The following is an 85,677-nucleotide window of genomic DNA, read 5'->3' as shown; positions in this document are numbered from 1 at the left end:
GGCAATGTGTGCGAGAATTTAAGTCTTCACGTCATCGACACAATTAGGGAGAAAATGACAGAAGCTAAGTGCTCCTAAAACCATTTAAGGTTGATAAATGCCTATGTTTTATCACGTAATGTATCTTTATTATACATGATCTTATATAAGTGGTTAGATTTATATTTGATACTTTGCTTAGGGACACGGCCAACGTATAACCAAGCTCTTTCAAAGAAGGCAATTGTTTATCAATTTCCTTGGCAAAGTGTGTAGTCACTCCAGATAATGAAAACAGCTCACATTGTGAGCTGTTTTTGGTACTTTGTCTATATATTATCTATAAGACTCTATATGTGCTTACGAAAGATTAAATTCTTTTGTAACCTTACTCTCTGCTCCCCAGCTTGATGAAATTTCAACTCGAATTGGAGCTTTTTTATCCTTTATTACAAAAGCTTCGACATAACTAAACTTTCCACCTGGTTGTATTTTCGTTTCATAATGGTGCGCTTTAGGGTCATAGCCCTTTGGCTTGTTACGATAAATAGGGTGACCAGACAAAGTTACGCCGTTTTGGAAAACTTCCACTGTCCAATCAAAAGGATTGCTTGTTTTATCCTTTTGATTATTGACTACTTCATACGTGACCAAAACGGTTGGATTGCCTTCATAATCTTCGCCAGACAACTCGGCACCTTTAATTGTCACATGATATTTTCCATTATCAATTTCGCCTTCGGAAGCATCTTTGTTATCGCTGTTATTATCCTGGCTTTTTTCTTCATTTCCTGCTGAATCATCCTTTTGAGCTTTTTCGCTATCGTTATTGGATGCTGATGAAGCAGAAGACTTATCATTAACCGCTTCGCTAGCTCCCTTTAAGACCGCACTATAAAACGACTGAGTTGCCAACATAATGGCAATACTAACTATGGAAATAAAAAGACCTGCGTAAGCTATCCCACGTCCACCGACTTTGTGATGCTTAATTCCAATAAAGGCCACAATCGCGGATACCAAACCTAAAATAGAAAAGAGAAAGGTAACGTTATTTATAATGGGAACCCACGAAATCATAAGTGCAAGAACGCCCATAACAAGAGAAGTAATACCCATTGCGCTTAAAGGCAGTGAGGCAGTGGCGTTGTTTTTCTTGGATCCCACAGCTGGATCATGGGACAGAGAATCTTGATTAAACGAATGAGTAGCCATGGCGGCCTCCTTATCGCGTTGTTCTTAAACATTTTGCGGAAACTCATGAGAAACTTAGAAAAAGTGTCCCCCCCCCCCCGCTTACAAAAGTCAAGAGAAATAATCTTGAGATACGAGGTGAGGCAATAAAACTCTTGATGAGTTATGCATTGTTACCGAAAGTACCAAAATGTCGAAAACATTAACGCTTTTCTATAATCGTATTTATGGCGGCTTGAACAGCTTGATATCTGTCTTTATTGGAATGCGCAGCTAAACAGGTAATTAAATATCTTTTGCCATTGTTCTCGTACAGGGCAATGATATTATAAGAAGAAGCAAATGTTCCCGTTTTTACACCTTTGATGTACCTGTTGTAAAACAGCGACTCTTTATCTAAAAATTCATTGGTATTTTTCCACGTAAAATTACCTTGTTTTGTTGTAATGGTAAATGAGCTCTCTCCCATGCACTCTTTGACAAAATCGTAATCGAGCAGTTTAAGCGTCACCCTATTGATGTCATCCAAATTGGTAGTGGCCTGCATAGAAAATCCACTTGGGTCATAGAGATCTGTTTTGCCATAGCCCTCACGCGCTAAATAGGTTCTCAGTGATTTTACAAAATGATTGATATATTCTTTTGCGCTATGACCTGCGCCTAAATCCATTTTGCCGATATTATATGCCATAACATATGCCGCATCGTTTCCAGATGGAACAAGCATCGCCTGCATAATTTGCTTTGCAGTATACGTTCCATGCGTTAGATTAGCCATCGATGAACCCGCAGGCACAAGTTTAAGTGTTTCGTCGTTGGCTTCAAAAACGTCATCAAGCTTAACCTTACTAAGCGCATAATCTATGGCAAAAAGTTTTGACAGGCTTGCAACGGTTGGCTCCTGACCCGCTCCTTCATAAAACAAGTAGGTGTTCGCATCCATGTCATACACCGAAAAAGCAAGGGCGTCATCAGGGATTTTAAGTTGTTTAGTATTGACGATAAAATCGATTTTGTCGCTAACGTTTCTTACAATACTTGACTGAAAAATTCTGTTCCTTAAGAGCCCGAATATAACAAAAAGCATCGCAAAAACTATAACGCACACAACTAGCAGCATGTTTCGTTTGTTTTTGCTTTGCTTTTCCATAACTCGCCTCCTATTGAAGCGGCAGCACCGTTTACAAAGTTAACAACATTATATACAAATATATATATTAGTTCATCTCTTTCTTTCCAAAACGCGTTACAGCTACCCAAAATACGCCTGCAGAAATCGCAACGGCGCATGGCAAAAACGGAACGAGCGAAACACCATCACCTATTCCCATGGACGTTACCGCATGCAAAGACCGAGAAACCAAATAACCGCTATAACAATAGGGGTACGCCAACCAAAGCGGAGTATTGGCTGCTAAAACGCCTGGAATAACAAGAAGAATATTTAACCCAATGGACAACAGCGACTTTTCAAAAAGGACTGTAATTGCCCACATAACGGTAAGACTTGGAATCATAGTTAAAAACAAGATGCCACACCAATTCAAAAGGTACGTCACAGGAAGCGTTTCTGTAATTCCAGTGCTCGTGGTTGCAAACAGACCAGCTATAACAAATACCGCAAAAAATACCGCGATTTCCATAAACAAATAAAACACCAGTACGCAAAATTTTGCAGCAGAAAGGGCACGGCGGCTTAAGGGCAACGCCAACATTTTTAATATTCCGTTATGCGCCGTTTCTCGTCCTGCAATCATCACGCAAATAACAATCATACTCAGCGGCAACAAATAATACGAATAAATCAGTGCACTTTGAATAAACATCGCTGCCCATGCGTTTGTATATTCAGGCGTAAAGTATCTATGAAGACTAGCTACGCCAGATGAAACCACCAGAAGCGGAGCAATAAAAATCAAAGGAATAATTTTACTGCGCTTTACTTTTATAAATTCAATGCTCAGCAGGTTCCAAAAACTCATTTCTATACCTCCTATTCGTAATGCACATGTTGAGCTGTCCACACGCCAGCATATAAAAACAGAATTGTTTCAACAAGCGAAGCAATCACAATCCCCATATGAGGCGCAGCACTCATAGCAACAGCAGGTTTTAGCATGATTACAAAAGGAGAAATCATAAAAAGCATCATGTCTGACGAAGCTACAGCCATGCTGCTTAAAAATCCTGCCACACCAATTCCTAGTGTCATCCACATATTTTCAAATCGCGACGAAATGAAAAGCATAAAAGACAACACTGGCATGGAGGTAATAAACGAATATCCCCCAAAAGATATAAGTGTAGATAACTCAAAGGCACCCTGCGGTAAATCGGTCATACCAATATATGCAAGTGCTAAATTCTGAAGAAAAATAGCAAGCAAGAGTAGCGCGGTTAGCAGCAAGAATTTACAAAGATACATGCAAGGTACGCTCATGGGGAGCATATGCATCTTTTTAACAGCATTTCCCTTAAATTCCATGTTATACATAATGCATGCTGCAACGATCACGCCAAACATGTTTAATACCATGATCATGCCGTAAAGCTGCGTAAGAAGAATATCCATAGGCGCTAAAGGCAAGCTTAATAACGTATCTTTTCTTACAACAAAATTTACAAAGGCATAAGCCGCACCCATAATACCCACCGCAAGCATAAGGGGGATAAAACCCGTCCTTTTGCTTTTCTTAAGTTCAATTACAAACGTTTTCATAACTTTGCCCTCTGCTTTTTGCGTAAGTTGTCACTCTCAATCATAGACAGAAACATCTCTTCCAAATTATCGGCAGCAAAGCCAGAACGCAGGGCATACTGGCGCAAGTCATCCAAACTACCCTCAAATAACAAACGTCCGTGATTAAGTATTCCAATATCATCTGCCATGAGTTCAATTTCGGAGAGCATATGAGAAGAAATAAGAATCGTGCAATCGTAAAGACTAGGGAGTGATTTAATCAAATTGCGGATTTCATGAATACCAGCAGGATCAAGTCCATTTGTTGGCTCATCCAAAATCAGAATAGGCGGCCTACCAAGTAGCGCGCCCGCAAGTCCTAGTCGCTGTTTCATACCAAGTGAATATTGCTTTGCCAAACGATCGCCAAATTCAGAAAGACTCACCAACTCTAGTGCGTCTTCAACTGCGCATTGGGGAAGCCCTAAGATACGTCGAATGATATCAAGATTTTCTCTACCGGTTAGATTAGCGTAAAACGACGGGGATTCAATAAATGATCCTATTTCCTTCAATATGGGTATACGATCTGCAGGAAAATGCTTTCCATCTATGGTAAAAGTGCCTTGTGTGGGAGCTGTAAGCCCCAAAAGCATTTTCATAGTGGTAGATTTTCCCGCCCCATTTGGACCAAGAAAGCCGTAAATGCTTCCTTTGCGGATATGAAGTGAAACGTTGTTAACAGCTATAAATGATTTGTATCTTTTTGTAAGCTGTTGTGTTGTAACAATATTGTTCATAGCAATATCTCCTTTCTGAGGTTTATGATATTGCACCAACCTTGCAACAACATTCGCTCTACCTTACATCTACCTTACGTTTTGTAAGGCGTTCAAAAAATGTATACGCACATGGCATAATAGAGATAAAGGAGGCTTTGCTATGAATCGGGATGATTATTTGCTGAATAAGCACGTGCTGCTTGTTGATGATGAGGAAGAGCTGTTGCATATGGTTGTGTCCATCCTCAACGAATACGGGTTTCGCCATATAACAGCGGTTCAAACCATGAAAGACGCGATAAACGCGGCTAAAAAATTCCCTCCAGAATTAGCGATCCTTGATGTGATGCTTCCTGATGGAAATGGATTTGATCTCATGAAGTACCTCAAACAATATAGTGATTGTCCTGTTTTGTTTCTCACTGCTTGCGGTGAAGACGAGGACAAATTTAAGGGATTTAACCTAGGTGCCGATGATTATGTGGTAAAACCGTTTCTGCCAAAAGAACTCATGTTTCGTATCATGGCAATATTAAGGAGAAGTTACAAGGGCGAAAGCCCAGTTGTAAAGCTAAAAGACAGTCTGATTGATTTTTCGGCTGCCGAAGTAATAAAAGATGCAAAGCATATTCCGCTGACTGCAAAAGAGTATGATTTACTTTCTGCCTTGTACCGCAATGCAGGACGCATTATAACCATTGACGCGTTGTGTGAGGCAGCGTGGGGCGACAATCCTTTTGGATATGAAAATTCTTTAATGGCACATATACGTCGTATTAGAGAAAAAATTGAGCGTAATCCATCGCAACCCGTTTCGCTCATAACGGTTAAGGGATTGGGCTATAAGTTGATCGTGGAAGAGAAGTAGCATGAAAAGCATACCAAAACTCATAAAACGATTTATAGGTATTTTTCTGCTGAGCTCGGTACTTATTTTGGCTATAAACATCATTGCGTTTGCTGCACTGATGGCAAATCAAATCCCTCATAAAGAGACGTCTCCATATAATATTGCAAAAGAAGCTGGAGAAGCGCTCCATGTATCTGCAAACGGAGCTTTTACACTCCCTGAGCACATGAGCACTAAACTGAAAGACGCCCATGCATGGGCAATTTTAATTGATAATGACACCTCGCGCGTTGTATGGAAAACAAAAAATGTTCCCTCTACTATTCCTGCAAGCTATACACTCTCCGATATAGCACAGTTAAGCGTGGGATATCTTAAAGGATACCCCACTTATACGGGCGAAAACGAACGAGGTGTTGTTGTTGTGGGTTTCCCACGCAATAGCTTTTGGAAACACACAACACCAAGTTGGAACTACAGTTTAATTTCAAATTCTCCGCAGATTGTTTTAGGTGTTTTATGTATCAACATCTGCCTTGTCCTTGGAATTTATGTAATAGCTAACATGAAACTCCTTAAATCGGTCAATCCAATTATTAAGGGCATACAACGCCTGTCCACAGCCGAGCGTGTCCACATTCCAGAAACAGGAGCGCTTTCAGAAATATCTGCTCATATCAACTCAACATCCGATGTTTTGCAACAACAAAAAGAACAATTACGAAAAAAAGAAATGGCGCGCGCAAATTGGATAGCAGGTGTTTCTCACGATATTCGTACACCTTTATCTATGGTTATGGGATATGCTGGTCAGTTAGCAAGCTCTTCTTTGCTCGTAACAGAAGATCGAAAAAAAGCGAACATGATTAGGAAGCAAAGCGAGCGCATGAAAAATTTAATCAATGATCTTAATCTTGCTTCAAAGCTTGAATATAACATGCAGCCAATTAAGAAAAAAGAGGAAAACGCCGTTGGAGTTGTTCGTCAAGTTGTTGTTGATTTCATAAACATGGATATGCAGGGCGAATTTGAAATCGTATGGGAAACAGACGAGAATCTTACCACTTGCAATATTTTTGCAGACAGGGACTTATTAAAGCGAGCAATCTCAAATCTTATGTGGAATAGCATCACTCATAACGAAAGCGGATGCACAATTTATGTGTCTGTGAGCGCAAATCGCAACAATTGCATGATTTGCGTTGAAGATAATGGCATAGGAGTCTCAGATGAAAAACTCGAACAGCTTAATCACACGCCTCATTATATGATCTGTGATACCAGCACTACCGAACAGCGCCATGGTTTAGGGCTTTTGATCGTAGAGCAGATTGTCGATGCGCATAAGGGGAAAACTTCCATAAGCAAAAGTAAGCACGGTGGCTTTATGACTACCTTAACACTGCCGCAGGTAGAGACAAAAAGTTCTTATTCGGGCTTTGCACGTTCCTAAAAACTCATAAACAACAGGCAATACAAACCTATAGAAGATAAAATATACGTAATAGCCACTGTCAGAAAAAAGCCTCTACATAAGCCGCGTTTAGTATCAACAAAATACCTTCCATAACCAAGCGCGCACGCCACGCATAAAGGCAGACTTTGAACAAGTGTTACCTCATAAGAAACTCCCCATATGGATAAAACCTGTGGCACCAATATGGCACCTATAAGAGAGTTTATCAACAAAAGCACTGATGTACTAAACGTAAATGGAACAAATCCTGCAGACGCTGTTTGTTCTTCTACCATATCATTACGTATCACTCCATGAAACTTAACAGCAGCGCTTGTTGTAGTGGACGGCGAAGGCACGTGCCGGGCATGCTTGTGTGCAGTGTCCCTATGCAAGTTATTGTTCCGAGATTTACGAACTTTTTGAGAAGATTTACGGTTACAAGACATCGAGAACTCCAGAATTGGTAGGAATGGGACAAGGTGTTACGTTACCCAAAACAACAGAACACTTAGCACCAGTCACGCGAGGCACATTGGAAGCTCTGCCGTGCAGAGTTTCATTGCCCATAAGAGCAAAAGCGATTGCTTCTTTTGCGTCACTTGAATAGCCTAAATCGTGCTGCGAACATACCATAACACCTGGCAACATATTATCAAGCATGCTCATAAGCGTCTTATTATGAGCGCCTCCCCCAGATACAATGAGCTGGTCTTTGCAAGGTTGCTGCGCAAAATGAGGCTTTACAAAATGCTTGTATGCTTCTGCAATGCAAAATGCGCTAACGCGCGCGCAAAATATTGTTATGGAAGCCTGTTGCTGTAGCGAATATGATGCACAAGCTGCGCTGAAGGCCGCAGGAGGTCAAGTAAAAACAGCAATAACAATGTTGCTCTTGTCTTGTTCTGCACACGAAGCCCTAAATATTTTAGAACAATGTAAAGGTCATATTCGAAAGGCGTTAGAGCAAGGAGTTTAAACATATTTTGATTCCGTTTTAATGCAATTTTCACTGGTGTAGCATGCGTGATTTATATAGCCTTAATTTAAGAGCGTATATTCCAAAAAATGGTAAAAGAAAAATAACTCCTATGGCCAATAGCGTTTCAAATACATAGGCTCTTAGCATGCCAGACAAGAACGTTATGATAAGCGGAGCAATTACGATGGCGCACGACATCACAATTAAAAACAAGCATTTGTTTATATTAAGAGTTATGTGATTGATACATAGCATGTGCAGAGGGTAAAGATACAATCCAAAATCAAGTACCAAACCCATGAAAAACACCTTGTCATCTATGTAGTCAAAAGCATGAGGGTGAGCCATCCCCGATACATCAGGCTCAGGGATTAAAGACATAATCATATCCAACGCCCATGGAATGCAGATAACAGCTATAGCATATAAAGCAAACACAAGCTTTTGCCTTTTAGTCATAAAGGAACACCTCTTTAAATGACACGTCTATATAAACTCATTTATAGCACATATGAGCGCCCCTGACATATGGCGTATACTACCACGTGTTGGTTGTGTTAAGAGTTATATGCTCTGAAAAATTTATTTGACGTGGGTAAAATAAGCTCATAATCACATACGAAACGGAGCACGCTATGTTTTACGTTAACAAACGAACACTATTATTGATTGCGGGTATGGTATGGCTTATAGCTGGTTTTAATGTTGCGCGCCTTGGGTTGCTGTCATATGCACTTATCGAGGTTACATGGATGGCTTATGTACTTTCGGTTATAATTTTTTGCCTATTTGCTTTGATGTTTTTCGGCATGAGCACAAAGCATACCGCAAGAATCATGGCCTATACGTCTGCGCAACCTTTTTGGCGTTTTTTTGACCTTAAATCGTATGCTATTATGGCGGTTATGATGAGCGGAGGCATTGGCCTGCGCGCATACCATGTTTTGCCTAACTTCTTTATTGCGTTTTTCTACACGGGATTAGGGTGCGCACTTGCGCTGGCAGGTATAGTTTTTGTTAGGAACTATCTTTTGTACGATAAATCAAACGAAAAGCAAAATGACACATCATCTGCTTCTTCTACCTGCTTATAAACATACAAGTTGCAGGTACCTACCTATACTGCGTAGACACCTGCAGAGCAATTGATGTCTCAGTGCGCCCTAGGCACACCCACCTATACTGCGTAGACACCTGCCGCGCAACTGTGCGGTGCGATAAACCCCTATTTTGTCTTAAAGCGAGAGTCTCCACCTTTAAGCGCTTGCATAACCTCGTGCACATAACGCTCAGTATTTTTCTTGGCGTCCTCAAAGTCGTAATCCATAACATTATTAGGATCAAGACCAAATTCTGCAGCAAGAGGCGGTTGTTGTGCATCGTCGATAACCAAAAACGGATTAGAGCCCACTTCCTGAGCACGCTCAACGCATTGCGGCGAAAGCGCGTACTCGATCCAAAGTTGCGCGGCATACGGGTGCTTGCAGCCTTTGATAATAGCTGTAGCACCAATTTCATAACTTGTTCCCGATGAAGGAATTACAATGCGGATGTCTTTATAGCCATTGGTTACAATTTGCTTAATGGCCAGCGAAACAAACCCAATACCAATAGCACACTCCCCGGTGCCAACATTTTGAGCAGGGCCAACACCACTTTTACTATAAACCGCAATGTTTTTATCCAAATCAACAAGGTACTTTATACCCTTATCATGACCATATTTTTGAATCATGGTGTTGATAAGCAGCTTAGCCGTACCAGCCGTGTTGTAATTAGAAGACCAAATTAAGCCCTTATACTCGGGCTTAAGTAAATCGGGCCAGTCTGATGGAGCTTCAAGCGATCGTCTATCAAGCTCTGCTTTATTGTAGAAAAAGCCCAAGCTACCTTTATAAATGCCATACCAATAATTGTGATCGTCTTTGTAATGCGGAGAAAGTAAGTGCGTTGCATTACGAGCTTCATAAGGCTCAAGCAACCCCTTTGAAGCAGCAATATTATAGGGATCGGTAGTGCCTCCGAACCACACATCACCTGATGGGTTGCCGTTTTCTTCTTCGATTTTTGCCTGAACTTCGCCCGTAGAGAGGCGCATAAATTTAGTGGTGATACCAAAAAGCTTTTGAAAATTGTTACACGCTGCCGCCACAAAAGGTTCTTCTGCAGAGCCGTACACAATCAGCTCTTTTTCGGCTTGCGCTTTGGAAATTAAGCCCTGATCGGCAATACGAGATAAATCCACGTCTTGCGACTCTTTAGTGTTGTCCGTAGACGAACAACCGCCAAGTGCGCCAAGCATGCCAAGCGTAGCTGTACTTGCAGCCGTACCGTATAAAAAGTTTCTTCTGGAAAGAAACGCCATATCCTCTCCTTATTTGTTTGTTGCTCCAAGCAAAATTGTGGTTTTACCTGACAAACTAGTTATATACCATAAAACAAAACGTTTTTGCCACGCGATTGGTGTTTTTACCATAAAATAACGTGGTTACAAACTACGCAAGTTTACGGCAAGAACCGTATTTAGTATACACAATATACCTATCAGTAAGACTTAAGTTTTATACGATAGTGATGTGCTTGTTTATATGGCAATGTTCTATATAAAGGACGTATAAAAGGCGGCAAAAACGGTTGGTGGAGGCGCATGCCATAGGCATCTGGTGTAGCACGCGCCTTCGGTATGTACGGTACCGCCAACTACCTTCCGAACAAGAAATTTACACTACAGACTACATGCGCTGCGCAACCTCAAGAAGTGCTTCATCGCTATTTTGTGGATTCTCGTCCAACCACGAAGGATTGTCTTTTAACCATTGGGCACGATTAGGGTCGGTTGCCTTGCATGCAGCCAAAACAGCGGCAAGCATCGTCTCAACATCACAAGAATTATACTCAGCCCCTAAAGTCATTTGCTCGCGCGCGCATCCAGCGGCAAATTTTTTGTTTTTAAATTTCTTCTTAAGGCTTGAAAGTTCAAGATCCTGACAAGATTTTGAAGGACGAAGACGCGCACACGCGTCAATAAGTCCCGATGTTTCATCTGCAGCAAAAAGCACACGCTCCATTTTGAGTTCAGGCTTAGGAAGGCTATCGTTGAGGTCGGAATTGTGCGTTTGAATTGCGCGAATGAGCTCCGCAGAGGCTCCTTCTTTGGTAAGCAAGCGCTCGGTACAAAGAGTGTGGTCTTCATCGCCGTCACAAACTTCCCAATCCATATCGTGCAGCAAGCCAACTTGACCCCAAAAATCAATATTATCTTCATCGTGAATTGCTGCAAAATAGCGCATTAAACGCTCTAAGGTAAGTCCATGAATAATATGAAATTCCTCTTGATTGTACTGTTTGAGCAGCGAAAATGCCTTTTCGCGCGTTAGGTTAGAACAAAGTGTAGCCGACATGGTATAAGCTCCTTATCACGATTGTTGTATTAGGCATTAAAAAGTTGCATTCCCGCAGGTAAAATATGGCAAAAAGGAAGAAAAAAGCTGGTGGGGGCGGTGGGACTCGAACCCACATGACCGAAGTCGGAGGATTTTAAGTCCTCTGCGTCTGCCAATTCCACCACGCCCCCAAACACGCATTACGCGATGCGCCCGTATAAAGAGCACGAGAACTTTTAACACTTTAACACGGAATGCGCGATCCATAAAGCATAAATTAAAAATTTGTATAAGATGTGCGGAAATGCGCGCAAGCGACACGCATTCTTACAAACGAGCTAAACCAGGCTTCCATGGCAGGGGCACATAGTCGTTGTGATACTCTGCAGCAGCACAAATACCAAGTCCAACCAGCAAATCGTGTTCGCTCACCGTAAGCTCTTTAAAGCCCGAACATTTCATAAGTTCGCTCAAGATAAGAGCGCCGCCAAAAATTACATCGGCGCGTTTTTCTTGCAGGCCAGGAAGCGCTTTAAGCCCGTCCAAATCGAGCTTGCTCATACGAGCAATAAGGCCTTCTATTTCGTCAAATGTAAGCGTATGCAAATGAACAAAAGCAGGATCATAAGGCTCAAGCTCGTGCAACATTGCAACCAACGAGGTTACTGTTCCGCCACAAGCAATCATCTTTTGTGGCTCAAGCATTAAAATACCCTCTTCGTCCACCGCACCTGCAAAGCTATTGCGCACAAACGCGCGCGCCTGCTCTATTTTTTCTGCGGTAGGAATGCCGGTATACAAATTATACGAATCACTTAAACGACGGCATCCTATACCAATGGACATAACACGCTCTACTACGGGAAGCATGTGATGCGTTGGCTTTGCGTCATTGGTTGGGCGATATGAAAGCTCCTCTTCTTCGGCCAAACGACCAACGGTTAACTCGGTAGAACCGCCGCCATTATCAACAGCTAAAATGCGCTGATTTGGAAAATCTTGGCATATACCTAAAAACGTCAGGCAACCTTCGGTTTTACCACCAATAACCTGCGCAATAAGACCCTTTGAGGATAGTCCATCTAACAGAGGGCTTACATTATGAGATTCACGAGCGGCGGCTGTTAAAACACAGCAAACGCCCACTACATCCATAGACTTAATGATGGCAACGTAGGTGTCAATGCACGACAGCACGCGTTCGATAGCGTCTTTGCTCAGATTTCCTGTTTCGTTAAACCCTTTACCCAAATCACAAATGGTTGAAAGCTTTTTAACCACTTTCATAGGCTTGGAGTCTATATCAAAAATTCCCAAACGAACCGTAACGGTACCTATATCTATGCATGCAATTTGTTTCATAACATAACCCACCTTTTATACGCAAACACTCTTTTAATAGTACAACAAACAGCAAATAACGTGGTTTGTAACAAAAACAAAATCGCCGAAAGGTGAGCCGCGGCGCACAGATGGGTTGTGAAATGTGAGCCGTGGCGCGCATACCTTGCTAATTTAGATGTAAAACACAGCGCAGATGACGTGCATTTGGGCACGAAACATAAGCTAGATGACAGATGTACAGCAAAAAAGCACGAGACAATTGCTACGTATGGAGCAATGCAATAACTGCTTAACGTGCGCTTAAACACCATACGCAGTTAAAAGTTGTAACGCTAAACGCGCTTATTCCAAATATCTTGCGGAGAAAAACCAAAGAGCGTGTCGAGCATTTTGTCAAACCACGATCGCGAATCAGGATATTCAACAGGCTTTGAAGGATCTTCAACCTCTTTTTGTTCCAAACCCTCTACATTAACGCCAACCTCACCTGGAGATACATATCCCCTTTTGCGCGCCTGTGTTTCAACACCTTCTTCGGTAAACAAAGAATCGCGTTCAGCTTCAAGCTCGGAGTTTTTTTCTTCGATATACGCTTTTTTCTGCTCAAGAACGTCGCCTGTACGACGAGCAACATAAAAGTCATGAACAGGCCCTACGACACCAAGTGCGATAGCCACAACCACCAGACAGACAACCCAAATTTTACGGGATAAAATGGTAGAAATGATTCCTACAAGCTGTCCTACCTGCGCAGATAAAGCATGCTGCGATGTTGCGCGACTTCTATTCTTATAGCTGCGACGCTGAGCGCGCTTAGAAGATGCTCCTGGTGAAGATACTTGCGCCGAATTGGAAAGATTGCTTAAAAATGAAGGATTTTGCACGGAAGTGGGATTTTGCGACAGTGGCGCAGATGAGCGCGTCATTTGGCGCACGCGAGACGGGCGAGACGAGCGTGATGCGCGAGACGAATTCACTTCTTCGCGTGCATTGCGCAACGTGTCTACAGCGCGCGAACGACGTGCAGTAGCGCGCGTGCTGTTTGATTTTTGAGATGAATCTGAACTATACATGCAAGAAATATCCCTATAGCCACCAACGTTATAATTTATTGTACCGATTTATTGGACACATCATTCCATATGCGTTGCTTATCTTCAAAATCTACGTCATCAAGCGATGAGCCTTGTGCTGCAAGCTGCTGCTCACACGCACGAAATGTTTCTCGATACGCACGCACCTCAAAATCAAGCGCTTCCTCGGCGTCAACATGCATTTCTTGTGCAAGCTCCACCAACGAAAACATAAGCTTACCAAACAGGCGTGCACGTTCGTTGTGATCGTCTTGAGTGTCGTGATTGTTATCGGCTTTATTTTGAGCTTGCTTATTTTGGACTTGCTCATTTTGATCTTGCTTGTTGTGGTCTGCAACAAAAGCGCTCTTAGATACACATAAATCAACCAATTCATGCGTGTGTTTTTCAACCTCGGCACATACTTGTTGCTGGGTACGCGCACCAAAACCAGCCTTATGCGCGCGCTTTACAACCTTTTGAGCCTGCATAAGCGCAGGAAACGAGCGCGGTATTGAATCAAGCAAGCCTTTATGCGTGCCTGCACTCGTATTATCGGCTGCGCGCTCGGCGTCTTTCACACTATCCCAAATATTTAGAACTTCATCGGCAGAGCTGGGCATATGCGCCAAAGAATTGGTATCAAAAATATGGGGGTGACGACGAATAAGCTTCTCCGCCAAACCATGACAGACGTCCTCAAGCGTAAATTCCTGGTTGTCCAAGGCAATTTGCGCATGAAGAAGCACCTGCTCAAGTACATCGCCAAGCTCCTCGCACAGATGCTCGCTATCCGCTTGATGAATAGCATCAACCGCTTCGTAGGCTTCTTCAATCATATTTTTGGTAATGCTTTCGTGCGTCTGTGCTTTATCCCACGGGCACCCGTCGTCTTGACGCAAGCGCCACACCAAACGAACAAGCCGCTCAAAAGCAATTTGAGAAGCTGGCGCGTTCTTCATACACGTAATACGCTCATCAATAGCCGCTTCTTGCTCGTCTGTTACCACTACACTATGTTTATGAGTCATCACTATCACCAAATTCTTCGAGGGCTTGCAAGGTTTGTGCAACTAACTTGTCACCTTTAAGCGAACGCGCATCGCGCGCGATTGTTTCTTGCGGTAAATCGTGCGTTTGCGCAGCTTGAAGACGCTTAGATGCTTCTTGAATACGTTGCGTAGCGCGCTCCAATTCACGCTCGCGTTTAACAGGGAATATAACCTTTTTAGTCTTAGGGTAAACTAAAATATTATGCGCGCGCAACAAACGTGCACGTGCATAAGGCACTTCCAACCCCTGCAAAATGATCTTATCCGTTAATGCAGAAACGGTTTGAACACCTAAACGAGCTGCGCGAATACGAATACGAGCACGCCCAAATAAATTTACACCAGCAGGTTCAAGCACACCATAGGTATCAAGCGTCTCCTTTTCAAGCGCGTCTACCTCGCTCAATTCTGTTGCCGCCGCCAAACGTCGATACAACAGCACGCGTTTATCAATCTCGGGGACATAGTCTTCGCTGAAATAAAAATCGGCAGGAATGTTAATAACCACCTCGGCAAGGTCTGTGTGCTGAGTTTCGCCTTTTGCTTCGCGAACAGCATCGGAGAGCATCTGTGTAAACAAATCAAAACCAACGCCCGATAAATTACCATGCTGTTCAGCGCCCATAAGTGATCCGGCACCTCTGATCTCAAGGTCTTTCATAGCAATGCGCATGCCCGAACCAAGCTCTTGATGCTCGTAAATTGCTTCAAGGCGCCTGCGAGCTTCTTCGGTAAGCGGCTCGGTAGGTGGAAACATAAAATACGCATATGCCTGCACGCGACCACGACCAACACGGCCTTTAAGCTGGTAAAGTTGTGCCAAGCCCAAGCGCTGAGAATCTTCGATGATCAGCGTGTTGGTATGCGGATTATCAATACCGCTTTCTATAATGGTTGTTGCAACCAAAACGTCAATCTCGTGCTCTTCAAACAAAAGCATAACTTCTTCGATCTGAGACGGACTCATCTGACCGTGCGCTACTCCAACGCGTGCCTCGGGCGCACATGCATGGACGCGCTCAAGCGCATCATCAATGGTTTTTACTCGGTTGCTTACGTAATATACCTGACCTTTACGCGCAAGCTCTAGGCGAATAGCGTCGCTTATAAGGTCTGAATCCCACTCGCCAACATGCACGCGCACTGGCTTTCTTCCTGCTGGAGCGCTTAAAATCAAACTCATATCACGCACGCCACTCATTGCCATCTGCATGGTGCGAGGAATGGGCGTTGCCGACAACGTAAGCACATCAACCTGTTCGCGAATATTTTTAAGCTGCTCTTTATGCTGAACACCAAAGCGCTGTTCCTCGTCAATAATGATAAGGCCCAAGTCAGAAGGATTAACATCAGACGAAAGCAAGCGGTGCGTTCCAATTAAAACATCTACATCACCTGTAGAAAAACCTTCTAACGTGCGCTTTTGCTCGGCAGGTTTAATAAAACGCGAAAGAACACGCACATTCACCTCAAATGGATTAAAGCGCTCATAAAAGGTCTCAAAATGCTGTTGAGCCAAAATGGTAGTTGGACATAAAACCATAACCTGTTTATGATCCTGACAACACTTAAACGCTGCACGCAGAGCAACCTCGGTTTTCCCAAAACCAACATCGCCACACAAAAGACGGTCCATAGGTGTAGCAGATTGCATATCGGCTTTAATGTCGTCAAGCGCGCGTGATTGATCGCGCGTCAGCGTATAGGGAAAGCTTGTTTCCATGTCTTCTTGCGCAGGAGTGTCAAAAGAAAAGCTAAATCCCTTAATTGTTGAACGACGCGTATACAAATCAACCAAATCGAACGCCATTTTTTGCGCCGATTTTCGCGCGCGCGTACATGCACGCGACCAGTCGGCAGAATTAAGACGCGTTAAACGAGGTGTTGAGCCATCAGGGCCTATATAGCGCGTAATCTTATCAACTTGTTCAAAAGGAACGTAGAGCTTATCATCTTGCGCGTATGTCAAAAGAAAATAATCGCGCTTTTTACCAGCTACTTCTTGTTGAACAATTTTTTGAAACAGCGCAATTCCATGCGTTGCATGCACCACATAGTCTCCCGGCTTAAAAGGAAACGTTAGTTTGGTGGGGTCAATTTTTTGAAAACGATGCTTTTTATTGTTGAGATGAGCATTTAAGTCGCTTACCGAAAAGATAGCAAGATGTGCAGATGGAATTACAATACCAGCATTAATGGGATCGGCAAAAAACACTACTTTATTGCGCGGAAGTGGGAGATTTTGCGCTTCTAGGTCTTGGTTGTGTTCAGACTCGTGTTCGGGCGCGCGCTTGGACGCATGTTCAGACGCATGTTCAGACGCATCTTCAAAGGAGATGTTCTCATCTGTAAAACTGAGCTGCAGCGCACGGCGTGCACCGCGATCGGGTACAGAAAAAACAACTGCTGAGTTATTTGCTAATAACTCACGTATGCGCCCAATCATTTTACTCGCAGATCCTGCGATGTCGCACTGCTCGGTCACAACATGATTTGATGCTCGCATTCCCTGTCTTGCAAGAGAAGAGAGAGAAAGTCGCTGTTGTTTGCCAAAATCTAGTTCAACGGGAGAGGTATAAAGACCATCCAAGCTCACGCGCTTTTCCGTTGATGCATGCATGAGCTCATCATATGCACGTTGGCAATCGTCAAACAATGCACGAGGTTCTGCCAAAACAACAAGAGCAGATGGGTGCATATAGTCTATAACACTTGCGGTTGAAGGATATAAATACGGTAGATAGGCGTCTAGTTCGTTGGTATAAACGGATTCTTCTATCTGATCTAAAACGCGCTCGGTATCCAAATCCTCTTGAGCTTTGTCATACAGCTTATTTTTTGCACACTGTATAGTTTCAGGCGATAATTCAAGCTCGCGCGCGGCATAGAGCACTGCTTGCTGCTGAGAAGAGATCGTTTGACCTGTAGACGGCACAACTTTTCTAATTTCGTCTACTTCATCACCAAAAAAGGAAATGCGAACAGGAGCTTGTTCACACGGAGAAAACACATCAACGCTATCGCCGTGAACACAAAAATAACCTGGCTCTCTAACTTCTTTAACAACTGTTGTAGAAACGTATCCCCATAGCACCAATTGGCGTGCAAGTGCGTATATGTCCAGCTCGTCGCCTATGCAAATCTTTTGTTGCTGAGCAAAAGACGACGTTTTGGGCGGAAGCCGCCTCAGAAGAGCTCGTGCACTTGCCACAACCACACACCGCTGTGGCTGCGCAAGATGAAACAACGCCTCGGCGCGCTTGCCACATACCTCTGCACCAGCGCCTTTGTCGCTCCAAGGCAAATCAGTTCGGTTAGGATAGCGAAATACCACGTCGGGTCCAAGCCAGCCCGCAAGGATGCGTGCAGCTCTATCCGCTGCGTCCTCGCCTGATACCACCAGCAATAGAGGGCGTGCTTGGACGCACGCACGCGCGGCAACTATAAATGGACGAGCACTTTGAGAGATGTTCAGCGTACAATCTTTTCCCTGATCAAGCTCGTTCCATATCCTGTGTATTTCGCGAGACGTAAGGAGTTGCTGAACAACTCTATGTAAAAACATGCTATATCCGTCCAGTCTGATCAACCAATGTACGTACGTATTCCGCCGATGTTGCCAAATCTTCTGTATTTGCCTGCCACGACCAATTGTCGTTACTTGTACCCGGTACATTCATACGCGCAGAATCGTCTAAGTGTAAAATGTCTTGCAGCGTTGCAATTGAAACAAGCGCATCAGAAGAAAACGCCTCACTCAACAGGTATTCTGCCTGCTTTTCGGCTGTGTAGTTGTCCATATGATAGTGGTCTTTACACCAACCAATAAGCGTTTGTGTATCATGCGTAGAAGTATATGCTACCTTCTTATACGACGGATGATAGCCAAAGCGCACATCCTCGTGAGAAAATTGCATAACATCCATACCGCAAATGTGCGTATCCATTAAAAGCGCACGAACTGCAGGCGTTACAATACCCAAATCTTCGGCAATTAAAGGAAGCGGCCCCAACTTTTTATACAGCGCACGCATAACGCGAACGCCTGGACCTTCGCGCCATGAGCCATGCGCTATAGCCTGAATGGCAGCCTCTTCGCTTTCTGTTTGTTCACTACCTCGTACAGCCTGTTTAGTAACAGGAATTGCAAAATAAGAAGAAAATCCCAAGAAATGATCAAGGCGCACATAGTCAAAAAGATCAAACTCACGCGCAAGGCGGCGCGTCCACCACGAGAAACCGTCTTTTTCCATCAAATCCCAATTATAGGTAGGGTTTCCCCAAAGCTGACCGGTTGCGCTAAATTCATCAGGTGGAACGCCTGCGGCTAACGTGGGATAACCGTCTACATCAAGGTTAAACATCTGGGGATTTGTCCAAACATCGGCCGAGTCTGCCGAAACATACATAGGAATATCACCAATAAGTGACACGCCGTTTTCATGCGCATACGCCTTAAGCGCGCGCCACTGGCGGTCAAATACAAACTGCTTTTTTACGCACGTTTCAATATCGTCAAGCAAATCATGCTCACGCGTAAACGCTGGATCCCAACGATTATACGGCTCCGGCCACTTCTGCCAGCAAATGCCCTTATAACGTTTCTTGAGCGCTCTAAAACAAGCATACGGCACTAACCAGTGGTCGTTGTCTTGAACAAAGCGATGAAACTCAACGCTGTCAGGCGTATTGTCCTCATCCTCCTCATCTTTAGTGTTGCACTGCTCTTGCTGCTCAACGAGTGCCATGTTTCCGGCAAAAGCCGAATACCCCGCATACGGCGACTTATCTTCGTCTACAGGGTGCACAGGAAGCATTTGCCAATAACGCATGTGTGCTTGTGAGAGATAGTTAACAAAGTTATACGAAGGCTGACCAAGCGTTCCTCCAGGTAACGATGTTATGTGACACAAAACACCCGCACCTGGCTTAAACGGAAGCGATAAAGGCGTTTTAATAGACGCACATAAAATCATTGAACCCAAATTTTGAAGCGTGAGGGTAAGCGTTCCGTTATGAGCTTGATACTCATTGCCCGTTAACAGATCCACCAAACGCAGAGCATGCATATCTTTACCAAGATTTTGAGTAAGCGGCACAAAGTTCTCAACAGGAATATCTACGGTTTGGCTCATCTCGGTATGTGTGTTTACCAGCACGCATACACTTGTAGTTTTATCGCGCCGCCACATACCAAATACGTCATAACCAAATGAACGCACATGCAAATCACCTGTTACAAACACGTCAAGCGTTTTACGCAGCTGAATGGCATTACGATAAATGATCTGACAATTTTTGTCGGGATTATCCCATGGAAATGTTGAACGACAGAATGGATCGCTGTAGCCTTCAAGTCCTGCCTCGTCACCGTAATATACGCACGGAACACCAGGTAGGCACATCTGTATAAGCGTGGTGAGCCACAAACGACTTACTGCCAAAGCTCTGCAGCCAGGATTAAGTCTAAACCAATATTGATCGCCTTCAGAAATTGCGCTTTTATCGGGAGCATCTCCTAGCATCGTAAGAATACGAGCGCGGTCATGCGTACTCATCATGTTAAATTCAGCATAAAAGGCATCACGTGGATAATTGGCTTGCAAACTTTCAATGGATGATGCAAAAGAATCAGCAGAGCTACGACGCGTAATAAACGAGATAAGCGCATCGCGAAGTGGATAGTTCATCGTGGCGTCTAATTCTGCGCCCTGAAAATACTTTCGCAAATTGCCGTATGCACGCTTGTGAGATGCGTCTTCCCAAACTTCTCCAATAACCACCGAATCGGGCTTTTCTGCTAAAGCGGCGCTCTTTATGTCTTCAACAAAATCATCAGTAAGTTCGTCTACAACATCTAAGCGCCATGCACGAGCACCTCGACGCAACCAGGTGCGAATAACCCCGTTTTCGCCACAAATAAGCTCACGAAATTCGGGGCAATGCTTTCTAATAGCAGGCAAGTCTTTAACACCCCACCAGCAATCATATGCACCCGAATCATTAAACGTAAACCATGAGTGCGTTGTTGCTTTTTTGTTAGACGCTGGCAATTCGGCATAATTTCCGCACGCATTAAAGTAATGAGAATCTGCTCCCACATGATTAAACACACCGTCAAGCATAATGGAGATGCTCATATCAGAAGCCCGTTTGCAAAGCTCTTCAAAGTCTTCATCGGTACCCAGCATGGGGTCAACATGAAAATAATCAGCCGTATCATAGCGATGGTTAGACTGTGCTTCTACAATGGGATTAAGGTAAATAATGGTAATTCCCAAATTTTTAAGGTAGTCAAGCTTAGAAATAATACCTTGTAAACTACCTCCGTAAAAATCCCACGCCAAAATATTACCGTCGGCATCACGCTCGTAATAGGGATAGGTGTTCCAATCGTCTACCAGTCTACGCGCAACCCCTTTGCGCGGAATACTTAAAACGCGCTCACAGCGGGCTCGCCAATTATCGTCACGTGCAAAACGATCGGGGAAAATCTGATAGGCAACACCTTGGGTATACCAGGTAGGATCAACGGTTCTTTGCTTTTTATATACCGTTACCTGAAATGAAGGAGGCTCACCGTAGGCAAAAGCACCAACGCCCACTTTATCCTCTTGAGCTGCACCGTAGCGCCATACATCGCCTTTAGAAGAGGTAATTTGAAAGCTGTACCACAGCACCTGCGGCTTATCAAATGTAAGTGTTACACCATAGCGGCATCCACCGTTAAGCTCTCCGCAGAGTGCAATATTACGACGTTCGGAACAGCCAACTTTTCTCATGGGAACGAGCTTTTCTTTTTCTTCGTCCGTCCATGTGCGCAACACAACACGACGAGGAACATCGTCCCAAATATCAATAGTTAACCGCAACTGTTCACCAACCGCTACGGCTCCAGCAATTGAACGATATCTTGTATCAAGACTATTATGTTGCGCTCTCACGATATTACCTCTTTACGTAAATGTTTGTATATTCAGGACAAAGCTGCAGGTAAACGCGCAGATATTCATGTGCTGCCCTACTCCAGCTAAAGTTGGCACGCATTGCACGTTTTTGTAGCTCAATCCACGCTTTTTTATCGGTCCAATAAAGCTCGCAAGCATCCATAAGTATGCGCGTCATTTCGTCTGCATTGATATTGCAGAACCTAAAACCAGTACCTTCTTGCGTATATTTGTTGTAAGGAATAACGCTATCGCGCAAGCCGCCTGTTTCGCGAACAACAGGAATTGTTCCGTATCGCATCGAAATTAACTGGGATAATCCGCACGGTTCAAACACAGAAGGCATTAAGAATATATCTGCACCCGCATAGATTCTATGAGAAAGCGCGTTATCAAAGGTAATGCAAGCGCTTACTTGGCGAGGATAGGTGGCCGCAAAATATCTAAACGAGTCTTCGTATTCTTTTTCGCCTGTTCCCAGAACAACCACTTGAACGCCTCGTTGCATGAGGTAATTCATGGCATAGGTTACCAGTCCAATACCCTTTTGTGCGGTTAGACGGCCAATAAGCGCAATCAAAGGACGTGTCGGATCTACGTCAAGTCCAAGTTCTTGCTGAAGATGAGCTTTGTTGCGCGCCTTACCACTTAAATCCTGAATTGAGTACCTGCTGTGAATGAGCTTGTCATTTTTGGGATTCCATAATTCAACATCAATACCGTTAAGAATGCCTCGAACAATACACGAGCGTCTTCTAAGAAGCCCATCCAAACCCTCACCATAAAAAGGCATTTGTATTTCGCCTGCATAACTAGGGCTTACCGTGGTAATACGGTCGGCGTAGCATAGGCCTGCTTGCATAAAGTTAATAGAGTCGCGATCAATATAGAGCTGACGAACGGCATTGGGTTTACCTGCCAAGCCAAGCACATCACCTATCATTTGGTCGCCAAACTGACCTTGGAATTTAAGATTGTGAATGGTAAAGGTTACCCGAACATTGCGACAAGATGGTATTTCGTGATAAAACTCGTGTAAAAACACTGGCACAAGAGCGGTTTGCCAATCGTTACAATGAATGATGTCACAACGAAGCTCGCCGATATAATTTATGGCCTCGCAAATAGCTTTTGAGAAAAACGCAAAACGCTCGCCATCGTCAAAAAATCCGTAAATGCCATCACGCTTAAAGTAATGCTCATTATCAATGAAATAATACTCAACGCCTTTATAGCGAAGCTTTTCCAAACCGCAATATTCATAACGCCAAGATAGTGGCACATAAAACTCGGCAATATGTTCCATTTTTGAAACATACTCCCAAGGAATTGCGCTGTATTTGGGCAAAATAACACTTACACGCGCCCCCAAGCGCTTAAGCGCGCGCGGCAAGGCACCTGCAACATCGGCAAGCCCACCCGTTTTTACAAAAGGAACGCATTCGGGGGTTGCGCATAATACATGCAGCTTTTTTGTTTGCTTAGTTGATGTGCGTTCAACCATACTCATATCAGTTCATTACCTTTGTTGTCGACGTTACATTTTGCGATAGATGCTGCAAGCAGCAACTTCGCTCGTTTTTAGACTAGTTACCTTTTTCTTTGATCAAAATAGCGTCGGGCGTACCGCGAAGCTCGGTTGAAGCTGGAACCGTAATGTTTCTGTCCACAATAGCATGTTCAACGCGTGCTCCCTGCTCAATAACGCAAGACTGCATGATAATGGAATCGTTTACAACCGCTCCATGCTGAACAATAACATCGCGTCCTAAAATTGAATTAGTAACGGTTCCATAAATGCGGCAACTTCCCGATACGCGTGAATTGGTTACACGCGAACCCTGTTCAAACTTAGCGGGCGCATTATCGTGTGCTTTGGTACGAACAGGACGATCAACGGGGAACAACTCCTGCGTAATAGTAGGATTCAGCAAGTCCATATTTGACTGAAAGTACGTTTTTTTATTAAAAATACCTTTCACATACCCACAGAACTCAAAGGTTTGAACGTTAACGCGATTAAAATCGTGCTCCATGGCTTCAAACAGATCAAGGTAATCGCTTTGAGCATACCATTCCAGCAGCTCAAGAAGCAGTGTTCTTTTAATCACAAAGCAATCAAGAAATGCAGCGTCGCCAAACACAATACCATGCGTAATTCCGCGCACGCGGCCATCCTCTACGCTTAGCCCCACAATATCGGAATCATTTTGAGAAGCGCGCTTAACAGCCACGGTAATATCGGCACCCGACTTTATATGAGCGTTAAGAATGTCATTATAATCAATGGTCATAACAAAGTTTGCCGATGACACAATAACGTACTCATGAGCGTCGCGCTGCAAAAATTCTTTATTGTTTTCAATATCGCGCAACAAAAAGCGAGAGCCGGTACGAGAAGTTCCAAACGCCGAACCAGGAAGAATAAACAGACCGCCTTTTTTTCTGTCCAAATCCCAATCGCGACCCGACCCAATATGGTCGATAATAGAGCGGTAGTTATACGGCATAATCATGCCAATGGTGCGTGCCCCGCTGTTTACCATATTAGAAAGCGCAAAATCCAAAATACGGTATCTTCCCAAAAACGGCATGGACGCCACTGGACGTGTTTCAGTTAAAATACTGGGGTGTTTTGTAGAATAGTTGGCGGTTATAATACCAATAAACTTTTTCATCGTATACCTTCACCCTTTCCAACTACAACGTCGTTTCCAATAACCGCTGTGTCACGCGTTTGATCAACGCTTCCGAGTACAACGTCTTCCTCAACCACAGCATGTTCGCCCAAAATTGCACGAACGACGTGCGCTCCTGCTTTAACAACGGCGCCAGGTAATAGTACGGAATCTTCAACAATGGCACGTTCGCCCACAAAGCTATCCGTAGAGATAATTGAGTGACGAACACTTCCATAAATATTGCAACCGTTGCCAACCAAGCAATCATCAATTGAACCCTGTGGTCCAATATACGCAGGTGGGCGCGTAGAAGCATTGCTCATCATGGGGTTATTTGTGTTAAACAAATCAAATGCAGGGTGCTCGCCAAGCAAATCCATACTTGTTTCGTGATACGAAGAAATAGTACCAACGTCGCGCCAAAATCCTCGATATTCGTAGGTGTAGAGTTTTTTACCGTCTTCAAGAAGTTTTGGAATGATGTCTCCGCCAAAATCGTGCTCAGACGTTTGATTGATAGCGTCTTCGCGCAAAGACGTTACCAGCAGGTCTTTGTTAAAAATATAAATTCCCATAGACGCAAGATTAGAATCGGGTTTTTTGGGTTTTTCGGTAAACTTGGTTATACGCTCGTTTTCGTCTTGCGTAATAATTCCAAAACGAGAGGCTTCTTCCCATGCAACTGGCATAACAGCAATCGTAAGATCGGCGCCGTGGCGTTTGTGAGCGTCAAGCATTTTTTGATAGTCCATGCTATAAAGCTGATCGCCTGAAAGAATAAGCACGTACTCAGGGTTATTTTGTTCGATAAAGCCAAGGTTTTGTGTTACAGCATCAGCAGTACCGGCATACCATGCACCACCCGTTTGCGTTGCAAACGGAGGCAGAATGGATACACCTCCATCGCTTTCGTTAAGATTCCACGCAGCGCCCGAACCAAGATAGGAATGAAGTACATAAGGTTGGTACTGTGTGAGAACACCAACCGTTTCTATTCCAGAATTCGCGCAGTTTGACAGCGCAAAATCGATAATGCGATACTTACCGCCAAACGATACGGCCGGTTTAGCTATCTCTTTGGTAAGAGCGCCAAGCCGACTGCCTTGACCGCCGGCAAGAAGCATTGCAATGCACTCCTTCTTGCTCATAATAACTCCTTCCAAACCCACAAAAAGACAACTTAAAGTTCTGCTTTAGCAGCCTATATGCCATATATCATTCGCGTACTCACGAATTGTCCTATCGGATGTAAAGTAACCCGAACAAGCACTGTTATGAACAGCGCCATGATTCCAAACGTGACGATTGGTATAACTACGAGTAAGCTCTTCCCACGCCTGCACATACGCATAGAAATCAGCCAACACGAGGTCGTGATCGTTATTGGTCAACAGCTCATCGCGAATGCTTTCAAAACCACCCGATAAACGATTAAGGGTTCCATCAGTAAGCTGGTCAATAATTCTTCCTAAACGAATGCGATCGTTGTTGTACATATCCCATGCCCAATATGCACCAGGCTGACGCAGATTAAGAACATCTTGTTCACGAAGTCCAAAGATTTTGATATTTGAATCGCCCACGCGCTTTGCAATTTCGATATTTGCACCGTCATAAGTGCCCAGAGTCCATGCGCCGTTCATCATAAGTTTCATGTTAGACGTACCCGATGCCTCAGAACCTGCCCAAGAAATTTGTTCGGAGATTTCGGCAGCAGGGTAAATAAGCTGCGCATTTGAAACCGAAAAATTAGGTACAAAAGCAACTTTTATAATCTGATTTACGCGTTCGTCATTGTTAATAACATCGGCAACCGAATTGATAAGACGAATAACTTCTTTTGCAAATACATAACTTTGTGCAGCTTTGCCCGAAAAAATAAATGCCGTGGGGTGCATAGTAAATCCCTTGCCGTCAAGCAGGCGATTATATACATCCATAATTTTAAGAACATTCAAAAGCTGGCGTTTGTAGGCGTGAAAACGCTTAACTTGCACGTCAAAAATCATATGCGGATCAAGCGAAACACCTGTTTGCTCGTTGATGTAGCGCGCTAAACGCTGTTTATCATTAAGCTTTGCCGCTTCAAAGTCTTCAAGAAAACTAGGATCGTTTTCATAGGCACTTAATTTTGCCAGCTCGGATGCATCGCTTAGCCAGCCGTCGCCAATTGTTTTGGTGATGAGCGCGCTATAAGCAGGATTTGCATTACCCAAGAAACGACGATGAGAAATGCCGTTGGTCTTATTATTAAACCTGTCTGGATAAAGTTCATAAAAACCGTGGAGCGTTGTGTCTTTAAGAATTTGAGTGTGAAGCTCGCTTACGCCGTTAACAGAATGCGAAAAAATAACCGAAACATTTGCCATGCGAACGCAACCGTCCCACAGCATGGCTGTTTGAGACAGTAAATCGTGCCAATTTTGCTTATCACGCGGAAATGTATTGTGGAATCTTCGGTCAATTTCTTCGATAAACATATATGTACGAGGCAAAAGACTGCGGAAAAGTGCAATCGGCCAGCATTCAAGAGCCTCGGGCATAACCGTATGATTGGTGTATGAAAGCGTATTACGCACAATCTCAAACGCTCGATCAAACTCGACGTTCTTTTCGTCGACCAAAATACGCATAAGCTCAGGACCACAAAGAGCTGGATGCGTGTCGTTAGTATGAATGGCAACAAAATCGCTCAGTTTGTCCCAATCGCACCCGTGCTTTTTCTCAAAACCTCTAAGAATTGAGTGAAGACCTGCACAAACAAAGAGATACTCCTGTTTAAGGCGCAAAAGTCTACCGTGTTCACCCGAATCATTGGGGTATAAAATCTGCGAAATAGCCTCAACATCCGAACGAAAACGCATTGCCTCAGCGTAATTGCCCTCGTTAAATGCGGCAAGATTAAAGTTTTCCTCTGCGGGCTCCGCGCTCCATAGGCGCAAATTGTTTACTGTTTTGCCACCAAAACCAACTAACGGTACATCATATGGCACAGCGCGAACCAAATCGCCGCCTTCTTGCGTAAACCAAAAACGACCGTTTTCTTCGTGGCGAACAACCTGTCCACCAAACTGAACAATAACCGACTCGGCAATACAGCGTGTTTCCCAAGGAAATCCGTGTTCAAGCCAATTATCCATCAGCTCTACTTGACGGCCGTCTTTAATAGCTTGACGGAACAGTCCATAATGATAACGCATGCCACAACCGTTGCCCGCAATACCAAGCGCTGCGCACGAATCCATAAAACACGCAGCTAAACGACCTAAGCCACCATTTCCTAAACCTGGATCAACTTCAAGCTTAATAAGGTCGTCTAAATTAACACCAAGTTCTTTGCATCCATTTTCAACAAGATCACGAATACCAAAATTCAACAGATAATTGTCTAAAAGTGGGCCGGTCAAAAACTCAAGAGAAAAGTAAAATACTTCTTTCTGTTGAGGGTCTTGATCTGCTTGCAACGCCTTTGCCTTCTTTGCGATAAGCGCCGACAAAACATAGAGCCGCTGGGTATCTGTAAGATCCTCAAATGAACGAGCATAATACGACTCACACCCCTGTTTATACTGTTGAATAAAGTCTTGTGTATCGTTGAATAAAGATGCCATGTAGTCCCTTTCCTGTAGTTGCCTACACATCCGATATGCGTGTAGGTCCAAAGCTATTTACGTTTTTTAACCTTCTTAGTAACTGTGTTATGTGCAGGCTGCTTTTTAGCCGTCTTGGTGTGTGCGCTGCTATGCAATGATTTTCCCACGGCTGGCTTATCACTGCTTTTACCTGCAGCTTTACCTGTTGTTTTACCTTTTTTCTTGCTTGCAGCTTTTTCCGTAGCTTTACTTGCGGCTTCCTTTTTTGCGGGCAACGCGCGCACATATTTAAAAACAACACCACCCAAAGGAGGCACGGTAATCACCAAAGAATTATCGCGCCCATGTTGAGGCTCCTCCTCGGTAGCAAGCGCATGAAAACCGTTAGAAGTTCCCGAACCGCCAAATGCAGGATCATCGGTATTGAAAACCTCTTTCCAATACCCTGCCATAGGCATACCAAGCCTAAAGTTATCGTGTGGATTAACTTCAAAATTGATCACAACAACTAAATCGTCGGTCTTGTGCTCGCCGTGGCGAATAAACGCAATAATCGCCTGACCAGAATTGTCCGCATCGATCCACTCAAATCCGCGCGACTCAAACGAAAACTCCCACATTGCAGGGTTGTTATTGTAGAAAGCATTAAGCTCTTGTACAAAGTGCTGATGTTTTTTGTGCGCTTCAAACTTGTGGGTAAGGAAATACTGAATTCCCTCGTAATAACGCCATTCAATAAACTGTGCAATCTCGTTGCCCATAAAATTAAGCTTTGCGCCCGCATGAGCCATCTGATAAAGCGCAAGCGCGCGCATACCAGCAAACTGACGCCAGTAATCGCCAGGCTGTCTACGAATTAAAGAGCATTTTCCATGCACTACTTCATCGTGCGACAGAGGCAAAATAAAGTTTTCATTAAATTGGTACATAGTAGAAAATGTGAGCAAATGATGAGCACCTGGACGATAAGGAAAATCGGCTTGAATGTAGTGCAGAGTATCATTCATCCAGCCCATATCCCATTTAAGATGAAAACCTAAACCTCCATCTTTAGGCGGATATGTTACCAGCGGCCATGCGGTAGACTCCTCGGCAATCATCATGGTGTGTGGATAATACTTTTCTACCGCCTCGTTACACTGCTGAACAAATTTTATAGCGGTAAGATCTTCTTCGGTGCCTTTTTCGTTGAATTGCTTTTGAGCAGGGTCATCTATACCAAAGTTGAGGTACAAAATGCTGGTAACGCCATCCATACGAATGCCGTCTACATGAAACTCTCCCACCCAATACAGAAGGTTAGATATAAGAAAGCTTCTTACCTCGCCACGACCAACATCAAATTTGTACGTGCCCCAATTAGGATGTTCTTTTTTCTCAAACAGTTTATCGCCGTTAAAACGACTTAGACCGTGCTCGTCTTTACAAAAACCACCGGGAACCCAGTCGAGAATAACGCCAATATTTGCCTGATGACACGCGTCAATAAAATGCTTAAACTGATCGGGCGTACCGTAGCGCGCGGTTGGCGCAAAATAGCCCGTAACTTGATAACCCCATGATCCATCAAAAGGGTGCTCCATAATGGGCATAATTTCGATGTGGGAATATCCCATTTTTTTAACATAAGCAACCAGGCGTTCAGACAGCTCGTCATAACTTAAAAACCGCCCTTGACATTGCCATTCGTCATTTGAAGTATCCTCATCATCAGATACAGGCGAAACGTCATTTGCATGCTCTTTAATAACTTCATCAGATGGTTGACGCTTCCAACTTCCTAAATGGCATTCAAAAATATTAAGAGGCTCATGAAGAAAATTGTGGCTATTGCGATGTTTGGTATATGCAGCATCTGACCACTCATATTGTGAAACATCAAGCAAACGCGAAGCCGTACCTGGAGGACATTCAGCGCTAAAAGCGTAAGGATCTGCTTTATAAAACGTAGTACCGTCTTGTGTTTCAATGAGGTACTTATACAGCTCACCAGCCTGTGCTCCGCCGACAAAACCTTCCCAAATGCCAGAGCCTTTATGTTCAAGATAATTTTGAGTTTCACCCCAGCCGTTAAAATCACCATCTACGCGCACGCTTTTAACACCTGGAGCCCAAACAGCAAAATAGAAACCGCTACATCCATTACAAACAATAGGATGAGCTCCCAATTTTTCGTGGCTTCTATACCAATTACCCTGAGCAAAAAGATAACGGTCGTCATTTGTTAATTGCACATCATTAAGGGTAAAGCTCTTCATACATGTCCCCCTCAATACAAGCCGTCAGCTGAAAACTGATATCTCTTTTACGTTCAAGCTTTGTGTATACCTGCGCTTTATGCATTCAAGCCAATACCTACAAAATGTAGTGGCTGTATGCCCACGCGCACACCAAAAAGCTACATTGAAACAACATATTTTCTATTTTACGGCAACATCTCTATAAAAGCCTCGACAAAATCAACAACTTTGCTATAAGTAAAAAACACTTCTGTGAACGGTTTGGGTACCTATTTATAGGAAAGGCTGGTGCACGTTATAATGAACTGTACACGATGTCCAACTATTCGTGACATCCATTCGTTTGATTACTATATAGACAAGCCAATGCAACACACTTGAATACCAGATGAGGAGGGGTGATGGCACAAGAGTCACAGCGCAGTAAACAAAAGCGTGCGTGCGCGTTCTACGAAATTCTTCACGCACGGTATCACGGAGCAAAGTCGGCTCTTACCTATCACGACCCCTTTACCCTTACCATCTGCGTTATGCTTTCGGCTCAAACAACCGATGCGGCTGTTAATAAAGTAACTCCTCAACTGTTTGCACGCTGGCCAGATGCTAAACACATGGCGCAAGCAAAGCCCGAGGACATAGGAGAGGTTATTCGCACCATTGGGTTTTGGCGCGCTAAAGCAAAACATTGTGTTGGAGCCTCGCAAATGATTATGAACGATTTTGCAGGAGAAGTACCTCAAACCATGGAGGAACTTATGCGCCTACCTGGGGTAGGAAGAAAAACCGCCAACATTGTACTGAACAAAGCGTTCAAAAAAACTCAAGGCATTGCTGTTGACACCCATGTATTTAGAATTTCAACGCGTTTACAGTTTACACGTGCAAAAACGCCGCTTGAAGCCGAGCAAGATTTGCTTAAGTTGCTCCCTCCCACATTGTGGAGCAGCGTAAATGAAGAATGGATCCATTTTGGACGCGAAATATGCAAGGCAAAAAATCCATGCTGTGACACGTGTATTGCCCGCGCGCTTTGCCCGTCTTATGCAAAGTTTTCTAAAAAGTAAGTCCAAGAAATAAGCTCAATAAAAAAACTTGTAATTCCTAGGGCTTCTCATGGTATTTTAGTAGCTCGTATAAACGCCGTAAAAAGACGAGCAAAACCGTGTAAAATTATAGTGTATGTGTACATGTAGGTTTATGAAAATAGCCATGAGCGAGTAAGGGGTTTGTATGATTTATCTTTCCCAGCTATTGGGCAATCCCGTATTTGATGCAAAAGGCGAAAAAATAGGTCGCGTAAACGACCTTGGCATTGCAACGGGCGAAGTCTTTCCTCGTATTACCGCACTTGCTGTTGAAGGTCCTGGCAAAACGCCTTTTATGATTTCATGGCGCAAGTATGTTGATTCGTTTTCTACCGAAGAAATCCACTTAAAAGTAGTTGATACCGATATTAGATTTTCTTATCTTCAGCCTAACGAAGTGTTAATTGCACGCGATTTGCTTAACAAACAAATTGTTGATACGCGCGGCATGCGTGTTGTAAGAGTAAACGACTTAAAGCTTTCAGACACCAGCTCATCGCAGCTTCGTTTGCTTGGTGCCGAAGTTGGAATACGCGGTTTGCTACGATCGCTCTCCCCTGCACTTGAAACGCTTACGCTTAAAATTGCAAAATCGCTTGGCAAGCCCATGCCCGAAAAAATTATCGCATGGAACTATATGGACCTGCTTGACCGCGATTTGTCTAATGTAAAGCTATCTGTATCGCATAAAACACTCGATGGTCTACACCCTGCCGATATTGCAGACATTTTGGAGCGCCTTGATCCGCGCCTACGTGGACGCGTGTTTGCGCAGCTAGATGACGAGCGCGCCGCAGACGCAATCGCTGAGTTTGACGATGATCATATTGCCGCAGAAATTATGGGCGACATGGCCGATACTGATGCGTCACGCATGTTATCGGAAATGGATCCTGACGACGCAGCCGAGCTGGTAAGCGAACTTGACTATGACAAGGCAGAAAAAATCCTTCGCCTTATGGGTGTAAAAGAGCGCAAAGCCATTAGACAGCTTTTAGGATATAGAGAAGATACTGCAGGTCGTATCATGACCTCTGAGGTTTTGTGCCTGCCAGAAGCACAAACCGTTGCAGACGCAGTTGCCCGCATGCGCGCGCTTGATGAAGACTTTGAAACCGTACACTATGTGTATCTAAAAGACGACGAAAACCGTTTAAGTGGCGTGGTAAATCTCAATAAGCTTATTATTAACGAGCCAGCAACACCACTTAAAAACATAGCAACCACCGACATGATTACCGCAAATCCCGATGACGACCAAGAAGACGTTGCCGAGAACATTGCAAAGTACAACTTGTTAGCAATGCCTGTTATTGACGACAACAAGCGTCTATTAGGTATTGTTACCGTTGACGACGCGCTTGACGTTATGGAAGAAGAGCACGAAGAAGACCTACAAATTGCGGGTGCTGGAGCAAATGATGGTGATTCCAAGCGACAAACAGGTGCGCTTGTTTGGTTGCTTCGTCATAACGCATGGCTGTTTATATGGGTGTTTGGTTCATGTATTGCCTTTGCACTCCATTTGTGTGGCTTGCTCCATCTTCCTTTACCTGATGCTCATAAAAACGCACTCATGCTGTTTACATGCGCGCTTCTGCCTGTGTGTTTGATGTTTGGTGACGCCTCTATTTCGCATACCGTTAATTTCTTCCTTGAAAACGATGCAGACGACGAAAACTCGCCCTCCGATTTGGGCTTTGGTGTTAAAAGCCTTGGTCTGGCGCTTGTGTTTGCTGCTATTTTTGCGGCAATCGAAGTGATCTTTTCTATGTTGTGCACCATGCACAATTTTGATTCCGTGTTGGCAAAAGGTTTTCTTTCGTCGTTTGTGGCAATTGGTATTGCGTCTTGTATATCTGTTATAGCGTCTCCTCTGTTTCTTGCCATTTTACGTGTACGCGATGCAAAAAATCTTGATACCTCAGGCTTTGTGCTGTCACTTGTTTCTATGATTTTGTCGTTTGTAATATGCATAGCAGCTATTATGTGCATGGGAGCTTTAGGGGTTCTTCAGTGATGACGCAGCAAACAACTCCCCTACAAGCGCATAATGCAGAAAACACGCAGCGCGCAATAAATACACAGCAAACCAATACTTTGGAGCGTCGACCCCAAAAATTGCAGTTTAAGCGCGTGTTGCTTGCTATGGGACCTGGTATGGTTGCAGCCCTTGCAGGTGCAGACGCAGGTGGTGTAGCAACATACTCCAACGCTGGTGCGCTGTTTGGCTTCGGTCAGCTTTGGACGGTTCCTATTATGTGTTTCTTGCTGATTGTGGTACAAGAAACAGCAGCTCGTATGGGTTGCGTTACCGGAAAAGGCTTTGCGTCGCTTATACGCGAATGTTTTGGTGTCAAGCGTTCTGCAGTTGCCATGCTTGCACTTCTTATCTCAAATACAACGGTTACGCTTTCAGAGTTTGCAGGTATTGCCTCGGGTTTAGCGTTGTTTGGCATGCCTACCTATCTTTCGGTTCCACTTTCTGCGTTACTCATTTGGGTATTGGCAATGAGCGGAAGTTATCGTTCTATCGAAAAGGTGCTCTTGGCTATCAGTTGCGTATTTGTAACCTATATTATTGCAGGATTTTTAGTACAACCCGATTGGTCATACGCTCTTTTCACTACCGCCGTGCCACAAATTACGCCTAATCCTCAGTATTTGTCGTTATTGGTTGCAAATGTAGGAACAACCATTGCACCTTGGATGATATTTTTAGCACAGTCAAATGTTGTTGATAAAAACGCGCACGACGAAGACATTCCCTATCAGCAAATTGATACGGTTACTGGAGCTGTTGTAGCAAGTGTTATCAGCTGGTTTATTATTCTTGCAACGGGAGCAGTGCTGTTTCCTGCAGGCATTACCGTTAACGGTGCAGAAGACGCAGCAGCGGCTTTGGCTCCACTTGCAGGCGAGTACGCCTATGCGCTCTTTGGCATTGGTCTTATTGGCGCATCATTTTTAGCGGCTTGTGTACTACCAGGAATTACCGCAAGTGGTATCTGCGAAGCTTTTGGCTGGGAACGTGGTGCAGATTGCACGTGGCAAGAAGCCCCTGCCTATCGGGGAATTATTACCGCTATTTTGGTTATATCTGCGGTAATTGTTCTTATTCCTCATATTGACCTATTTGGAATTATGATGTTTGCACAGGTCATAAACGGTATTCTTTTGCCAATTCTTTTGGTATGTATGGTACGCATCGCTTCAAATAAATTTATCATGGGAAAACATGTTAATAGCAAACTGTGGACCATGCTGACATGGTTTACCGTCATTGCAGTAACCATTCTCACCATCATCATGTTTGTTATGCAAGCAATGGGCTATTAGCCGCTTGAGCCGCTCAATATACTACATAGGTTCATACATCACACAAGGCGCCGCAAACGCACGATATGAGCGTGGTGGCGTGCGCATACTGTGAGCGCCACAAACAAAATAACCCCGCTTACAACACCAACACACTGTGTAAACGCCTCACAAAAGAAAACGAGCAAGTCATCACTTGACCTGCTCGTTTCCTGTTATTATGCAAGCGTTTTACATGCACGTACCGCCTCATGTTATCCCATAGTCATGATCATACTATTAAGCCTCATGGGTGAATTGCGCAGCACACCTTAAATCATGCAAACCTGACATTCCGAAGAACCATCACAATGAAACGCAGATTTTTTCTCGTCAGATTTTGCAGCGTCGGGTAAAATCTCATCGCTTTCTAGATGTTCACTGCCTTCCAAAACGTCTTGACGAACGCGCACGTAATAAATGGAATCACACTTTTTCTTAAAGGCATAAATATAGGCGCGATTAAGATCTCTGGTAGTGGCTTGTGAAGTCATAAACAAGGTAAGCGAAATTGCTTGGTCTACGTGCTTTTGTGCAGCCGCAACAATGTTGATAATTGCCTCGTAACCAACCTCATATGCACCGTCTTGATAATATTTATAGGTATCGTCACTAATTTTATAGGCAGGAACATACACACGTCCAACTTTGCCTTCCTTGCGCGTTTCAACAGGAGAAACAACGGGCTGCAAACTTGGCGTACACGAGGAAAGATAGCTGATAGAACCCGTAGGAGCAACTGCCATAAGATGCGAATTTGCCAAACCATGCGCGCGAATGTCTTTAACCAACTCTTGCCAGTCTTGTTGGGTAGGAAGTTCAAAGTGGCAATCAGCCAAAAGTTTGGCAATGCGCGGCGTTGCAGGCTCAATCTTATGCTCGGTGTATTTCTTAAAATACGTGCCATCAGCATATTCTGAATCAGCAAAGCCTGCAAAGGCACCTTCGGTTTGCGCAAGTTCTGACGAGGCCTTAAATGCGTGGTATGCCATTGCATAAAAGAACATATCAACAAAGTCAACAGCCTCTGCCGACGCATAATAAATATGGTGCGTTGCCAAAAATCCGTGAAGGTTCATAGCGCCTAAACCAACAGCATGATTAAGCTTGTTTCCTTTATTAACAGAAGGTGCGCACGATAAATCGGACGAACGCGACACGCGATCAAGTGCAACGATAGCGTCTTTGATGGTGCGCGAGAACTCAGACGCATGATCCATGGCAGCTGCTATATTGATAGATCCCAAGTTGCAGCATATATCAACGCCTGTTTGCGTAAATCCAAGATCTTCGGTATAAGAACTTGGCGTAGACACCTGTGCGATTTCGGAACACAGATTTGACATCACAATACGCCCAGCTTTCTTGTGGGGATTGCGTCTGTTTACCGTGTCCTCAAACAAGATATACGGATAACCCGATTCAAACTGCAGCTCAGCTATGGTTTGGAAAAACTTGCGTGCGCTGATATAGTCCTTTTTTATACGAGGATTGTTAACCAATTCGTCGTACTTTTCGGTAATAGACATGTCTGCCATAGAACATTTGTACTCTTTTTCTATGTCGTATGGCGAAAAAAGCGCCATGTCCTTGTTTTCTTTTGCAAGCTTAAACGTAATATCTGGAACGATAACGCCAAGCGACAGCGACTTAATGCGTACCTTTTCGTCTGCGTTTTCGCGCTTGGTGTCAAGAAAACGCATAATATCGGGATGATGCGCATGCAAATAAACAGCTCCTGCACCTTGGCGCTGACCCAGCTGATTTGCATACGAAAACGTATCTTCTAACAATTTCATAACAGGAACAACACCGCTTGCTTGGTGAGCAAAGCCTTTAATGGGAGCACCTGTTTCGCGTAAGTTGGTAAGACATAAAGCAACACCGCCACCGCGTTTTGAGAGTTGCAAACTGGTTCCAATACCACGAGCAATTGACTCCATGTTGTCCTCAACACGAAGCAAATAACAAGAAATATATTCACCACGACGCTTTTTGCCTGCATTCAAAAACGTGGGGGTTGCAGGCTGAAATCTATTAGACATTAGGTCGAGCACCAAATTACGCGCAAGCGCAACATCGCCGTTGGCAAGAAAAAGAGCACACATTACAACACGGTCTTCAAAACGTTCTAAATATGTTGTTCTGTCGTCAGATTGCAGTGCATATGCCATATAAAATTTCATAGCACCCATGAGCGATAAAAACTCAAAATGTTGCTCGTAAGCCAACGACGTAAGCGCCTCTATATCTTCTTGACTATAGAGGTCTAATACCGCCTTGTCGTAATATTGGTGTTCAACAAGATAATCGAGGCGCTGCTGACACGATTCGAACGTTTTAAGACGAGGCTCTACCTGCTCTTTAAGATAGAGCTGCACCGCCTTTTTATCGGCAGAAAAATTATAGTGGCCGTCTTCGGTTTTGAAGCGCGTAAGCGCATTAAGAGCAATATAAGAATCAGTTGTAGAAGTTGACATAGTAAGTCCGTTCTTTGGCAGGTTTATAATACGTCTGAACATCAAGCGCATAGGCAGGCGCAACAGCACGCGGTAAGTGCGCGAACAAACACAACGGCGCGCGGCAGCACATAGTGGAGAAAGTTTCTTGCATTACGTGTGTCTTAGACCAGCATGGGCGCTTTCTCAGGTTGAGAAATCTTTTCGTCGATAAGCATTTGTACGCGCGCAACATCTTCTTGTGTTCCCGATAATTCAAATTGATATGCAAGAGGAACACCAACTTTAGCAGCAATAATGGGGCCAGCAAGCGCAAAGCTATCTCCAAAATTAGTGTTGCCTGTTCCAATGACAGCCCTACACAGCTTGCGGTTATGTTCATCGTTTAGAAAATGAATAACCTGCTTGGGCACAGCTCCGCGCGTATCTACATGACCGTGCGTGTTTTTACCTCCGCCCGAATACGTTGGGCAAATGAGGATGTATTCATTGTCAACCACCATGTGCTCCTGCAGATTAAGCGGAATACGGTGAGATACACAGGTAAGCTTTTGCACAAAGCGATGCGTGTTTTCGGAGGTAGAAGAAAAATAAACAATTTGCACGATTAAAACTCCCAATCCTCGTCGGTTGTTTCTTCAGAGGTTCCTATAACATAGGACGATCCACTACCAGAAAAGAAGTCGTGATTTTCATCGGCGCGCGCAGAAAGCTGTGCAAAAACCTCGGGCGAAATATAGGTTTCTTGCTCTGAAAATGGAGAATCATACCCTAGATTCTGCAAGAATTTACCAGCGTTATACAAGCTAAATCGTATAGCATCGTCTGCCAGATCAAAATCTTTGTACAGGTCTTGCAAATATGCTTTTTCTAAATCAATAAGCTGATACATAAGATCAAATACAAAGTCTTTAACAGTTTGTTGTTCATCGCTGGTAAGCTTGCGAACTTTTTGCTGGAACTTATAACCGCTGTAATAGTTGTGGATAACCTTATCGCGCAAAATAAGACGAATCATATCAGAAGTGTTAGGAAGCTTGCTGCGTGCAGACAAATAAAACGGCAGATAAAAGCCACCATAGAGCAAAAATCCTGGCATAAGGGCTGCGGCAACCTTGCTTTTTAAGGGATCAGAACCCGTATAGTAAGGAATAAGTGCTTTTGCGCGTTTTTGGAGCGCATCGTTATTAACCACCCACGCCTGCGCTTCGTCAATTTGCTCACTGCTACACAGCGTAGAAAACACCGTTCCATACGAGCGCGCATGAACTGCAACCATAAAAGCAAAGTTTGCGTAATTTGCCTGCTCTATATCGGTAAGCGCATGACGAATCTGAGCTACATCGCCAACGGTTGCCTGCACTGTATCTAAAAGTGTAAGGCCTGTAAAGGTGCGAATAATGAGCTGCTGCCACGAACTATCCAACTCATTCCAAGATGGCAAGTCATTAGAAACGGGTATGTTTTCGGGAAGCCAAAAATTTTGAGTAACACGATTCCAAACCTCAAGATCTTTTTCATCTTGAATTCTGTTCCAATTAACAGCACGCATATTGCAGCCTTTATCAGCATACGCAAAATCAACTGGAGATTGAGATGTTGGTTGTATGTTTGAAGCAGATTGCATTCCCGTTCCTCTCCTTATCGATAACAATACAAGCTCGTGTTCAATAAAGCTCAAGAAACAATAACACAATATATAGTGAGTATCAATATGTGTTTGTACAGCATGTTGATACTAATCCACAGTTAAGCGTTGGTAACGCGCGATTAAAAATTTACGACCATCACAATAAATCCTTGATAGTACAACCGTACTACCCACAATCACGTAGAGTTTGTTACTTACAGTCATGCCAATCTCCAATACAAACCATAACGCTCAATACAGACGCACAGCACTTTCGACAACCAAGCCACACTGCTAAAACAGCACAACAAAAAAACGCGCCCGTAAGCTACGAGCGCGTTTTGGAACAGATTAAAACCGTTCTCTATGAATGCATAACAGCTTTATCTTTTGTTCAGTTTGCGCGAAACAAACGCACCAGCAAGCGAGAACAAAGCTCCTAAGCCACCTAATACTCCAGCACCCGAACCTGCTAAATCGGAGGTTTTTGGAGTCTTTAACTGCGAAGCAGTCGAAGGCTCTCCTTGGGTATCGGTATCCCCTTGAGCGTCTCCTTGGTCATCACCTGCTGTGTGGAGCGTTGGTTGAGCAGGGGTAAGCGTTGCGGGAAGCACGCCGTTTACCGTAAATGCTTTGATAAGCGCGTTACCAAATTCAAATGCGTCACCTTCGCTTATAGCTTTCGTAAGGGCTGCAGGAGTTACCCATTTAAGACCATCCTTGGTTTGCAAGCGAATAAAGGTTTCACCTGGATTAGACTTAACGTGAGTCCAGAGATACTGCATAGGCAGACCCTTATTCAAAAGACCATCGGCATTCGTTTTCTCATGTGGATTTGGATCTTGAGCAGATTGGGAAAGAGCTGTTTCCACATTTAACCACGAGTAAGCCTTACCTTGGGTATCTTTTGATACCAGCGTTTCTACAACAGCAAATTTTTGTCCTTTTTTAAGCTGAACAGGCGTATCAAGCTTAACCGTCTCAAAACCCGCTGCCTCTGTAACATAATTTTGCTCTGAAACCACTTGAGAATCATTCGTTGGGTCAAGGTCACCAAGATTATCATCGCTTACCAAATAAACCTTGATATTAACTTCGGTTCCAGCAAGTTGAGAACGAACAGACACAGCCTTCAGCACTTCGGTGCCTTTTGCGGTAAATACATTTGCAACCGCAGTATCGCTACCTTGCGTTCTTAGCGCAAATGGATTATCGGTACCAGTTTTGGTGTAGTTGTACGTATAAACGTTATCGTAATCAAAACCGTCATCTGCAATGTCTACACTTAACGCTTGAGCGCCTGTAAGCGAGTGATCGTAATAGGAGATCCAGAAGAAGCCCGATTTATCACCGTTTTTATCTTTTAGACCCCAACCGGCACCCTTACCAGAAAGTGCGCCATCAACCTTTTCTTGTACAAACTTCTTATAGTATTCATCAAAGTTGTCTTTTGCTTGCTTGTACTTTTCAGCTTGTTTTTTATACTTTTCAAGCTTGTCAAGATCTGCTTGTGCAGGTGTTTGAGTTGCTTTGATCTTGTTTTCAAGTCTCTTTACTGCTTTCGCGTATGCGTCAGCGTAGTAGTCAACATTATCTTTTTCCGTAGCTTTTGCCTGGTCATTATCAAGCAGAGCCTTGATCTTCTCTTTAAGCTGCTCATCGCTCAATTTATATTGAGCCTGTAGCTTTTTAAATGCCGCAGCTGTATTAGATTGCGAACCCCAACTGTTTTTGATTAACCATGCACCGTTACCTGCGGGCTTTGTTCCTTTTTGGAAACCCTTGAATTTATCGGCTGGGACATCGTCATTCCATCCAACAATAGATACTGCATGGTTTTGAACGGTTTTATCCCCATCGTCATAGGTATACGGTGTAACTTTTGATGCGTTCATTGATACTTGTACAACGCCGTATTTAACCAAAGCTTCTTTCACGCGTAAGCGTGCCTTGTCGTTTTGAGAAACCCAATCCATATTTCCTTTGCCATCAAATTTATAGTGATTAAACGCAGGAAGATAATATACACCGTCTACATGAGCCACTGGTTTTTCTTTGGCTGCCGCAGCTTCATCATGATAACCCCAGTTCTTAGTTTCCCAGAACTCATCGGAATCAATAAGACCAAGCAGATACTTAATACGGTTATCCAAATTGTCTTCAAAGCCAGGAGCTTTTTTAGGCCAGTATGGTTCGTCTTTCTCGCTCACCGCACCTTCCCAGTTGGTAAGTGTGTTCTCATTAAAATCAGTAAAACCACCGAGGTTCATACTATTAGCTACTGGAGCAACATTACCCGTTTTATCGTCAATTTGCTCTGCACCTTCACCTTTTTGGCTGCCTTGTTTTTCGGGGGTAAACGATTTTAACTCAAAATAAAGTTCAGATAAATCTACATCATCGGGGATGTTAGCAAGTATGGGAGAGTTGTGTTTTGCCTCATCAAGAGCTTTTCCACCGTCACCCTGTTTTTTCTTAAGAATTGCGCTTTCAAGCTCAGACATAATTGCGTGAACCCAGCACGTTCCCATTTGACCCTGATCGCGCGGTGGTGTAAGCTGGCCAACATTTTGCAGGTAATATTGTTTTGCCTTTGATACATCTGGAACATTTTCAAGTTTTTTGTCGCCTGAATCAGAAACACCAGTAATGATTTTAACGGCACCTAAGGCAGTATTTCCACCTTCGGAGTTATCGGGTTGACCTTGTGCATCGGGTTTAAGCGGCTTATAGTCTGACAACCATTTTCTAAAGGCAAACCAGTCGTCTGCTGTAGTTTTACCGTCTTTGTTCCAGTCAAAATTGAGGTCTGTTCCCAAAGCGTCTTTGTATTTGGCTGGATCAAGTTGTTGTGTGGGTTGCTGTGGCTGAGGATTACCTGCTGCGGGTTGAGGATCCTGCTGCGCTGTAGCAGTAGTAGCTTTTGTGTCTGTTTGAGTTGCCTTTTGTTCAGAAGGCGCAGCGGGTGCTTGCGCAGAAGCTTGTGCTGCAGATGGCACCTGCGCAGTGGTTGGCGCCTTAACGGTGTTTTTAAGAACTTGAGAGACAACGTTAACCGCATTAACGTTAACGGCAGGTTGAGCTGTGGGGAGGGCGTCTACGTGTTGCGCTTTAGCAGGAGCATCGCTTGCAGCAGTTTGATGTTGTGCATCTTGTGCAAAGGCTGCTTGTGGAGCAATAAGGAAGGCCGAAATTGCAAGTGCAAAAATAGCTTCTAATACGTGGTGTTTTGACCATGCACGATGTTGTGCATGAGCGTTTAATATCTTGAGTTCCCATTTTTTATTCATGAGATCCTTCCTTTCCTCTACAATCGTGGTGACCTAAGATACACGTTTTTATGTATGTTTGTCAGAAGGACTTACTTATAAAACAACGAGAATCTTGGATATTTTTCTCATAATCGTATATATTTTTCATTTTATCTTATATTTTTGCGCTATGTTAAGTTTTTATGCAGTTTTAGAAAATATATTTCTGTTACAATTCAGATACATTTCTGTAATATATGTAACAAAAAGAAGATGAAACCTAAAAATTAAAATTGTTCTCATGAGTACAAAAGCTTATGCAACTCGCCATATATCGCCTTGAACAATACAAAAACCCTGTTCAGCAAGTTCTTCAAGTGTTTTCTGCACATACTCATACGAAACATCTTCACGTTTTGCGCTGTTTTCTATTCTATTAAGCTCACGACACAACAATTCGGTGGTGCACACATCCCCACTAACTTGATAAGCCAACAACAAGCGCACAAGCTCCGCACGTTTTTGGCGATGGCTCCCCTCAAATTTAGACTGTTTAACATACGTTTTTGATTTTCTTGCGGGATTAGCTTGTGTTTTCTTAAGATGAGCACCGTAATCAAGCAGCGCATAATACCACATGCGCGGACTCATCTGCTCGCGAGACTTTAATAAACCCGCTGCCGGACAGGCTTGTGCAATATACGGAATCAACAGCTTATCATCCACCTGCTCAGTATCGCGAAAAAACTCATGCAAAAACACGCTTCTCACGTTAGTTTCAAGATACACAACATGCTGATTGTACGCAAACGCACAAATACCCGCCGCAGTAGCAGGTCCAATACCAGGTAACGCTTGAAGAGCTTCTTGAGAGCGCGGCATAACACCACCTTGTTCAGAAACCATCTGTGCCGCGTGCAAAAGCGCTAATGCACGACGGTTGTATCCCATACCCTGCCACTCGTTTAAGACATCAGTTACACTTGCTAACGCAAGCACATCAATCGTAGGAAATTTTTGCGCCCATGCGTCAAATCGCTTTTCAACGCGCGCGGTTTGCGTTTGTTGAAGCATAACTTCGGAAATCCAAATTTTATAGGGATCAGCCGTGTTCCTCCATGCAAAATCACGATACAGCTCTTGACCTTTTTGAGCAATTTTAGTGCGAAACGCCTTGAGTTCACAACTTGATAGAGGAAAAGCAGGGTTGTTCTTCATATGAGCTTATGCTCGTTTCCAATTTTCAATCCGCCATTTGTTGCGGCGAGCTTTATATTTAAGAACAATACCTGGATTAATAGCAACGGGATGTACAGCTTTTTGGAGCAAAGCGTCGTCGGTATGATGGTCTCCATATGCAAAATCAATATACCAAGCTCCCACACCAAACGTCTTTTGAGCCCATTTGGTAAGTTCTTGCTCTTTAGCTGCGCCTTCAACAACATCGCCATACACAAAACCTGTATAACGCTGCTGTTCGTCATAGCGCATGTCCGTTGCAATGACATGATCAATGCCCAAATAGAGCGCCGCTTGTTCGGCAATTCCTTTAAACGTTGCCGAAACAAGCACGATAATACATCCTTCGCTTTGCTTTTGATGAACTTCCCTTATTCCACGTGCTCGATACCTGGGCATAATAATGCGCTCATGAAAATCTTTCATAAGACGAGTTACGTCTTGCTTGGATCTTCCTGCCAGCTTTTTAAAGAGAATTTCGCGCGCTTGCGCTTGATTAAACGGTAAATGAAGAACATAACGTGCAGCCCACCAGGTTAAGTGGAGCATATCAACGCACGACAAAAGATGATGACGAAACAGATACAGCGTAAAAAGTGTTCCCGACTGCCCGTTAATAAGCGTTCCGTCAAAATCAAAAACAGCTAAAGGAGCTTTGTGTTCAAAGGAGTATGTTTGTTCTTGAACGCTCGTTGGTGTACACTTCACTCTCATAAATCTATGATCCTATAAGCCAGTCAGTCACAAATTATAACGTATTGTTTTGCGGTATTCATTATATTTTTGCAAATAAAAAAGCTCAGGAAGAGTCCTGAGCTTCTTATATCCAAATGGCGGGATATGCGGGGATCGAACCCGCGACCTCCGACGTGACAGGCCGGCGCTCTAACCAGCTGAGCTAATACCCCGTGCGTTATCGCAAAAGTTATAATACACAATCTTGCCCTGTTTTGTCTAGTCTTTTTTTAAAATTGTGAGGTATTTATAAAGACTTTCATTCGCGCCCAACAAAACACAAGGTAGGAGCACTGCCAATATTCAGTCTTTGTATGGAAAACAGCACGCGACGCACAAGTCAACTGCAACGTATTTACACAAGCGAAATAGATGTTTCTTTGTGATTGGCATCGGTGACCACTAAATGTGGATCACGAAGCTCTGCTTTTACTAATTCGCCCGTACCAACAATAGGAGCTCCTTGTGCATCAACCACAGGAGAAGGAACGCTTTCGGGACTAAACGTATACGCAAGCACATCCCACGTTCCATCAGAAAGATTTTCTGGTATAAGCAGCGCACCGTTATATAAAATCAACTGAATAGGCTTGCCTTTTATCTGTGCAAGCTCACTTGCGTCGTCTTGCGATGAGTTGATGGCTTTCGCGGAAAGCACATGGCTTCCATCGTCTTTTTCTTGAATATAGTATTTCATTCCCCGATATTCAATAGCAACTTCTGGTGCCACTTGTTGTTGGGGCATATCCGCCTCTGCTTGTGGGGCTGCGGGTTTTTCGATAAATGGCTTCATGATAAAATATGCGCCTATAAACACGGCTATAAGCACAACCAAACATATAATAATTTTTTTCACGTTATTTCCTGAAAGCGTTTGTTGTGTATACGTTTTACGATGCAAGATTCGTTGATGAGATCTTGCGCGCGCGCGAATTACGCGCTTATCCGCAGAAAGGCTTTCTATGGTTTCACGTGTTTCAACTGCTGCGCCGCAGCCTTTCGCAACATGCGAAAATGCATCTTGCATCGTATGATGGCTTGCATTAGTAGAATAGTTCAAAGTCCTAGACGGCTGATTGCTTGACGTACCGTGACGCCCATGTGATGGCTTTGGTCTTGTAGAAAAACTATTCACAATCCCTCTTCCCTAATTGTAAAACGCTCTAATTCTCATACCGCATATTTCAAATTCTTGCCAAACGTCATATTACAAGCAAGGTCATAAGTATAAAGCTTACATTTCGTGACGCGCTTCAATAGCTCGCCCAAGCGTTACTTCGTCCACGTACTCAAGATCTCCCCCAACAGGAAGACCACTTGCCAAACGCGTGGTTTGAATGCCTAAAGTTTTAATGGTACGCGCAAGATAGGTAGCTGTTGTTTCGCCCTCAACCGTTGGGTTCATCGCCAAAATAACTTCTTTGATTTCATCACCTGCAAGACGCGCCAAGAGCTCTTTTACGTGCAGCTGCTCGGGTCCTATTTTATCCATAGGAGAAATTACGCCTCCAAGAACGTGATATAACCCGTGGTAAACGCCAGTTTTTTCGATAGAAGCTATGTCGCGAGGCTCGCAAACAACACAGACTTTTGAAACGTCGCGCGTAGAATCATTGCATAAAGCACATACATCATCGGTAGCATATGCAAAACACACAGGGCAAAAATGAACATGCTCTTTAAGATTTAAAATTGCCCTGCTCAACCTGCGCGCAGTTTCGTCGTCCGCTTCCATCAGAAAATATGCTATGCGCTGAGCCGATTTTGGTCCAATGCCTGGCAGACGTCCAAATTCATCCAATACAAATTGTAATGCTTGATTAGATGCTTGTCCCATAACTTACCTAAAACAACCCAGGAATGTTCATACCGCCAGTTACTGCACCCATTTGTTGATTTGCTGCAGCGGAAGCACTCGCCAAACAGTCGTTTACAGCCGCCAAAATACTATCTTGTAAAAGTTCAACATCATCTGGTTGCAATGCTTCTGGATCAAGCGTAATTGAGGTGATTTTCCCATCTGCAGTTCCCTCAACTTTTACCATACCCCCACCAGTTGATGAACTAACCGTTATGTCTTTAAGCTTTGCTTGTGCGTCCGCAAGCCTGCGTTGCATGACCTGCGCCTGTTTCATCATCTGTTGCATGTTCATAAAGACTCCTTTGTGTGTTACTCAGTCGTATAGCGTGATACGTGTTTCTATTATATGGTGTTATTCCGAAGTTTCCCTAGTTTCCATACGAGGTTTTACTCCTTCTCCAAATGCCTCGGTAAGCATGTCAAGAATTTTTTGTGTTTGAGCACGAGTTGCCTTACGCGGAATTGTTTGTTGCGGGTCTTGTTCTTGGCTGGAAGGTGTTGGCGAAGAAGAGGACGCGGTTTCAGGTGCTACTGTTTTTTCGTGAGCACGAGCAGGCTCGGTGCTATGTGAAACACTTTGTGCTGAGGGGATTGCGTTTTGAGATGCTGCAGGCGGCGTAGGCTTGGCTGTAGGCGTAGAAACACTTTTAGGCTGTGGTGCTGGGGCTGGTGCTACGCTTGGAGTCGGTACAGGTGCAGCAGCTGGGGCTGGAGTAGGCGCTGGTGCTGGCGCGGAACCTGGCACTGATGCAATGGTGGGCGCTGGAGTTGGCGCAGCAACGGGTGCAGTAGCCGGTGTTTGAGCTGCTTGTGCACGTGCAATATTTGTCTGCTGTAAACTACTTTCTGCATACACCAACTTACGATTACCAAAAATCGGAGCAACACAAGATTGAACCAGCGCAGAGATACTAGGCTCTGCAAGCATTTTGGTTGCAAACGAAGATCCAATAGGCAATTCAATAACTAAACGAACACCATCGTCTGAGCGAATCTCGGCATTAGTAAGCAGCGAGCCACGAGAAGGATTAACTTCCATAAGCTTGTCAACAGTCTGTTTCCACATACGCTGAAGTTGACTTTTATCCGCAGTCCCTTGCGACATAGTGACTGCTGTGGCTTGAGAGGGTTGTTGTGCAGGCTGAGGCGCACGTGCCTGAATTGGCGGTTGCGCAGGCTGCTGTGGCATTTGCTGCACCCGTTGTTGTGCAGGTTGCGGCGTGCGCATTTGTGCAGGCTGCTGTAAAGGCTGATATCTAGATTGTTGCACAGAAGCTTTTTGCGCTGGCTGTACACGCGCTTCGTGCTGAACAGGTGTATGAGCTGTAGACGCACCACTTTGCTGCAAATACCCAGATGTAAGTTGCGCAAGTTGCGTCTCAACTGCTTCCAATCGCTTTATAAGCGCGGGCGTTGAATTTGTTACAACGGGATGTATCATACGACAGCTATAGAGTTCAAATGTTAATCGCGGATTTGCTGCCGTTTTAATATGCGAAATCATATCAACTACTACGTTGAGCACGTAAGCTATGTGACGAACATTCTTAAACGCCTGCGCGTCTGCCTCAAGCTGTGATGTTGCAACACCACAGGTAAACAGCTCCGCATAATCGTCTAAAGCGAGACGACTCTCCATTAAAGTTTTTGCCAGATACACGTCGCGCATATATTCGGCAAGCTCACAAGCAGCCTGAACGATGCTTTTCCCCTGCTCGCACAAAGACGCAATTTCTTCAAACAAACGTTTGGTATCGCGAAGCGCCAAAGATTGTACCAATGCAGTAAGGTTTGTCTGCGAAGTGGCGCCTAGCATATCCTCTACCAAACGCTTACTGATAATACCTTTACCAAACACAGAAATCTGCTCAAGTGAAGAAAGTGCGTCACGCATACCACCTTGTGCATGCTCAACTATAAGCTTAAGCGCTTCATCGTCGGCAGAAAAATGCTCAAGCGTACAAACTTTTTGCAAATGTGCAAACATCTCATCGCCTTTAATACGATGAAAATCAAAACGCATAACACGGCTTAAAATGGTTGCCAAAATTTTATGAGGCTCTGTAGTGCACAAGATGAAAACAACATGAGAAGGTGGCTCTTCGAGCGTTTTGAGCAGCGCATTAAACGCAGACGCCGTAAGCATGTGAACTTCGTCGATAATATATATCTTGTATGCGCCTTTAAGCGGCGCATAATTAACGCGATCGATGATCTCTTCACGCACGTTGTCTACACCCGTACGAGAAGCAGCGTCGAGCTCAAAGACATCGGGATGAATGCCCTGCGCTATATTTTTACAGGTTTCGCACACGCCACAAGGCAGACCATTTTGAGGAGATGTGCACAATAACGCTTTGGCAAACAGGCGAGCCATCGTCGTTTTACCCGTACCGCGAGGTCCGCAAAAAAGATAAGCGTGTCCAATTTTATGTTCAAGAACAGCATTTTGCAGCGTTGATACCACATGAGTTTGTCCAACAACATCTTGAAACACTGCAGGACGATACTTAGTATAAAGCGACTCCATACAACCTCCCATATGGCGGCAAACCCTCAAAGAGACAGTCTAGCGGCAAAACTATAAGCGTCTCTATAAGCTTCTTGCAAACATGCGCGAAGCAATACCTCTTTCGTACTTAAAATATGTACTACTTAGTTAGTTTAGACCTGATGAAGCCCGCAACAAGAGGTATGGCTGAAATAACAATAATACCTACAACTACCAGTTCAAAATGCTTTTGTACCTCGGGAATTGCGCCAAAAAAGTATCCAAGCGCTACAAACAGCGTTGACCAAACAATGCCACCTAAAATGTTGTACAGTACAAAATTGTGCCAATGCATATTTCCAACGCCTGCTATAAAAGGCACAAAAGTTCGGATAAACGGAAAAAAGCGTCCAAGAAATATGGCAAGCTTTCCCCATTTATTGAGAAAAGCTTCGGCTTTCGCAATGTGCTCTGGTGTCATTGCTTTAACTTTGCCCGAAGCTATGATTTTTTGTCCAAAATAATGACCAATTACAAAATTGCATTGATCACCCAAAATTGCCGCCGCCCACGCAACAACAAGCAAATGTACTATATCAAAACCACCGTTATGAGCAAAAAATCCCGAAACAAACAAGAGTGAATCACCTGGTAAAAATGGGAAAAACACAACACCAGTTTCGATAAAAATAATAACAAATACCAGACCGTAAGCCGCCACAGGTCCCGACGCTATAGCCGATGCTATAGCAACACGAGGGTCTCGAATAAGTTCAAGAAGCTCAGAAAAAATATTCATACGATTATCCAATAATTGACGATACAAACAAGCGTGCCTGTTGGGTGCGGACACCCACTAGAGGCATCTTATGGCTGCTGTCTTCCGACCCTGACCAGGTTCGAAACATAGTGTCGCCCGAACCCAACAGACACGCTTATGTGGTACTTACTGTATCATGTTTTGGATAGTTCTCCAAGACCTAAGCTGTGCTCATCACATGTTATGCGCACATGACAAGCACAGCCTAAACGTTTGAACTATTTACGATGTTTACGGTAAAACTTAATAAGAGCTTGCGTAGATGCATCTTGCGCAGCAAGAGCCTCGTCATCGTGAAATGCTGGCGTAATTTGCTTAGCCAACTGTTTACCAAGCTCAACGCCCCATTGATCATAAGAGTCAAGACCCCATACGCTACCTTCAACAAAGGTGATGTGTTCGTAAAGCGCAATAAGCTCACCAAGCGTGTGTGCGTTAAGTTCAACACCAAAAATAGAGGTGGTAGGACGATTGCCGCTAAACATACGAGCAGGAACCATCCACTCGGCAGTGCCTTCGGCACGAACCTCATCTGCAGTTTTACCAAATGCCAATGCTTTAGTTTGTGCAAGGAAGTTGCCTAAAAACAGCTCATGAATATCTTGTTGGTCGTCCTTGGTTGGATGTTTGGTGTTTACAAAACCAATAAAGTCGGCAGGAATCAGATTGGTTCCCTGGTGAATAAGCTGGTAAAACGCATGTTGACCATTAGTACCCGCTTCACCCCAGAAAATTTCACCCGTTTTAGTGGTTACTGGACTTGCATCCCAACGCGTTGACTTGCCGTTGGACTCCATAGTAAGCTGCTGCAAATACGCAGGAAAACGGTGAAGATATTGGTTATAAGGCAAAACAGCGTGGCTTTGAGCACCAAAGAAGTTGACGTACCAAATGTTACACAGACCCATCAAAAATACAACGTTGTCTTCTAAGGGAGTTTTGCAGAAATACGTATCCATATCGTGGAATCCTTTAAGGAATTCCTCGAACACCACAGGGCCAAATGCAATAATTAACGACAGACCTACTGCCGCGTCAACAGAATATCTACCGCCAACCCAGTTCCAAAAACCAAATGCGTTTTCGGGATTAATGCCAAACTGAGCAACAAGCTCTAAGTTAGTAGACACCGCAACAAAGTGCTTAGCAATAGCCTCGGCGCGTTTAGCATCAGAAGCGTCAATAGCTCCTTGTTTTTGCAGTCCTTCCAACAGCCATGTACGAGCCTCACGAGCGTTGGTCATAGTCTCAAGCGTAGTAAACGTCTTGGACACAATGATTACCAGCGTGGTTTCGGGGTCAAGATCCTTGGTTTTTTCGGCCATGTCATTAGGATCAATGTTGGAAACATAACGAACCGATAACCCTTTTTGAGCATAAGGCTTAAGAGCTTCGTATACCATAACCGGACCCAAGTCCGATCCACCAATACCAATAGAAACAACGGTTTCTATACGTTTGCCAGTAACACCTTTCCACTGACCCAAGCGAACACGATCTGCAAAGGCATACATACGATCAAGCTCGTGACGAACATCCTTAACGCAGTCTTGACCGTCTACTATAAGACTTCCAACCTCGTCAACAGGGCGACGCAGTGCAGTATGCAAAACAGCGCGATCTTCGGTTGTGTTAAGGTGCTTACCGCTAAACATGTCATCACGACGCTGTTCAATACCCAATTCTTGAGCAAGCTCACACAAAAGTTGCTTGGTGGTATCGTCGATCAAATTTTTTGACAAATCAAAGTGTAGGTCGTTAACTTCATAGGAGTATTTTTCTACGCGCTGCGGATCATCCTTAAACCATGAGCGCAAATCTATGCCTTGTGCCTGCAGCTCATCAAAATGTTTTTGTAACTTTTTCCACGCATCGGTTGTGGTTGCATCAATAGGTGCTTTTATGTGTGATGTACACGTATTCATACATACTCCTTTTGTTTATGTCCCTTTATAAGTGTAGCGCAAGCATGCAATTAATAAAGAATGTTTTTGTATACACACACGCTCTGCAATGATGCGCTTACGACGCGTTTGGACGAGTAAGGCTTTTCAGCGCACGCCATGCGGCTTGTTTGGTAGCCGGGCTTTTAAGTGCTTTACTAAAGTTTCCTAAGGCAAGTACTACATGCATGGGAAGATGTTCCAAACACCCTATTTTTAGGTGATGATTATCCAAAAATTCTGCTTCATAATCAGCCTGTGCTTGTTCGTCACACAATATAACGTATAAAGGATCCAACGCAGTTAAGCTGAGTCTTAGATTTTCTTGAGGGTTTTTGCATAAAGCTGTGCTTATACCACAAAAATCATTGGGAGCAAACCCAAGAGCTACACACGCCTTACGCAGCGCTTGACCATCGTCTTTGTGTAAAAACGTATCGGAAGTAGAACAATCTTTATCTAAGAGCTGCTTTACTACAACAATACTTGCATAAGGATTACCATCAATAAGCACGTTGTCATCAAGCAGGTTAGTAAGCTCTTGTGTTGTTTTACTTAACAGGCTCTGCTTTAATTTTGATTCAAAGTTTTCCAGAACAACACACCTCTTTACACAAAAAGTTGCATATGTTAAAGCATATCACACACATGATTCCAATTTTTATCGACAAGAGGTAAAATTGTACACGCGGTAAGACATGCTGCGTTAAGGCGGATTATCAGCGCACAATTACCCATTCTTTTTATGCACATAAAGAATGAGCAAACAGATAAACCGACCTTGAAAACAACGCAGAGGATTGGGTATAACCTTACATATACATAGGCTTTCTTGCCGTGGGTTACCATCGGTACAATTTTCAAGGAGTTATTATGGCACAAGCTATTACTTCAGCTGATTTTGATTCCATCATCAGCTCGTCAACCAAACCTGTTCTTATTGATTTTTGGGCAACATGGTGTGGTCCTTGCCGCGCTTTAGGTCCTAAAATCGAAGAAATCTCAGAGGAAATGGCTGATAAATTAGCTGTTTATAAATGCAATGTAGACGAAGAGCCTGAGCTTGCTCAAAAATTTCAGATTGTCTCAATTCCAACAGTTATTTTATTCAAAGACGGTAACGCTGTTCATTCCCTTGTAGGCAATATGCCTAAAGATGAGCTTGTCAGTGAAATTGAAGCACATCTTTAACAGAAATCTTGCGGACGCATAAACACCATACTCAGGTTTTGTGCGTCCGTTTGCACTACATCTACGCTAGGTTCTATAGATTGTAATAGCGGTCTTACGCCTGTCGCGCACGCTTGTTATGTGAGCCAGCAGGTTATCCACAAGCGTCATCTAATGTTCAATTTTACTCAAAGAGGTTTTATGTCTAAAACCGCGCAACTCACACTTTGCTCTTTACCTTCAAAACTTGCAGGTCTCGTTAAAAAGAACATCCTCATTGTCATAGGTTTTATTGCCACTATTGTTTTTTTAGCGCTTATGGTAGAAATTCTCCAAGGCGATGTGATTGCTTTTGACAACGCCGCTTATGAGCTTATTGTTGTGCACATGAGAAGATCGTGGCTTACCCCTATTATGCAGTCTATTTCTGAGCTTGCTCTTCCTGTAGTGTTGGCAGTTATGCTTTTGGCGGTTGAGGCATTTGCTCCGGGTAAAAAACCAGGAGCCTGCGCGGCGTGTAATCTTGTTTTAGTTGTTATACTCAACCTTATTCTTAAAGAAATTGTGCACCGTCCGCGACCCGACGGATTTCGCCTTATTAGCGAAACAGGCTATAGCTTCCCCTCTGGACACTCAATGATTGCTATGGCGTTCTACGGTTTGCTTATTTGGATGGTTTGGAATTATGAGCGCGATAAGACGGTCAAATATACCTGTATGCTTGGCTTTACCCTATGCGTTATTGCAGTTGGTATAAGCCGCGTGTATTTGGGCGTACACTATGCTTCCGATGTACTTGCTGGCTTTTGTGTATCACTTGCGTGGCTTGCTGTCTACACAAGAGTGATTGCGCCTCTTTTTATGCTCGAAAAAGACCTTGGAGAAAAAGCATCTCATCGCAAAAAACACTTACATCAGTAAATATCGAACATATGTTATATAGCTCGCCTGTCAATATGGTGTAAGTTAAAATCTTAATTGTTTACGCCGAGAGATGAATGATTTCGGCAGATTCCACTTTTTTGTCGCTACAGTATATACGGCCCATAGTTGGTCCTTCTTCACTACGTGGATATGTGGTGCTACCTGGATTCATAACCAAAGTGCCGGTTTTTTCGTCGTGAGCAATAAAAGGAATGTGGGTATGACCGCAAATTGCCACATCACAAGTTACAAGGTCAAGGCGCTCGCGATAATGGCAAACTTGCCACCGTAAACCACTTAAGAAAAAGTGGGTGAGATTCTTTACAAACGAGCCGTAGTCAAAACCATAATCGTTGTTTCCCTTGGCCATATAAAGCGGCGCTATATGCGACAACACGTCGTAGTCAGAAAGAGAGCACATATCACCTGCATGAACAAGTGCATCTGCACCCTTAATTTCTGCAAGCAAAGCATCTGAGAGATGCCCATGGGTATCGGACATAATATCAATACGCATATCAGCCTCTTTTCAAAACACCACAAGTAAAGATAAAATGTAGGCCCTTCAACCAGCAGATATTCTACAAGCCTAAAGCCCTTTTGAGAGACACAACGCGGCGGCGTGATACGGGGATTTTTTTATCGGGAACGTCTTTGATACCCAATTGCAAAATGCCTGCGGATACCGCCTCAATGTCTTCAACCTGTTCGAGATTAACAATATACCCACGATGAACTCTAAAAAAACCGTGATCGGCAAGCTTGGCTTCAAATTTTGCAAGTGAAACCGTAGATAAAAATCGTTCATCAAACGTGTAAATACACGAATAATCATCGCGCGCCTCGATGTACCGAATGTGTGAAATGGGAATGAGCACTTTTCTGCCGTTTTTTTCAACAGGAATTCTCTCAGGCGTAGCACGAGGCACGCCCGCAGGCTGTAAGTGCTGTTCAACCTTATCAAGAGCACGAAGCAGCCTGTCCATTTCTACCGGTTTCATAAGGTAGTCAATAGCGTCTACATCAAAAGCTTCCAGGGCATATTCACTGTATGCAGTAACAAAAACAACAACGGGCGGATTATTCAGTTTGTGAAGCGCCTCAGCAAGCTGCATGCCCGACATCTTTGGCATTGAGATATCCAAAAATATAACATTGGTTGCTTGTTCGGCGCCTTCTTTGCTGCGCACCAGCGCCTCAACAGCACTACGGGCACTTGATGCCTCTTCTATACGCGCTACACGGCCGGTTTGTTCGAGCAAGTACTTAAGTTCCGAACGCGCAGGAGCCTCGTCGTCCACAATCAATGCATTAATAACCTGCATGTTTCCTCCCTATAAGGAATACATCATTACGTTTGTTGTCTTTAGGTATTCAGTATATCACCCCATGTATTATAGCAAGTAACCTAGGGTTGTGCCTTTAAGCATTATATCTATGTGAGATAGATTCTTGATGTATAACAACTTATGTATAAGAGGGTTTATACACAAGAAGGTCGCGCTTCGCGCGAAAGCCTCAGTGTAACACAGGTTCCCTCGCCAAGTTTGCTAACTATTTCAACACCTGACCCTGCACCGTAAAAACGTTCGATTCGTTCTGCAACGTTACGAAGTGCAATACCTGTTCCACGTGGATCATGTGCTATTGAAGTTTTGGTTGATTGCAATAATCTATCGGCTGTTTCGGGATCCATACCCAAACCATCATCACACACCGAAATAAGTACATCACAATCGTCTACTACTGCTAAAACATCAATATGCAGGGGTTCATCGTCTTTCATGGCATGACGAACAGCGTTTTCAACAATTGGCTGTACCATAAAACCCGGCACCAAAATGTCTGCGCAATTAGGTGCTATGCGTTCGTTTTCTATAATGCGATCTTCGCCAAAGCGCGCTTTTTCTATCTGTAAATACCTGCGTGTTTGCTGCAATTCTTCTGAAAGCGGAATAAGTGTTTGAGAGCTTTCTAGCGTGTGACGATAAAACGATGAAAAATCACGCAATAAAAGACGGGCTTTTTCTGGATTGGTTCGCGTAAAAGACGCAATAGTATTAAGCGTATTAAACAAAAAGTGAGGATTTATTTGCGCTTGAAGTGCTTTTACCTCGGCGCGCGCCGTAAGCTCGGCCTGTCTATCCAGCTCGTATGCAAGAAGTTGTGTAGACAACAATTCTGCCAAACCACATACGATAGTGATTTGAGTGTGAGTAATATCTTGTTTTCGTGCGTAATACAATTTTAGTGTTCCAACGCTTTTATCAGAAACAATCAAGGGTGCTATGATTCCCGCAGGAAACGGTACAAGTTTAGATGATTGAGGAGACGAAAAAGAAAATTCATCCTTCCATTCATCCTGATCTCCTAACGTAAATGTTTGAACGCGTTTGCTTTCCAATACGTTTTTTACAGCAGTGCTTATCTTAGTGGCAACAGGAACGATCCCTGCTTCGCTTCCCACGTACGCAAGCGTTGTGCGCGTGTCGGTCATAGCAATAGCGCTTGCCGCTGTTTCGGATAAAAGTAATTGACATACCGCCATACAACCTTGTTCAGACAGACCATCGGCCATGTGAACAAGCGTTGCCGACGCAACTCGAAGCGTGCGCTCGGTTGCTTGAAGGCGCTTGTCAACAGGTGATACAAGCTGTGCGGTGCTCCATGCCACAACAATTGCCAGCATAACGCCTGCAAACAAGGCGCTTAAAAGATTGGAATGAGCAACACCCCAAACAAGCAACAAGACCAACACAAGTGCAGACACAAAAAGCGAGCACATACGAAACGAAAAGCTAACATGTGAGCTTTGTTTGTGCATGTGCTACGCTCCTTACCTGTTGTAATAAATCGTGTTCGCTCAATTAGATGTGCAATATTACATTGTACCGTTGATGTTCAATATAAAGAAAAACCCATATATATTACGGTATTTTTAATTACTATGCCATAGAGTCTGTTTTTAGAAATTTACCTAACCCAGCCTTAACAAGCGCTTTATACAAAGGCAAGCCAACGATATACATCACAGCAGCCTCACCAACACCTGTGGCAACAACGCCAAACACGTACATCGCAACATAAGACGCATCCAAAGAAATCTCTGTAAAAGGAATGGTATAAAAACCAATACCCGCAAGTATAAATGGAAGATATGCAGGGACAATAAAAGCATTTGCTTCAACTGGTCCCAAAAGTGCCAGTAGAGGCTTTTTTCTAAAATGCCAGGTAAACCAAGCGCCAATCAGCGTTGCAAGTGAACCAAACACAACGTCGAGCAATCCTAAAATACCAGTTGCTGAAAGCGAGATATTAATGAGATTTGCCAAAACACAACCAACAGTTAGACCTACAACAGCTTCGGGACAAAAAAGAGCCAGAACACAAAGAGCTTCCGAGACTCTAAATTGAACAGGACCCCAGGCAAATCCCGAAAAAACGCTTAAAACTACCAGCGTCATTGCTCCGTACAACGCCGCAACTGTTGCAATTTTTGCAGCTTGTTCTGCACTCATGCTTTTATGCAACACAGTCGCGCCTGAACGACCATCGCATGCAGGGGTTTTCCCAAGACCCTGTTCGTGTGCAGATGTAAGAGGTTCTGAATTATTTGTATTCATCACCACGACCTCCTAAATTTGGGTTTTATATGCGTTTTAACATTGTAACGGTTTTACAGGCATATGAAGTCTTAAGTGATTAAATTTTCTGACAAGAATAAACGTGCCGACCGTGCATAATTTATACACATCTTCTTATAAATATTCGTAAAAACGTATAAACTTGAAAGTGTTGCGCTTAAAAGATTCCATTGTGTAAAAATATGAATTGAGCGTGAAACACAAGGATATATAGTACCATTCATGCACATAGATGTTCTCATACAAGCAAGGAAAGAGAGAGGTATGGAGGCATTTCAAGACCGACTGAATAAAAAAGAGGTTGAGGCAGGTACGCGTATTGCCGACAAACGCGATCATCCAAGTTCGATAAAGTTTTTTCTGATTCTTAATATTGGACTCATTATAAATGCAGTTGGTATTATGTGTTTTAAGGCGCCCAATCACTTTGCTATGGGCGGTACGTCAGGATTTTCTATTATCTTGGCATATCTATTCCCAAGCCTTCATTTAAGTGCATTTATTTGGGCTGTCAATATTCTCTTAGTTGTTCTAGGGCTTATCTTTTTAGATAAAAAAACAGTTGGTTGGTCGGTGTATTCTTCTTTAGCCTTATCAGCTTATGTAACCATTCTTGAGTTTTTTGTACCAATGAGTCAGCCTCTTACTAACGATACCCTGCTTGAACTGGCGTTTGCTGTTATCTTGCCTGCAACGGGAAGTGCTATTGCGTTTAATATTGGTGCCTCAACAGGCGGAACCGATATTCTTGCTATGATTCTCAAAAAATATACTGCCGTAGAAATTGGCAAGGCGCTCATGATTGTCGATGCTGTTATTGTTGCGATTTCTGCATATTTGTTTGGTCCGCGTATTGGTCTTTATTGCATTCTAGGACATATTGCCAAGGCTTTTGTGGTAGATACCGTAGTTGAAAGCGTAAGTATTAAAAAAGTCTGTACCATTATCAGCAAAAATCCCGACATGGTTCTTAATTTCTTGGTAACACAGCTCCATCGGACCGCCACGGTTAGAAAAGAATACGGTGGATTTTCAGGTAAACCAGAAATCGAACTGGTAAGCGTGCTCACCAGAAGAGAAGCAGCAAAGTTGCTTATCTTTTTGCGTAAAAATGATCCAGACGCTTTTACCACTATTGTTAATACCACCGAAATCATTGGCCATGGATTCAAGGGGTTTTGATCTAAGGGAAGCTTTAACAATTTCATGAGAATATGTTGGAGCTTCTCATGAGATTAGGTTATTGAGCGTTTTTTGAAGTGCTCTGTAGAAGCTTAAGATAGCTTTGTGCAAGCTGTTTAGTCAAACTTGAAGAATGGTCATTGTCTATTACAACGCCGTGCTCATCAGAAACTAAAAACACTTCAGATACTTCTGCTTGCTTACTCTGAACCTCATTAAGCAAGTTTTTATCCTTAATAACGCGTATGCCAAGGGTTTTAGCAAGATCAATCATCAAAGAGGTCACGCCGTTAGGCTGCTCGATATCTTGTGCACACCATAAAAGAGTATCTGCGCGCCGAGCCCACAAGCTCTCAGGTGCAACATGTGTAATGTTGGCCTCGTCTTGCGCGCTTTGGGCACGAGCACAAAAGGTAGATACATGAGGATGTGCAAGATTTGTATAGGGTCCCACACTCATAGCTGCTTGACCCTTTTCGTCTATAACAAGCATAAGAACACCATTGGGATAACACTGCGATCCCGAGGCAAGAGTCCACTCTATATGCTGTTTTGCCCATGCAACAAGGCGCTTATCAACCTGCTTTCCATTAACCACACGACGCGATAAAGCGCGTAATAGTCTGTTTTCTAAGGGAAGCTGCTGATTGTAAATTCTCCAGCGACAAATGCATGAGGGTTTTTCTAAGCTAAATTGAGTCATGATTGCCTCGAAACAACACCAATAACGCCTTATTCTAACTCTGTTATATATGTAAATGCGTTATAGGTACAAAGTCTTACAAATATGCATAAAGGAAAGACAAAAATAAACTGGCGGAGAGCTGGGGATTCGAACCCCAGATAGAGTTTGCACCCTATACTCGCTTAGCAGGCGAGCACCTTCGGCCACTCGGTCAGCTCTCCGTTTGCAATGGAAAATATTATCACATAATAACCAATATGTCATCAATACTTATAAGAATAATGAATCACCAAATAAAAATCATGGTTTTGTTCGTGCAAATACTTACTAACTTATGCATATACATGTGTATTTTAGAAAAAAATAAAAATTTTAAATTTTGTTTGCAATTCACGCTTGACAAGAACGTGCTATAAGAGCATTATACTAAGAGTACACAACGCGGCGTTACCTCAGCTGGATAGAGGGTCTGACTACGAATCAGAACGTCATAGGTTCGAATCCTATACGCCGCACCATTTGAATTTTTACAGAGTCGTCTAGCGGCTCTTTTTTTTGTAGAAAAACTTCGAAGTATACTACAACTTACCAACTTCCAACTTGTTGAACGCGCGTCCGGTGCACGCGTGTTTTATAAGTTTATATATAAATTTGCTTCTTCAATTCCATAGCTTATATACACAAGGCATACTCATCACAAAAATTATATAGAACACTTGTTTGTTTTTTCAAAAATCTGTCGTACAATAATACAAAACCACAACAACAAAAGAGGTTGTTATGATAACCCAAGGTATTCTTTATAAAAATTGCCAAAACGGCCGCAACGTGCGCGCATATCTGCAAAAACAGTCAGATGCATATGAAATTGTTGAATATATAGACGAATACGATACACTCAACCATCACAAGACAAGCACCACCGCAGTCAAACAAAAGCTCACCAAGGTGCTCAAGTTTCCTCAAAGCGCGCAGTCTCGCATTTATCTTGCTTTGCAAAAAATATGGTCGCAACATTTAAAAGAGCAACCACAAGACAGTAACTTTTTTACCCTTGAGCTGTTATCTGTATACAACGCGCAGTCAGATTTATCCATACTTTTAGAAACAATATTTGCTTTCAAAATGTTTACTATAAAGTCGTTTGGTGCATTTCTCAATAATATAAATGTTGTTTGTTCATATGCAGAAATAGACTCAAACATTATTACATATATACCCTCGCATGCTTAGAGTGCGCTGTTGGCGTGCGCAATCTAAAACTACACGAGGGTACAAAAATGCTATTAATACACAAAAGCTTATGCAAGCTCGGCAAAATCACGCAACATCATAGCTTCTGCTGCTATGAGTTTTTTCAGCGACGAAATCGACTGAGATTCGTTGGGTGAATGTGCATTTGCCTGAGGGTCTTCCGGACCTGTTACCAAAACTTGATACTTGGGGAACATTTCACATAAATCAGGAATAAAAGGAATTGATCCGCCCTGACCTTGATTGATAGGCTGTGTTTCAAATGCGTCTTCCAATGCCTGTTCTGCTATTCTGCTCACTTCACTGTGCGCGTCCATTGCCCAACCACGACCCTTATCCACAGGTGTCCACGATACATGGCTGCCAAATGGAGCATTTTGCACCATGAACTCTCCGAGTGCTTTTTGTGCTTGTTCGGGGTCTTGCGATGGTGCTGTGCGCAGCGATAGTCTAAATTTGGTAGAAGGAGAAATTACATTAAACGACCCTTCTACAGGATGTGCATCAAAACCAATAACCGTAACAGCAGGCTTTACCCACAAACGAGAAGCGAGAGAGTCAGAACCAGCCAGCTTGACACCAGACAACACACCACCGTCGACTCTAAATTGTGCCTCGTCAATATCTTGTTGCAAACCGCCTACCACTTCTTGAGACTCCACACCAGGAACCACTAGATTGCCTTGATCATCATACATGCGTGCAATAAGCATGGCAGCAAGTGTATGAGAGTCAAGAATTGGACCTCCAAATGCACCTGAATGGCGAGGACTATCCATAACACGCAGTTCAACATCAATATTGGTGTTTCCGCGCAAAGAAGTTGTAAGACTAGGGATTTCTGCCGACCAATTACCCGAGTCGGCAACGATCATAATATCCGCATCAAAAAATTCTGGATGATCTTTTACAAAGGGGATAAAACTATCGGACCCCATCTCTTCTTCACCCTCGATGAAGAAGCGGATATTTACACCAAGTTTTTCACCCAAAATACTCAATGCGCCTAAATGAATTGCAATGCCCGAGCCGTCGTCCGATGCACCACGACCATACAAACGATCTCCTTTAATGGTCCCCTTAAAAGGATCGGTTTGCCAAACACCATCTTCATTAGGAGCAGGTTGAACGTCGTGATGTGCGTATAGAAGTACAGTTTTTGCAGATGGATCAACAATTTTAGAACCCACAACTTCCCACGCACCGGGAGTACCGTCAGCATTGCGCGATTGAATCACTTGAGCATCCACGCCCACACGCGTAAGCTCGTGCGCCACAAACTCGGCGTCTTCCTTCATGTGAGGTGCGGTGATACCTTCAGCGGAAACTGCTTTTTTTTCGATTTTCCTCATAAGAAAATCAAGCGCGGTATCCAAATATTCACCCGCCTGTTGTGATATTTCCTGATTGGAAAGTGACATGCTTCCTCCTTGCACAAAAATCGTTACGTACCATACTATTTATCAGTGTAGCTGATATCTTTGTAAAAGACCTCAAAAACTAAAGAATGTTACATGTTAATAATTTATAGATATCGTCGCTTTGCGCATAACCACTTATATATAGGTACAATAAACACAAGACACCCACGGTTAGCTCTTGTGAGACAGTTGGTTTATAGATGACTAAACACAAACACATATCAAGTTTTACCTACCAAAATTTAGATTTTGAAGGGCGTATGGAATACAGAAAACGCAAGAGAGCGTTGTCCAAAATAAGCAAGGTATTTCGGATTTTTGTCATATTTGCGGCTGTAGCGTTTGTAGGAGCTGTGTTATACGCGCTCAACACAACAAAAACCATTCAAATTGAGTGCATTCTTACACCTCCGGGTACATCTGACGGCTACATACTTGATCCTTTAGCCATCACACATCACGCAAGTGGTACATATCGCTCAAAGTATAGATATGTCTACGATATAACGCACCGTAAAGAAGTTATTAACGATGACGCAGACGTGGCATGTGCACCTGCGTCACTGGTAAAGCTGATGACTATTTATACCGCACTACAGCACATACAGTCCTTAGACCAAGTAGCTCCCATAGACAAAGAAACATTTCAGCACTTGCTCGACGAAAACGCATCTATGGCAGGGTTTGTAGCCGATGAACAAACAACATATAAAGACCTTCTCTATGGAACGCTATTAAGGTCGGGAGGCGAATGTGCTACCAACTTAGCAATACATACAGCTGGCTCTGTAGACGCCTTTGTAAAAGAAATGAATGATAACGCACGTAAACTTGGATTAAGTGCAACTCATTACACCAATCCAACAGGTCTGGATGATCCAAATCAAATAAGCTGCGCAGCAGATGTTGTAAAAGTGTTCAACGCATGTTTGCAAGACAAAAGGTTCAAAGAGATCTTAACCGCTCAAGAATACACGTCTTCAAAAACAAACCAACACCCTAAAGGCATCACCATGAAAAACAACATTCTTTCTCATATAACACCTGAGGAACAAAATGGTTTTAAGATACTTGGTGGTAAATCTGGAACCACCGATAACGCAGGTTTATGCTGGGTAACACTTGTAACCAAAAACAATGTTGATTACATTGTCTGCGTTATGGGCGTTGCGTTTCAAGACATCAATGACCCTGGCCACGGACAAAAAGATGACACGATCCAGCTCATCAATGAGCTGCCGTAAGCAGACAAACATCACCAATGAGTGCCCACTCCGCGCACTGTCGTTAAGTTAGTTACCAAGTAAAACAAAAGTGAGTCCTTAGCCAAATGAGCAACTAGTCAGATAAATTTACCTCACTTTTAAGCGCGCACACTGTTTCTGAACGTCCATAACCTTCGTAATAATTACAGGTGGACATCGTCATAACATGCTTTAACCGAGGAATGATCTGGTCTGCATTAGCACGACGCGTAACGGCTTTTTGTAAGCGTTGTTGTAGATAATCATGAAATTCTTGATCATTAGCGAACGAAAGCTTACGAACATCAAGATCTTCGGGTTGTGTGTAATACACAAATAGCGGTTCAAGCTCATACGCCTTTTTTTCAGTTACATACCAAATAGTTTTTGTTTTGTTAAATTTATCCTGATCATTGAGCAAAAAGAAGTGATAGAACATGGTGCCGTCTTTTAAGTGGTGGCCGTATAAAACTGTTTGATAATCCACAAGCCCTGGTTCTTTGTTATCACAGTCCATGAATACCTGTCCACCAATGGTCCATTTACCTTCGGCGTTATGCCTTAAATACCGCTCATTATCAGTTGTATGGTACACGGGGTAATTAACAGGAGTTCCTGGCATTTGCAGCCATCCAACAACTTCTGAGTTAATAGCCTTAAGACCAGCCCAATCAACTTCGGGAGCACCATTAGTTTCATCTCCATTGTTGTCGGTTTGAGTGTCAGGGATAGTTGCGTATTGCGCCAATTTGCTGTTAGTTTGACTTTGGTCATAATAACACCATTGTGTATAACCATAGTAAGCGCCACCTGCAAGCATAAGCAAAAAGCCAACAACAATCAAAATGGTTGATAAATAATCTTTGAAGTTTTTCTTCTTGGTTTTATGCTTGGAAACAAGTGAGCTGTACGTGTTTTGTTCTGGCTGATACGGCAGTGGTTTTTGAGGTAAATTATTTGATTTCATTTGTGCTTGAGGGCTATGTTTACCCATGTTGACCTCTATCTATAAAGCGCTTTTGCTTGTTATAACAAGCGTTGGATAATGACTTTGTGCGCGATGCGGCTTTTGACATTATACCCCAAGAGCACATGCGTTCATACTTCACACACGCACGCAAACACACGTTTTAGCTTATACTGATATACAGATACAATAGTTGACATTCTTGTCATCATTTTTTAACACGTTATACAACTCGTTTAAGGAGTGTTTAGTATGAAAACGCAATATCTAGAATCAGATTACGATGTATGTACCACCAAAATAGACAACAACGACTTTACAGCTATTTTCTCTCAAAAGTCTGGATATATTCCCCGTGTAGCAGCGGTACACGATTTATGTGGCTATGGAAAATGCTCATTAGGTGTTGCAATTCCTTTGTTGTCGGCAGCTGGATGCGATGTGTGTCCTGTTCCTACGTCGCTGTTTTCGGCTCATACTAAGTATGAACATTTTTATATGCACGACACAACGTCGATGCTTGAGTCTTATCTAAATGCATGGGAAAAAGAAAAGGTTGAGGTAGATGCAATATACTCTGGATTTTTAGGTGACGCTGAACAGGTGAGGACTATACAAAGACTCTACACTATGTTTCCTCACGCACTACGCATTGTAGATCCCGTAATGGGCGACGGCGGTAAAAGCTACCCAACATACACCAAAGACCTCTGTTGTGCTATGAAAGAACTTGCGCACGATGCCGATATCCTAACACCCAATCTTACTGAAGCCGCCATCTTAACAGACACAGAGTATGAAGGACAAAGTCCATCTCCTGAATATGTAAAACACATGCTTGAAGCTCTTGGATCATATCACGCGAGGTATATAGTCTTAAAGGGTATCGAAACGGCTGACGGTAAGATCATTAACTTTGTAGCCAATAAACACGCGCACGTTGTTAAAGTTTCTCAAGAAAAGCTCAATGTAAGCCTACACGGAACGGGAGATTTATTTGCAAGCTGTATTTTAGCTTGTTGTATGAATGGAAAAGATATCATCAGAGCCACCGAATTTGCAGGCAATTTTGTGTGTAAAGCTATTGCCATCACTCAAAAACAGCCCGACTGGCAAATGCGCGGAGTAAGCTTTGAGTCTTTGCTTGGCGATGTAACACAACTGGTGTTATAGAGTAACAAAATAACGAGCACGCATGATAGTTTAATGTCATGCATGTTTAATTGCGGATTCCGCACGCATGCGCTTACCCAAAAGCGAGCTTCTCATCAACTAAACCGCTGTTCCTAAGCACGTACACGCTTAAGAACAGCGGTTTTATATATACAGACAATATATGCCGTGCTGTGCGCACACGTAGTTTTAACGAGCAGAACCTACACTGTTTGAGTTATCAACCGCAACACTAGAGCCCTCAGATGCATCTTTGTCTGATTCTTGGGAGCTGGAAGCAGAATTACTTGAGTCTTTTGTTGTAGCAGACCTGTCTTTTTTGTTTTTCGTATCATCTGTAGAAGATTGAGGCGAACCTGCGTGATCTTCAGCTGATTTACTCGAAACTCCATCTTGAGAAGACTTGTCCTTGGTAGTATCAGTAACATCTTGATCTACTGTCCCAAAAACCTGGCCAATGATAGTATTTGGGGTAAATGACGACGTGATATGAGCCCGTAATTTATCGGCAATTTCTTTGTCGACGCCTTTAATGGTGCAATGGAAACGAACGCCATTATCGGTTGTTGTTTTTGTCCAAATAAACGTCATAAGCGTTCGAGGTGCTCCCTGGGGAGGAAGTATACCAAACAAGTTAGAGTGTTGGAGTTTATTATCTTCGTTAAAGTACACCTGAACATGGTAAATTACGGTATTTATATTAGGATTGAGCAGCGAATTAATAGAGAGTGCAGCTGCCTGAATTTGAGAACCAGCAAAGACTTCAAGCAAATCTTTAGAGGTTGTATCGGTAACGGTAACCTCTATACGATGTGTGTTTTCGTCGGCCTCTTCAACAGAAAAACGCTCGGGGAATTGAGTAAATCCATTACCCCATTCAACACCTCCACTCATAGCAGAACCAACCGCTTTAACCGACACCTCGGTTGCAAGATTTGCCGTGCTATTGCGTCTAATAACACCTATTGCAACCTGTGAAGCAATAACTAAAACGAAGAAAATGGCTACAAATGAAACCGCGGTTATTGCAATAACGCGTTCGATATTAGAGCCTGATGGGTCATCTGTTGATAAAGGGTCAACCGCAACAGCATTTCCAAACCTGCGGCGGCGAGCACGCTGTTTTTTTGCCGTTTCAGCGTTGGTATGACCTGTTTCATCTACCGTGGCAAATAGTATTTCAGCGTTCTTTGCATCCAAAGCATGACATTGAACGCGCGCGATTTCTCTTTTTTTTCTCATGAAAAATCTCCGTACTAAAACCGACAATACCTACTATTCAACAGAATTTTGTGAGGTTAAACGATGGGAAACAGCATCACAAATAAGAGCTCCCACCACTGTTTTTGCGTCCTCAATTCTACCATCTAATACAGTATTGATAAATTCGTGTAAAGGAACAAGTTCCGTGCGGACAAACTCATCCTGATCAGGATGAGGTGTTCCTTGTGTAAGACCAGTTGCCATATAAATACGCACTAATTCATCGGAAAAACCAACAGCCGAGGCAATTGTGGTAAGGAGCGCCATATTTTGTGCAACCATACCCGTCTCTTCAAGTAACTCTCTTTGTGCTGCCTCAAGAGGATCCTCGCCAAGCTCCAGTTTACCAGCGGGTATTTCCAGGGTAATTCTGTCAAGTGAAGGTCTGTATTGTCTTACCAAACAAATAGACCCGCTATTGGTAAGCGCAACAACAGCCACAGCACCAGGGTGCCTAACAATATCGCGTTCGCCAATATTTCCATTGGGAAGTTTAACTTGCATTCTTGACACATTAAAAATAAGTCCATTAAAAACCGTTGATTCTTCAAGGGGATATTCAAGTAAGTCTGTATCACCAAGAGCTTGTTTTGAGGCGCGTGTAATGCTTGTTTTTTTACATTCATCAGCGGTAGAATCGCTCTTGTGTGTACGTTTTGGCATAATACTACCCCTCTTCTTTATAAGCGCCTCTCACCTTACAATATGCTTTTGTAATGCATACGGTTTTATAATAGCGAAAATTAACCTATACGATTGATTTATCATAACGAAACCACATGACATAAGCAGTTTTAGTGGTATAGCATATTATGCGGTAACAATACCATAATGCATGGATTTATAAATAACTATTCGCCTGCAAGAAAAGATGAAAATTGCTGTGCAGTAATATATGCAGCCGGTGTATAACTCACGCCCACAGTACCTACACCCAATAACTTGGTTGTAGAAGGATTGGTATTAACAACACCTGCTCCATGAGATTCAAACTCATTGGTATCAAGCGGCTTTTCTAATATGCTCAACAGCCGCGGTGCACCAGAGCTGATTTCAACATAAGTTAAAGGGCCAACCTGATGACTGTACAAACTCATTTTGCGCACCAGCCTACCCGCTAATATATGCAGCTGAGATGCACTGCAAAGTTCTTTCGGTAAACCCTCGTCGCTCAAGGTAAACATACGGCGCACACCAAATGCGCGCGCTTTAAGTGCTTGCGCACCAAGAATAATGCTTCCATATGGTTTTGAAGACACTTTTGTTAAGTCGGCTGCTTGAGGAGGAAGAATTATTGATATTTTAGTAGAGTTTGCAAGTGTTACCGCTCGTTTGCACGCTTGAGTCACTTCTAAACCATCGTCGCGATCACGAACCAAAGCGGCTAAAACTAGTGCTAGTTGAGCAGATATGCATTTTGTATCAATGGCATGCACACATACACTAGAAACAGACTTAGCTGCAGCAACGCAGGCGGAATAAGAATCAAAAAGTTTTGTTGACGCATGAAGCGTTACGATGTCTTTATAACCCAAATCCCTGCACTCTTCAAAAGTACGAACATAATCTTTTATTGCAGGGGTTTTAATAACAAAGCGACCCTTCGTAGAAGAAAGATGCACGTAGAAATCCAAGGGATCAAGGTCTATACACTCACGATAGTTGTGCCCTTTTGAACATACATAATAGGGAACGAGGTGAACTTGGGCAGAATTAAGCGCATGTAGTGGAATATCACATGCACTATCGCATACAATTGCAAACTTTTTTTGTTGTGTATCCGCCATGTTAACCCCCTCTCCCTATTACGGCACAAGCGTTTTTGCTTTACTCTATTTCAGTGTAATAAATTGCATTCAATTATTGTTTAATTCCAATAACGATTAATGGTTTGCTCGCGCTCAGGACCAACCGTAATAATTGAAATGCGAACACCTGCAAGCTTTTCCAAAAAGTCAATGTAAGCTTGAGCTTGTTTAGGCAAATCTTCAAAGCGACGAACACCTGTAATATCACAGTTCCAGCCAGGAAGCGTTTCATAGATAGGCTTTGCATGCAAAAAGCGTGCCTGAAACTCGGGAACACTGTCATAACGCTCTCCGTCACAGTTATAAGCAACGCAAACCTTAATCTCATCCATGCAACTTAGCACGTCCAGCTTGGTTATAGCCAAATCAGTCAAACCATTTACGCGAACCGAATGTTTAACAATGGGCGCATCATACCATCCACATCTACGTGCACGTCCAGTTGTTACGCCAAATTCTGCGCCTTGTTGACGAAGCTTTTCGCCCATCTCATCGGTTAACTCTGTTGGGAAAGGACCCGATCCAACACGTGTTAAATAAGCTTTTGCCACACCAATAATACGGTTGATCTTAGTAGGACCAACCCCAGAGCCAGTTACCGCACCGCCTGCAGTACAGTTGGAAGATGTAACAAAGGGATAGGTGCCATGGTCTATATCAAGCATAGTGGCTTGAGCGCCTTCAAACAAAATGCTTTTACCGTCATCAAGTACCCGATTGAGATATAAAGAACTCTCAATGATATATGGCTTGAGTGTTTGCGCATAGTTAAGATATTGTGCGCCTAAGCTTTCTTGATCATAGGGTTTTAAGCTATACACATCAGTTAAAATTGGGTTAATGTAGGCAAGCGCGGCCTCAAGCTTTTGGTTAAACGTGTTGTCATCAAGCAAATCCTGTACGCGTAAACCAATACGGTTCATTTTATCCATATAGGTTGGACCAACACCACGCTTAGTAGTTCCTATAAGATTCTTACCAAGTTTTTGCTCATGTGCACCGTCTAAATCTTTGTGATACGGCATAACAAGGTGCGCGTTGCCAGAAATACGAAGGTTTTCGCATGAAACACCTTCCGATTCAAGCGTGTTAATCTCTTGAATCACAACTTCAGGATCAACAATGCAACCGTTGCCTATGACAGAGATTGCGTCTTTGTACATGATTCCCGATGGAATCTGATGAAGTGCCAACTTTTTAGAACCCACCACAACAGTATGTCCCGCGTTTGCACCACCGGAATACCGGCATACAACATCAAAACCACCTGCAATAAGATCGGTAACTTTACCTTTTCCTTCATCGCCCCATTGAGCACCAACAAGAACTGAAGCAGGCATAAAATCCCCCTTCTTAGATTTATATAACTTCTTTAGTATTGCATTATTTGCACACAGGAAACAAGCGATAAAACAAAGTCTACGTACAACTTGTATATATCATACACCCGTCAAAACACGTGACAGATTGTATACGGCACTTACTCCTCATGCGATTTATCAATTTCCAAAAACTTGGTCGTTCCCGGCAAGAATCTTAATGAAACAACGCCTACAGGACCAGACCTGTTCTTAGCAATAATAAGACTCGTTTCTCCCCTATCCGGCCTGTCTTGACGCTCCGCCTCTTCATCTGTCATAGAACGGTCAAGAAGAATAACAATGTCGGCATCTTGCTCAATTGAACCCGATTCGCGCAAGTCAGACAGCTGAGGTTTTTGATCTCGACGGCCAGTAACCTGACGATTGAGCTGAGACAGCGCAACTACGGGCACGTTAAGATTCTTTGCCATAATTTTGATACCACGCGACATCTCCGAAACTTCAGTAGCGCGTGAGTCTGCACGATAGCGCCCAGATGGTGGGGAAAGCAGCTGTAGATAGTCTATAATAACCACGCTGTTTTCTTTATTGTTAAGCATACGACGTGCTTTAGCACGAATTTCAGTAACAGTAGTTCCTGGTGTATCGTCAACCATAATATCAAGCTTAGAAAGATCCGCAGTTGCTGCCATAATAGGAGCCCATTGATTAGCCTGAATATTTCCGCCTCTAATAACCGACAGGTCAATTTTTGCCTGAGCGGACAAAAGACGCTGTGCAATTTCAATTTTACTCATCTCAAGAGAAAAGAAAGCAACAGACGCTCCTGAATTAGCCATATTAACTGCCAAATTGAGCGCAAACGATGTTTTACCAACACCAGGACGAGCGCCCACGACTATCATTTGACCTGGACGTAATCCTTGCAACCAGCGATCAACCGTGGGGTAATCGGTGTACACTCCTTGTGGCTTACCTTTTTCCTGCATGTCGCTTAAGTCGTTGTACAGGTCTGCCATAAGATCTGATAATTGCGAAAAGTTACTAGTAACTTCTTTATTAGTTACATCAAGCAACATATTTTCTGCTGAGTCGACCACTTCTTTGGTGTCTTCAGGCGCGCTAAACGCCAGTTTTTGTATATTGGCTGATGCATGAATAATGGCACGCAACGTAGCGTTTCTGCGCAGGATCTCAATATGATGTTCCCAAGACGTTAACGAAAACGTGTTCTCGTTAAGTTCAAGAAGTGTTGAAGATCCACCTATTTTATCAAGTTGATTTTGGGTTTTAAGGTAATCCGCAACCGAGATTGGATCTGCCTGATGTCCTTGTTCTGCAAGTGCGCAAATTGCATTAAAAATCATTTTGTGGGACTGCAGATAAAAATCATCCACACGCAAGCGCATCAAGCATTCTTGCAGAACGTCATCAGATAACAGCATTGCAGAAAGAATTGATTTTTCTGCATCGCTATCCTGTGGCATACGAACCTGCGTAGGATCAAGAGCACCTAAATTTTGAGATTGTTGCTCATCTTGCGCGTAATTTTGAAATGTAGTTGTTGCAGGCACAAAATTTCCTTTTTGTTGTCATTACATGGAATGGTTTGTAAGAGCGTTATTTAGTCTACAACAAAAAAGAATGAAGAAATTTGAAATCAAGTCTTTACTTTTAAACTTTGTCGGTATTATCAACTTTCATCTTCCAATGTTTACAATACTCAAGCGATTTCAATGTGTTTTATAAGTTTTCAACATTTTCAACATTTTAGACAACACAGCTGAAAAACTGTTTAAAGTATGAAGAATTTATGATGCTTACCGTTTATAAATTTCGATGAGGATGAAATAGGTGCGATTATTCATTCTGTTTTTTGTTTGCGCAGGTAGATTTGTTGTTAATCCGTGTTTTTGAATACAGTCAAAAGCTTAACCAGTTAAATTCTTAAGCTAATGAATACTCCTGTTGATTTTTGCAGTATAAGAACGTGTGTGAGTACCGTGTTTTATAATTTATTGTTAATAAGTCACTCTTGTAACTAAATAAAAAAAACAGGCGAACCACTTGTTCACCTGTTTCAGTTTAAGGTTGAGTGAATGCATAGCGAGCTAAATACTACTCAGCCGCATTCTCTTCGGTTGTAGCATCTGCAGTCGCGTCTGCTTCAACGGTTTCAGAGTTTTCTTTGTCGTCAGAAAGCGATTTTTCAATCTCTTTAACATTTGCTCCAACAACAACAAAAATCTCTGCGTTAATATCACGGTAAAGATTGATTTCAACCTTGTGAGAACCTGCAACCTTGATTGTTGCACCACGAGCAATGCGTTTGCGGTCAATCTCTACGTTCAATTGTTCTTTAACAGCCGCAACAATTTGAGCAGTTGTAATTGAACCAAACAGTTGGTTGTTTTCTCCCACTTTTGCTTCGATGAGAACTTGTTTACCATTAAGCAACTCTTTAGTCGCATGTGCATCAGCCAAGCGCTTCTCTTCACGCTTTTCGATGTTATGACGGCGCTCCTCGAGTTGTTTAATGTTACCTGGGGTAGCAGGTACGGCAATTTTGCTTGGGAATAGGCAGTTTTCTGCATATCCTTGAGCAACGTCTACAACATCGCCTTCTCCACCTTTGCCCCTCAGCTCACCCAAGAGGATGACTTTCATAGGAACTCCTTTAATATGTTGGTTTTAACCAACTCTCAATACGTATAATGAGCTAATTAGCCACGGTTGCGGCCACCACGACTCGAGACAACAGTTACTGTATAAGGAAGTAACGCCATCTCACGAGCGCGCTTAATAGCCATTGCAACATTGTGTTGATGCTGCGTGCAAATACCGGTCACACGACGGGGTTTAATTTTCCCACGATCGGTCATAAACTTGCGCAAAAGCTGTGTGTCTTTGTAATCCACAAAATCAAGTTCAGCTTTATCAAGTTGACTGAATTTACGACGCGGCTGAGGTTGCTCAACTTGCTTTTGTCTAGCCATGTCTTAAAGCCTTTCTATGATGGAAAATCCATCTCGTTTGATTTTCATATCACATCACAAAATTTAAAATGGAATTTCTTCGTCATACACATCCGCTGCTGGAGGCTCTGGAACCGAAACTTGCGCCGGCTGTTGAGGATCTTGATAACCACCAGTTGCTGGAGCTTGTGTATATGGAGTTGGTGCGGCAACAGGTACACTTTGTTGCATAGGCATCTGTGTACCGTAAGGCTGTTGATAACCAGAACCTTCTGCGCCATTTTGATGACGTTGAGAGAAGAAATCAAGATTATCTACAATAACCTCAAGCTTAGAACGCTTCTGACCGTCGCGCTCCCATTGGCTCCAACGAAGTTTTCCTTCCAATACAATTTTTTGACCTTTAGCAAGAAAACGGCTTAAAGATTCTGCACGAGCACCAAATACGACGCAGTCAACGTAATTGGGAACATCTTCCCACTCGCCTTGTGCGTTTCTACGGCGATCATTTACAGCTATTCCAAAAGAAAGCACTTGCGAACCCGAGGTTGTACTACGTAATTCGGGATCACGTGTAAGATTACCGGACAATGAAACTCTATTAATACTCATGATTTATCCACCTCTCACATCAAGGTCATGTGATGTTATTTTTACTAATCTTTGTCAGGACGACGCACAATCATGTGACGAACTACCGTGTCGTTAATACGTAAAACACGATTAAGTTCTGCGATTTGCGTTGGATCTGCATGAAAATCAATAAGGGTGTAATCACCTTCGGTAAGCTTATCAATCTCGTAAGCGAGTTTATGCTTACCCCAATCCTCTACATTATCAATAACACCGCCGTTTTCTTTAACAGTAGTGTCAATACGCTTTGCTACAGCATCGCGAGCTTCTTCGGTAGAAGATGGACTTACAAAATACAATAATTCGTATGCCTTCAATATGGTCACCTCCTCTGGGCTAACGGCTTTGAGTTGTGAAGGTTGCACTCAAAGCAGGAAAAGTCAATTTTCTATACTACCACAGTGCTAACAATATTTTCATACACACACAATCTTGCCACACCCTTATAGGTATTTCATACTCGTTAAACATATCCTATCAAGTTCAACTTGCACAAAACTTGGTACAAACTTGCAAAATCACCCACGTAACATACGCGGGTGATTTTGAAACAAAACTCAATATAAATGTTTGCAGCATTCATTCATGTGTTGTTACTAACACAGTGAAAAGGCGAACAGCAAACTATAGTCACTAAGCACATATCAAACATCTATATAATTAGTTACCTATTATCCACGTCATAGGTATCTGTTTCACGAGAAACGGCGCTCCCATCGGTAATAGCTGGAGCGTAAAACTTACGATCGGCAGAAATGTCGCTACGAGCAATCCAAACTGCAACAAGAGACACTATTAAAGCGTTTGTTATTACAAGCACAGGAGACACAATCACCGCAGTAATAAGACCCATGATCATAAGTGTAACAACAATGGATAAAAGATGAGATAAATCACCTTTAAGAACGTTAAGTATAATTTGAGGGTCTGCAACCGAGGCAAATCCAAAGATAAGAATTACCAAAAACAAAATAACCATCACTATGGATGTAAGAAAAGAAATAATAAAACTAAGGACAATACAGCTCAAGAAACCACTCATGTCTTCTAGACATACGCTCAGTATAGAAGAAACGGACCACAGTTCCGAAAAACGACGGTATACCGTTTGGCGCAAGCACAATCCTGTAAAAATAACAGTTATCGCGACCTGCAAAAACGTAAGGATAAAGCCAAAAAATGGTATGCCCACATCTTTAGTAGATAATGATATCTCGGTAAAGATACCATAAATAATAATTCCCACAATAAATGGAGCTAAGCCTGCCAGAAATGTACGCTTCCAGCTAATTTTTCTTACAAATGGCAGTTCAGTATGGTTTATAATGCCTGCAGCCCATTCGTAAATATATCCAGTTACAAATATTAAACCGTAAATTGGGATAAAGCCTATCAGGCAAAGCAATAACACGCGCTTAAACCATCCGCCCTCGCAGGTTAACGCAGATTTTGCTGCCGAAAACAAACTTTGATTAGAAGAAAAACGAGAGTCCATAGTTTTCCCTTCGTCAATACTTTTGAATAGAATATAGATTCCAATGATACCACAATGAGCTTATTTCAATGATTTATAAGGCATTTATAGCTCAAAAAGTTATTGCATTATTATTGCATGAGCTTTTTTTTGGGTGAGTTATTGCAAAACATTGCACCAGTTAAACGCGGTAATTTACGCTTTTACGGTTTTACGCTTTTACAACGCTTTCAGTTGTTCGGGTTTTCCGAACAACTAAAGTGTACTATTTTTTACGTAGTATAATCTTTGCGTTTCCGCTGGTAAAATAGAGTAAAAAGTAAGAAAAAATATGGCGGAGGAGGAGGGATTCGAACCCTCGTACCCTTATACAAGGGTAAACGGTTTTCGAGACCGCCGCATTCGACCACTCTGCCACCCCTCCAGGGTGAACGCCTAAAAATTTGTGTATCAAACAGCACAAACAAATTTCAAGGCAACAAGCACGCGTGTAAGCAACTATAGGTTAGATGCACATATCCCTCGTGCTCCATCTATAAAACTTGGCGCCACACAATGTGCAACGCCAAGGTTACTTACTGGCGGAGAGTCCGGGATTTGAACCCGGGATACGCTTTCGGCGTATACACGATTTCCAATCGTGCTCCTTCAGCCACTCGGACAACTCTCCAATAAAAGCTTCTAAATCAGACGCTTTTGTACAGCGTCCATTTAAGAGTGCGTAAGAAAGTATAACGTATTTTAGTATGTACGTCCATAGCGTTTGTATATACGCGAGTTTATATGCGGTTTGCACAATATTTACATGCTCTACTCATATAGAATATACATGGTGTACTTATAAAAGTGCTTATAAACGTATGTATAGGGTACTATATTACACAAACAAAATACTATATGAAGCAAATAACAGATATAAAGGTGACACTATTTATGAACGACTTTTTCTTCGCATACGGTCCAGACGCTTCTGCACTTTCAATTCCTTTGTGGCTTGACCTAGCATCGGTTATGGTTGGAGCACTATCAGGCGTGCTTGTTGCCCAAGAAAGAAAGCTTGATTTAATAGGCTTTATGGCGCTATCGGTTTTAGGAGGATTGGGCGGCGGACTCATTCGCGATATGATCATGCAACGCGGTGGAATTTATGCGCTTGATTCGCAATTTGCCATACCCTCGGTGGTAATTGTTGCATGTGTAGGGTTTTTATTCCCCAGTTTTTTAACCAAACATCCAAAATCACTTGAGTGGATCGATATTTTGTCAGTAGGTCTTTTTGCTGCGGCAGGAACCGACAAAGCTATGGCGTTTTACTTAAGCCCTTGGGCGTGCGTGCTTATGGGAACGCTTACAGGGGTAGGCGGCGGTATGGCGCGCGACATTTTTATCGGTAATACACCGCGCATTTTCCAGAGAAGCAATTATTACGCAATTTGTGCGATCGCAGGGTCGTTGGTAAGCTATACAGCGGTATTTGGCCTATACATGCATCGTCCAATCGCGGCTGCACTCTGTGTACTTGCAACCGTTGCATTAAGAAGAATATCTCTTACATATAATCTCTTATCCCCTGCCGATGTAGATCTTACGCCGCAATTTGAAAAACAAGCAGAGCGAGCGAAACAGGCGTTTTCCCATAACACCACCATCAAAGCGGTTATTCATCCTCGTACGCGTTATCAACGTTGGAGGCGCATGCATAAAAAATAGCGAGACAGCTAAAAACCATCTCGCCATTATCTTAAGCACCATAAGTTGGCTATACGTAGGTAGATTATTTATCAACCATACCGTTACGAACACGCCATTTTCTACGATCGGTTTCGTTAAGAATACGCTTTCTCATGCGAATATTTTGCGGTGTAACCTCAACAAGCTCATCATCCATAATGTACTCAAGTGCTTCTTCGAGTGTAAATGTCTTAGGAGGAGTAAGCTGAACTGCAATATCAGCAGTTGAAGAGCGTTGGTTACCAAGATTTTTAGTTTTTGCGATATTAACGACCATATCACCAGGTTTAGAGCGCTCGCCCACCAACATACCCTCATAACATTCGGTACCTGGTGCTACAAAAAGCTGACCTCGTTCCTGCAGTGTTCCCAAAGCATATGCCACTGCTTTATCGGTTGACATCGAAATCATAGCGCCGTTTTGACGCGTACCGATTTCTCCTGCGTAAGGTCCGTATTCCAAAAACGTGTGATAAAACACTGCATCACCGTGAGTTACATTTAACACTTTAGTTTTTAATCCCATAATACCGCGTGTTGGAATCTTAAAATCAAGATGAGTATGCGTAGCACCAGTTTTCATGTTTATCATCGTACCGCCAGCATTACCAAACACCTCGATAACCTTGCCTGAATATTCACCAGAACATTCAACAACCGCTTGCTCAACAGGCTCAAGCATGTTGCCATGCTCGTCTTTTTTGAAAAGCACGCGAGGACGGCCAACCTGAAATTCATAGCCTTCGCGGCGCATTTGCTCCATAAGAACCGAGAGATGAAGTACTCCTCTACCAGCTACTTCAACACCAGTTTTATCGTCAAGCTCTTCTATGCGCATAGTAACATTATTTTCGCGCTCGGTCTCAAGACGCTCTTTAAGTTGACGACCACCAACAATATCACCCTCACGACCAACAAGAGGTGATGTAGATGGCTCAAAAACAATTGAAAGTGTTGGTTGATCTATTTCGATAGGCTCCAACTTTACAGGATTATCAATATCGGTATATACATCACCAATATCTGTGTGATCAATACCTACAACAGCACCAATATCACCTGCAGAAATCTCACTACACTCCTTTTTTCCTAAATAGTCAAAGGTATATAGCTGCTTTACCTGAGCAACAGATGAGGTACCGTCGTTTTTAACAACCAAGATTTTGTCGTTATTATGAATGGTTCCCGAATAAATACGGCCAACACCAATACGACCAACGTAGTCCGAGTGATCAATGGTAACACACTGCATAGCTAAAGGCGCATCAACATCAACTTCAGGAGCAGGTAATTCGTTCACAATCATGTCCAAAAGTGGGAACATATTATCACAAGAATCATCGGGAGTAAGACGAGCAAAACCGTTAACAGCCGAAGCGTAAATTACATGTTCCATGGTGAATTCAAGCTGCTCATCCGTTGCACCCAAATCCATCATTAAATCCAGCGAATTATTGAGTGCTTGCTCACAATTTGCAGCAGGCTTATCGATCTTATTGATAACCAACATAATTTGTAAGTGTGCAGCAATGGCATGTTGTAAAACAAAACGTGTTTGTGGCATAGGACCTTCTGCAGCGTCTACCAGCAACAAGGCACTATCAGCCATTTTAAGAACGCGCTCAACTTCTCCACCAAAGTCAGCGTGACCTGGGGTGTCAATAACGTTAATTTTTACACCCTTATACTCAATGGAAATGTTCTTAGCAAGAATGGTAATACCGCGCTCACGCTCTTGATCGTTTGAATCTAAAACACGATCTTGAACCTGCTGATTAGCTCTAAATGCGTCGGTTGCGCGCAGAAGTTTGTCTACAAGTGTTGTCTTACCGTGGTCAACATGGGCAATAATAGCAATATTTCTAATGTGCTCTTGGAGCATATAAACCTCTTCTTTGGTCGTAGATGTGCGTTTACCTAAATGTATAAACATTAAAACTTTATACCACTGTTTTGGAAAAGAAGTTAAAATCCTGTGATTTTAAGGAATTTACACGGTATATTCTTATATCAGATTACAAAAGTTCCTCTATAACACCTGCCGATAAAGGTGAACGAGAAAATAACCCTTGTTTTTTATCCAAAGGCAGGTACGCTGAATATCCCGTACCCCCTGTTTCTTGATATTCAAACAAAAGTGCCGAAATAAAAGAAGGTGTAGATTCGTCTTCGCTCACGCTTCCTATATAGGATATAACATAGCGAATAGGGTGAAAGTTTTTAAGATGTGGCTGCATGCGTGGCAAATGTTTGACATAGACACGTGCTTCATCCAAGCATTTTTCGATGCTATCGTGATCAAACTCAAACGAAACACACTCATTGTTTTTATCTTGTAGAACAATAAGAACTGGTATGGATGTATCAGTTTTATATCTTTCGCAAACAGCATCCATAACTTGCGTAACAAAGATATCTAATGCAGGAGAAATAGGAGTTGCGGAGTTTGAATGCATAGGTGATTGGCTCATAAGTTCCTCGATATAAAAAAAGCTAGGTGAAAACACCTAGCTTGAATTGCAAATGGTGGAGACGATGGGGGTCGAACCCACGACCTCAGGCTTGCAAAGCCCGCGCTCTCCCAACTGAGCTACGTCCCCAAATGGGTGCTTCACACATTTTATAACCACCCCAGCGGGTTTTGATAACCGCCACTGGGGTGCCTATCTCAAAATGTGGTGGACCCGACAAGGCTCGAACTTGTGACCTCCCGGTTATCAGCCGGACGCTCTGACCAACTGAGCTACGAGTCCAATGCAAGAAAAAATAGTACCCTGTTGTGACTCGTGAGTCAAGCAGTTTTCTAATCTTTTTTTATACTATAAGAACTTCACAGAACTTATATGTTTATACATCTCTACAATATCGAGCCAATTTTATACATAATGCCGTTTATTTGAACTCTTATCGGATATTCAAATATTCTTGTACACTTTAAAAATCATGTAAATGCGCAGTACAAACCATATATTACTGTTTGTTATTTGTTTTCTTAAACGTACACGATTACAAATATGAGATACTAAGATAGATGTCAGACAAACTTTTGGTTTTTTTTGGAGAGCATAATGATTGCAATGGAGATTCAAAGCTTAGTACGAGGAAATTCTAGCGTACCTTCTCTGATATTTTTGCAACCTACCGACAGTGCTTTTAAGAAACTACAACATATGCGCATGGATCCAATTAAAAATCTTTCGCTTAAAGGCAACGAACAAAGTAATACGCCCGATGTGGACAGCAAACCAATTCTTCCTATTCGTGTAGGAACCCACGAAGCGGCCGTGTTAAGCACATGTATAGACCGCATGCGAAAAGGTTGTAGCGCGCGCGAGGTGTTTTCTCGCCCCACTCCTTTTGATATTATCCTGCAAATGCTTAAGCATACCAATACGCGTATTGTCTACTTTGAAATTTACGATGTTAAAGACACTGTGTTTTATGCACGAGGAAACATAAGCCAAGATAACGGTGAGTCTTTTGCAATTGAAGTTAGACCTTCTGATGCATGTGTCTTGAGTATTTTATTAAACGTTGCTCTCTTTGTTGATGACCATGTTATTTCATCAGCGCAGATCCCAAATTTAGAAGCACAATTAAACCAACAGCAAGACAAAGCATTAAAAAACTTTATGTCCTCTCTTGATGATTAAAATAAGCTATACGTAACTCGTTTGGTATACGCATATTACCGTATGTATCTCTATATAAAATGGCTATATGCACCATCGAGATACATATAGCCATATGATCATATATGCCACAGAGCTTAAAGTGAGGTTTTTGTTCTACTCATCATCATCTAATAACTCGTCATCGATCTGCTCATCATCGCCAATATTTATCTCTTCTTCCTGATGCTTCTGAGATAAAAAGTCGAGTGGCAATTGCGGCTGATTGCTATCTGATTGCTCATTTGTGTCTTTCTTTTTGTGAATATGCATACGAGCAAGAGCGGATACACTGTCAGATTCGGCAAGGTTCATAATCTTGACGCCTTGCGTTGCGCGGCCAAGAAGCGAAATATCTTGACTTTGAACACGAATCATAACACCTTCTTCAGAGACAATCATAAGTTCGTGCTGAGGGCCAACTACACGACAAGCGCTTAATTTACCCTTTTTCTGAGTCATAGCGATGGTGTTAACGCCTAAACCGCCACGCTTTTGGAGCGGATATTCACTAACGGGAGTACGCTTTCCATAACCGTGTTCGGTCACAACAAGCAAGTCGCCTTTACCGTTGGATATTTCCATACCAAGCATCGTAGCACCATCTTTAAGCGTTATACCACGCACGCCAGATGTTCCACGACCAGTTGGACGAATATCGCTTTCTTCAAACATTATTGCTTTACCTGCACTTGAGCACAAAATTACATACTCTGACTCTTTTACACGACGAACATTTACTAATTCGTCGCCATCTTTAAGGTTAATAGCAATAAGTCCATCACGGCGCGATTTATCGTAGTCGCTCATAGCCGTCTTTTTAACCATACCCGATTTAGTTGCAAACATAAGATGTTCTTCAGCTGGGAAATCACGTGTGGTAATAACCGCCGTTGGATACTCACCCTCACTCAAAGGCAAAACGTTAATCAAAGCAGAACCACGGGCATGGCGCGAGCCAACTGGTAGTTCGTGAACTTTAAGGCGATATACCTTTCCTTTGTTGGTAAAGAACAAAACATAATCATGAGTGGAGGCAACAAACATGTTCTCAACAAAGTCATTGTCTTTAAGCGATAAGCCCTGAACACCTTTACCGCCGCGTTTTTGAGATTTATAGGTTGCTACTGGTAAACGCTTAATATAGCTTGCGTGCGTTACCGTAATAACCATGTCTTCTTCAGCAATGAGGTCTTCTACGTCAAGATTTTGAACGCCAAGCGCAGAAATTTGCGTGCGGCGCTTATCAGAGAAACGAGTAGAAATTTCGGTGAGCTCTTCTTTAATAACTTCCAAAAGTTTTTGTGGATGAGCAAGTAAATCACGATAGTATTCAATTGACTTATAAAGCTCAGCAATCTGTGCTGCAAGCTCTTCTCGCGCAAGACCAGTTAAACGACGCAGGCGCATTTGAAGAATTGCTTCGCCTTGAATGTCATCAATACCAAAGCGCTCGTTCATACGTTGTTTTGCCTCTTGGTCGTCATGAGAAGACCTGATAATATGAACAACTTCGTCAATATTATCAACTGCAATCAACAGGCCTTCGAGAATATGAACGCGCTTAAGTGCTTTATCCAAATCAAATTGTGTGCGACGCGTTACAATATCTTTTTGGTGTTCTATGTAGTAATAAATCATCTCACGCAAAGTTAGTGTTCGAGGAACACCATCAACAAGCGCAAGGTCAATTACACCAAAAGAGACCTGCAATTGAGTTCTTTTGTACAAGTTGTTAAGTACAACCTGCGGCACTGCACCCGATTTAAGATCAATAACAATGCGCATACCCTTACGGTTAGACTCATCACGCATGTCAGATATGCCTTCAATGCGTTTTTCGTTGACTTGTTGAGCAATGCGTTCCTGCAAAAGACCTTTATTAACCTGATATGGAATCTCGGTTATAACAAGGCGCTGACGACCGCCACGTCCAACATTTTCGACGTGCACTTTTGAACGAATGGTAATAGAGCCTCTACCAGTTGTATAAGCGTCACGGATGCCATCGGTGCCCATGATAATGCCGCCGGTTGGGAAATCAGGTCCTGGAAGTACCTGCATAAGATCTTCAACCGTAGCATCAGGGTTATCTATCATCATACATACAGCACGAGAAACTTCTGCTAAATTATGAGGTGGAACATTTGTTGCCATACCAACAGCAATACCATTTGAACCATTTACCAGCAGATTTGGAAAACGTGCTGGCAAAACAGAAGGCTCTTGCAGAGATTCATCGTAGTTAGGTTGTAAATCTACCGTTTCTTTATCTAAATCACGCAACATCTGCATAGCAGCATGAGTAAGGCGTGACTCGGTATAACGCATAGCAGCTGGAGGATCGCCGTCAATAGATCCAAAGTTTCCGTGACCATCTACCAAAGGTAAGCGCATCGAAAACTCTTGAGCCATACGAACCATAGCATCATAGATTGAGGAGTCTCCATGTGGGTGATATTTACCCATTACCTCTCCTACCGTCCACGCACTCTTTTTATGAGGACGTGTAGGAACAATGTGAGCCTCATTCATAGCGTAAAGAATACGGCGATGAACAGGCTTTAATCCATCTCGTACATCTGGCAATGCACGAGCCACAATAACAGACATTGAATACTCAAGAAATGATGCTTTCATTTCAGAAGACAAATCTGTTGGTTTAAGCGCTCCGCCATGAATATCGGATAAATCTAAGCGTGAGCCTGCCTCATCAGAAATAGTGTGATCAAGCGTTGCTCCAGCAAGATTAAGCGTTTGTTCATCTTCATTTGAGGTTGTTTCTTCTATATCATCTTCAAGTGCTTCATCGTCAGATGTTGTGTTGTTTGACAAATCATCAAACGCACCATCCAACGAATCATCCTGTGAAGTGTTGTCTAAATTATCAGAAGAATCCTGTTCGTTAAACGAAGACTCATCGTGGTTATGAGGTGTATGTTTATCGTCTGCCACAGTTTAGCCTTTCATTAAATGTCAAGGAAACGCACGTCTTTTGCGTGTGTTTGGATAAAATCTTTACGTTTTTCCACTTGAGTGCCCATAAGGTTAGCAACAGCTCGTTCTGCTTCGCGCGCGTCGTCTACCGTTACCCGAAGCATAATGCGGTTTTTAGGTTCCATCGTAGTGCTCCAAAGTTGTTCAGGATCCATCTCTCCTAAACCTTTATAACGTTGAACACTATATTTAGAAGAATCTTCAAACTGTTTTGCCTCTAACGCCAACTCTTCGTCGGTATACAGATACTTACCGTATTTTTTACCTTTTGCCTTAATTTGATATAAAGGTGGCTGTGCAACATAAATATACCCTGCGTCGACCAAAGGCTTCATGTAACGATAGAAGAAGGTGAGGAGCAAAATTCTAATATGTGCACCGTCTACATCAGCATCGGTCATAATAACAATTTTGTGATAGCGCGCTTTCTCGATATTAAATTCTTTACCAACACCAGTACCAATAGCTGTAATAAGAGACGTGATAGATTCAGAAGAAAGAGCTCTATCTTGCTGAACGCGCTCAACGTTAAGAATTTTTCCTCTCAGTGGCAAAACTGCTTGTATAGAACGGTCGCGCGCCATTTTAGCAGAACCACCTGCCGAGTCACCCTCAACGATGAAAAGCTCAGTCATTTGAGCATCGCGAACAGAACAGTCGGCAAGTTTACCCGGTAATGAAGCACTTTCAAGCAAACCTTTTCTACGAGCAACTTGGCGAGCACGTTGTGCCGCAAGACGACCTTTAGCTGCTTGGAATGCTTTTTTAAAGATTTCTTTTGCTTGATTAGGATGTTCTTCAAGATATTCAGTAAGCCCTGCACCAACAATTTTGTTGGTGAGCGTCCTCATATAAGAGCTTCCAAGTTTTGCTTTGGTTTGACCTTCAAATTGAGGATCAGGAAGCTTAACCGAAATAATTGCACATAAACCTTCACGAATATCGTCACCAGTTAAGTTTGCTTCTTTTTCTTTTAAGAGCTTGTGTGAACGCGCATAATCATTAATTGTTTTAGTAAGTGCTGTTCTAAAGCCTTCAAGGTGCATACCACCTTCATCGGTATAAATATCGTTAGCAAACGACATTACATGCTCGGAATAGGTAGTATTCCACTGAATGGAAACTTCTACTTCGCCGCGCTGATTAAGAGGTGTATCTGGCGCAGAAGAGCCTTCGATATAAATAGGATCATTAAGACCAGGTAGGATAGTTTTTTCTTCGTTTAAGTATTTAACAAAGTCTACAATACCGCCTGAGTAGCAAAACTCCTCTTTACGAGGCGTCTCTTCACGCTCGTCGGTAAGACTGATGTGCAAATTTTTATTAAGAAAAGCAGTTTCTTGTAAGCGATCATGAAGTGTATCAAAATTATATGTTGTGGTTTCAAAAATGGTGTCATCAGGCCAAAACGTAATGGTTGTGCCGGTGTGGGAAGAATCACCAACACGCGTCATCTTTTTTGTGACTTTACCACGCTTAAATTCCATTTCAAAAATGCCACCATCGCGCGAAACACGTGCGATCAAGCGTTTTGAAAGTGCGTTCACAACTGAAACACCAACGCCATGCAAACCACCTGATACTTTATAAGCAGCATTATCAAACTTACCACCAGCGTGTAAAATTGTTAAAACTACTTCTAGAGTAGGGATTTTCTTTTGAGGGTGCATTTCAACGGGAATACCACGGCCGTTATCTTCAACAGAAATAGAATTATCGGGATGAACTATAACATTTATTGAGGTACAATACCCCGCCATTGCTTCATCTACTGAGTTATCAACAATCTCCCACACAAGATGATGCAAACCAGATGCAGATGTTGTACCAATATACATTCCAGGACGTTTACGAACTGGGTCAAGTCCTTCTAGAACTTTAATTTCGTTACCACCGTATGAACTGACTTCTTTTGTCACAAACACCCTCCTTTTATACGATATTTCTATTTTACGCTAATTATTAAGACTCATGATAAAATCATGTAAATGTTGTTAAATATGCAGAAAAATCAACGAGCCTAAACAATATTTCACACCATATCATACAAAAACATATCTCTCAGCGGTTTATGTAGCTTAATTTAGCGATAAATTATCTTTTGCGTATGATGATAACTTCTGCCGTTGCAGTGTTGCTTTAACAGCCTTCAGAGCAGATGTGCGAAGTGCAGATGGAAGATTTTGTACCGTGTGTTCTGCAAATTCAATCTCTTGAGGAGAAAGTGCAGGTAAAGGTGCTTGAGTTTTTTGTAAAGCAGCGCTCGTACAAGATGTTTCAGTTGTTTGTGGTGTTAACACAGGTTTTATCTGTGTATATTTAGAAAGTTTAAAAAGAATGTCATCAAATTTATAACCTAAATGCGCAAGTCTTATCAGATACATTTCTTTATTAACATTAAAATCAACAAGAACAGAAGAAGTATCAACAAACACACCAAGAATAGGATAGCGGCCTTTTATTTTAGGTTCTATAACAAAAACACCAGTTGTATGTTTTCTTTCGATATCCCCTATAACCGCATTCCAAGCAGTAGCAGAAGCTTTTTGTTTTTTTATTTTTACGAGTGCAGGATTAGTTATACATGAACTCAAGAGCGAAGAAAGACTACTTTCAGTGTGTTGTCTATGATTGTTTCTCATTCATATTCACCACCTGTGCACGATCAAGTATGTCTTTTGTAAAATATGATAGATTCGTAGTTGTAATTATAGTCTGAATACCTTGCTGAATAAATTCCATAATCGCTAAACGCCGCGTGGCGTCAAGCTCACTCATAACGTCGTCTAAAAGTAAAATAGGATTTTGTCCAGTTAACTCCTTAATAAATAGAACCTCTGCTAGTTTCCACGCTAACACAATGCTTCTTTGTTGGCCTTGCGAGGCATACGTGCGCGCAGGTACACCATTGATATAAAACTCAATATCATCTCTTTGAGGACCTATAAGTGTTACCTGTCTGCGTAACTCCTCATGTTCTTTTTGATTAAAAGCATCTAAATATGCCTGTATAAGATCTTCTTTACTAAGAG

General features: G+C 42.9%; 69 protein-coding genes, 8 tRNA genes and 1 other RNA gene (1 of these 78 cut by a window edge). 15 read left to right on the top strand and 63 right to left on the bottom strand.

What is annotated here, in order from left to right:
* Positions 1 to 339: 339 nt before the first annotated feature.
* The 5 genes from AC5GD6_RS00620 to AC5GD6_RS00600 form a co-directional block, all read right to left on the bottom strand.
* Entirely contained in the window at positions 340 to 1,194 is an 855-nt protein-coding gene (locus AC5GD6_RS00620) for a DUF5067 domain-containing protein (RefSeq protein WP_061103175.1), read from the bottom strand.
* A gap of 181 nt (positions 1,195 to 1,375) precedes the next feature.
* Positions 1,376 to 2,323, bottom strand: a complete 948-nt coding sequence (locus AC5GD6_RS00615) for a D-alanyl-D-alanine carboxypeptidase family protein (protein ID WP_491846006.1) — start codon at positions 2,321 to 2,323, stop codon at positions 1,376 to 1,378.
* Between the two features lie 67 nt (positions 2,324 to 2,390).
* Entirely contained in the window at positions 2,391 to 3,155 is a 765-nt protein-coding gene (locus tag AC5GD6_RS00610; RefSeq protein ID WP_491846005.1) for an ABC transporter permease, read from the bottom strand.
* A gap of 11 nt (positions 3,156 to 3,166) precedes the next feature.
* Entirely contained in the window at positions 3,167 to 3,892 is a 726-nt protein-coding gene (locus AC5GD6_RS00605; protein ID WP_061103401.1) for an ABC transporter permease, read from the bottom strand.
* Positions 3,889 to 4,653, bottom strand: coding sequence for an ABC transporter ATP-binding protein (locus tag AC5GD6_RS00600; RefSeq protein ID WP_010241598.1), 765 nt, complete (start codon positions 4,651 to 4,653; stop codon positions 3,889 to 3,891). The genes AC5GD6_RS00605 and AC5GD6_RS00600 overlap by 4 nt, the downstream gene beginning before the upstream one ends.
* A 142-nt stretch (positions 4,654 to 4,795) precedes the next feature.
* Between AC5GD6_RS00600 and AC5GD6_RS00595 the strand changes: the two genes are divergently transcribed.
* Positions 4,796 to 5,503: a response regulator transcription factor gene (locus tag AC5GD6_RS00595; RefSeq protein ID WP_416428923.1), complete on the top strand. Its 708-nt coding sequence runs from the start codon at positions 4,796 to 4,798 to the stop codon at positions 5,501 to 5,503.
* Between the two features lies 1 nt (position 5,504).
* Positions 5,505 to 6,938, top strand: coding sequence for a sensor histidine kinase (locus AC5GD6_RS00590; protein ID WP_491846004.1), 1,434 nt, complete (start codon positions 5,505 to 5,507; stop codon positions 6,936 to 6,938).
* Here the strand turns inward: AC5GD6_RS00590 and AC5GD6_RS00585 are convergent.
* Both AC5GD6_RS00585 and AC5GD6_RS00580 read right to left on the bottom strand, forming a co-directional pair.
* On the bottom strand, positions 6,935 to 7,300 hold the full coding sequence (locus AC5GD6_RS00585; RefSeq protein ID WP_491846003.1) for a hypothetical protein: 366 nt from the start codon (positions 7,298 to 7,300) through the stop codon (positions 6,935 to 6,937). The genes AC5GD6_RS00590 and AC5GD6_RS00585 overlap by 4 nt on opposite strands.
* 79 nt (positions 7,301 to 7,379) lie before the next feature.
* The gene (locus tag AC5GD6_RS00580) at positions 7,380 to 7,712 is read right to left on the bottom strand and encodes an anhydro-N-acetylmuramic acid kinase (protein ID WP_491846008.1); all 333 of its coding nucleotides are present in this window, start codon (positions 7,710 to 7,712) and stop codon (positions 7,380 to 7,382) included.
* An 846-nt stretch (positions 7,713 to 8,558) separates the two neighbouring features.
* Here AC5GD6_RS00580 and AC5GD6_RS00575 point away from each other — a divergent pair.
* Entirely contained in the window at positions 8,559 to 9,017 is a 459-nt protein-coding gene (locus AC5GD6_RS00575) for a hypothetical protein (protein ID WP_491846002.1), read from the top strand.
* Between the two features lie 131 nt (positions 9,018 to 9,148).
* On the opposite strand, the gene AC5GD6_RS00570 is transcribed toward AC5GD6_RS00575, so the two are convergent.
* The 13 genes from AC5GD6_RS00570 to glgB form a co-directional block, all read right to left on the bottom strand.
* Positions 9,149 to 10,288: an extracellular solute-binding protein gene (locus tag AC5GD6_RS00570; protein ID WP_491846001.1), complete on the bottom strand. Its 1,140-nt coding sequence runs from the start codon at positions 10,286 to 10,288 to the stop codon at positions 9,149 to 9,151.
* A 367-nt stretch (positions 10,289 to 10,655) separates the two neighbouring features.
* The gene (locus AC5GD6_RS00565; RefSeq protein WP_491846000.1) at positions 10,656 to 11,324 is read right to left on the bottom strand and encodes an HD family phosphohydrolase; all 669 of its coding nucleotides are present in this window, start codon (positions 11,322 to 11,324) and stop codon (positions 10,656 to 10,658) included.
* Between the two features lie 88 nt (positions 11,325 to 11,412).
* A tRNA-Leu gene (locus AC5GD6_RS00560) sits at positions 11,413 to 11,497 on the bottom strand.
* A 136-nt stretch (positions 11,498 to 11,633) separates the two neighbouring features.
* On the bottom strand, positions 11,634 to 12,668 hold the full coding sequence (locus AC5GD6_RS00555) for a Ppx/GppA phosphatase family protein (protein ID WP_276790137.1): 1,035 nt from the start codon (positions 12,666 to 12,668) through the stop codon (positions 11,634 to 11,636).
* A gap of 314 nt (positions 12,669 to 12,982) precedes the next feature.
* Positions 12,983 to 13,723: an FtsB family cell division protein gene (locus tag AC5GD6_RS00550; protein WP_491845999.1), complete on the bottom strand. Its 741-nt coding sequence runs from the start codon at positions 13,721 to 13,723 to the stop codon at positions 12,983 to 12,985.
* 35 nt (positions 13,724 to 13,758) lie between these two features.
* Positions 13,759 to 14,754 (bottom strand): nucleoside triphosphate pyrophosphohydrolase, encoded by a 996-nt coding sequence (mazG, locus tag AC5GD6_RS00545; RefSeq protein ID WP_491845998.1) that lies wholly within the window; start codon positions 14,752 to 14,754, stop codon positions 13,759 to 13,761.
* Positions 14,744 to 18,340: a transcription-repair coupling factor gene (mfd, locus tag AC5GD6_RS00540; RefSeq protein WP_491845997.1), complete on the bottom strand. Its 3,597-nt coding sequence runs from the start codon at positions 18,338 to 18,340 to the stop codon at positions 14,744 to 14,746. The genes mazG and mfd overlap by 11 nt, the downstream gene beginning before the upstream one ends.
* A 1-nt stretch (position 18,341) precedes the next feature.
* Entirely contained in the window at positions 18,342 to 21,719 is a 3,378-nt protein-coding gene (locus AC5GD6_RS00535; RefSeq protein ID WP_491845996.1) for a 4-alpha-glucanotransferase, read from the bottom strand.
* 4 nt (positions 21,720 to 21,723) lie between these two features.
* A complete protein-coding gene (glgA, locus tag AC5GD6_RS00530; RefSeq protein ID WP_491845995.1) occupies positions 21,724 to 23,232 on the bottom strand; it encodes a glycogen synthase GlgA in 1,509 nt (502 codons plus the stop codon).
* A gap of 76 nt (positions 23,233 to 23,308) precedes the next feature.
* Complete coding sequence (gene glgD / locus AC5GD6_RS00525; RefSeq protein WP_311439025.1) at positions 23,309 to 24,400, bottom strand: glucose-1-phosphate adenylyltransferase subunit GlgD; 1,092 nt, start codon at positions 24,398 to 24,400, stop codon at positions 23,309 to 23,311.
* A complete protein-coding gene (locus AC5GD6_RS00520) occupies positions 24,397 to 25,551 on the bottom strand; it encodes a glucose-1-phosphate adenylyltransferase (protein WP_010241613.1) in 1,155 nt (384 codons plus the stop codon). The genes glgD and AC5GD6_RS00520 overlap by 4 nt, the downstream gene beginning before the upstream one ends.
* Positions 25,552 to 25,596: 45 nt before the next feature.
* Complete coding sequence (locus AC5GD6_RS00515) at positions 25,597 to 28,014, bottom strand: glycogen/starch/alpha-glucan phosphorylase (RefSeq protein WP_464360814.1); 2,418 nt, start codon at positions 28,012 to 28,014, stop codon at positions 25,597 to 25,599.
* A gap of 53 nt (positions 28,015 to 28,067) precedes the next feature.
* Positions 28,068 to 30,254 (bottom strand): 1,4-alpha-glucan branching protein GlgB, encoded by a 2,187-nt coding sequence (gene glgB, locus AC5GD6_RS00510; RefSeq protein WP_491845994.1) that lies wholly within the window; start codon positions 30,252 to 30,254, stop codon positions 28,068 to 28,070.
* 383 nt (positions 30,255 to 30,637) lie between these two features.
* On the opposite strand from glgB, the gene nth reads away from it, so the two are divergent.
* From nth to AC5GD6_RS00495, 3 genes are all read left to right on the top strand, one after another.
* Complete coding sequence (gene nth, locus AC5GD6_RS00505; RefSeq protein WP_416428953.1) at positions 30,638 to 31,300, top strand: endonuclease III; 663 nt, start codon at positions 30,638 to 30,640, stop codon at positions 31,298 to 31,300.
* Positions 31,301 to 31,466: 166 nt separating this feature from the next.
* Positions 31,467 to 33,341 carry a magnesium transporter MgtE N-terminal domain-containing protein gene (locus AC5GD6_RS00500; RefSeq protein WP_491845993.1) on the top strand — a complete coding sequence of 625 codons (1,875 nt, stop codon included), beginning with the start codon at positions 31,467 to 31,469 and terminating at the stop codon, positions 33,339 to 33,341.
* Positions 33,338 to 34,660 carry an Nramp family divalent metal transporter gene (locus tag AC5GD6_RS00495; protein WP_396196002.1) on the top strand — a complete coding sequence of 441 codons (1,323 nt, stop codon included), beginning with the start codon at positions 33,338 to 33,340 and terminating at the stop codon, positions 34,658 to 34,660. The genes AC5GD6_RS00500 and AC5GD6_RS00495 overlap by 4 nt, the downstream gene beginning before the upstream one ends.
* Positions 34,661 to 34,950: 290 nt before the next feature.
* On the opposite strand, the gene nrdE is transcribed toward AC5GD6_RS00495, so the two are convergent.
* The 15 genes from nrdE to AC5GD6_RS00420 all read right to left on the bottom strand — a co-directional run bounded on the left by nrdE (position 34,951) and on the right by AC5GD6_RS00420 (position 51,621).
* Complete coding sequence (nrdE, locus tag AC5GD6_RS00490; protein WP_491845992.1) at positions 34,951 to 37,158, bottom strand: class 1b ribonucleoside-diphosphate reductase subunit alpha; 2,208 nt, start codon at positions 37,156 to 37,158, stop codon at positions 34,951 to 34,953.
* 143 nt (positions 37,159 to 37,301) lie between these two features.
* Positions 37,302 to 37,742 (bottom strand): class Ib ribonucleoside-diphosphate reductase assembly flavoprotein NrdI, encoded by a 441-nt coding sequence (nrdI, locus tag AC5GD6_RS00485; protein WP_491845991.1) that lies wholly within the window; start codon positions 37,740 to 37,742, stop codon positions 37,302 to 37,304.
* A 2-nt stretch (positions 37,743 to 37,744) separates the two neighbouring features.
* A complete protein-coding gene (gene nrdF, locus AC5GD6_RS00480) occupies positions 37,745 to 38,764 on the bottom strand; it encodes a class 1b ribonucleoside-diphosphate reductase subunit beta (RefSeq protein ID WP_491845990.1) in 1,020 nt (339 codons plus the stop codon).
* A gap of 386 nt (positions 38,765 to 39,150) precedes the next feature.
* On the bottom strand, positions 39,151 to 42,057 hold the full coding sequence (locus AC5GD6_RS00475) for a lectin like domain-containing protein (RefSeq protein WP_491845989.1): 2,907 nt from the start codon (positions 42,055 to 42,057) through the stop codon (positions 39,151 to 39,153).
* A gap of 276 nt (positions 42,058 to 42,333) precedes the next feature.
* The gene (locus AC5GD6_RS00470; RefSeq protein WP_491845988.1) at positions 42,334 to 43,236 is read right to left on the bottom strand and encodes an HhH-GPD family protein; all 903 of its coding nucleotides are present in this window, start codon (positions 43,234 to 43,236) and stop codon (positions 42,334 to 42,336) included.
* A 6-nt stretch (positions 43,237 to 43,242) separates the two neighbouring features.
* Positions 43,243 to 43,971: an HAD family hydrolase gene (locus AC5GD6_RS00465; RefSeq protein WP_491845987.1), complete on the bottom strand. Its 729-nt coding sequence runs from the start codon at positions 43,969 to 43,971 to the stop codon at positions 43,243 to 43,245.
* A gap of 117 nt (positions 43,972 to 44,088) precedes the next feature.
* Positions 44,089 to 44,165: transfer RNA gene (locus AC5GD6_RS00460), tRNA-Asp, on the bottom strand.
* 182 nt (positions 44,166 to 44,347) lie between these two features.
* Complete coding sequence (locus AC5GD6_RS00455; RefSeq protein ID WP_491845986.1) at positions 44,348 to 45,127, bottom strand: hypothetical protein; 780 nt, start codon at positions 45,125 to 45,127, stop codon at positions 44,348 to 44,350.
* A 99-nt stretch (positions 45,128 to 45,226) separates the two neighbouring features.
* Positions 45,227 to 45,829, bottom strand: coding sequence for a recombination mediator RecR (recR, locus tag AC5GD6_RS00450; protein ID WP_311431263.1), 603 nt, complete (start codon positions 45,827 to 45,829; stop codon positions 45,227 to 45,229).
* A gap of 7 nt (positions 45,830 to 45,836) precedes the next feature.
* Complete coding sequence (locus tag AC5GD6_RS00445) at positions 45,837 to 46,145, bottom strand: YbaB/EbfC family nucleoid-associated protein (RefSeq protein WP_276769416.1); 309 nt, start codon at positions 46,143 to 46,145, stop codon at positions 45,837 to 45,839.
* A 60-nt stretch (positions 46,146 to 46,205) separates the two neighbouring features.
* Positions 46,206 to 48,383: a DNA polymerase III subunit gamma/tau gene (gene dnaX / locus AC5GD6_RS00440; protein WP_491845985.1), complete on the bottom strand. Its 2,178-nt coding sequence runs from the start codon at positions 48,381 to 48,383 to the stop codon at positions 46,206 to 46,208.
* A 121-nt stretch (positions 48,384 to 48,504) separates the two neighbouring features.
* Positions 48,505 to 49,143, bottom strand: coding sequence for a DedA family protein (locus tag AC5GD6_RS00435; protein ID WP_061103373.1), 639 nt, complete (start codon positions 49,141 to 49,143; stop codon positions 48,505 to 48,507).
* 35 nt (positions 49,144 to 49,178) lie between these two features.
* Positions 49,179 to 49,272, bottom strand: an RNA gene (gene ffs / locus AC5GD6_RS00430) — signal recognition particle sRNA small type.
* A gap of 110 nt (positions 49,273 to 49,382) precedes the next feature.
* Positions 49,383 to 51,089 carry a glucose-6-phosphate isomerase gene (pgi, locus tag AC5GD6_RS00425; RefSeq protein ID WP_061103372.1) on the bottom strand — a complete coding sequence of 569 codons (1,707 nt, stop codon included), beginning with the start codon at positions 51,087 to 51,089 and terminating at the stop codon, positions 49,383 to 49,385.
* Positions 51,090 to 51,186: 97 nt separating this feature from the next.
* On the bottom strand, positions 51,187 to 51,621 hold the full coding sequence (locus AC5GD6_RS00420; RefSeq protein WP_303870091.1) for a hypothetical protein: 435 nt from the start codon (positions 51,619 to 51,621) through the stop codon (positions 51,187 to 51,189).
* Positions 51,622 to 51,980: 359 nt separating this feature from the next.
* Between AC5GD6_RS00420 and trxA the strand changes: the two genes are divergently transcribed.
* Positions 51,981 to 52,298, top strand: coding sequence for a thioredoxin (trxA, locus tag AC5GD6_RS00415; RefSeq protein WP_061103370.1), 318 nt, complete (start codon positions 51,981 to 51,983; stop codon positions 52,296 to 52,298).
* Between the two features lie 180 nt (positions 52,299 to 52,478).
* Positions 52,479 to 53,198 carry a phosphatase PAP2 family protein gene (locus tag AC5GD6_RS00410; RefSeq protein WP_311431259.1) on the top strand — a complete coding sequence of 240 codons (720 nt, stop codon included), beginning with the start codon at positions 52,479 to 52,481 and terminating at the stop codon, positions 53,196 to 53,198.
* Between the two features lie 61 nt (positions 53,199 to 53,259).
* Here AC5GD6_RS00410 and AC5GD6_RS00405 read toward each other — a convergent pair whose 3' ends face one another.
* The 4 genes from AC5GD6_RS00405 to AC5GD6_RS00390 all read right to left on the bottom strand — a co-directional run bounded on the left by AC5GD6_RS00405 (position 53,260) and on the right by AC5GD6_RS00390 (position 56,824).
* Entirely contained in the window at positions 53,260 to 53,718 is a 459-nt protein-coding gene (locus AC5GD6_RS00405) for a metallophosphoesterase family protein (RefSeq protein WP_006302224.1), read from the bottom strand.
* A gap of 64 nt (positions 53,719 to 53,782) precedes the next feature.
* Positions 53,783 to 54,526 carry a LytR/AlgR family response regulator transcription factor gene (locus tag AC5GD6_RS00400; protein WP_048596576.1) on the bottom strand — a complete coding sequence of 248 codons (744 nt, stop codon included), beginning with the start codon at positions 54,524 to 54,526 and terminating at the stop codon, positions 53,783 to 53,785.
* A gap of 158 nt (positions 54,527 to 54,684) precedes the next feature.
* On the bottom strand, positions 54,685 to 56,025 hold the full coding sequence (locus tag AC5GD6_RS00395; RefSeq protein ID WP_491845984.1) for a sensor histidine kinase: 1,341 nt from the start codon (positions 56,023 to 56,025) through the stop codon (positions 54,685 to 54,687).
* Between the two features lie 121 nt (positions 56,026 to 56,146).
* On the bottom strand, positions 56,147 to 56,824 hold the full coding sequence (locus tag AC5GD6_RS00390; protein WP_491845983.1) for a QueT transporter family protein: 678 nt from the start codon (positions 56,822 to 56,824) through the stop codon (positions 56,147 to 56,149).
* Positions 56,825 to 57,109: 285 nt separating this feature from the next.
* On the opposite strand from AC5GD6_RS00390, the gene AC5GD6_RS00385 reads away from it, so the two are divergent.
* Positions 57,110 to 58,027, top strand: a complete 918-nt coding sequence (locus AC5GD6_RS00385; RefSeq protein WP_010241047.1) for a YitT family protein — start codon at positions 57,110 to 57,112, stop codon at positions 58,025 to 58,027.
* Positions 58,028 to 58,085: 58 nt separating this feature from the next.
* Here AC5GD6_RS00385 and AC5GD6_RS00380 read toward each other — a convergent pair whose 3' ends face one another.
* Positions 58,086 to 58,730 (bottom strand): hypothetical protein, encoded by a 645-nt coding sequence (locus tag AC5GD6_RS00380; RefSeq protein WP_491845982.1) that lies wholly within the window; start codon positions 58,728 to 58,730, stop codon positions 58,086 to 58,088.
* A 111-nt stretch (positions 58,731 to 58,841) separates the two neighbouring features.
* A tRNA-Ser gene (locus AC5GD6_RS00375) sits at positions 58,842 to 58,933 on the bottom strand.
* Between the two features lie 220 nt (positions 58,934 to 59,153).
* On the opposite strand from AC5GD6_RS00375, the gene AC5GD6_RS00370 reads away from it, so the two are divergent.
* Both AC5GD6_RS00370 and AC5GD6_RS00365 read left to right on the top strand, forming a co-directional pair.
* Positions 59,154 to 59,230, top strand: a tRNA-Arg gene (locus tag AC5GD6_RS00370).
* A 262-nt stretch (positions 59,231 to 59,492) separates the two neighbouring features.
* Positions 59,493 to 59,945, top strand: coding sequence for a hypothetical protein (locus tag AC5GD6_RS00365; protein WP_276769431.1), 453 nt, complete (start codon positions 59,493 to 59,495; stop codon positions 59,943 to 59,945).
* Positions 59,946 to 60,013: 68 nt separating this feature from the next.
* Here AC5GD6_RS00365 and AC5GD6_RS00360 read toward each other — a convergent pair whose 3' ends face one another.
* Positions 60,014 to 61,387 carry a dipeptidase gene (locus tag AC5GD6_RS00360; RefSeq protein ID WP_006302231.1) on the bottom strand — a complete coding sequence of 458 codons (1,374 nt, stop codon included), beginning with the start codon at positions 61,385 to 61,387 and terminating at the stop codon, positions 60,014 to 60,016.
* 287 nt (positions 61,388 to 61,674) lie between these two features.
* On the opposite strand from AC5GD6_RS00360, the gene AC5GD6_RS00355 reads away from it, so the two are divergent.
* Positions 61,675 to 62,631 carry a D-alanyl-D-alanine carboxypeptidase family protein gene (locus AC5GD6_RS00355; protein ID WP_491845981.1) on the top strand — a complete coding sequence of 319 codons (957 nt, stop codon included), beginning with the start codon at positions 61,675 to 61,677 and terminating at the stop codon, positions 62,629 to 62,631.
* A 94-nt stretch (positions 62,632 to 62,725) separates the two neighbouring features.
* Here AC5GD6_RS00355 and AC5GD6_RS00350 read toward each other — a convergent pair whose 3' ends face one another.
* Positions 62,726 to 63,625: a class B sortase gene (locus AC5GD6_RS00350; protein ID WP_491845980.1), complete on the bottom strand. Its 900-nt coding sequence runs from the start codon at positions 63,623 to 63,625 to the stop codon at positions 62,726 to 62,728.
* Between the two features lie 225 nt (positions 63,626 to 63,850).
* Between AC5GD6_RS00350 and AC5GD6_RS00345 the strand changes: the two genes are divergently transcribed.
* Positions 63,851 to 64,771, top strand: coding sequence for a pyridoxamine kinase (locus AC5GD6_RS00345; protein WP_491845979.1), 921 nt, complete (start codon positions 63,851 to 63,853; stop codon positions 64,769 to 64,771).
* Between the two features lie 189 nt (positions 64,772 to 64,960).
* Here AC5GD6_RS00345 and AC5GD6_RS00340 read toward each other — a convergent pair whose 3' ends face one another.
* The 12 genes from AC5GD6_RS00340 to AC5GD6_RS00285 form a co-directional block, all read right to left on the bottom strand.
* Complete coding sequence (locus tag AC5GD6_RS00340; protein WP_491845978.1) at positions 64,961 to 66,013, bottom strand: hypothetical protein; 1,053 nt, start codon at positions 66,011 to 66,013, stop codon at positions 64,961 to 64,963.
* 33 nt (positions 66,014 to 66,046) lie between these two features.
* Entirely contained in the window at positions 66,047 to 66,697 is a 651-nt protein-coding gene (locus AC5GD6_RS00335; RefSeq protein ID WP_491845977.1) for an NUDIX domain-containing protein, read from the bottom strand.
* Between the two features lie 188 nt (positions 66,698 to 66,885).
* A complete protein-coding gene (locus tag AC5GD6_RS00330; RefSeq protein ID WP_491845976.1) occupies positions 66,886 to 67,821 on the bottom strand; it encodes a DegV family protein in 936 nt (311 codons plus the stop codon).
* 80 nt (positions 67,822 to 67,901) lie between these two features.
* Positions 67,902 to 69,182 carry an adenylosuccinate synthase gene (locus AC5GD6_RS00325; protein WP_491845975.1) on the bottom strand — a complete coding sequence of 427 codons (1,281 nt, stop codon included), beginning with the start codon at positions 69,180 to 69,182 and terminating at the stop codon, positions 67,902 to 67,904.
* 140 nt (positions 69,183 to 69,322) lie between these two features.
* Entirely contained in the window at positions 69,323 to 70,738 is a 1,416-nt protein-coding gene (dnaB, locus tag AC5GD6_RS00320; protein ID WP_311443992.1) for a replicative DNA helicase, read from the bottom strand.
* A 544-nt stretch (positions 70,739 to 71,282) separates the two neighbouring features.
* Positions 71,283 to 71,831 carry a 50S ribosomal protein L9 gene (gene rplI / locus AC5GD6_RS00315; protein ID WP_311431247.1) on the bottom strand — a complete coding sequence of 183 codons (549 nt, stop codon included), beginning with the start codon at positions 71,829 to 71,831 and terminating at the stop codon, positions 71,283 to 71,285.
* A gap of 56 nt (positions 71,832 to 71,887) precedes the next feature.
* Positions 71,888 to 72,160, bottom strand: a complete 273-nt coding sequence (rpsR, locus tag AC5GD6_RS00310) for a 30S ribosomal protein S18 (protein ID WP_006302241.1) — start codon at positions 72,158 to 72,160, stop codon at positions 71,888 to 71,890.
* Positions 72,161 to 72,223: 63 nt separating this feature from the next.
* The gene (locus AC5GD6_RS00305) at positions 72,224 to 72,751 is read right to left on the bottom strand and encodes a single-stranded DNA-binding protein (protein ID WP_491845974.1); all 528 of its coding nucleotides are present in this window, start codon (positions 72,749 to 72,751) and stop codon (positions 72,224 to 72,226) included.
* Positions 72,752 to 72,795: 44 nt separating this feature from the next.
* Positions 72,796 to 73,089 carry a 30S ribosomal protein S6 gene (gene rpsF / locus AC5GD6_RS00300; RefSeq protein ID WP_010241717.1) on the bottom strand — a complete coding sequence of 98 codons (294 nt, stop codon included), beginning with the start codon at positions 73,087 to 73,089 and terminating at the stop codon, positions 72,796 to 72,798.
* Positions 73,090 to 73,436: 347 nt separating this feature from the next.
* Positions 73,437 to 74,267 (bottom strand): DUF4013 domain-containing protein, encoded by an 831-nt coding sequence (locus tag AC5GD6_RS00295; protein WP_311431245.1) that lies wholly within the window; start codon positions 74,265 to 74,267, stop codon positions 73,437 to 73,439.
* Positions 74,268 to 74,578: 311 nt separating this feature from the next.
* Positions 74,579 to 74,670 (bottom strand) — tRNA-Ser (locus tag AC5GD6_RS00290).
* 155 nt (positions 74,671 to 74,825) lie between these two features.
* A tRNA-Ser gene (locus AC5GD6_RS00285) sits at positions 74,826 to 74,916 on the bottom strand.
* A gap of 263 nt (positions 74,917 to 75,179) precedes the next feature.
* Between AC5GD6_RS00285 and AC5GD6_RS00280 the strand changes: the two genes are divergently transcribed.
* The gene (locus AC5GD6_RS00280) at positions 75,180 to 75,956 is read left to right on the top strand and encodes a trimeric intracellular cation channel family protein (protein ID WP_276778032.1); all 777 of its coding nucleotides are present in this window, start codon (positions 75,180 to 75,182) and stop codon (positions 75,954 to 75,956) included.
* 64 nt (positions 75,957 to 76,020) lie between these two features.
* On the opposite strand, the gene typA is transcribed toward AC5GD6_RS00280, so the two are convergent.
* The 4 genes from typA to AC5GD6_RS00260 form a co-directional block, all read right to left on the bottom strand.
* Entirely contained in the window at positions 76,021 to 77,859 is a 1,839-nt protein-coding gene (gene typA / locus AC5GD6_RS00275) for a translational GTPase TypA (protein ID WP_061103343.1), read from the bottom strand.
* Between the two features lie 133 nt (positions 77,860 to 77,992).
* On the bottom strand, positions 77,993 to 78,448 hold the full coding sequence (locus AC5GD6_RS00270) for a hypothetical protein (RefSeq protein ID WP_491845973.1): 456 nt from the start codon (positions 78,446 to 78,448) through the stop codon (positions 77,993 to 77,995).
* A gap of 53 nt (positions 78,449 to 78,501) precedes the next feature.
* Positions 78,502 to 78,577, bottom strand: a tRNA-Ala gene (locus AC5GD6_RS00265).
* Positions 78,578 to 78,653: 76 nt separating this feature from the next.
* Positions 78,654 to 78,730 (bottom strand) — tRNA-Ile (locus AC5GD6_RS00260).
* A 315-nt stretch (positions 78,731 to 79,045) separates the two neighbouring features.
* Between AC5GD6_RS00260 and AC5GD6_RS00255 the strand changes: the two genes are divergently transcribed.
* Positions 79,046 to 79,630: a bifunctional nuclease domain-containing protein gene (locus AC5GD6_RS00255; RefSeq protein ID WP_491845972.1), complete on the top strand. Its 585-nt coding sequence runs from the start codon at positions 79,046 to 79,048 to the stop codon at positions 79,628 to 79,630.
* A gap of 135 nt (positions 79,631 to 79,765) precedes the next feature.
* On the opposite strand, the gene gyrA is transcribed toward AC5GD6_RS00255, so the two are convergent.
* The 4 genes from gyrA to recF all read right to left on the bottom strand — a co-directional run.
* Positions 79,766 to 82,603: a DNA gyrase subunit A gene (gene gyrA / locus AC5GD6_RS00250; RefSeq protein ID WP_491845971.1), complete on the bottom strand. Its 2,838-nt coding sequence runs from the start codon at positions 82,601 to 82,603 to the stop codon at positions 79,766 to 79,768.
* A 14-nt stretch (positions 82,604 to 82,617) separates the two neighbouring features.
* The gene (gene gyrB / locus AC5GD6_RS00245) at positions 82,618 to 84,564 is read right to left on the bottom strand and encodes a DNA topoisomerase (ATP-hydrolyzing) subunit B (RefSeq protein ID WP_061103339.1); all 1,947 of its coding nucleotides are present in this window, start codon (positions 84,562 to 84,564) and stop codon (positions 82,618 to 82,620) included.
* 159 nt (positions 84,565 to 84,723) lie between these two features.
* The gene (locus AC5GD6_RS00240; protein ID WP_491845970.1) at positions 84,724 to 85,287 is read right to left on the bottom strand and encodes a hypothetical protein; all 564 of its coding nucleotides are present in this window, start codon (positions 85,285 to 85,287) and stop codon (positions 84,724 to 84,726) included.
* Positions 85,271 to 85,677, bottom strand: the final stretch of a protein-coding gene (recF, locus tag AC5GD6_RS00235; protein ID WP_491845969.1) for a DNA replication/repair protein RecF. 742 nt of this gene lie beyond the right edge of the window; the window shows 407 of its 1,149 coding nt (coding positions 743-1,149); the start codon falls outside the window, past its right edge — the gene reads right to left on this strand; the stop codon is at positions 85,271 to 85,273. Before recF ends, AC5GD6_RS00240 begins: the two co-directional genes overlap by 17 nt.

Source organism: Fannyhessea sp. (assembly GCF_986145555.1).
This window is presented reverse-complemented; position numbering and strand designations above follow the sequence as displayed.

Coding starts and splice junctions, on each gene's coding strand:
- AC5GD6_RS00405 (WP_006302224.1), bottom strand. CDS start 53,718: ATGCGTATTGATATTATGTCCGATACCCATGGGCATCTCTCAGATGCT.
- AC5GD6_RS00565 (WP_491846000.1), bottom strand. CDS start 11,324: ATGTCGGCTACACTTTGTTCTAACCTAACGCGCGAAAAGGCATTTTCG.
- AC5GD6_RS00240 (WP_491845970.1), bottom strand. CDS start 85,287: ATGAGAAACAATCATAGACAACACACTGAAAGTAGTCTTTCTTCGCTC.
- AC5GD6_RS00620 (WP_061103175.1), bottom strand. CDS start 1,194: ATGGCTACTCATTCGTTTAATCAAGATTCTCTGTCCCATGATCCAGCT.
- glgD (WP_311439025.1), bottom strand. CDS start 24,400: ATGAAAAAGTTTATTGGTATTATAACCGCCAACTATTCTACAAAACAC.
- AC5GD6_RS00595 (WP_416428923.1), top strand. CDS start 4,796: ATGAATCGGGATGATTATTTGCTGAATAAGCACGTGCTGCTTGTTGAT.
- AC5GD6_RS00600 (WP_010241598.1), bottom strand. CDS start 4,653: ATGAACAATATTGTTACAACACAACAGCTTACAAAAAGATACAAATCA.
- AC5GD6_RS00550 (WP_491845999.1), bottom strand. CDS start 13,723: ATGTATAGTTCAGATTCATCTCAAAAATCAAACAGCACGCGCGCTACT.
- AC5GD6_RS00340 (WP_491845978.1), bottom strand. CDS start 66,013: ATGAGAAAAAAAAGAGAAATCGCGCGCGTTCAATGTCATGCTTTGGAT.
- AC5GD6_RS00520 (WP_010241613.1), bottom strand. CDS start 25,551: ATGAGCAAGAAGGAGTGCATTGCAATGCTTCTTGCCGGCGGTCAAGGC.
- nrdE (WP_491845992.1), bottom strand. CDS start 37,158: ATGTCAACTTCTACAACTGATTCTTATATTGCTCTTAATGCGCTTACG.
- dnaX (WP_491845985.1), bottom strand. CDS start 48,383: ATGGAGTCGCTTTATACTAAGTATCGTCCTGCAGTGTTTCAAGATGTT.
- AC5GD6_RS00410 (WP_311431259.1), top strand. CDS start 52,479: ATGTCTAAAACCGCGCAACTCACACTTTGCTCTTTACCTTCAAAACTT.
- AC5GD6_RS00465 (WP_491845987.1), bottom strand. CDS start 43,971: ATGAGAGTGAAGTGTACACCAACGAGCGTTCAAGAACAAACATACTCC.
- AC5GD6_RS00475 (WP_491845989.1), bottom strand. CDS start 42,057: ATGAATAAAAAATGGGAACTCAAGATATTAAACGCTCATGCACAACAT.
- trxA (WP_061103370.1), top strand. CDS start 51,981: ATGGCACAAGCTATTACTTCAGCTGATTTTGATTCCATCATCAGCTCG.
- AC5GD6_RS00270 (WP_491845973.1), bottom strand. CDS start 78,448: ATGAGCCAATCACCTATGCATTCAAACTCCGCAACTCCTATTTCTCCT.
- AC5GD6_RS00470 (WP_491845988.1), bottom strand. CDS start 43,236: ATGAAGAACAACCCTGCTTTTCCTCTATCAAGTTGTGAACTCAAGGCG.
- rpsR (WP_006302241.1), bottom strand. CDS start 72,160: ATGGCTAGACAAAAGCAAGTTGAGCAACCTCAGCCGCGTCGTAAATTC.
- AC5GD6_RS00400 (WP_048596576.1), bottom strand. CDS start 54,526: ATGCAGGTTATTAATGCATTGATTGTGGACGACGAGGCTCCTGCGCGT.
- AC5GD6_RS00365 (WP_276769431.1), top strand. CDS start 59,493: ATGATAACCCAAGGTATTCTTTATAAAAATTGCCAAAACGGCCGCAAC.
- AC5GD6_RS00515 (WP_464360814.1), bottom strand. CDS start 28,014: ATGGCATCTTTATTCAACGATACACAAGACTTTATTCAACAGTATAAA.
- nth (WP_416428953.1), top strand. CDS start 30,638: ATGGCACAAGAGTCACAGCGCAGTAAACAAAAGCGTGCGTGCGCGTTC.
- AC5GD6_RS00350 (WP_491845980.1), bottom strand. CDS start 63,625: ATGGGTAAACATAGCCCTCAAGCACAAATGAAATCAAATAATTTACCT.
- rplI (WP_311431247.1), bottom strand. CDS start 71,831: ATGAAAGTCATCCTCTTGGGTGAGCTGAGGGGCAAAGGTGGAGAAGGC.
- AC5GD6_RS00570 (WP_491846001.1), bottom strand. CDS start 10,288: ATGGCGTTTCTTTCCAGAAGAAACTTTTTATACGGTACGGCTGCAAGT.
- AC5GD6_RS00605 (WP_061103401.1), bottom strand. CDS start 3,892: ATGAAAACGTTTGTAATTGAACTTAAGAAAAGCAAAAGGACGGGTTTT.
- AC5GD6_RS00555 (WP_276790137.1), bottom strand. CDS start 12,668: ATGAAACAAATTGCATGCATAGATATAGGTACCGTTACGGTTCGTTTG.
- AC5GD6_RS00615 (WP_491846006.1), bottom strand. CDS start 2,323: ATGGAAAAGCAAAGCAAAAACAAACGAAACATGCTGCTAGTTGTGTGC.
- AC5GD6_RS00435 (WP_061103373.1), bottom strand. CDS start 49,143: ATGAATATTTTTTCTGAGCTTCTTGAACTTATTCGAGACCCTCGTGTT.
- mfd (WP_491845997.1), bottom strand. CDS start 18,340: ATGTTTTTACATAGAGTTGTTCAGCAACTCCTTACGTCTCGCGAAATA.
- AC5GD6_RS00445 (WP_276769416.1), bottom strand. CDS start 46,145: ATGAACATGCAACAGATGATGAAACAGGCGCAGGTCATGCAACGCAGG.
- AC5GD6_RS00500 (WP_491845993.1), top strand. CDS start 31,467: ATGATTTATCTTTCCCAGCTATTGGGCAATCCCGTATTTGATGCAAAA.
- AC5GD6_RS00610 (WP_491846005.1), bottom strand. CDS start 3,155: ATGAGTTTTTGGAACCTGCTGAGCATTGAATTTATAAAAGTAAAGCGC.
- glgB (WP_491845994.1), bottom strand. CDS start 30,254: ATGAAGAGCTTTACCCTTAATGATGTGCAATTAACAAATGACGACCGT.
- mazG (WP_491845998.1), bottom strand. CDS start 14,754: ATGACTCATAAACATAGTGTAGTGGTAACAGACGAGCAAGAAGCGGCT.
- typA (WP_061103343.1), bottom strand. CDS start 77,859: ATGCTCCAAGAGCACATTAGAAATATTGCTATTATTGCCCATGTTGAC.
- AC5GD6_RS00280 (WP_276778032.1), top strand. CDS start 75,180: ATGAACGACTTTTTCTTCGCATACGGTCCAGACGCTTCTGCACTTTCA.
- AC5GD6_RS00330 (WP_491845976.1), bottom strand. CDS start 67,821: ATGGCGGATACACAACAAAAAAAGTTTGCAATTGTATGCGATAGTGCA.
- AC5GD6_RS00390 (WP_491845983.1), bottom strand. CDS start 56,824: ATGAATACAAATAATTCAGAACCTCTTACATCTGCACACGAACAGGGT.
- AC5GD6_RS00345 (WP_491845979.1), top strand. CDS start 63,851: ATGAAAACGCAATATCTAGAATCAGATTACGATGTATGTACCACCAAA.
- AC5GD6_RS00335 (WP_491845977.1), bottom strand. CDS start 66,697: ATGCCAAAACGTACACACAAGAGCGATTCTACCGCTGATGAATGTAAA.
- AC5GD6_RS00360 (WP_006302231.1), bottom strand. CDS start 61,387: ATGTCACTTTCCAATCAGGAAATATCACAACAGGCGGGTGAATATTTG.
- AC5GD6_RS00295 (WP_311431245.1), bottom strand. CDS start 74,267: ATGGACTCTCGTTTTTCTTCTAATCAAAGTTTGTTTTCGGCAGCAAAA.
- AC5GD6_RS00255 (WP_491845972.1), top strand. CDS start 79,046: ATGATTGCAATGGAGATTCAAAGCTTAGTACGAGGAAATTCTAGCGTA.
- AC5GD6_RS00575 (WP_491846002.1), top strand. CDS start 8,559: ATGTTTTACGTTAACAAACGAACACTATTATTGATTGCGGGTATGGTA.
- nrdF (WP_491845990.1), bottom strand. CDS start 38,764: ATGCAATCTGCTTCAAACATACAACCAACATCTCAATCTCCAGTTGAT.
- AC5GD6_RS00305 (WP_491845974.1), bottom strand. CDS start 72,751: ATGAGTATTAATAGAGTTTCATTGTCCGGTAATCTTACACGTGATCCC.
- glgA (WP_491845995.1), bottom strand. CDS start 23,232: ATGAGTATGGTTGAACGCACATCAACTAAGCAAACAAAAAAGCTGCAT.
- AC5GD6_RS00395 (WP_491845984.1), bottom strand. CDS start 56,025: ATGCACAAACAAAGCTCACATGTTAGCTTTTCGTTTCGTATGTGCTCG.
- AC5GD6_RS00380 (WP_491845982.1), bottom strand. CDS start 58,730: ATGACTCAATTTAGCTTAGAAAAACCCTCATGCATTTGTCGCTGGAGA.
- AC5GD6_RS00385 (WP_010241047.1), top strand. CDS start 57,110: ATGGAGGCATTTCAAGACCGACTGAATAAAAAAGAGGTTGAGGCAGGT.
- AC5GD6_RS00590 (WP_491846004.1), top strand. CDS start 5,505: ATGAAAAGCATACCAAAACTCATAAAACGATTTATAGGTATTTTTCTG.
- AC5GD6_RS00325 (WP_491845975.1), bottom strand. CDS start 69,182: ATGCCTGCTTCAGTTCTTGTTGGTGCTCAATGGGGCGATGAAGGAAAA.
- recR (WP_311431263.1), bottom strand. CDS start 45,829: ATGGGACAAGCATCTAATCAAGCATTACAATTTGTATTGGATGAATTT.
- pgi (WP_061103372.1), bottom strand. CDS start 51,089: ATGAATACGTGTACATCACACATAAAAGCACCTATTGATGCAACCACA.